Origin of the sequence: Kurthia sp. ISK08 (genome assembly GCF_046159805.1) — a bacterium.
Lineage (GTDB): Bacteria > Bacillota > Bacilli > Bacillales_A > Planococcaceae > Kurthia > Kurthia gibsonii.
In genome coordinates, this window is the sequence record NZ_JBJXHL010000005.1 from 115,343 (window position 1) to 205,427 (window position 90,085).

General features: G+C 36.4%; 89 protein-coding genes and 2 riboswitches (1 of these 91 only partly in view). Of the genes, 54 read left to right on the forward strand and 35 right to left on the reverse strand.

Features of this window, described 5'->3' with window-relative positions:
- On the forward strand, window positions 1–2,136 hold the 3' portion of the coding sequence (locus ACKVQX_RS10675; RefSeq protein WP_325943466.1) for a HAMP domain-containing sensor histidine kinase. The gene continues 48 nt to the left of window position 1, outside the view; the window shows 2,136 of its 2,184 coding nt (coding positions 49–2,184); the start codon falls outside the window, past its left edge; its stop codon occupies window positions 2,134–2,136.
- 41 nt (window positions 2,137–2,177) lie between these two features.
- Here ACKVQX_RS10675 and ACKVQX_RS10680 read toward each other — a convergent pair whose 3' ends face one another.
- From ACKVQX_RS10680 to ACKVQX_RS10705, 6 genes are all read right to left on the reverse strand, one after another.
- Entirely contained in the window at window positions 2,178–3,476 is a 1,299-nt protein-coding gene (locus tag ACKVQX_RS10680; RefSeq protein ID WP_409136302.1) for a helix-turn-helix domain-containing protein, read from the reverse strand.
- Window positions 3,477–3,568: 92 nt separating this feature from the next.
- On the reverse strand, window positions 3,569–4,204 hold the full coding sequence (locus ACKVQX_RS10685) for a response regulator transcription factor (RefSeq protein ID WP_068456295.1): 636 nt from the start codon (window positions 4,202–4,204) through the stop codon (window positions 3,569–3,571).
- Window positions 4,201–5,232: a sensor histidine kinase gene (locus ACKVQX_RS10690; RefSeq protein ID WP_368634287.1), complete on the reverse strand. Its 1,032-nt coding sequence runs from the start codon at window positions 5,230–5,232 to the stop codon at window positions 4,201–4,203. The genes ACKVQX_RS10685 and ACKVQX_RS10690 overlap by 4 nt, the downstream gene beginning before the upstream one ends.
- Window positions 5,229–5,927 (reverse strand): cell wall-active antibiotics response protein LiaF, encoded by a 699-nt coding sequence (gene liaF / locus ACKVQX_RS10695; protein ID WP_165442644.1) that lies wholly within the window; start codon window positions 5,925–5,927, stop codon window positions 5,229–5,231. Before liaF ends, ACKVQX_RS10690 begins: the two co-directional genes overlap by 4 nt.
- A gap of 118 nt (window positions 5,928–6,045) precedes the next feature.
- Window positions 6,046–6,672, reverse strand: coding sequence for a PspA/IM30 family protein (locus ACKVQX_RS10700; RefSeq protein ID WP_068456286.1), 627 nt, complete (start codon window positions 6,670–6,672; stop codon window positions 6,046–6,048).
- A 25-nt stretch (window positions 6,673–6,697) separates the two neighbouring features.
- Complete coding sequence (locus ACKVQX_RS10705) at window positions 6,698–7,048, reverse strand: ABC transporter permease (RefSeq protein ID WP_068456284.1); 351 nt, start codon at window positions 7,046–7,048, stop codon at window positions 6,698–6,700.
- Between the two features lie 178 nt (window positions 7,049–7,226).
- Between ACKVQX_RS10705 and ACKVQX_RS10710 the strand changes: the two genes are divergently transcribed.
- The gene (locus ACKVQX_RS10710; RefSeq protein ID WP_068456281.1) at window positions 7,227–8,312 is read left to right on the forward strand and encodes a metallophosphoesterase; all 1,086 of its coding nucleotides are present in this window, start codon (window positions 7,227–7,229) and stop codon (window positions 8,310–8,312) included.
- 83 nt (window positions 8,313–8,395) lie between these two features.
- Complete coding sequence (locus ACKVQX_RS10715) at window positions 8,396–9,217, forward strand: undecaprenyl-diphosphate phosphatase (RefSeq protein ID WP_068456278.1); 822 nt, start codon at window positions 8,396–8,398, stop codon at window positions 9,215–9,217.
- Window positions 9,218–9,403: 186 nt separating this feature from the next.
- Here the strand turns inward: ACKVQX_RS10715 and ACKVQX_RS10720 are convergent, their stop codons facing one another.
- A complete protein-coding gene (locus ACKVQX_RS10720) occupies window positions 9,404–9,592 on the reverse strand; it encodes a hypothetical protein (RefSeq protein WP_068456277.1) in 189 nt (62 codons plus the stop codon).
- A gap of 947 nt (window positions 9,593–10,539) precedes the next feature.
- Here ACKVQX_RS10720 and ACKVQX_RS10725 point away from each other — a divergent pair.
- The 4 genes from ACKVQX_RS10725 (at window position 10,540) to ACKVQX_RS10740 (ending at window position 15,418) form a co-directional block, all read left to right on the forward strand.
- Window positions 10,540–12,768: a ribonucleoside-diphosphate reductase subunit alpha gene (locus ACKVQX_RS10725; RefSeq protein ID WP_325943460.1), complete on the forward strand. Its 2,229-nt coding sequence runs from the start codon at window positions 10,540–10,542 to the stop codon at window positions 12,766–12,768.
- Window positions 12,769–12,796: 28 nt separating this feature from the next.
- The gene (locus ACKVQX_RS10730; protein ID WP_068456272.1) at window positions 12,797–13,837 is read left to right on the forward strand and encodes a ribonucleotide-diphosphate reductase subunit beta; all 1,041 of its coding nucleotides are present in this window, start codon (window positions 12,797–12,799) and stop codon (window positions 13,835–13,837) included.
- Window positions 13,838–13,999: 162 nt separating this feature from the next.
- Entirely contained in the window at window positions 14,000–14,962 is a 963-nt protein-coding gene (locus ACKVQX_RS10735; protein ID WP_068456269.1) for a D-glycerate dehydrogenase, read from the forward strand.
- Window positions 14,963–14,974: 12 nt separating this feature from the next.
- On the forward strand, window positions 14,975–15,418 hold the full coding sequence (locus ACKVQX_RS10740) for a hypothetical protein (protein WP_068456266.1): 444 nt from the start codon (window positions 14,975–14,977) through the stop codon (window positions 15,416–15,418).
- Window positions 15,419–15,464: 46 nt separating this feature from the next.
- On the opposite strand, the gene ACKVQX_RS10745 is transcribed toward ACKVQX_RS10740, so the two are convergent.
- Complete coding sequence (locus ACKVQX_RS10745) at window positions 15,465–16,436, reverse strand: hypothetical protein (protein WP_068456263.1); 972 nt, start codon at window positions 16,434–16,436, stop codon at window positions 15,465–15,467.
- Window positions 16,437–16,613: 177 nt separating this feature from the next.
- Here ACKVQX_RS10745 and ACKVQX_RS10750 point away from each other — a divergent pair, with 177 nt between their 5' ends.
- Genes ACKVQX_RS10750 through ACKVQX_RS10760 form a run of 3 tightly spaced genes read left to right on the forward strand, consistent with a single transcriptional unit; the run spans window position 16,614 to window position 20,476 of the window.
- Window positions 16,614–18,080 carry an aldehyde dehydrogenase family protein gene (locus ACKVQX_RS10750; protein ID WP_087680906.1) on the forward strand — a complete coding sequence of 489 codons (1,467 nt, stop codon included), beginning with the start codon at window positions 16,614–16,616 and terminating at the stop codon, window positions 18,078–18,080.
- A 12-nt stretch (window positions 18,081–18,092) separates the two neighbouring features.
- Window positions 18,093–19,268, forward strand: a complete 1,176-nt coding sequence (locus ACKVQX_RS10755) for a saccharopine dehydrogenase family protein (RefSeq protein ID WP_068456257.1) — start codon at window positions 18,093–18,095, stop codon at window positions 19,266–19,268.
- 11 nt (window positions 19,269–19,279) lie between these two features.
- On the forward strand, window positions 19,280–20,476 hold the full coding sequence (locus ACKVQX_RS10760; RefSeq protein ID WP_409136303.1) for an acyl-CoA dehydrogenase family protein: 1,197 nt from the start codon (window positions 19,280–19,282) through the stop codon (window positions 20,474–20,476).
- Window positions 20,477–20,576: 100 nt separating this feature from the next.
- Here the strand turns inward: ACKVQX_RS10760 and ACKVQX_RS10765 are convergent, their stop codons facing one another.
- Window positions 20,577–21,947, reverse strand: coding sequence for a polysaccharide deacetylase family protein (locus tag ACKVQX_RS10765; protein WP_068456251.1), 1,371 nt, complete (start codon window positions 21,945–21,947; stop codon window positions 20,577–20,579).
- A 129-nt stretch (window positions 21,948–22,076) separates the two neighbouring features.
- Here ACKVQX_RS10765 and ACKVQX_RS10770 point away from each other — a divergent pair, with 129 nt between their 5' ends.
- Together ACKVQX_RS10770 and ACKVQX_RS10775 are read left to right on the forward strand one after the other, a co-directional pair.
- Window positions 22,077–22,829 carry a threonine/serine exporter family protein gene (locus ACKVQX_RS10770; protein WP_068456248.1) on the forward strand — a complete coding sequence of 251 codons (753 nt, stop codon included), beginning with the start codon at window positions 22,077–22,079 and terminating at the stop codon, window positions 22,827–22,829.
- A 13-nt stretch (window positions 22,830–22,842) separates the two neighbouring features.
- The gene (locus ACKVQX_RS10775; protein ID WP_068456244.1) at window positions 22,843–23,295 is read left to right on the forward strand and encodes a threonine/serine exporter family protein; all 453 of its coding nucleotides are present in this window, start codon (window positions 22,843–22,845) and stop codon (window positions 23,293–23,295) included.
- 208 nt (window positions 23,296–23,503) lie between these two features.
- Here the strand turns inward: ACKVQX_RS10775 and bioB are convergent, their stop codons facing one another.
- The 3 genes from bioB to ACKVQX_RS10790 all read right to left on the reverse strand — a co-directional run bounded on the left by bioB (window position 23,504) and on the right by ACKVQX_RS10790 (window position 27,315).
- A complete protein-coding gene (bioB, locus tag ACKVQX_RS10780) occupies window positions 23,504–24,517 on the reverse strand; it encodes a biotin synthase BioB (protein ID WP_068456242.1) in 1,014 nt (337 codons plus the stop codon).
- The gene (locus tag ACKVQX_RS10785) at window positions 24,514–25,119 is read right to left on the reverse strand and encodes a biotin transporter BioY (RefSeq protein ID WP_068456239.1); all 606 of its coding nucleotides are present in this window, start codon (window positions 25,117–25,119) and stop codon (window positions 24,514–24,516) included. The genes bioB and ACKVQX_RS10785 overlap by 4 nt, the downstream gene beginning before the upstream one ends.
- 165 nt (window positions 25,120–25,284) lie before the next feature.
- Window positions 25,285–27,315, reverse strand: a complete 2,031-nt coding sequence (locus tag ACKVQX_RS10790) for a bifunctional diguanylate cyclase/phosphodiesterase (protein ID WP_068456236.1) — start codon at window positions 27,313–27,315, stop codon at window positions 25,285–25,287.
- A gap of 205 nt (window positions 27,316–27,520) precedes the next feature.
- On the opposite strand from ACKVQX_RS10790, the gene ACKVQX_RS10795 reads away from it, so the two are divergent.
- The 5 genes from ACKVQX_RS10795 to ACKVQX_RS10815 all read left to right on the forward strand — a co-directional run bounded on the left by ACKVQX_RS10795 (window position 27,521) and on the right by ACKVQX_RS10815 (window position 33,751).
- Window positions 27,521–28,447, forward strand: coding sequence for a DMT family transporter (locus tag ACKVQX_RS10795; RefSeq protein WP_068456233.1), 927 nt, complete (start codon window positions 27,521–27,523; stop codon window positions 28,445–28,447).
- A 173-nt stretch (window positions 28,448–28,620) separates the two neighbouring features.
- Complete coding sequence (locus ACKVQX_RS10800) at window positions 28,621–30,336, forward strand: ABC transporter ATP-binding protein (protein ID WP_087680899.1); 1,716 nt, start codon at window positions 28,621–28,623, stop codon at window positions 30,334–30,336.
- The gene (locus ACKVQX_RS10805; RefSeq protein ID WP_206060404.1) at window positions 30,329–32,146 is read left to right on the forward strand and encodes an ABC transporter ATP-binding protein; all 1,818 of its coding nucleotides are present in this window, start codon (window positions 30,329–30,331) and stop codon (window positions 32,144–32,146) included. The genes ACKVQX_RS10800 and ACKVQX_RS10805 overlap by 8 nt, the downstream gene beginning before the upstream one ends.
- Before the next feature lie 115 nt (window positions 32,147–32,261).
- Window positions 32,262–33,125 carry a GNAT family N-acetyltransferase gene (locus ACKVQX_RS10810; RefSeq protein WP_409136304.1) on the forward strand — a complete coding sequence of 288 codons (864 nt, stop codon included), beginning with the start codon at window positions 32,262–32,264 and terminating at the stop codon, window positions 33,123–33,125.
- A 20-nt stretch (window positions 33,126–33,145) separates the two neighbouring features.
- Window positions 33,146–33,751 carry a GDSL-type esterase/lipase family protein gene (locus ACKVQX_RS10815; RefSeq protein ID WP_068456222.1) on the forward strand — a complete coding sequence of 202 codons (606 nt, stop codon included), beginning with the start codon at window positions 33,146–33,148 and terminating at the stop codon, window positions 33,749–33,751.
- Between the two features lie 60 nt (window positions 33,752–33,811).
- Here ACKVQX_RS10815 and helD read toward each other — a convergent pair whose 3' ends face one another.
- Window positions 33,812–36,034 (reverse strand): RNA polymerase recycling motor HelD, encoded by a 2,223-nt coding sequence (gene helD, locus ACKVQX_RS10820; protein ID WP_409136305.1) that lies wholly within the window; start codon window positions 36,032–36,034, stop codon window positions 33,812–33,814.
- A 204-nt stretch (window positions 36,035–36,238) separates the two neighbouring features.
- Between helD and ACKVQX_RS10825 the strand changes: the two genes are divergently transcribed.
- Entirely contained in the window at window positions 36,239–36,964 is a 726-nt protein-coding gene (locus ACKVQX_RS10825) for a glycerophosphodiester phosphodiesterase family protein (RefSeq protein WP_409136306.1), read from the forward strand.
- A gap of 48 nt (window positions 36,965–37,012) precedes the next feature.
- Here ACKVQX_RS10825 and ACKVQX_RS10830 read toward each other — a convergent pair whose 3' ends face one another.
- Together ACKVQX_RS10830 and ACKVQX_RS10835 are read right to left on the reverse strand one after the other, a co-directional pair.
- Complete coding sequence (locus ACKVQX_RS10830; RefSeq protein ID WP_087680894.1) at window positions 37,013–38,041, reverse strand: DUF2804 domain-containing protein; 1,029 nt, start codon at window positions 38,039–38,041, stop codon at window positions 37,013–37,015.
- A gap of 115 nt (window positions 38,042–38,156) precedes the next feature.
- Window positions 38,157–38,780 carry a TetR/AcrR family transcriptional regulator gene (locus ACKVQX_RS10835; RefSeq protein WP_325921937.1) on the reverse strand — a complete coding sequence of 208 codons (624 nt, stop codon included), beginning with the start codon at window positions 38,778–38,780 and terminating at the stop codon, window positions 38,157–38,159.
- Window positions 38,781–38,900: 120 nt separating this feature from the next.
- Between ACKVQX_RS10835 and ACKVQX_RS10840 the strand changes: the two genes are divergently transcribed.
- From ACKVQX_RS10840 to ACKVQX_RS10850, 3 genes are all read left to right on the forward strand, one after another.
- Entirely contained in the window at window positions 38,901–41,102 is a 2,202-nt protein-coding gene (locus ACKVQX_RS10840; protein WP_087680892.1) for an MMPL family transporter, read from the forward strand.
- Between the two features lie 147 nt (window positions 41,103–41,249).
- Complete coding sequence (locus ACKVQX_RS10845; protein ID WP_240626038.1) at window positions 41,250–41,807, forward strand: nitroreductase; 558 nt, start codon at window positions 41,250–41,252, stop codon at window positions 41,805–41,807.
- A 178-nt stretch (window positions 41,808–41,985) separates the two neighbouring features.
- Entirely contained in the window at window positions 41,986–42,387 is a 402-nt protein-coding gene (locus ACKVQX_RS10850) for a hypothetical protein (RefSeq protein WP_068456199.1), read from the forward strand.
- 48 nt (window positions 42,388–42,435) lie between these two features.
- Here the strand turns inward: ACKVQX_RS10850 and ACKVQX_RS10855 are convergent, their stop codons facing one another.
- Window positions 42,436–43,818 carry a dipeptidase gene (locus ACKVQX_RS10855; protein ID WP_068456196.1) on the reverse strand — a complete coding sequence of 461 codons (1,383 nt, stop codon included), beginning with the start codon at window positions 43,816–43,818 and terminating at the stop codon, window positions 42,436–42,438.
- A gap of 155 nt (window positions 43,819–43,973) precedes the next feature.
- Here ACKVQX_RS10855 and ACKVQX_RS10860 point away from each other — a divergent pair, with 155 nt between their 5' ends.
- From ACKVQX_RS10860 to ACKVQX_RS10885, 6 genes are all read left to right on the forward strand, one after another.
- Entirely contained in the window at window positions 43,974–45,110 is a 1,137-nt protein-coding gene (locus ACKVQX_RS10860) for a PucR family transcriptional regulator (protein ID WP_409136307.1), read from the forward strand.
- A gap of 95 nt (window positions 45,111–45,205) precedes the next feature.
- Window positions 45,206–46,099 carry a DMT family transporter gene (locus tag ACKVQX_RS10865; protein WP_087680889.1) on the forward strand — a complete coding sequence of 298 codons (894 nt, stop codon included), beginning with the start codon at window positions 45,206–45,208 and terminating at the stop codon, window positions 46,097–46,099.
- 121 nt (window positions 46,100–46,220) lie between these two features.
- Window positions 46,221–47,402 (forward strand): phosphoenolpyruvate hydrolase family protein, encoded by a 1,182-nt coding sequence (locus ACKVQX_RS10870; RefSeq protein ID WP_409136308.1) that lies wholly within the window; start codon window positions 46,221–46,223, stop codon window positions 47,400–47,402.
- Window positions 47,403–47,491: 89 nt separating this feature from the next.
- The gene (locus ACKVQX_RS10875; protein WP_409136309.1) at window positions 47,492–48,700 is read left to right on the forward strand and encodes a Tm-1-like ATP-binding domain-containing protein; all 1,209 of its coding nucleotides are present in this window, start codon (window positions 47,492–47,494) and stop codon (window positions 48,698–48,700) included.
- A 14-nt stretch (window positions 48,701–48,714) separates the two neighbouring features.
- The gene (locus ACKVQX_RS10880) at window positions 48,715–49,539 is read left to right on the forward strand and encodes a phosphoenolpyruvate hydrolase family protein (RefSeq protein WP_121176413.1); all 825 of its coding nucleotides are present in this window, start codon (window positions 48,715–48,717) and stop codon (window positions 49,537–49,539) included.
- 215 nt (window positions 49,540–49,754) lie between these two features.
- The gene (locus tag ACKVQX_RS10885; protein ID WP_068456179.1) at window positions 49,755–50,303 is read left to right on the forward strand and encodes an RNA polymerase sigma factor; all 549 of its coding nucleotides are present in this window, start codon (window positions 49,755–49,757) and stop codon (window positions 50,301–50,303) included.
- A 196-nt stretch (window positions 50,304–50,499) separates the two neighbouring features.
- Here ACKVQX_RS10885 and ACKVQX_RS10890 read toward each other — a convergent pair whose 3' ends face one another.
- A complete protein-coding gene (locus tag ACKVQX_RS10890; protein ID WP_068457568.1) occupies window positions 50,500–50,928 on the reverse strand; it encodes a MarR family winged helix-turn-helix transcriptional regulator in 429 nt (142 codons plus the stop codon).
- A gap of 31 nt (window positions 50,929–50,959) precedes the next feature.
- Window positions 50,960–51,364, reverse strand: coding sequence for a transcriptional regulator Spx (gene spx / locus ACKVQX_RS10895; protein WP_068456177.1), 405 nt, complete (start codon window positions 51,362–51,364; stop codon window positions 50,960–50,962).
- Between the two features lie 369 nt (window positions 51,365–51,733).
- Here spx and amaP point away from each other — a divergent pair, with 369 nt between their 5' ends.
- Genes amaP through ACKVQX_RS10910 form a run of 3 tightly spaced genes read left to right on the forward strand, consistent with a single transcriptional unit; the run spans window position 51,734 to window position 53,000 of the window.
- Complete coding sequence (gene amaP, locus ACKVQX_RS10900; protein ID WP_087680885.1) at window positions 51,734–52,285, forward strand: alkaline shock response membrane anchor protein AmaP; 552 nt, start codon at window positions 51,734–51,736, stop codon at window positions 52,283–52,285.
- Between the two features lie 11 nt (window positions 52,286–52,296).
- Complete coding sequence (locus ACKVQX_RS10905) at window positions 52,297–52,509, forward strand: DUF2273 domain-containing protein (protein ID WP_068456172.1); 213 nt, start codon at window positions 52,297–52,299, stop codon at window positions 52,507–52,509.
- 17 nt (window positions 52,510–52,526) lie between these two features.
- Complete coding sequence (locus tag ACKVQX_RS10910) at window positions 52,527–53,000, forward strand: Asp23/Gls24 family envelope stress response protein (protein WP_068456169.1); 474 nt, start codon at window positions 52,527–52,529, stop codon at window positions 52,998–53,000.
- Between the two features lie 43 nt (window positions 53,001–53,043).
- On the opposite strand, the gene ACKVQX_RS10915 is transcribed toward ACKVQX_RS10910, so the two are convergent.
- Both ACKVQX_RS10915 and ACKVQX_RS10920 read right to left on the reverse strand, forming a co-directional pair.
- Complete coding sequence (locus ACKVQX_RS10915) at window positions 53,044–54,600, reverse strand: ABC-F family ATP-binding cassette domain-containing protein (protein ID WP_068456164.1); 1,557 nt, start codon at window positions 54,598–54,600, stop codon at window positions 53,044–53,046.
- Between the two features lie 60 nt (window positions 54,601–54,660).
- A complete protein-coding gene (locus ACKVQX_RS10920) occupies window positions 54,661–54,846 on the reverse strand; it encodes an SE1832 family protein (protein ID WP_068456161.1) in 186 nt (61 codons plus the stop codon).
- 214 nt (window positions 54,847–55,060) lie between these two features.
- On the opposite strand from ACKVQX_RS10920, the gene ACKVQX_RS10925 reads away from it, so the two are divergent.
- Window positions 55,061–55,618 (forward strand): NADPH-dependent FMN reductase, encoded by a 558-nt coding sequence (locus ACKVQX_RS10925; protein ID WP_409136310.1) that lies wholly within the window; start codon window positions 55,061–55,063, stop codon window positions 55,616–55,618.
- A gap of 203 nt (window positions 55,619–55,821) precedes the next feature.
- Entirely contained in the window at window positions 55,822–56,415 is a 594-nt protein-coding gene (locus ACKVQX_RS10930) for a hypothetical protein (protein WP_409136311.1), read from the forward strand.
- A 96-nt stretch (window positions 56,416–56,511) separates the two neighbouring features.
- Here the strand turns inward: ACKVQX_RS10930 and ACKVQX_RS10935 are convergent, their stop codons facing one another.
- Both ACKVQX_RS10935 and ACKVQX_RS10940 read right to left on the reverse strand, forming a co-directional pair.
- Window positions 56,512–56,736, reverse strand: a complete 225-nt coding sequence (locus ACKVQX_RS10935) for a hypothetical protein (RefSeq protein WP_409136312.1) — start codon at window positions 56,734–56,736, stop codon at window positions 56,512–56,514.
- Between the two features lie 17 nt (window positions 56,737–56,753).
- Window positions 56,754–57,071: an ArsR/SmtB family transcription factor gene (locus tag ACKVQX_RS10940; RefSeq protein ID WP_409136313.1), complete on the reverse strand. Its 318-nt coding sequence runs from the start codon at window positions 57,069–57,071 to the stop codon at window positions 56,754–56,756.
- Window positions 57,072–57,220: 149 nt separating this feature from the next.
- Between ACKVQX_RS10940 and ACKVQX_RS10945 the strand changes: the two genes are divergently transcribed.
- The 7 genes from ACKVQX_RS10945 to ACKVQX_RS10975 all read left to right on the forward strand — a co-directional run bounded on the left by ACKVQX_RS10945 (window position 57,221) and on the right by ACKVQX_RS10975 (window position 64,847).
- On the forward strand, window positions 57,221–57,358 hold the full coding sequence (locus tag ACKVQX_RS10945) for an RAxF-45 family protein (protein ID WP_409136314.1): 138 nt from the start codon (window positions 57,221–57,223) through the stop codon (window positions 57,356–57,358).
- Window positions 57,359–57,451: 93 nt separating this feature from the next.
- Complete coding sequence (gene abc-f, locus ACKVQX_RS10950; protein ID WP_409136315.1) at window positions 57,452–59,074, forward strand: ribosomal protection-like ABC-F family protein; 1,623 nt, start codon at window positions 57,452–57,454, stop codon at window positions 59,072–59,074.
- 61 nt (window positions 59,075–59,135) lie between these two features.
- Window positions 59,136–61,319 (forward strand): DNA topoisomerase III, encoded by a 2,184-nt coding sequence (locus ACKVQX_RS10955; protein ID WP_409136316.1) that lies wholly within the window; start codon window positions 59,136–59,138, stop codon window positions 61,317–61,319.
- Between the two features lie 416 nt (window positions 61,320–61,735).
- Window positions 61,736–62,203 carry a hypothetical protein gene (locus ACKVQX_RS10960; RefSeq protein WP_409136317.1) on the forward strand — a complete coding sequence of 156 codons (468 nt, stop codon included), beginning with the start codon at window positions 61,736–61,738 and terminating at the stop codon, window positions 62,201–62,203.
- Window positions 62,204–62,215: 12 nt separating this feature from the next.
- The gene (gene ybaK / locus ACKVQX_RS10965) at window positions 62,216–62,698 is read left to right on the forward strand and encodes a Cys-tRNA(Pro) deacylase (RefSeq protein ID WP_068456139.1); all 483 of its coding nucleotides are present in this window, start codon (window positions 62,216–62,218) and stop codon (window positions 62,696–62,698) included.
- Window positions 62,699–62,832: 134 nt separating this feature from the next.
- Entirely contained in the window at window positions 62,833–63,486 is a 654-nt protein-coding gene (locus ACKVQX_RS10970; RefSeq protein WP_068456136.1) for a YitT family protein, read from the forward strand.
- Between the two features lie 161 nt (window positions 63,487–63,647).
- Window positions 63,648–64,847 (forward strand): glycine C-acetyltransferase, encoded by a 1,200-nt coding sequence (locus ACKVQX_RS10975; RefSeq protein ID WP_336663807.1) that lies wholly within the window; start codon window positions 63,648–63,650, stop codon window positions 64,845–64,847.
- A 308-nt stretch (window positions 64,848–65,155) separates the two neighbouring features.
- Here the strand turns inward: ACKVQX_RS10975 and ACKVQX_RS10980 are convergent, their stop codons facing one another.
- The 4 genes from ACKVQX_RS10980 to ACKVQX_RS10995 all read right to left on the reverse strand — a co-directional run bounded on the left by ACKVQX_RS10980 (window position 65,156) and on the right by ACKVQX_RS10995 (window position 69,162).
- Complete coding sequence (locus tag ACKVQX_RS10980) at window positions 65,156–65,824, reverse strand: methionine ABC transporter permease (protein WP_197409922.1); 669 nt, start codon at window positions 65,822–65,824, stop codon at window positions 65,156–65,158.
- A complete protein-coding gene (locus ACKVQX_RS10985) occupies window positions 65,811–66,836 on the reverse strand; it encodes a methionine ABC transporter ATP-binding protein (RefSeq protein ID WP_285215779.1) in 1,026 nt (341 codons plus the stop codon). The genes ACKVQX_RS10980 and ACKVQX_RS10985 overlap by 14 nt, the downstream gene beginning before the upstream one ends.
- Window positions 66,837–66,865: 29 nt before the next feature.
- On the reverse strand, window positions 66,866–67,687 hold the full coding sequence (locus tag ACKVQX_RS10990) for a MetQ/NlpA family ABC transporter substrate-binding protein (RefSeq protein WP_068456119.1): 822 nt from the start codon (window positions 67,685–67,687) through the stop codon (window positions 66,866–66,868).
- A gap of 81 nt (window positions 67,688–67,768) precedes the next feature.
- A riboswitch (SAM riboswitch) is annotated at window positions 67,769–67,883 on the reverse strand.
- 88 nt (window positions 67,884–67,971) lie between these two features.
- Entirely contained in the window at window positions 67,972–69,162 is a 1,191-nt protein-coding gene (locus ACKVQX_RS10995) for a pyridoxal phosphate-dependent aminotransferase (RefSeq protein ID WP_409136318.1), read from the reverse strand.
- A gap of 113 nt (window positions 69,163–69,275) precedes the next feature.
- Here ACKVQX_RS10995 and ACKVQX_RS11000 point away from each other — a divergent pair, with 113 nt between their 5' ends.
- On the forward strand, window positions 69,276–70,064 hold the full coding sequence (locus ACKVQX_RS11000) for a carbon-nitrogen family hydrolase (RefSeq protein WP_285215780.1): 789 nt from the start codon (window positions 69,276–69,278) through the stop codon (window positions 70,062–70,064).
- 59 nt (window positions 70,065–70,123) lie between these two features.
- Window positions 70,124–70,612, forward strand: a complete 489-nt coding sequence (locus ACKVQX_RS11005; protein WP_087680989.1) for a tetratricopeptide repeat protein — start codon at window positions 70,124–70,126, stop codon at window positions 70,610–70,612.
- Between the two features lie 4 nt (window positions 70,613–70,616).
- Here ACKVQX_RS11005 and ACKVQX_RS11010 read toward each other — a convergent pair whose 3' ends face one another.
- Both ACKVQX_RS11010 and ACKVQX_RS11015 read right to left on the reverse strand, forming a co-directional pair.
- On the reverse strand, window positions 70,617–71,060 hold the full coding sequence (locus ACKVQX_RS11010) for a hypothetical protein (RefSeq protein ID WP_409136319.1): 444 nt from the start codon (window positions 71,058–71,060) through the stop codon (window positions 70,617–70,619).
- Window positions 71,061–71,129: 69 nt separating this feature from the next.
- Window positions 71,130–71,792 carry a hypothetical protein gene (locus ACKVQX_RS11015; RefSeq protein ID WP_368634277.1) on the reverse strand — a complete coding sequence of 221 codons (663 nt, stop codon included), beginning with the start codon at window positions 71,790–71,792 and terminating at the stop codon, window positions 71,130–71,132.
- Window positions 71,793–72,037: 245 nt separating this feature from the next.
- Here ACKVQX_RS11015 and ACKVQX_RS11020 point away from each other — a divergent pair, with 245 nt between their 5' ends.
- From ACKVQX_RS11020 to ACKVQX_RS11030, 3 genes are all read left to right on the forward strand, one after another.
- A complete protein-coding gene (locus ACKVQX_RS11020; protein WP_087680867.1) occupies window positions 72,038–72,988 on the forward strand; it encodes an L-threonine 3-dehydrogenase in 951 nt (316 codons plus the stop codon).
- A 152-nt stretch (window positions 72,989–73,140) separates the two neighbouring features.
- Window positions 73,141–75,135 carry a TcaA NTF2-like domain-containing protein gene (locus ACKVQX_RS11025; protein WP_409136320.1) on the forward strand — a complete coding sequence of 665 codons (1,995 nt, stop codon included), beginning with the start codon at window positions 73,141–73,143 and terminating at the stop codon, window positions 75,133–75,135.
- A 236-nt stretch (window positions 75,136–75,371) separates the two neighbouring features.
- Entirely contained in the window at window positions 75,372–76,991 is a 1,620-nt protein-coding gene (locus ACKVQX_RS11030; protein WP_285216400.1) for a long-chain fatty acid--CoA ligase, read from the forward strand.
- Window positions 76,992–77,040: 49 nt separating this feature from the next.
- Here the strand turns inward: ACKVQX_RS11030 and ACKVQX_RS11035 are convergent, their stop codons facing one another.
- Complete coding sequence (locus ACKVQX_RS11035) at window positions 77,041–77,529, reverse strand: QueT transporter family protein (protein ID WP_409136321.1); 489 nt, start codon at window positions 77,527–77,529, stop codon at window positions 77,041–77,043.
- A gap of 6 nt (window positions 77,530–77,535) precedes the next feature.
- A riboswitch (PreQ1 riboswitch) is annotated at window positions 77,536–77,580 on the reverse strand.
- A gap of 246 nt (window positions 77,581–77,826) precedes the next feature.
- Between ACKVQX_RS11035 and ACKVQX_RS11040 the strand changes: the two genes are divergently transcribed.
- From ACKVQX_RS11040 to ACKVQX_RS11050, 3 genes are read left to right on the forward strand one after another with little or no spacing between them, the layout of a single operon-like run.
- Window positions 77,827–78,816, forward strand: a complete 990-nt coding sequence (locus ACKVQX_RS11040; RefSeq protein ID WP_068456086.1) for an ABC transporter substrate-binding protein — start codon at window positions 77,827–77,829, stop codon at window positions 78,814–78,816.
- A 16-nt stretch (window positions 78,817–78,832) separates the two neighbouring features.
- The gene (locus tag ACKVQX_RS11045; protein WP_068456084.1) at window positions 78,833–79,864 is read left to right on the forward strand and encodes an ABC transporter permease; all 1,032 of its coding nucleotides are present in this window, start codon (window positions 78,833–78,835) and stop codon (window positions 79,862–79,864) included.
- Entirely contained in the window at window positions 79,857–80,654 is a 798-nt protein-coding gene (locus ACKVQX_RS11050; RefSeq protein ID WP_409136322.1) for an ABC transporter ATP-binding protein, read from the forward strand. The genes ACKVQX_RS11045 and ACKVQX_RS11050 overlap by 8 nt, the downstream gene beginning before the upstream one ends.
- Window positions 80,655–80,816: 162 nt before the next feature.
- Here the strand turns inward: ACKVQX_RS11050 and ilvA are convergent, their stop codons facing one another.
- Window positions 80,817–82,079, reverse strand: a complete 1,263-nt coding sequence (gene ilvA, locus ACKVQX_RS11055) for a threonine ammonia-lyase IlvA (RefSeq protein WP_285215786.1) — start codon at window positions 82,077–82,079, stop codon at window positions 80,817–80,819.
- Between the two features lie 178 nt (window positions 82,080–82,257).
- Here ilvA and ACKVQX_RS11060 point away from each other — a divergent pair, with 178 nt between their 5' ends.
- Window positions 82,258–84,492 (forward strand): ATP-dependent helicase, encoded by a 2,235-nt coding sequence (locus ACKVQX_RS11060; protein ID WP_409136323.1) that lies wholly within the window; start codon window positions 82,258–82,260, stop codon window positions 84,490–84,492.
- A 476-nt stretch (window positions 84,493–84,968) separates the two neighbouring features.
- On the opposite strand, the gene bshB2 is transcribed toward ACKVQX_RS11060, so the two are convergent.
- The 3 genes from bshB2 to ACKVQX_RS11075 form a co-directional block, all read right to left on the reverse strand.
- Window positions 84,969–85,664, reverse strand: a complete 696-nt coding sequence (gene bshB2, locus ACKVQX_RS11065; protein ID WP_141274792.1) for a bacillithiol biosynthesis deacetylase BshB2 — start codon at window positions 85,662–85,664, stop codon at window positions 84,969–84,971.
- A gap of 13 nt (window positions 85,665–85,677) precedes the next feature.
- Window positions 85,678–86,031, reverse strand: a complete 354-nt coding sequence (locus ACKVQX_RS11070) for a YojF family protein (protein WP_068456069.1) — start codon at window positions 86,029–86,031, stop codon at window positions 85,678–85,680.
- Between the two features lie 81 nt (window positions 86,032–86,112).
- Window positions 86,113–86,262 carry a hypothetical protein gene (locus ACKVQX_RS11075; RefSeq protein WP_170214787.1) on the reverse strand — a complete coding sequence of 50 codons (150 nt, stop codon included), beginning with the start codon at window positions 86,260–86,262 and terminating at the stop codon, window positions 86,113–86,115.
- A 145-nt stretch (window positions 86,263–86,407) separates the two neighbouring features.
- Between ACKVQX_RS11075 and ACKVQX_RS11080 the strand changes: the two genes are divergently transcribed.
- Window positions 86,408–86,626: a hypothetical protein gene (locus tag ACKVQX_RS11080; RefSeq protein ID WP_343174336.1), complete on the forward strand. Its 219-nt coding sequence runs from the start codon at window positions 86,408–86,410 to the stop codon at window positions 86,624–86,626.
- A gap of 59 nt (window positions 86,627–86,685) precedes the next feature.
- Here ACKVQX_RS11080 and thiD read toward each other — a convergent pair whose 3' ends face one another.
- On the reverse strand, window positions 86,686–87,537 hold the full coding sequence (thiD, locus tag ACKVQX_RS11085; protein WP_409136324.1) for a bifunctional hydroxymethylpyrimidine kinase/phosphomethylpyrimidine kinase: 852 nt from the start codon (window positions 87,535–87,537) through the stop codon (window positions 86,686–86,688).
- A 118-nt stretch (window positions 87,538–87,655) separates the two neighbouring features.
- Between thiD and ACKVQX_RS11090 the strand changes: the two genes are divergently transcribed.
- Genes ACKVQX_RS11090 through ACKVQX_RS11110 form a run of 5 tightly spaced genes read left to right on the forward strand, consistent with a single transcriptional unit; the run spans window position 87,656 to window position 89,866 of the window.
- Window positions 87,656–88,267, forward strand: a complete 612-nt coding sequence (locus ACKVQX_RS11090) for a DUF4230 domain-containing protein (RefSeq protein WP_068456059.1) — start codon at window positions 87,656–87,658, stop codon at window positions 88,265–88,267.
- 7 nt (window positions 88,268–88,274) lie between these two features.
- On the forward strand, window positions 88,275–88,982 hold the full coding sequence (locus tag ACKVQX_RS11095; protein ID WP_368634273.1) for a uracil-DNA glycosylase: 708 nt from the start codon (window positions 88,275–88,277) through the stop codon (window positions 88,980–88,982).
- 42 nt (window positions 88,983–89,024) lie between these two features.
- Entirely contained in the window at window positions 89,025–89,201 is a 177-nt protein-coding gene (locus tag ACKVQX_RS11100; RefSeq protein ID WP_082701485.1) for a uracil-DNA glycosylase, read from the forward strand.
- Window positions 89,198–89,467, forward strand: coding sequence for a DUF5327 family protein (locus tag ACKVQX_RS11105; RefSeq protein WP_068456052.1), 270 nt, complete (start codon window positions 89,198–89,200; stop codon window positions 89,465–89,467). The genes ACKVQX_RS11100 and ACKVQX_RS11105 overlap by 4 nt, the downstream gene beginning before the upstream one ends.
- Before the next feature lie 15 nt (window positions 89,468–89,482).
- Window positions 89,483–89,866 carry a DUF423 domain-containing protein gene (locus ACKVQX_RS11110; RefSeq protein ID WP_087680850.1) on the forward strand — a complete coding sequence of 128 codons (384 nt, stop codon included), beginning with the start codon at window positions 89,483–89,485 and terminating at the stop codon, window positions 89,864–89,866.
- Window positions 89,867–89,888: 22 nt separating this feature from the next.
- Here the strand turns inward: ACKVQX_RS11110 and ACKVQX_RS11115 are convergent.
- Window positions 89,889–90,085, reverse strand: a 197-nt coding sequence (locus ACKVQX_RS11115; RefSeq protein ID WP_409136325.1) for a hypothetical protein, incomplete at its 5' end; no start/stop codon positions are given.

Consider the following 90,085-nt stretch of genomic DNA (forward strand, 5'->3'; position numbering starts at 1 on the left):
ATGGTTTCAATTTTCTTAATTGTCATCTTGCAGTCTACGTTATTTAAAAGTTATTTTGAATCGAATACATTCCAAGAGAAACTATCGAATTATAAGACGAGTCTGGCTTATTTTGAACTCGACTCGATGACAAAAGAACAGGCGATTAAAGATATTAATATTACGAATGAACAGATTGAAAATTATCGTACAGAGAACGGAACATTGAGCGATCAAATTCTGAGTATTCGTGATGAATATGTAGCGCGAATTCAAGAAGCAGAAGATATGGAGGCAACATCACTTTCTGATAAGTTGAAAAAAGAACGCGATGCAAAAATCAAAGAAGTGACGCGTGTATTTGAAGATCGTAATTATGTAAAAGAAAAATTAATTCAACAGCAGAAAAAAGAAATTACGCTTTATTATGAAAAACGTGACAAATATCGCGAATTACTTAAAAAACAATATCCTTACTTCTCATATGATTTAGAAAATGTTGATACAGGTGAAACATTTAAAAATGCAACAGAGGAAAAAAATCCACTATTTAAAATTGCTTTTCGCTCAACAGAATATGGTGCTTTTTACGATATTAAATCACTAGAAGATTTATCATATGTATCAGGATTTGAAGATCTACAAGAAACAAATGGTTTCATGATGACAGATATCCCAGTTTATACTGGGCAAATCTTTATTAATCAAGATGCGACAGGTGTTGCAGAATTACTGAAAGAAAAAGACAAATACGAAATCGTGCAGTATGCCTTTTATATTTTCTTTGGTATTTCAGGACTTTTCTTCATCATTGCGTGTATTTTATTAATTAAAAAACGCCATATGTATCGTGTATATCAAGCGCCTGCTGAAATTCAAATGCTTGCAGCGATTGCTTTCTTTATCATTGCGATGGGTCTATCCATTGAGATTGCTAATAACGCTAATAACTATTTGAATTATCAAGGGTACACTTCTATATTCGAAATGCTTGTGATGTGTATCTTAATCGGTTTAGTAATTTGGGTGTTAATGGACGTAACGATTAAATTCATTCTATCCGTATTCTATGCTTTTGCGGATAAGAAAAAATTATGGGAAACATCTGCGACGAAATGGGTCATTCATATTTTTAAGAATGGATTATTAAAGAGTCCCATCTTTATTAAAGTAACGCTGTATCTCATTATCATTTTTTTAGCTGGATTCGGCTTTATGGTTATGATTTCAAACTTTAATAGTGGATTTATTGTCTTGTTTTATGTTTTCCTCTATATTTTATTTGTTGTTCCGACTACGATTTACTTCTATAAGCAGATTGGGGATTTAAACAAGGTCATTACAACGACGGAGCGAATTGTAGAGCGTGGTAGTGATGAAAAAATTGAGCTAACACGCTACTCAGACTTCAAGGAACTTGCGGAATTGATTAATCAAATGCAAGTAGGTGTAGAAACATCACAGCAACAACAATATAAGAGTGAACGCTTAAAAACGGAGTTAATCACGAATGTTAGTCACGATTTACGCACACCACTAACATCGATTATTACGTACACAGAGTTATTGAAAAAAGAAAATCTTTCAACAGAAGAACGACTACAATATATTGATGTCGTCGACAAAAAATCACAACGTTTAAAAACATTAATTGATGACTTATTTGAAGTATCGAAGATGAGTTCAGGCAATATCGAATTGCATAAACAAGACGTTGATTTAGCACAGCTTGTCCAACAAGCGATTGGTGAACATGAAACGGACATTGAACAGTCTGGTTTACGTTTCCAAGTACAAATTCCAGACCATGCAGTGACGACACATATTGATGGTCAGCGTTACTGGCGTGTCATTGATAATTTAGTCGGGAATGCGATTAAGTACTCAATGGATGGAACGCGTGTATTTGTGACATTAGAAGACAATGACAAACAAACGGTACTAACTGTGAAGAACATCTCGAAATATGAAATTAGCGAAGATGTCGAAGAACTGTATGAACGCTTCAAACGAGCAGATGCTTCTCGACATACAGAAGGATCAGGTCTTGGATTAGCCATTGCACAATCCATTGTTGATTTACATGAAGGACGTATGGAGATTACGATTGACGGCGACTTATTCAAAGTAACCGTTACGCAACCGAAGAATGTATAAAAAATTAGCCAGTATGACAACTTGTCATACTGGCTTTTTCATTATAAGTCTTGCCAATAGTTTCTTCTTTGAATCGTGAGAGCAACTTCATTAGCTTTTTTATAGAGTTTAGCAGCGTCTTCAAACGACTGTTGTTCATAAAAGATATGACCGAAAGCAATGGCGTATTTTTGGACGAGAATTAATTCCTCACATTCTTCAAAGTATGTAATTGCTTCTTCAATGACATCAGGCTTTAGTGATTCGATATGATGCAACATTTGATAGAACCTAAATTGGAAATAGAAGGTTCGATAAAAAGGTGCGTTTAGATGTTCAGATACGAGTTGAATGCCTTTTTTACACCAATATTGAATGAATGTCGGTTGATTTAGTTTAGAATACTCTTTAATCATATGGTGAATTGCGGCTAATTTTGGTTCTACCGAAACTGTATGTTGCAAACTTTCACGATAGTATTGAATGGCTTCTTTTGATTCACCTGTCAGAGCAGCATGCTGACCTAATTGTTGAAGAATGGTACCATACAATTCTTTCTTTTCTAATTGAACAGCAAGGTGGTAAGCTGTTTGAAGTGCTTTTTTTGCATATTCAAATAAGCCGCTCCGATTATTACAAATGCCAATTTGGATATAACAATTAATAATAGGTGTTTGTAAATTTAGTTTTTCAAAAATCGTGAGCGCGAGATGTGCATGAGAGAAGGCAGCTGAATAGTGATGAATCGTGTACGTTAATTGACTTGAAATAAAATGAAAATTACCAATGAGCCACTCTGGAATCTCAGGTTCATAATCCTGGATGACTTTTTCAGCTTTACTCATAAACTTCATTGCATCCTTATATAATCGATTCTCTAAGCAATAATGGCATGAATTTACGTAGAAAATAAAAAGTTGTTCAGGATTTAAATTATTTAAAACAGAAGCGAATGCTTCTGAAATTTCATCTAAATCGAGAATGGGTTGTTTCGCAATAATGGCGATGCGTTGTAAATATAAATTACACTGATAAAAATTTTCACGTGTTGAAAACTCAATGTTGAATTCATTAAAGTGGTTCCAAACGATTTGTGCATGTTCAGCGCTATTTAAATGAATAGCATATTGAAATGCACGATGTAGTTCACGAAGGAATTCTTCTTCTTGTGACATTTTTAAATAATGCGTATTTAGATTTAGTTTTTTTAAGAGTGCTTCCCGAATGTGATCGCGTGGAATAACATGTTCTTTTTCGATCTTGCTTAAATAAGAGGTAGAGCAAATTCCTTTTGCCAAAGCCTGTTGCGTCATGTTCTGTTTAATACGTTCATTTTTAATAATTTGACTATAATTTAGCATGATGACCTTTCTAAAATAAAATTCTTATATTTATTATAGTATAAAATAAATGAAAAACGTCGAACAATTGTGAGCAATTGTTCGACATTTGTTTATTTTGGTACAAGATTATGTGAAAAGGCATAAACGACTGCTTGTGTACGGTCTTGAACATCTAACTTAGAAAGAATATTACTAACATGTGTTTTCACTGTCTTTAAGGCAATGAATAATGTGTCCGCAATTTGCTGGTTGGTCATCCCTTTTGCCATTAATAGTAATACTTCTTGTTCGCGTTCTGTTAAATCTTCATGTAAGGCACGATCTTGATTTGAACGCATGCGTTGCATCATTTTGTTTGTGACTTCAGGCTCTAAAACGGATGTTCCGCTGTATGTTTTACGAATTGCATCGGCAATTTGCTTCGCATTCGTCGTTTTTAAAAGGTAGCTAATCGCACCAGCCTCTAGCGCAGGATATACTTTATCATCTTCTAAAAAACTCGTCACAATCATAATTTTCGCTTCGGGCCATTGTTTTATAATTTCTGCTGTTGCTTCTGCACCTGTCATAATCGGCATAACCATGTCCATTAAAATAATATCAGGGCGATATTCTAAACTGCGCTCAACGGCTTGTTGACCATTTTCAGCTTCAGCTACGACTTCCATATCGGGTTGTGCCTGTAAGTATGCAGAGACACCGATTCGCACCATCTCATGGTCATCTGCTAATAATATACGAATCACTTTGTTTCCTCCTGTTCTACAGGGATTTGTACTTCGATAATTGTTCCTTGCTCTGGAATCGATACGACTTTACATGTTCCACCAATTTCAACAGCGCGTTCTTCTACATTGCGTAAACCATAAGAGCCGGCATGATCATCGTCTTGAATAGAGAAACCAACACCGTTATCTTGAAGACGGAATATGACAAGACCATTGCGTTCTACTAGAAGTAGTTGGACTTCAGTTGCTTTTGCATGGCGCAATGTATTCGATAATGTTTCCTGTGCAATTCTAAAGACATGATCTTCAGCACCTTTTGGGAGCGATACTTCTTCTAGTCTCTCTTGAATGTTAAAGTAAACTTTTTGACGTAGCTCATCGAGTAAATCTTGTAAACCTTGTGCTAGTGATTTATTTTTCAGTGCAATTGGTCGTAAATGAAGCAGTAATGCGCGCATCTCTAATTGTGCTTGTTGGACAATTTTTTCAGTTTGTTGAAGTTGTTTTTGATTTGCCTCAGGCAGTGTTTCACCAATTGTTTCATTCGTAGCCGATAGAAGCATAGACGCTGCGAATAATTGTTGTGATACGGAATCATGTAGTTCACGTGCGAGACGTTGGCGTTCCTGAATGAGACGCTCTTGTACTTCTTTTTCTTGAATATTTGCATGGTCATTCGTTAGACGTTGCAAGCTTTTCTTTTGTGTTTGAACTAAGTCATCAATCGCCTGCAACTTTTTGAAATTCTTTTTAGAGACCATACGCTTTTTCGTTGTTTGAAATTGACCTTCTAAAATAAGATTTAATTGTTTGGTTAGTTGATTCTCTTTTTGAATGGTTAGAGAATTTGACCACATGGCGATTAATAGACTAAATCCACCGAAGAAAATTAACATCCAAGCGCCATAGGGTAAGTTTGCATAGTTTTTTTCATAGAGCATTTCCCATTGTGTCGAATTTTCGCCCCACAACATATATAAAATCATCGCGAGTAAGGCGAAGGAGATGGTCGCTAAAAAAAGCGTTCGTAAAATTACTTTTGTCATTTTCTAAGCACCTCCAAATCGCCTGAGAAAGAAGAGGCAGCGATAATTAATTCACGTTCAGGGAGTTCATGTTCACGATAACCATCTTTGACAGCGAGTGATTCGTTCCAGAGGCGTGGGTATTTATGTTGCATGATAGTTGCCTCGCCCATTAAAGCATTGTAGTAAATACGTACAGGGATTTCATAAGGAACGACGACGGTTATTTTACCAATCCCTTGACGAATCGAGATAAGAGAAGCCCCTTTCGGTAAGATGGTATCGGTTGTATCAATCGTAATTTGTCCAACGAAATTTTGAACGTGGACATCTTCCCAAACATAAGAAGTGTTAAGTGTATCGTCAAATTGGAAGAAATTATTTTTCTTTTTTCGTTCAAGCGGACGTTCTTCTGTAGAAGAAGTATTCACATGAACAGTAGCGGGTGTGTCTTCACGCATTTTAAGGAGTATATAAATAACGGTTACAAACAATAGAATGCGTAAACTCCACATGGAGAGAACGGAAAGAATGAGTAAACCCAAACCGAGCCAAAAGAATAATTTTCGTTGTTTTTTCATGGATACATAAATGAGTCCAATACCAATCAGTGCAAAAATCATCATGTCACTTCCAAAAAGTATTCCCTCAGCAACGATGCAAAGTAGTGCAGCAAATAGCAAAGTTGTCATCGTATTTGTTTGAATGTGTTTCATCGCCGCTACCTCCATTTCTCGTCGTTCTTTTTTAATACAAAAGAACTGTCCTTCACATCATTTATTATACAGGAAGGACAGTCTATTTTCTTAATTGTACAATAAGCTACAAAGTTTTTTAAGCTTGTTTCTTTTCAAGTGCTTGTAAACGTTGTTCCATTGAAGTAACTTCATGCTCTTGTTCAATTTTTTGACCTAAACGTTCGATATATTGTTCCATTGTTTCGAATTTATCTAGACGTTGATTTTGTTGCCCAGTTGATTCAGGGTCTAATACGCGGTCCATTTGATGATGCGCACGTACAACATTTTCTTTGCCCATTAGTTGTAATTGACGTACACGCATGTCTTTGATTTTGTGTTTCATTTCTTCGAATTTACGCTCTAAGCCGAATAATTCGTTTGTTACTTGTTCAATACTTTGATCAAGTGCTGCGATACGATTTGCGTATGCATTTTTTTCTTGTTCAGCGAATTCAATTAAATCAACTTCGCCACTTGCTTGTGCTAATTCTAGTTGTGCTTGACGTTTTTCGAACATTTCAATTGCTTGAACACGTTCTTTCTCAAGCTTTTCTTTTAATTGACCTTGTCTTTCTAAATACTTACCTGTTTGTTCTGTTTGCTTTTCAGCTTCGCGAATATATTGATTTAACATCGCGATTGGATTTTTTTCCTCTTTTTTATCGAAAAATTGATGTAAGTCTGCCTCGATTGAATATTTTAAACGTTGTAGTAAACCCATTGTTCACTACCTCCTTTTGTCATTATTATTTTTGTAATTCGTTCCACTGTTTTTCAAAGTTTGTGAATGGATCATCTGATTTTTGTGTAAATACAGGTTGAGCTTCTTTTTGATTCCACTTCTTGTAGATGAAGTAACCGCCTGCTACTGCAACAAGTGCCACTAAACCAGGAATATTTGAGATACCTGATGTTAAACCGATGATTCCAACGATTACCCAGACAACTTTTGCAAATGTTGAGCGAGCCTTCAAATAGAAGTGAATACCTGCGTATAAAACAGCAGCAGATATTAATAAACCTGTTAGTGGTCCGAATAAACTCACCACTGTAATACCGATTACGATTCCTAAAAGTGTTAGCCATACTTTTCTCATGTGAAAAGTGCCTCCCTTCTGTTGATACCTTTATGATACGTGGATTTTTAAAGCTTTTTAACCGTCCTCAAAAGGATTTTCGACTAGGACTAGAGACCGAGAACCTATGCGACTTATAGATAGGAATTGTATTTCGCTGTTTAATTATGGCAAAATATAGACACTGAGGAGGAACAACATGAAAAAATATAGTGTATCTATTTTAGCTTTTCTACTATATAGTGCTGTCGTGTTTTATTTAGGTTGGAATGTTTATACATTCTTACATGATTGGTTTGGAGTTACATGGAAAATACCGTTCTATGTAATTTGGTATGTGATTGGATTTAGTATGTTAATCGGACGACTATCACATAAGTTAGATGTTTTCACAATTATTGGCTATTATTGGTTAGCATTTTTTCAATATGGTATATTGCTTTTCCCAATTACGAATCTCATTATTTGGTTAGCGCCAAATAGCTCGAGAGATCTTATTGAATTTTTTGTATGTCAGCTATTCATTCTTATTTTCTTATTTGGTAGTTATTATGCTTATACGCCTGTTACACGTATTAAAGAAATTATCATTAAGAATGACTTATTAGCAGATCAAACACTTCGTATTGTTTTAGGAAGTGATTTTCATTTAGGTCTTGTGATGCCAAAACGTCAATTGAAAAAATTTGTTCGTTTATCAAATGCAGAAGAACCGGATCTTGTTTTTTTAGCGGGAGATTTAGTAGATGATTTACCGTATTGGTATGAAAAGAATAATATGATGGAAGAGATGAAGAAATTAGAAGCAACACATGGAGTGTACGGTATTTTAGGAAACCATGAGTATTATGGTAATCAAATTGAAAAAACCGTTCAGTTAATGGAAGAATCACAAGTGAAAATGTTACTAGACGAGACGATTGTAATACAAGATGTCTGTGTTTTAACAGGACGAGAAGATGTAACGAATAAAAATCGTAAACCACTTGAATCGTTGAAAATGGATTCACCACTCCCATGGTTCATTATGGAACACACACCAAAAGACATTGAAACACCGGCAAAGCTAGGTGCGGACTTACAAGTTTCTGGACATACACATCGCGGTCAAATGTGGCCTAATCAATTACTTACGCGTTTATCATTTCCGTTAGATTATGGCTATAAAAAGGTTGAGCAGTTGCACGCAATTACTACATCTGGATTTGGCTTTTGGGGACCACCTATCCGTACAAATAGTCGAGCAGAATTATGGAGAATCGATATAAAATTTACAAAGTCGTAAAAAAAATAAAGGGTATGTCTGTGCTATCATTTGGGTAATAGTGCAAAGGATACCAAACTTTGCGGTAAAAGGAGCATACGCATGTGAGTGAAATTTTAAAAGCCATTATACTAGGCCTTGTAGAAGGTCTAACGGAGTTTGCACCCGTATCATCTACAGGGCATATGATTATTGTCGATGATATGTGGCTCAAGACAAAAGATTTTTTAGGTAGTTCTTCAGCGAATACATTCAAAATTGTGATTCAATTAGGGTCCATACTTGCTGTTGTTGTCGTCATGTGGAAGAGGCTACTAAGTTTGATTGGTCTTTATCATATTGAAGGACAAACGAAACACCATCGTTTTAACTTATTACATGTTATTGTAGGGATTATTCCTGCGGGTGTTCTAGGTGTGCTTGTTGAGGATTACATAGATGCGCATCTATTTAGTATTAAAACGGTTATTATCGGTTTATTCATCGGGGCCATCTTTATGATGATTGCAGATCGTTTTGCTTGGAAGAAGCCACGCGTCATGTCGCTGGACGATTTGACGTATAAACAGGCCTTCCAAGTGGGATTGGTTCAGTGCCTCTCACTATGGCCAGGGTTTTCGCGTTCAGGAGCTACCATATCAGGTGGTGTCCTTCTAGGTCTAGATTATCGTGTAGCAGCTGACTTTACGTTTATTATGGCTGTGCCGATTATGGCGGGTGCAAGTGGCCTATCTTTATTCAAACATTATCAAGATATTAATCCAGATGATTTGAATTTCTATATTGTTGGTTTTATTAGCGCATTCATCTTTGCATTGCTATCGATTAAATTCTTCTTAAAGCTAATCTCACGCATCAAGTTAATGCCATTTGCAATCTATCGTATTGTATTGGCAGCAGTATTAGCTTGGATTGTTTTCTTTTAGGAGAAGTGAGCTAGGATATAAGGGTACAAACAATAAGCATAAGAAAAACTGGAATCGCGTTGTGGCGCGGTTCCAGTTTTTCGTTGCAAACGCTAAAAGGAAAAGTGAAATGTTTTGTCCCAGCTTGTTTTATACATAAAAAAGGCTTGAATACAAAAAGTATCCAAGCCTTACTATAAATAAAGATTAGCCTTGTTCAGAGGCTTTTTTCGCTTCAAGTACTTTTTTTCTTTGCACGAAAGATAAAATAATGAGTGTGAAGGCGATCAATGAACCAATTAAAACAACGTATAATTTTCCAACAATCAAAGATGTGACGAATGTGATTAAAAAAATCATAATCGCAACAAATTGTATTCCGTAAAACGATGGCATTCTTTTTCACCTCAATTAGTTATATAGGATTAATAATAGTACAGCTTTTCCTCATGTGCAATTGAATGAACCAATTTATCGAAAAATGTTCACGATTATCGAAGCTTTCTTAAAAAGATAAAAAAGACGTAAAATGTATATTTTATAAGGAATGATAAAGATATGAGAAGAAGAAAAGTCAAGTAACTTTTCATTGTCGAATCCGTAACAAAAATGAAATTTCATCGATTCCTAAATGTATAGACTAGTTTAGCACGCTTAAATACTCTATAATAAGAAAGTTAGTCTTTGAATCAAATTTATTTTTTTGAAATAAATTTATTTCATATAAAAAAATAGTATAAATAACAAATAAAGTGTTTTTTTACAATAAAACGCTTTAAACAATTGAAAATATAGGTGAAATAAAAAAAGATTATTTTTTTAACAAAATAGTTCAAAATGCAAGTGTTTTTTATAGTGGATTTTCGACATATCAAAAAAGCGATATGAAAAAAAATGAAAATCCGTCTAAAGAATTTGTTTCTTTTGAGGGGACGAATTTTTGTAGGCCTTTTGCTATGATTTTCTTCAATTTCGACTTTAATCTTGAATCAACCTTTTCGATTATGTTAGATTAGATAAAGAAGAAAACACAAGATATTTGAAAAAAAAGTTGAGGAAACACAATATATTGTGTTGACAACGTTTTGGGCACATATTCACTAATAATCGCTCATTTATATTATTTTTTTTTGTTTAACTTCGTAAATTACAGGATAAAAAGAATTTTAATCATACATGTAATCAACACAACATGACGATTTTTCAGATGAAGAATGGATGCATGTCAAAATGGAACAGTGAATCATATTCTGCTGGATATGTCGTTTACTGTTATTTTATTTGCAGCTGTTTTGAGGAGTTCAATGGGAAAATAGTCAAAAAATAGAAGGAGTCGTGGTCTTATGGTACAAATGATGACACAAGGTAGAGAAGCTTTATTAAAAAAATTAGAAGAACAATATGGTCGTGAAGAAATTAGTCCACTACTACGCAAGCATGAGCGTTTCATGTCAAAACATCCAGATGCAGATGATGCAGAATGGACAAAAGCGTTAAGCTTAGATGCTTTAGGTATGTTGGATGAAGACGAGTCATTTTGGACATTTGTAGCTGCACGTCTCCTATTAGTAGAAACGTATAAAGAAGCGGCGGATAAACGTGGTGTTGCGAATATTGATGAGGTTTATACAGCATTCCCAGAACAAATCGAAAAATTAGTAGAACGTGGTTTATATCATTCGTTCCTAATCGAAAAATACACAGCAGAAGAGCGCCAAGCAATTGCGAACTTACTTAACCCAGAAAAAGATGAATTATTCACATATATTGGTTTAAAAACATTATTAGATCGTTATGTTGCACGTGATTTCGATAAAACACCTTTAGAACTTCCACAAGAGCGTTGGTTAGTCATTGCAATGACATTAATGCAAGATGAGAAAGTAGACCGTTTAAAGAAGATTGAAGAAGCTTACTGGGCTATGAGTAGCCTATACATGACAACTGCAACACCTACATTATCAAATGCGGGTAAAACACATGGTCAACTATCTTCTTGTTTCATTGATACAGTAGACGATTCGCTACAAGGTATCTACGATTCAAACACAGATGTTGCAACACTTTCTAAATTTGGTGGCGGTATTGGTATTTACATGGGTAAAGTACGTAGCCGTGGGTCATCAATTCGTGGATTCAAAGGGGCATCATCAGGTGTTATTCCTTGGATCAAACAATTAAACAACACAGCAGTATCAGTTGATCAATTAGGTCAACGTCAAGGTGCAATCGCTGTTTACTTAGATGTATGGCATAAAGATATCTTCCCATTCTTAGATTTAAAACTAAACAATGGTGACGAGCGTATGCGTGCACACGATATTTTCACTGGCGTATGTTTACCAGATATCTTCATGGAAGCTGTAGAAGCGCGTGAAGAATGGTACTTATTCGATCCACATGAAGTACGTACAGTAATGGGCTTTGATTTAGAAGATTCATACGATGAAAAACGTGGCGAAGGTTCATTCCGCGAAAAATACTTACAATGTGTAAACAACCCAATTCTTTCACGTGATACAGTGCAAGCAATTGATATTATGAAACGTATTATGCGTTCACAACTAGAGACAGGTGTACCATTCATGTTCTACCGTGATGAAGTAAACCGTCAAAATGCAAACAACCATGAAGGTATGATTTACTCGTCTAACTTATGTACAGAAATCATGCAAAACATGAGTGCAACAACATTTGAATCTGTAACATTAGAAGACGATGTGATTGTGACACGTCGTAAACCTGGAGATTTCGTTGTATGTAACTTATCTTCAATCAACTTAGGTCGTGCTGTACCAGAGGATGTTTTAGAGCGTCTGATTCCAATCCAAGTACGTATGCTAGATAACGTAATTGAGTTAAATACAATCCCTGTAGCACAAGCAGAGCGTACAAACTCTCGCTACCGTGGTATTGGCTTAGGAACATTCGGTTGGCATCACCTATTAGCGAAAAAAGGTATCGCTTGGGAGTCAGATGAATCAGTTGAATATGCGGATTCACTATATGAGCAAATTGCTTACTTAACAATTAAAGCATCACATGAATTAGCAAAAGAAAAAGGTTCATATCCTTTATTTGAAGGTTCTGACTGGGCAACAGGTGCTTACTTCGATAAGCATGGTTATGATAGCGAACAATGGAACGAATTACGTGCGAATATCGGTGAATTCGGTATGCGTAATGGTTATGTGATGGCAGTTGCACCAAACTCATCAACATCAATCATTGCAGGTTCAACAGCAAGTATCGATCCAATCTTCCAAAAGTCATACTCTGAAGAGAAGAAAGATTATAAGATTCCTGTAACGGTTCCGGATTTAGATGAAAAAACAACTTGGTACTACAAATCAGCATACTTCATCGACCAAAACTGGACGATTAAACAAAATGCTGCACGTGCGCGCCACATTGATCAAGGTATTTCACTAAACCTTTATGTTCAAAACACAGTAAAAGCAAAAGATTTATTAGCATTACACTTAAATGCTTGGAATAGCGGCATCAAAACAACCTACTATGTACGTTCTACTTCTGTAGAATTACTTGAATGTGAGTCATGCGCAAGCTAATGTAACGAAAATAGGGAGGAAGATTTGAATGACTGAGATTAAACGAAGAGCACTAATGGATAAGGAAGCACCAAACCGTTCTACAGCAATCGTGAACGGTCGATCTTCCAACATTTTAAACTGGGATGACGTGCGTTTTAGCTGGGCATACCCAAAATATAAAAAAATGCTTGGTAACTTCTGGACACCATTTGAAATTAATATGGGTACAGATGTAAAGCAATTTTTAGATTTAACAGATGAAGAGAAGAATACATTCAAAAAGATTATTGGTTTATTAGCGCTACTTGATAGTATTCAAACAGACTATGCTGGTAAAGTAGCCGACTACTTAACAGACTCTAGTTTGAATGCGTTAATGATTATTTTAGCGCAACAAGAAGTAATCCATAATCACTCGTATTCGTACATCTTATCAAGTCTTGTATCAAAAGATGAGCAAGATCGTATCTTTGATTTCTGGCGTACAGAGCCAGTTCTTGAGAAGCGTAATGACTTCGTATTAAAGGGTTATAAAAATTTCGCAGAGAATCCAACAATTGATAATATGTTAGATTCAATCGTGTACGATGTGATTTTAGAAGGCTTATTCTTCTACTCAGGATTTAGCTTCTTCTACCACTTAGCACGTAATCAAAAGATGGTTGCGACAAGTACAATGATTAACTACATTAATCGCGATGAGCAATTACACGTAGACTTATTCGTTAAAATTTATAAAGAGTTACTAACAGAGTATCCAGAATACGATACACCTGAACGCGCAGAACGTGTACAAAACATCTTCCGCGAAGCAGCAGCTCTTGAAATCGAATGGGCGAATGAAGTAATTGGTACGAAAATCGATGGTTTAGACGTAGAAGATGTAGAAGACTACATCTACTTCTATGCGAATGTTCGTTGTAACCAACTTGGTTATGAGCGTCCGTTTGAAGGCTACCGTAAAAACCCATTAAAATGGATCAAAGCGTACGAAGATGTTGACTTAGGTAAAACAGACTTCTTTGAACAAAAATCACGCCAATACGTGAAAGTAAACGTACAAGATAACGGTTTCGATGATTTATAAGATTTAAGTAAAAACCTCAGCATTTTCATGTGCTGAGGTCTTTTTTTGTGAAATAAACCTTATATTATATCAATATAAAATATGGGAAATACTTAAAAATTTGGGAAGGTATCTGAATTGTGATACAATTTAAAAAAAGAAAGAAATAAAGGGGTTTTGAGATTGAAGCCAATTCTTTGGATTACATGTAAATTACCAGAAGAGATCGTTGAGCCATTAAAATCATGGGCAGATGTACGTGAGTGGCCTACTGTTGAAGTCAATATGCCACACGAAAAACTAGAAGAAATTATTCAAGAGGCTGATATTTTATGGACAATTATGGATAATCGAGTTTCACGCGAGTTATTACAAACAGCTAAAAATTTAAAATTAATTTGCAACTTAGCTGTCGGTTATAACAACATCGATGTTGAAGCTGCAAAAGAATTGGGGATTGCTGTGACAAATACACCAGGTGTTTTAACGGAGACAACAGCAGATTTAGCATTTACACTAATGTTAATCACAGCTAGAAGAATAATCGAAGCAGCGGATGAGGTACGAAACGGTGATTGGACGTATTGGGGTGTAAATCATCTAGCAGGTCGCGATGTTCATGGTGCTACGCTCGGTATTATTGGAATGGGACGAATTGGTGAAGCCTTAGCACAACGCGCAAAGGGCTTTAACATGGAAGTGCTTTATCATAACCGTCGTCGTAAACCACAAGCGGAAGAAGCCTATGGTTTTAGCTATCGTGAATTAGATGCTTTACTACAAGAGTCAGATTATGTAGTTGTTTTAACACCGATGACACCTGAAACAAAGGGACTAATCGGTAAACGTGAACTACAGTTAATGAAAAATACGTCGATTTTAATTAATGTGGCACGAGGTGGAATCGTTCAAGAAGATGCACTATATGATGCATTAAAGAATGGCGAAATCTGGGCAGCAGGAACAGATGTGTTCGTTCAAGAGCCTGTACCAACATCACATCCACTCCTTACACTGAAAAATTTCGTTGCACTTCCGCATATTGGTAGTGCAACACTACGCACGCGTAAGGAAATGATGGAGATGAATATTGAATCCATGCACGATTATTTAGAAGGGAATCCGATTCGACACCGCGTTGTTTAGGGGGAGTCAATAATGAAGTTACCACCAGGTATTACAGGATTCTTTGATGGAAGTGCATCATTTCAAATGGTGGACTCAAAAAAGTTCCGTTCGATTTGCTATGAAGTTTCGATGCATCCAGCGATTAAATTATTAACCATTCAAGAAGCAACATATCCTGTCAATTATATGTGTGCCAAATTTGTTTTTTATAATGAACCCATTCAAGTTGTAATGAATGCTTATTATCCTTTATTCACAACAACGGTCATTGCAGAAGACGGACATTTTGTATTTTGTGATTTACCAGAGGAGTTTTGTCTATTTGAACAGCACTATCAATGTATTACGGTAGAAGATTTGGAACGAATGATTGAAGAACATTACTTGGAGCAACTATCCGAAGTAGAACGCGAGCAAGTCGCATTTTGGAAGCCTGAACGATTAGGTGAAGTTATATTTAATGCGTGGGATTAGCCCATAAAAAAAGGTCGATTCATCAATAAGATGGATGGACCTTTTTCTATGGATAATATTTTTCTAGGTTCATTAGAATTTCGTTTCTTAGCTGCGCTAACTCAGGATATTGATAGAAGAATAATACTTTTTCATCTGCGCGAGTATGGCTAGAGGGTTTAGTGGAAAGAATAAAATACATAAAAGATTCTGCAAAATCTTCAGTAGGATGACTTGTCGCATATTCTGTAACGAATTCATCAGCGTGGAGTGTGTAGAAGTGGGTTTGAACGGTAGGATCGGTTTCGATATTTTTTAATTGCTTCCAATGTTGCATGACATCATATTGCCAAAATTGCTGATAGAAATGATAGAGGTAGGCATCTTGTTTTAAACAACCTTCGCCGGGATCATAGGTTTTACACACATTATCATGCGAGTATTCAAAAGAATTAAGCGAAAATAGATGACCATATTCGTGAAGAATTGTTGCGTAAAGTCCATTTAAATTTTTAACATCACGATAATCAAGAGCCAGTGTCCATTTGTCTGGATAATCCATTTGTTGTACATAGCCGAGGGTATTATCTTCACCATCTGTGAAAATTTTAAAGTAGGCGACCATTTTTCGATTTTCTGATGGAATTAAATTTGCAAAACGTTTCCAAAGCTCATGTTGTTTTTGTTTATTCTCAATAATATTTTGATGCGCTCTTTTTTTTGAAGACTTTATCATATGAATTTGTTCGTCTTTAATTTCATACGTTAAAATATCTACTTCTTTTTGAGAGAAAGGTGCAGTCAAACTATCAATCTCTTCATAGAGTAAGTCGCCATGCTTTTTTTCGAGTTTTTTAACGATTTTGTCACCAAGCTTTGTATCAACTTGTCTCTGATGAATTTTTTTAATAGGAGGTGTGGCAGTATCTTGGAGTGTTTGAATAGCTTTTTGTGTGGGATGATTGATTAAACTAAAAATAATGACGATGAGCATGAGGCTCAGTAAGAGAGGCAAACCGAACTTTATATGCCGATTCACTAACGTACCTCCTTTCTATTTATAAGGTTCTTTTATCTAATTACCCGATTTAAAAATGTTTAGTATATTTTGATAAAGGAAAAACGTGTTGTAGAAAAAACTTTCTTCAAGAAGGATATTTTTGCTTTTTATAGAATTTGTTGATTAAGAGCGAAAATAGAAGATGGGGGTGTTTCGTTGGATATTAAACACTATGTAAACGGTCAATGGATCAAAGAAGAGTCAATGCATTGTATTCCAGTTTCAAACCCTGCCAATGGAGAAGTAATAACGAACGTACCGATGGCTTCAAAAGAATTAGTTCATGAAGCGATTCAACATGCAAAACATGCACAAAAAGAATGGGCAAAAGTACCAGCACCCAAAAGAGCCGACTATTTATATGCAATTGGTGAACGGTTGCGAGATGAAAAAGAACGACTAGCTAGAATTTTAACGATGGAAATGGGAAAAGTAATTGAAGAAGCACGTGGTGAAGTACAAGAAGCCATCGATATGGCATTTTATATGGCAGGTGAAGGAAGACGGTTATTTGGTCAAACGACGCCTTCTGAATTACCAAACAAATTTGCAATGAGCGTACGTGCTCCAATCGGTGTAGTGGGTCTCATTACACCATGGAATTTTCCAATTGCGATTGCGACGTGGAAGTCATTCCCAGCGATTGTCGCAGGTAATACCGTTGTTTGGAAGCCATCTACCGAAACACCACTTATGGCATATGAGTTAGCAAAAATTATCGAAGAAGTGGAATTACCAGATGGCGTCATCAATATTGTATTTGGAGGAGGTAGTGACGTAGGCTCTCTACTCGTAGAACACCCAGATGTACATGTTATTTCATTTACGGGTTCTACTGAGACAGGGCGAAAGATTGCGGAGCTTGGAGGCAAACACTTAAAAAAGGTCTCACTCGAAATGGGTGGGAAAAATGCCATTATCGTGATGGAAGATGCCGATTTAGATTTAGCTGTAGAAGGCATCATTTGGAGCGGATTTGGAACATCAGGTCAGCGCTGTACAGCTTGTAGTCGTGTCATCGTACATGAAGCTATAAAAGAAGAATTAGCTGACCGGTTAATCACTGCAATGGAGTCATTAAAGCTTGGTAATGGATTAGATGAAGGTGTGCAGATTGGCCCAGTTATTCATAAATCAGCCCTTCATAAAATTCATAGTTATATCCAATTAGGATTACAAGAAGGTGCAACTTTATTGAAAGGAGGTCGCATAGCTGATTTTGAATCAGGTCATTTTTACGAACCTACTTTATTTACAGATGTAAAGCCGCAATCGCGTCTCGCACAAGAAGAAATTTTTGGTCCAGTCATTTCAATGATTGCAGTTCAAAATTTAGAAGAGGCGATTGAAGTGAATAATTCAGTGAAATATGGTTTATCAAGTTCAATCTTTACACAAGATGTAACAAAGGTATTTCAAGCACAACGCGATTTAGATACAGGTATTGTTTATGTGAATGCAGGAACAACTGGAGCAGAAATTCATTTACCCTTTGGCGGAACAAAAGGAACAGGTAACGGACATCGTGATTCTGGCATCCAATCCTTAGATGTTTATACGGAATGGAAAAGTATTTATGTAGATTATAGTGGCACACTTCAACGTGCTCAAATCGACAATTAAGGGGGCATTCAAATGAAAGTGACAATTCTAGGCGCAGGTTTAATGGGAAAAGAAGTCGCACGTGATCTAGTGAATAGTTCGAATGTAGATAAAGTTTATTTAACTGATATTGATATCGAAAAGGTCCGTACGTTTGTGGAACAATTAAATAGCGATAAAATTGAACTTTTAACAGTTGATGCTTATGATGACGAACAGTTATGTGAAGTGATGGGAAAAGCAGATGTTGTGGTGAACGCACTATTCTATAAATTTAATGTACGCGTTGCAAAGTTAGCGATTGAACTTGGCGTTCATTTAGTTGATTTAGGTGGTCATATTGGCGGTATAACAGATGAAGTTTTAAAACTAGACGAGGAAGCGAAGAAAAAAGGCGTGACGATTATTCCAGATTTAGGTTTAGCACCTGGTATGACAAATATTTTAGCTGGATATGGTGCTTCTAAACTAGATCGTGTGAATGCAATTAAAATTTATGTAGGTGGCATCCCAGCTTCTCCAAAACCACCACTTGATTATAGCGTAGTGTATTCTTTAGACGGTGTATTCGATCATTATACAAAACCCTCTTTGATTGTACGAGATGGGATGATTCGTGAATTACCTTCTTTATCTGAAGTAGAAAATCTCTATTTCCCAGGCTTTATTGGTTTAGAGGCGTTCCATACGAGTGGCGGTCTTTCAACACTTGCACGAACATTTTCTAAATTACACACATTAGAATATAAAACGATTCGTTACGCAGGACATGCCGAACGCTTTAAATTACTTGTCGATTTAGGACTTACACAAAAAGGTAATGAAGTGGAAGTAGACAATGGTATTACCGTAGATATGCGTGAAGTGATGAAACAATATTTAGAGAATAAATTAAGTTTAGGCGACCAAGAGGATGTTGTATTACTTCGTGTAGAAGTACATGGTGAAGCAAATGAAGAGAGAGTTTCATTCGAATACGATATGGTAACCTACCGTGATAAAAATAGTGGTGAAACAGCGATGGCACGAACGACTGCTAACACAATTTCAGTTGTAGCGAAGTTAATTGGGGATGGTACGATTACAGAACGCGGTGTTATTCCACCAGAATTAGCAGTACCAGGAGAAAAGTATATGACGGAGATGAATCATCATGGCGTAACCATCACAGAAACCATGCTCATGTCGACAAATATTATTAAAGGATAGGGGAGATCGTCATGAATTTTCAATTCTCGGATGAACAAAATATGTTACGCCAGACAGTACGTCAATTTGTAGATGCAGAGATTATGCCTTATATTGCGGAGTGGGATGCGACAGGTGGATTTGATCCAGCTATTTGGAAAAAGCTAGCTGACCTAGGTTTACTCGGTATATGCATACCCGAAGCATACGGTGGAAGTGGCATGGATTATAATGCATTGGCGATTGCCTGTGAAGAACTGGAGAGAGGGGATACAGCTTTTCGGACAGCTGTATCTGTTCACGTAGGATTGAATAGCATGACTTTATTACAGTGGGGAACGGAAGAACAAAAACAAAAATATTTAGTTCCTCAAGCAAAAGGTGAAAAGATTGGTGCATTTGGTTTAACAGAACCGGGTGCAGGATCAGATGTAGCGAGCATGCAATCACATGCAACATTAGAAGGAGATGTGTATCGCTTAAATGGTCAAAAAACATGGATTTCACTTTGTGATATTGCTGATCACTTTATTGTATTTGCCTATACGAATCCAGCGTTAAAACATAAAGGAATTTCAGCATTTATTGTAGAGCGTGGTATGGTTGGTTTTTCTTCAAAAGCTATTAAAGGAAAGTATGGGATTCGTGCTGGTAATACAGGAGAATTATTCTTTGATGATGTTCTTATCCCAAAAGAGAATCTTCTTGGCCAAGAAGGAGAAGGTTTTAAAATTGCGATGGCAGCACTTGATAATGGACGTTTTACAGTAGCAGCCGGAGCAGTCGGGTTAATTGATGCGTGTATTGAAGCGAGCGTAAGTTATTGCCATGAACGTGAAACATTTGGACAAAAGATTGGTGAGCATCAATTAGTTAAACAGATGATTGCACGTATGGAAGCAGGCTATCAAATGAGTCGTTTACTTGTATATCGTGTAGGCGAGATGAAAAATAGCGGTGTACGTAACACGCGTGAAACGTCTCTTGCGAAGTGGCAAGCATGTGACTTTGCGAATTGTGCGGCAGATGATGCAGTTCAGATTCATGGCGCATATGGTTATTCAGATGAATATCCTGTTGCACGCTATTTACGTAATTCAAAAGCGCCTGTTATTTATGAAGGAACACGCGAAATTCATACACTCATGCAGGCAGACTATGTACTTGGTTATCGTGAAGACCATCCATTATCACATATGTTACTGAAGTGGGCAGGTACTAAAGAATAATGTAGAAAAGGATTGCACGATTGTGTAGTCCTTTTTTAATTTGTAAACAAACAAAAAAGAGAGAAGTCGGTTGAATGACCTGACTTCTCTCTTTCAGTTATTACTTTTTATAAACTCTTTTTTCAATGCTTAGCATTTCAGAAGCTGTTACAAATGTATAACCTTGTTGTTTTAAGTAACGAATCACTTGTGGCAATGCTTGAGCTGAACTTGCATGAATGTCATGCATTAAAACAGTTGTATATTGTGATTTTTGACTTTTCACATTCGCTAATGTTTGTTGTGGATTATGATGTTTCCAATCAAGTGTATCGACATTCCATAAAACAACTGGCATTTTTGCGATTTTTGAAACATTCGCATTGTAAGAGCCATAAGGTGGACGGAATACGGTTGGGTTTTTACCTGTTGCTTTTTTAATGGCCTGATTGGTTGTTTCAATTTCTTTTTTCACGTTTGCATTCGATAGTAATACTAGATTTGCATGTGTTAAGGAGTGATTACCAAGCTCATGTCCTTCATCTGCAATTTGTTTCACCATTTTAGGATTTGCGCGTGCTTGTGTACCTACCATGAAGAATGTTGCTTTAACCTTTTCGCGTTTTAAAGTAGCTAAAATACTCTTTGTAGATGTCGTATTTGGCCCATCATCAAATGTAAGAGCAACCGCTTTTTTCGGAATAGGTTTCTTTTTCTTTTGAATAATTTTCTTAACAGGTATTTGGAATTCTTTTGCTAAAGAAGAATTAATATTCTGAAGTGGTAAAGTAATTGTTATTGGCTGGTTAAATGAAGATGTAAAACTATCGGGATTTAAATAGAAGTATAAATTTTGATCATCGAGTGCAAAGTTTTCAAAATGACTAGCTTCTTGGTTGATTGCTAAGTCTTTTTGTTGACTTTTATTGAAATTTTGTACTTCTTTATGTTTTGCCAGTTCTTTTTGTGATAAATTCATAATATGTGTTAACTGCTCACCAGAAGGTATAACTTCCTTAATATCAATTAACTCATTCGCTGGCTGATCCACTGTAAACGTAATGAATTTTTGATCTTTTTTCTGTTTATCCTCTTGTAAACTTTGAGTTAAAACAAATGAATAAAGATCCTTATGTTTCAATGTCATGTACGTCACATGCATCTGTGCATCTTTTGCGTATTTCCCTTTGAAAAAGTCTGTTTTCATCTCTTTAACGGCATCACTGATAGCTGTATTCAGTTCAGAAGATCCTGTTTTTGGGTACTGAATTGTATAGCTACCTTGTTCTGTTTCATTTGTGACCGTCACCGTTTTAATAAATGGGTTGTCTGTTTCAGCTGTAGAGGTGTTTTCAGTTGAAGCGGCTAAACCCTTTTCAGAAGGACTTTTCAAGTTTAGCATGTATACTACAGCGAAAATAATAAGAGATAATAGTATACAAACAAGTAGTGAGTCAATTAATAATCTGTTTTTGAATGGTGAAGATTTCATTTTTTTTGTATACTCCTTTTCATAGTATTAGGTTAATATTACCATTATTTTACGGTGTATGGTCATATAAAGTAAGTAAATTTTATAACTTATAGAAAAATATATTTAATAGAGAGGACGTTTGAAAATATGCCTCATAATAAAGAGGAAGAATTAGCAATTAACTGCTTTTTACTTGCAGGACGTTTGCTAGTTCAATGTGGTGCGGAAACTTATCGTGCAGAGGATACAATGTTGCGCATGGCACAATCACAAGGTTATCCAGATGCACAAAGTTTTGTGACACCTACAGGAATCATTTTTTCTGCAGGACATGAACGACCTACAAGGATTGCTCAAATTCCTAGTAGAACAACTGATTTAGAAAAAATTGCACAAGTTAATAATGTTTCGCGAAATTTAACTGCACGAAATTATTCAATTGAAAAAGCTTATGAAGAATTACAGCGAATTGAAAAGACAAATTTCTTTTTTCCTACCTGGGTCCAAATTCTTGCGGCAGCCATTGCTAGTGCATGCTTTTTAATCTTATTTAGAGGTATATGGTCGGATATGCCGATTGCCTTCATTGCTGGCGGTGCAGGTTTTATCGTATTTATGGCGATTCACTCCTTAACCAAAGTTAAATTTTTTGCAGAGTTCACAGGTGCTCTTTTTGTAGGTGTTATTGCTTTCTATGCTGTGGAGTTCGGATATGGATCGCAACTCGATAAAATTATTATAGGGTCTGTTATGCCACTTGTACCAGGTGTACCAATTGCAAATGCAGTACGTGATTTAATGGCTGGACACTTCGTATCAGGTGTAGCAAAAGGTGTCGAAGCCTTTTTAACAGCTACAGCAATTGGTGCTGGTGTAGCACTTGTACTATTAACATTTTAAGGAGGCAAATCGATTGGAATATGTGATTCATATCATACTGAGCTTTATTGCAACTGCAACATTCGCAATTATTTTTAATGCACCAAAAAATACACTGTTTCACTGCGGTCTTGTTGGGGCCATTGGCTGGGGGATCTATTTAGTCTTCACCAATCATGGTGTAGATATTGTACCTGCATCATTTGCAGGAGCATTTGTTATTGCCATTGTAGCACACATTTATGCAAAACGTTTTAAAACCCCAATGTTAATTTTCAGTGTAGCAGGAATTATCCCACTTGTACCTGGTGGGATGGCTTATAATACAATGCGTCATGTAGTGGAAAAAGATTATACACAGAGTATTGAATTTGCAGTGAAGACGAGTTTAATAACAGGTGCGATTGTGATGGGATTAGTTTTTGCGGAAGTATTTATGCAATTAATTTTTACAGCACTACGACGTCGAAAAATACCTACGAAATAAAACGCATAGTGACTATTTTTATACGTACCCTTTTTTCTTCTATTGAGTATGTGTTTATTAAAAAGAAAAGAGGATGAGACATAAGTATGAAAATATCATCTTATATGAGCATAAGAAAAACCGGAATCGCGCCACAGCGCGATTCCGGTTTTTTGTTGCGAACTCTAAAAGGAAAATGAAATGTTTTTTCTCATCCTCGTCTTTTGTTTTAACTACATGAAGTAGTTATAGGCTCTTTTGATAGTGGTTCTAAATCAACTTCAAAACCTAAATCTTCAAGCATTTGTAAGTCGGATGATTCCTCTTGTCCACTCGTTGTTAAATAATCCCCGATAAAAATTGAGTTTGCTGCGTAAAGGCTAAATGGTTGTAAACTTCTTAAATTTACTTCACGCCCACCAGAAACACGAATTTCTTTTGTTGGATTAATCATACGGAAAAGTGCAAGGACACGTAGAGCATAAAGTGGTGTGACTTCTTTTGTTCCCTCTAAAGGTGTACCGTCTACTGCGTTTAAAAAGTTTACTGGAATTGAATCAGCATCTAATATACGTAAGCTTTTCGCCATCTGTACGACATCTTCTTTAGACTCTTTCATACCAATAATAACACCTGAACAAGGAGAAATACCCGCATTTTTCACTTTTTCAACAGTCCCCACACGATCTTCATATGTGTGCGATGTTGTAATATGTTCATGATGATTTTCTGATGTATTTAAGTTGTGATTGTAACGATCGACACCGGCTTCTTTTAATCGTTCTGCTTGCTCTGGTTTTAGAATACCAAGACATGCACAAACCGTCATATTTGGGTTTTCAGCTTTAATTTCTTTTACAGCATCTACTACAATATCCAATTCACGATTCGCAGGACCACGACCACTTGCTACGATACAATACGTACCAGCTTGAACAACGCTTGCTCGTCTCGCACCCTCTACAATTTCTTCTTGTTTCATCATGGCATACTTTTCAATCGGTGCTTTTGAAATAATAGACTGTGAGCAATAGCCACAGTTTTCTGGGCACAGACCAGATTTCGTATTAATAATCATATTTAATTTCACTTTATTACCATAGTAGTGATAGCGAATTTGATAACTCGCCTGCAATAACTTAAGTAAGTCTTGTTGTGGTGTTTCTAAAATAGCTAGAGCTTCTTCATCTGATAATAAATAGTTTTCCTCAATGATCTGTGTAGCTAATTGTTCATAATTCATGATTTACGAACTCCTTTCAAGACGAATTGCATGCGATAGGCAAAGAAGCCAGATAGTACAGATAGAATGATATCTTTTGGAAGCGGAGGCATCATCCACAACCAAGCAATTTGATATGTAAAGTTCTCAGGAGCTGCTGCCCATAGTTTATAAGCGAAGTACATCCAATTTGTTCCGAATACATAGTTGATGACCATAGCTACAAGTGCTGCAGCAACATACATCATTTTTGTATTTTTCATTTCAATCATTTTTCCTGCTACATAAGCTGCAAAAATGAATGACACGATGAAACCAAATGTCGGACTTAATACTTGGCTAAAACCACCGCTGAATCGTGCGAATACGGGTGCGCCGGCTAAACCGATTAGCATGTAGACTGTAACGGCGATAGCTCCTCGCTTACTTCCTAAAATTAATCCAGCTAAAATTGCGAAAAATGTTTGGAGTGTAATTGGAACACCACCAACGACCATGAACGGTGCAAATGATGTGATGTTCGCCCCAATCATCATCAATGTAGCAAACATAGCACAATAGACTAAATCTACAACGCGTAATTTCGTTTTCGACTTTGTCATCGTTGTTTGACTTGTTGTCATTTCTAAATCCCCCTCAAATGAGTAAAAATTGAACATGTAAGTTGTTCAATATCCAATTTAATACTTTTTCTGTTTTTGTGTCAACTTATTTTTAATTTAAGTTTACTTAAAAGTAGTTAAAAAAACACCTCAACCAATCCGTAAAGAACAGTTGAGGTGCTTATTTTATAATAATTCATTTGGTGTAAATAAAGTTTCGATATCTTGCGGAACTTTAGGGCGACTTAATTGATAACCTTGAATTGCATCGCAGCCAGCTTCTCGTAAAATCGCAATTTGTTCTTCTGATTCAACACCTTCTGCAACAACGCGCATGTGTAAAGAACGTCCAAATTGAATCATACCTTGAACTAAAGCACGCGTTTTCTCTTGGTAGACAATCGGTGCGATAAACGAGCGGTCAATTTTAAACTCTTCTAAAGGTAATAGTTGCATATAACGGAATGAAGCATAACCTGTTCCAAAATCATCTAATGAGAATTTAATCCCTTTAGCTTGTAATTTACGCATTTGGCTAACAATCGATTCTTCTGCTTCTGCTTCAAGCGCAAATTTTTCTGTAATCTCAATTTGCAGTAAATGTGGTGGACATTGTGTACGTTCTAATACTTTTAAAATCGTATCAACCATATTTTTATCGCGGAATTCACGAATCGATGTGTTAATACTAATGCGAATTGGTGTCCCTGCATTCGCCCATTCAACAGCTTGTTCACAAGCTTTTTCAAGCATGAAGCTGCCGATTTGATTAATTAAACCAGTTTCTTCTGCAATCGGAATTAAAATATCTGGCGGTACAATCCCAATTTCAGAGTCTTCCCAACGTACGAGCGCTTCAACAGTTGTGATTTCATCTGTTGTTAAATCTTGTTGTGGTTGATAAAGCACGCGTAAATCTTTTTGATTTAGTGCAATCAATAATCGTTTTTCAATAATTGAACGGGTACTTAAAGATTCATGGTCAGCCTTAGATAAGCTCATAATAAGATTTCCGCCCTCAGCTTGTACCTTTTGGATTACTGAGTTGGAAGCTTTGAATAAGTTACTAAATGTACTTTGGTCTTCAGGGAATTTTGTAATACCACCACTTACAGTTAAAGGAGTTGAAGTATGATCCAAGTAAATCGGGTGTTGTGTTAAGTAAGATAAGAACCCTTGGATAAACCATTCACCAAGTGGCGTTAATACAACAAACTCGTTGACACTAATACGGGCCATCGTACTATCTTGGAAATACATTTTCATGCGATTTGTGAACTCTGTTACGAGTACAGCTTCTGTTTGCTCATCATATATTTCTTTTAGTGAATAGAACTTGTCGATACTTAAAAAGACGAACGTGAAGTGATGACCTTCTTCAATCATCTCGTTGACGATTTGTTCTAGACGGTAACGGTTCATCAGTCCAGTCTCTTGATCGATGTAGGCGATTTGTTCTAAACGATTTTGTAACATCTTTTTATCGGTAATATCATTTTCTAAAAATAGATAAGAAGGTCGATTCTCTTTATTTTTAGCAATTGGAATAGCGGATAATTCTACCCAATAAGGTTGTCCATCTTTTGTGATTTGTTCAACTTCACCATGCCATGTACGGTTATTTTTCAGCGTAGACCAGATTTTATCCGCTTGTTTTGAGCCTTCATCTGTTTGTGGGAACATTTGCCATAATGTTTTCCCGATAATACGTTTTGGTGTCCATTTACTATATTTTAAAAAGTTCGAATTGGCTGCTTCAATTAAACCATTCTCATCAATTGACAACATCATGAAGGAATCTTCTAAACCGGATCTTAAATAAGATAACTGTTCTTCAAAATTTGCATCAGAAATGTTACGATCGGATGGTGTCAAACTAATGACTAAATAAGGCTGATCTTGAATTGTCCAAACAGTAAAGAATGTTTTACATAATATGCGCGTTTGATCTTTTGTTATATATGCAAGGTAGCCCATGTCACGTACTTCGGGTTTGTCAATTAATTGTTCAAAAATTAGTTCGTTTGTAGCGAGTTGACTTTGTTCAGCGAAAGGTACTGGGTAACCAAGTGCGTCATTCGTATCGTAACCTAAATATTTCTCCGCTGTATGGTTCCATAGAATGATTTCTCCGTCTTTATTGACAAGGAGAAAAGGCTGGGGTAACTGGTTAATTAATTCTTGTGAAGATGGTAATAAGATTTCACTTTCTTTCATTTTATACAACGACTCCTTGAATTTACGGTATAGTTTCTATTATAGAGAAAAAAAGTATATAAGTCATTAGTAACAGACTATGAAATAAAAATAATTTATTTTACCTAATTTTGATTTGCGTTTAAGAAAATATTATTCAAAGGAATAAAAATACAAAAAAAATCGAAAAAAATAAGCAAAAAGATGTGAAGAGGGGGTCTTAAAAATGAATCATACGACTAAGAGATTAAAAGGAATCATCATGATTATAATTGGTTCAATGCTTTGGGGAGCGACAGGACCTATGATGGAATGGGTATTATCGTCTAGTCATATGAGTGTATCATTTATGCTAACAATACGCCTTTTATTGGCAGGTTTTCTCATATTATGCTTTTTAGTTGTGACTAAAAGAGATATATATGCTATTTGGAAACAACCTTATTGGTGGATTAAACTTGTGATTTTTAGTGTGTTTGGGATGCTCGGCGTACAATATACGTTTGTTGCTGCGATTCATGCAAGTAATGCAGTTTTAGCAACATTATTGCAATTTTTAGCACCTATTTTTGTTGTGCTATATGTGTCATTCTCACAAAAGATGTTTCCACCGAGATATCAAATATTCGGTATCTTAGGGACATTAATCGGCTTGTTCCTATTGCTAACAAATGGTTCTATATCAAACCTATTAGTAAGTCCTGTAGCGCTTCTTTGGGGATTAGGTGTAGGTTTGACATTTGCTTTTTATACACTATACCCCACTTCTGTCATGAATGAATGGGGTGTACTCGTTGTAATTGGATGGAGCATGTTAATAGGTGGTTTGCTTCTTGGGTTCTCAAAAGGTTTTTGGGAATTTAAACAATATGCGCTACTTGCAGAAAGTGATACGAATCTAATGTTATTAGCGATTATTTTCTTTGGTACAATCGCTTTTATCCTATTTTTAAGTAGTATGAAATATATTTCACCTGTTGAAACGAGTATCTTATCGAGTTTCGAACCATTAACTGCAATGTTTATATCGGTTATTTGGTTGGGAAGTGTACTCGCGGGCGTTCAAATCATCGGAATTATTCTTATGATTTTATGTGTTGTCTGGTTATCAATTGAAGGAAATCGACAATCAGTGAAGATGAAGGAAGAATAGAGAGGGAGTGGGTGAACCATTCCTTCTTTTTGTATATAAAGATATAAATAGTTTAGTTTAAAGTGATTTTTAAATCATGACGATAACTATTTTTGAATGCGAAACATTTATCTAGAGAAATGAAGTGAGAATATGTCATAATAAACAAATCAATGAAGTCGGGAAGGTGTCTTATGCGAAAAGTTTTTTCTTATATAGGCCCTTATAAATGGGCAGCCTTAGTGGCCTTCATGCTGATGTTAGTCGAGTTAGCAGTTGAATTAGTACAACCACTCATCATGGCAAAAATTATCGATGAGGGTGTAGTCGCAGGGAATTTACATACGGTTATTTTATGGGGAAGTATCATGCTTGGACTCGGTGTACTTGCTTTTATAGCAGGGATTTCAAATGGTTTCTTCTCAGGACATGCAGCACAAAGTTTTGCGTATGACTTACGAGTTGCGCTATTTAAAAAAGTACAATCTTATTCAATGCATAGCTTTTTAAAGATTCCTACATCGAGCATGATTACACGTATTACGAATGACGTGACGCAAGTACAAAATATTTTCTTCATGTCATTACGTTTTATGATGCGTGCGCCTCTTGTTGTGATTGGTAGTCTAGTTATGGCCTTTTTAGTGAATGCTAAGTTGGCAATTTTTTTAGTGATTGGGATTCCATTTTTACTTATTTTCTTATGGTTCATGGTGCGAAAAGGTGCGAAAAACTTTGGGAAAGTTCAAAGACGTGTCGACCAAGTGAATCGTAATATTCAAGAAAACTTACAAGCGACACGTTTAATCAAAGCGTATATGCGCGGTGTCTATGAATCGACTAAATTTAATCAATTAGCAGCCGCATTAAAAACAGATACGATGAAGGCACTTCGTTTAATGGAACGTATCCAACCTGTTTTATTAATTGTCATGAATGGTGCTTTACTCGTTATTTTATGGCTTGGTGCAAAAGAGATTCAAGCAGATCGCATGCCTGTCGGTGATTTAGTCGCAATCTTCAACTACACGATGCGCATCACAGGAAACTTTAGCATGTTTGCGATGATTATTACGTTTTTCTCGCGCGCTTCTGCTTCAGCCAATCGCATGAATGAAATTTTATCGATGGATGAAGTACAAACCGTTCAGGAAAATAAAGAATATAGTCCATATTATGTCGAAGCACGTCATATTACATTTAAGTATGATGAAGAAGGAAAGTCTATTTTACATGATGTATCGTTCGCAGCGAATCGTGGTGATACGATTGCAGTTATGGGTGCTACAGGTTCAGGGAAGTCCTCGTTACTCCAATTATTACCTCGTCTGTATGATGCAACGGAAGGTACGATATTTGTAGAAGGAAAAGACGTGAAAAGTTATGATCCGCATGATTTACGTCAAAAAATCGGTTATGTACCACAACGTTCTCTATTATTTACAGGAACGATTTTTGAAAATATTACATGGGGGAATGAACATGCGACGCTAGAAGAAGTAGAGCATGTATGTAAGATTGCACAAATCCACGAGACCATTATGCGTTTTCCAGATGGTTATGAAACACGCGTAGGACAAAAAGGTGTGAATTTATCTGGCGGGCAGAAACAACGTATTGCGATTGCGCGTGCCTTGATTCGTCAACCAGAACTCTTTATTTTCGATGATAGTATGAGTGCGCTCGATTTAACGACTGAAGCGAAGTTATGGCAGGCATTAAATGAATATGAAGACGCAACACGTTTTGTAGTGACACAAAAGATCGCAACAGCGAAAAGTGCCACATGTATTTTATTAATGGATCAAGGTGAGGTAGTTGCACAAGGAACGCATGAGGAGCTTCTTGAAAATAGTGCACTTTACCGAGAGATTGTCGCTTCACAGCAGGAGGTGAATACGAATGTTTAAAGCATTTCAATATAAACCGATTTTAACAAAAGAAGATATTCAGTCACATCAAAAGAAAAAACGAGCGAAGACATCGAATATGAAAGGGACGATTGGTCGTATTTGGCAGCTTGTAGACGAACAGCGTATTCTACTACTTGTTGTATTAGCAATGGTCTTCTTAAGCTCTGTCGGAATGTTGCTAGGACCTTTATTAATTGGTCGTATGATTGATGAACAAATTTTACCGAAGAATTTAATTGGTATTGGTCCAACACTCATACTATTGGCGGGAATTTATATTATGGTGTCAATTACGTTATTTTTACAAAACTACTGGATGATTGGCATTGCCCAACAAACTGTTTACCGATTACGTACACAATTGTTTGAAAAGTATCAGCGCCTGCCGATTTCATTCTTTGACCGTAAACAACATGGTGATTTAATGAGTCGTATGACGAATGATTTAGATAATGTGAGTTCTACATTAAATAGTACATTCATTGAAGTATTTTCAAGTGCACTCATTTTAACAGGAACATTCACATTTATGATGATTTTGAGCCCACTTTTAACCATTGTGACGATGATTATTATTCCGATGATGTTTTTAGCGACGAAGTGGATTACACGTCGCACAGGTCCATTATTTAAAAAGCAACAAGCGACACTTGGTGCATTGAACGGTATGGTAGAAGAAACAATCTCAGGACAATATGTTGTTAAAGCTTATTCGCAAGAAGAACGCATGATTCGCCAATTCGAGGAGAATGGTCAACGTTTACGTCGCACAGGTTACTGGGCGAATGTCTACTCAGGTGGTATTCCGAAAGTGATGAACTTCTTAAATAATGTCAGCTTTGCGATTGTTGCAGGATTTGGCGGTTACTTAGCTTACAAAGGGCATGTCACAATTGGGATTGTCGTGATTTTCGTTGAGTATGCTCGTCAATTTACACGTCCACTGAATGAATTAGCGAATCAATTTAATAACGTGTTATCTGCCATCGCAGGTGCAGAACGTATTTTTGAGATACTGGATGAGCCAGAGGAAGTAGAAGAAGGAACGAAGTCTTTAACGAAAAGACTGGCGGGGAATATTACGTTTGATCACGTTGATTTTAAATATGATCCACAAAAAGAACCGTACATTTTACAAAATGTGAACTTTAATATTCACTCAGGTGAAACGGTGGCGCTCGTCGGTGCGACAGGAGCAGGGAAGACAACCATTATGCAATTAATGGCTCGCTTTTATGAAACAACTTCAGGACAAATTCGAATCGATAACCAACCGATTGAACAGATTTCGCGAGAAGATTTACGCAATCAGATGGCATTTGTTCTTCAAGATCCGTTCCTGTTTGAAGCATCTATTTTAGAAAATATTCGTTATGGTCGATTAAATGCCACAGATGAAGAAATCATTGAAGCATGTAAACAGGCGAATGCCCATGCTTTTATCGAACAATTAGAAGATGGTTATCATCATGTGTTAAAACCTGAAGCGAGTGATTTAAGTCAGGGGCAGAAGCAGTTATTATCCATTGCGCGAGCGCTTATTGCAGACCCTGCGATTCTGTTATTAGATGAGGCAACTTCAAGTATTGATACCGTAACGGAACTGCATATTCAACGTGCATTAAATCATTTGATGAAGGGCCGTACAAGTGTTGTTATTGCGCATCGTCTCAATACAGTGAAAAATGCAGATCGAATTTTTGTTATGGAACAAGGACAATTAGTCGAACAAGGTACGCCAGAAGAGTTAATCGAGAAGCAGGGAATTTATTACGGTATGTTACAACAAGGGAAAGCAATTGAATAAAAGATATGAGGAGAATCGAAAATTATCCGATTCTCCTTTTCCATTTTCTTGAAAGTTGAACGAAAGGCGAATAGGACTTACAATAGGAGATATTCTATAAGGTAACGGTGATAAAATGAATGTATTTGCGATGAAGGCAACGTATCCACTTGATACATTGACACAACAAGAGCTAACTCAATTATGTGAAGATGCAGCGCTAACTGATGGTGTGAATTATTTGGAATGGATGCATGAACAAGATTGGAATGAGTGGGATACACGTGGTTTTTTTGTTTTTATCTATGACGAGGACCATGACCGCTTAGTAGCAGCATTGAGCGCTTTTGATGCATTTGGTTTACATGCATACGAATGGTCGATGGTCATTGAACCTTTATATCGTTCAATTGGTTTAGAAGAAGTATTAATTGATGGATTAAAACATGGACTAGAAGAAAGACAAGCGACAGGTGAAATGGCAGTTGTCGATCAGCGTCAAGAGATGAAACAAGTTCTTGAACAACAAGGATATGTATATAGTTCATCAAAGCTTCAAATGATGACTACCGCGCAACAAGAAAATGACGTGGAATTCAATGTACGTCCGTATCAACCAGATGATTTGCAAGTTGTTCAACAAATGATGTCAGATGGTTTTGGTGACTTACCTGAAGAAACAGAAGAATTTATTGCGCTCATGGATGGGGAATCGAGTAGTCACGTTTTTGTGGCAACACAACAAGATGAAGTCGTTGCGATGGTTACAACAGCAGTGTTGGAACGACAATTATGGATTACATCTTTTACAACACTAGCTTCCAAACGTCGTCAGGGAATCGCTTCAAATTTAGTGAAGTGGGTAAAGAATGAAGCATATAGACAACAACTTGAAAGTGTTAGATTAGAAGTAGAAACTGAAAATATCGAAGCACTTACTTTTTATAAACAAGCTGGTTTTGAAGTAGTGGAACAAGTCGATTATTACATTGTGAAATAAGCAGCAAAGAAGGGTGACATATGAAAATAGTTTGTTTTGGCGATAGTTTAACTGCTCGAAAAGAAGGTTATCCTAAGCCAATGTTGACGATGATGTTATCGGAAAAGGTAAAAGGGCATATATATGTGAATATCGGACTTCCTGGGAATACGACGGTGTCTGCGCGAGAGCATTTAAAGTCAGAAGTTTTGGAAGAGCATCCAGATGTCGTAACGATTCTTTTTGGGTCGAATGATTGTTCTGAAACGAAACAAATCCCTTTATCCATTTATGAAGAAAATCTCGCATTTTTTGTGAAAAAAATCGGTCCTAAAAAAGTCATTTTGATTACGCCACCTCCTGTAGACGAGCATAAACAAAAATATCGTACGAATGCACGCATTCACGAATATGCAGATGCGGTACAACGCGTAGCCGCACAGTATCAATGTACATGTATTGATTTTTTTGAACATGTTTATACACAACCGGATTATGAAAAATTACTCGTTGGAAAAAGTGACGATGGCTTACACTTCGGTGAAAAACTCTATGATCAACTCAGTGACTTAATTGCAGATGAGCTGAGAAAACGTGAACGTGAAGCAGAAAAATCACTTTGGCGAAAAATGATGGATAAGTTGTAAAAATAGATTACTAAAAGTAAAAGGAATCGTGCCACAAATAGCGCGATTCCTTCTTTTAATTTAATCCAATAAAAAATATTGTTTCGTCGGTGCTACAAGATGTAATTCGTGCATGGCACGCGTTAATGCAACATAGAGTAATTTACGTTCTAGTGGTGTATCTTCAAAAGCTTCTTCACTCGCTACGAGAATTACTGCATCGAACTCAAGTCCTTTTGCGAGGTGACTTGGTACGACAAGGATAGCATCTTGGTCAATTTCCGATGTTTCATCTAGTAGTAATGCAGCAACTTCAGCTTGTTGTAACTTCTGTGTTAGTATTTTTGCTTCTTTTGTCGATTTACAAATACATGCGATTGAGCGATGTCCATTGGCGCGAATTTGTTCATTTATTGTATGAATCAACTGTGGATCAATTCCATGCATTTCATGGAATTCAGGAATAAGTCCATGACGTACAACCGGTTCGACAAGTGTTAAATCTTCCTTCATTCCTTGAAGAATTGTATTCGCAACGTCCATAATTTCAATCGTTGTACGATAGCTTTTTTGAAGTGTCTTATAAGAAGCACGAGGGAATAGTTCACGTACAGGTTCCCAATTCGTAAGTGAACGATAACTATGAATACCCTGTGCTAAATCACCAACCATCGTGAATAAATCTGTATCGAGTCCATCTCTTAAAGCTGCTAATTGGAAAAGACTATAATCTTGTACTTCATCAATGAAGATAGCGCGCATTTTCCATTCATCTGAAATTCCTTTAATTTTCGCATGCAAGTAATAAAGTGCTGCTAAATCTTCTGTCGCATAACGCTCTTTTTGATGGAATTTTAAAAATGTATGACGTTCTTCTTCTGACCAATTGGGTGTTAATTTAGCTAGAAGTATGTCATCAGTTAAAAGTTGTCGATAGATCTTTTTAATATTTTGTTTTGAGAAAGGCTTCATGTAACGTGTAACAAGTGTTTTTGCTTCTTTTTCAATTGCGGGGATACGCATATCACGTTCATCAATCCAGCGCGTTACTTCTGCTTTTCGCTTTACTGGGTCAATGATGTTTAGCGCACGTCCTAAAATATCGTCATATTTGCGGTTCAAATCATACAAAATCTTCTTCTTTTTCATCTGTACGGTACGTTGTACAACAGCTTTGATTTTTTGAATTCGCTTTTCAATTGGTAAGTAGGCATACTCCGTACGGAATAGTTTTAATAATTTTGTGCCACGTAGTAGACGGTATTTTTCAAGAACGACATCTGTAAAGTGTTGTTCATATTGCGCATTCATTTCAGCAATTAATCCGTCCATTAAATCACGATATTCGAGTGAACCTTTTAACTTGGTAATCCAGAGTACATCATCTTTTGCTTTTTGTTCGATAAGTGATTCAAGTAATTCATTCGGAGCAGTTAGTTTTAAAGAGAGTCCAATTGCTTTTTGTACATATTCTTCATATGTTGTTTGACAAATTGCGCCGACACCAAGTTCTGGAAGTACATCCGAGATATAATCGATAAAAAGTTTATTCGGTGCTAAAATCATTAATTTTTCTGCTTCGAAATGTTCACCCAGTGTGTAAAGGAAGTAGGAGATTCTGTGAAGGGCAATCGTCGTCTTCCCAGATCCAGCCGCTCCTTGTACGATAATCGGTTGTTTTAAATGCGCACGAATAATTTCATTTTGTTCAGCTTGAATGGTTGAAACAATTTCAGTTAATCGAACGTCAGCTTTCCCAGCAAGTGCATCTTGTAGTAGCGCATCATTCGTCGTTAAGTCAATGTCTCGTACATCAAGTAGTTCACCATCTTCAATTTTATATTGGCGTTTAGAATAGAGGTGACCTTTGTTTTCGATGTCATTCACCATATACGTTAAGTCGCCTAAACGTCCATCGTAATAGACATTTGCGACTGGTGAGCGCCAATCGACAATGACGGGTTCTTGCGTTTCTTTATCGAATAGTGAGGTTTTCCCGATATAGAGTTTTTCATCGGGCTCGCCTTCTTTTTCAAAGTGAATACGCGCAAAATAAGGCTTCGATTTAATTGCTTCGAGCCCTTCTTGTTGATTACTCGCCATATCAAAAAAGCGAGTATTCGTTAAAATATTTAAGTATCCTAAGCTGGAATCTAAGTAGTCGAGGTCTGCAATGGAGTTTCGAATGATTTCTTGTGCATTAGCTAAATCTTCTTCTGATTCATGCAGTAATTTTTCCATAAAGTTTTTCACATAGGTGAGATGTTGTGCTTCCTGTTGAAAATCAGGATGTTGTTCAGACATAAAAAATCCTCCCATCGAAATATCGTTTTTGAAACGTAATGGAATGCTTGACACGGCCCTTCATACTGCTTCAATCCCTTTAATAAAAGGACAAAAACGGCTTTCTTTGGTAGAGTGACAAATACTATCATACGTTTTTTAAAAAAGATTTGCAAAAACGAGGAATACCTTTCATGATGTAATGGAAGATAGGAGAGAAAAGATATGAAAATTTTTGCCCATCGAGGTTTCTCAGGTGATTATCCTGAAAATACATTACCAGCTTTTGAAGCAGCATCAAAACTTCCCGTAGAAGGAGTTGAATTTGACGTCCAACGTACAAAAGATGGTGTACTTGTCGTTCACCATGATGAAAAACTTCATCGCACATCGAATGGTAAAGGACATTTGAAAGACTATACATTTTCAGAGCTTCGTGAGCTTGATTTTGGTAGTTGGAAAGATAAAAAATTTAAAGGGACACAAATTCCGACACTTGGAGAAGTATTACGTGTATTCAAAGATACACATCATCTCTTAAATATTGAGATTAAAACAGATGTGGTGGATTATCCTGAAATTGAACAAGCGATTATGGAACAAGTCGATTACTTAGATATGACAGATCGTGTCATCTATTCATCATTTGACCATGTGATGGTCGAAAAATTATTGCGTGTGGCACCGAATAATACAACAGCTGCGCTATTTGAAAAAATTTTAGTGAACCTACATGAATATGGTGAAAAAATTGGCACGAAGCATTTACACATTTCATTGAATGCAGCTAAAAGAGGTGTAATTCGTGAAGATATTCAAAAGGGTAGTATATTCCGCGTATACACTGTTAATAAAATAGAAGATTACGATACAATGGAGAAATTAGGGGTGGAGGCTGTATTTACAGATGTCCCAGATGTGTTATTAAAGCATCGGAAAAATAAATCATAATAAAAGAGTCACACTGTTTTTAAAATTCAGTGTGGCTCTTCATATATATTACCATTTCGCTTTATGCACTTCTGAAGCACCGAGCATTTGTCGAATCGGAAGAATTTGTCCATTTTCAAACTTAACGAAGCCTTCAAAGTATCCGAATAGTTGGTGGACAGTTGATTGGACAAGTTTGGCATCGGATTTTGCAACACGTTCAAAAAACGGTTTGAACGTTAAGCGTACGTCATTTGAAAACTTGGTTTGAATCGTCCACGGCTTCATCAAGTCTTGCTCATCATATTTGAAAATGACATCTTCATGTATTTTAGTCATTTTTCCGTCAAAGAAAAAAGCATTCTCTGTCATACCTGTGCCATCTGTCCATTGTCCACCAAAGTTTAGCCCAACACGATGATTACGACAGCGCTGTGATGCCATCGCCCAGTTCCAAGTAGATTCTCTAGGCCATACACCGCGACCGTAGTCGAGTACAGCATAAGAATCGCGACAATCGAACGCATAGCGACGATCACCAATTTTCACATAACCTTCTGTTGGTAATGTATGATGTTTTGCGGTGAATTGGAATGTTTGGCGATTCCAAGGAATGACAACATTGAGTGATTCATCTTCCTCTAAATGGTGAATGGTCAAATCAGCATGCAGTAGCTCACCATCAAAATCAGGAATTGTAACGGTTACTTGTGTTTCTTGATAGCCATCATAGAGAAACTGAATTTTCATTTCACTATGATTGCAAATCGTTGTATCGAGTACGTGTTCAGACATCTTTGGTTTTTTACCGAGTGGTGACATCGTAATTGTTTTTTCGAAAAAACGTTGCGTTTCATAATCTAATACATAAACAAAGCAAACGGTTGCATAATCAAGGTGACTAATAGCTGCTGAGAACATTAAATCATCCCCGTACACACACCAATAATTCCACTTTTTCTTACGCATGAAGTGGCCCTTTAAATTACTTTGAATTAAAGGTTTTCGTGCATAACCAATCGCAGCAGGATTTAAATTTCCTTTTGCGTCACATAATTTAATTGTGTCTAAGATTTCATTCTCTGCATGCTGAACCACTTCATAACATCCTTTCCTAAAAAATTATTCCGTACAATTTAGTTGTTACTTGTATTGTATCAAAAATTAATTAAAAAAAATGATTTCATGAAAAAAATAAAGGAATTTTTTTCAATTATTTGCTACTATGAACGCCATTCCAGAAAAATGTTGTAATTTCATGTGCAGTTTCCTCAAGAGAGTTGAAAAAACCTTGCCCATTTGAATCGGTAAACTTGCTTAAATTAAGCAATGATAAAAATAAATGTGCCATAAACTTCGTACTCTTATTCGGGAGAACACCATTTTCTACTTCTTTTGCAAAACAAGCTTCAATTGCGTCATGCATGGCATCTTCAGAGGCTTGAATTCTTTTTAATTGGTCTTCTGATAGGCTAGATGATGCTTCGCGAATAAATGTGTGAATATCGATATCGACAGTTGCGCGTGTAAAAACAATAATTAGTTGTTCAAGTCGCTCTTGAAAGGGTATATGTTGAGATAGAATCTTTACTGAACTTTGACGTACCGTCGTCATTAAAGATTCAACAGAAGCTGTAAATAATTCAGCTTTTGTTTTGAAATAATAGTAAACTGTCGCTTTTGTAATATTACATTTGAGTGCTACTTCATCCATTGATGTATTTTTATAACTATATTGTAAAAAAAGTTGGATTGCCGTATTTAAAATATGCGTTTTTGTAGGGATTACACGATCTTCTTGCTTAGGGCGACCTAAATTTTTAGGTGAAACTGACATAGTGAAGCCCTCACTTTCTAATAGAATTTAGAGGTTATTATATCATATTTTAAAATTTTATTTGATTAATTAACTCTCGAGTATATATAATGAGAGAGAATAAAAAAGGAGTGAGAAAATATGCGAAAGCATCCATTAGAACAATGGGGCGCGTTAGTAGCAGGTAAAAAAGGACGCTGGATTACATTAGCTTTTTGGGTTCTACTCGTAGCGGTATTATCATTTACACTTCCCCAAATTAATAGCGTAGAAAGCAACAACGCAGAAAATTTACCTTCAAACGCAGCTTCAAAAGAAGCGGAAAAAGTTATTAAAGAACAATTTCCAAATGATTCAGGTATTCCATTATTACTTGTTTGGCACCGCGAGGGTGGTTTAAATCAAGAGGATTACGCAAAAATTCAAAAATTATATAAAGATTTGGAGAGCAACCCTGTACCTCATCAGGCAACAATTCCTCCATTTGGTAAATTACCACCACAAGCTTTAATGAAATCAGCTTCAGAGAATGGGTCTACACTTGTTACACCTGTATTCTTTGATCAAAAATCAACAACGGAGCAATTACAAGTTGGTTTAGATGACATTAAAAAGCAAGTAAAAGATTTAGATGTTAAAACAACAGGTAGTTATGACAATAAAGACGAACTAAACCTTCGTTACTCAGGTCCTGTTGGAATTGCTATTGACGCAACAGGTCTATTCAAAAATGCAGACTTTAAATTATTAGCAGCAACTGTATTACTTGTATTAGTATTATTAATTTTAATTTATCGTTCCCCATTATTAGCGATTATTCCATTAATTGCAGTAGGTCTAGCATATGGTGTGATTTCACCATTACTTGGACTGATGGCGGAGCAGGGATGGATTGATAAGGACGATCAAGCAGTGTCCATCATGACCGTTCTATTATTCGGGGCAGGAACCGATTACTGTTTATTCCTGATTTCAAAATATCGTGAAGTATTATTAAAAGTAGAAAATCGTTTTGAAGCGATGAAGATTTCGATGAAGGAATCGGGCGGCGCGATTATGATGAGTGCTTTAACAGTTGTAATCGGTCTTGCAACATTAGGTTTAGCACACTATGGTTCATTCCATCGATTCGCTGTACCATTTAGTTTTGGCGTTCTAATCATGGGAATTACAGCACTAGTTGTACTACCAGCCATCTTAGTAATCATTGGTCGTGTGGCATTCTTCCCATTCATTCCGCGTACAGAGAAAATGGCGCAGGAAGTAGCAGCGAAAAAAGGCAAAGCACCAAAGCAACATGCACCACAACACCGTATCGGTAAGAAGGTTGCGCATCTTGTTACAGGTAAACCATGGGCAATCATTATTATCACAGTTGTATTCTTAGGTGGTCTTGCAGCATTCACACCAAAGATTAACTATACGTTCGATTTACTATCATCATTCCCAGATGATACAAACTCACGTGAAGGCTTTAAATTAATTGAGGATAACTTCTCAGCTGGTGAACTTGCACCAATGAAAGTCGTTGTCGATACAAAAGGCAAAGACGTTAACTTAAAAGAGGATCTTGAAAAATTAAGTTACGTTGGTGAAGTAGCAGCACCACAACAAAGTGAAAAAGATAAAAACATTCAATTATATGAGGTAAGTTTAAAAGATAATCCTTACTCAGCAGAAGCTCTAGAAACTGTACCGAAGATTACAAAAGCAACAGAAGGTTTCTTAAAAGATGCAAAAGTAGAAGACGGTAAAGTATGGGTAGGCGGCGAAACAGCTTCACAATATGATGAGAAAGAAACAATCTCTCGCGATGAATCTGTGATTCTACCAACGATGATTGCATTAATCGCATTACTATTACTTGTATATCTTCGTTCGATTACAGCAACAATCTACCTTGTCGGAACCGTTGTATTATCATTCGTTGCAGCGCTTGGTGCAGGTTGGATTGTTCTACACTATGTTTTAGGTTTCGATGCAATCTCTGGTTCAATTCCGTTATATGCATTCGTATTCTTAGTAGCACTCGGGGAAGACTATAATATCTTCATGATTTCTGAAATTTGGAAGAATCGTAAAGAGGGTAAACCACATAAGTTGGCCATCCAAGAAGGTGTTATTCATACAGGAAGCGTTATTACATCAGCAGGTTTAATCTTAGCTGGTACGTTCGCAGTATTAGGTACATTACCAATTCAAGTACTTGTACAGTTTGGTATTGTAACAGCTATCGGTATTCTAATGGATACATTCATTATCCGTCCATTACTTGTACCAGCACTAACAACAGTTATGGGACGTTACGCTTACTGGCCAGGAAAGTTATTTAAGAAACAATAAATAGTAGGGTAGCTAGGGGGAATATTATATTTGAACCTAGCTGCTTTTCTAATTTACAACGATTTTACATAATGGTTATCATATGCAACTTCTTATTTTTTTCAGCATATGATACAGTTAAATTACATGAAAGTGAAGGAGTTGGACATTATTCTTACTGTTAAAGAAGTTATTCGTAATCGTCGTTCAATTAAATTATTCAATGGTAAACCTGTTTCAAAAGAAGCACTATTAACCATTTTTGATGATGCTAAATGGGCTCCAAACCATGGTAACCGTCAACCGTGGCGTATTGTATTAGCTACAGAAGATGGATTACAACGATTAAATACGGTTATTCGTGATGTTGTTGTACCAAACTGGGAAGAACTATCTGTAGAAGAACTAGCGAAAAAGATGGTGAAGTTTACAACACCAGGTGCTGTCGCTTTTGTCATCATGCCAGAAGATTTGCGTCAAAAAGAACGCCTAGAGGATTTTGCGGCAGCAAGTAGCTTTATTCAAAACATTCAATTGCTTGCGTGGGATGAAGGAATTGGTTGTTGCTGGAAAACACCAGGTTGGTTAGAGAAACCGGAGTTCTTGAATAAATTAGGTGTAGAAGCAGGCGAAAGACCGATTGCGATGTTGCAATTTGGTTACTTTGATACAATTCCTGCTGAAAAACCAAAAAAATCTATTGAGGAATTTGTGACATTCTTTTAATAAAAATCTTGTGAATTTGAAGTTATTTCTAAAGTAGAACGAATATTTTCCGAATGTATAAGTAGGAAGATACAACGTCTATGGAGGAAATAGCTTCCTTTTTTTATATCTATATACTCGTTTTCTACTTGTAAAAGAACATTTGTTCGTATAGTATAAAAATAAGGAGATGAGAAGGATGATTCAATTGAAGTCAATTTGCGAGATTCGTACGAATAATTTCCATGATCCGGATATGGCGATGAAGTTCGACCAATTATGGAATGAGGCTACACCTTACAAGCTAGATGGCACTGTTCTTTATGGTGTATATAGTCAATATGAGAGTAATTATAAAGGTGATTATACAGTAGGTGTATATCGCGAAAGCCAAATTGGTGACTTGAATATTGATGTCAATACAGCCTATAAAAGCTATGTAGTGGATCATCATGATCCGATGGGTGTATTCAAAACATGGCAAAAGATTTGGCAAGAAGAAGATGATGGCGTCATTAATCGTGCTTATACATACGACTTTGAAAAATACGAAGCAGATGGTACGATTACAATCCATATTGCGATTGATACATGTTTATAATGATAAAAAAGAAACAGCCCGTTAGAATCGAGCTGTTTCTTTTTTTATTTATTTTTTGTAATCTTTGATTTCGTGGAAGTAATCACTTACGACACGTAGACCTTTATCAAAGTTTTCTAAGTGGAAGTGTTCGTTAGGTGCGTGAATGTTTTCTGTTGATAGTGCGAAGCCCATCATAACAACAGGTGCGCCTAAAATTTCATCAAATGTTGAGACGATTGGAATCGAACCACCTTCACGTACATAAGCTGTTTTTGCGTCATATTGCGTTTCATATGAACGACCAGCTGCTTGAATGAGTGGGTGATCCATCGGTGTGATGAACGGTTTACCTTTATCAAATTCAGCTACTTCAACGTCTACACCAGCAGGTTTGTTCGCTTCAATATGTTTACGAAGAAGACGAACGATTTCGTCTGGATCTTGGTCTGGAACAAGACGACATGTAATTTTTGCGCCAGCTTGAGCAGGAAGAACTGTCTTAATTCCTTCACCTGAGAAGCCACCGAATACACCGTTTACTTCAAGTGTTGGACGTGCAGAAGTTTGTTCTAAATAGGAGAAGCCTTCCTCACCGAATAATTCTTTTACGCCTGTTTCTTCTTTAATATCTTCTTCAGAGAAGTCTAGTTCTGCATAAGTTGCGCGTTCTTCATCTGTTAATGGACGAACAGAATCGTAGAAACCTTCTACAGAAATCGTACCATGCTCATCATGGAATGAAGATAATAAATCAGCTAATGCATGGATTGGGTTTTGTACACCGCCACCATAAACACCAGAGTGTAAGTCGCGTTTTGAACCTTTTACTGTAATTTCGATACCTGCTAAACCACGAAGTGCATAACATACAGCTGGTTTACCAGGACCGTATAGTGCTGTATCTGAAATTAATACAACATCTGTTGCTAATTCTTCTTTATGGTCAGCGATGAATTGATCTAAATGAACGCTACCGATTTCTTCTTCACCTTCGAAGATGACTTTCACATTAACAGGTAATTTTCCTTCTGTTTGTAATAAAGCTTCAAGTACTTTGACATGCATGAATACTTGACCTTTATCATCACTTGAACCACGTGCATATATCTTGTTGTCACGAATTTCAGGTTTAAATGGTTCTGTATCCCATAGTTCAATTGGGTCAACAGGTTGTACGTCATAGTGACCGTAAACAAGAACGGTTGGACGACCTTCAGCGTGTAACCATTCAGCAGTTACAACAGGATGTCCTGGTGTTGGTTGTACTTGTACATTTTCCATACCTGCTTTTTCAAGCAAGTTTGCTAAATAATCAGCAGCTGTTTGCATATCTGGCTTATGCTCAGAAAGTGAACTAATACTTGGAATGGCTAAAAATTCTTTCATTTCTTCTAAATGCTTTTCACGATGATTTGTAAAATATTGATCGACTTGTTGTAATTGATCCATTTAAAATCCCTCATTTCTAACGTAATTAGCTCTAGTATAGCATATGTTTCGATAGACGGAATATTTTGAACGTTCATAGATATAATTGGAATACTGTTTAAGTTAAAAAGTATAATAAAAAAGGGAAAAGTTAGTTGGGGGTGGAAGAAATGGTCATGACCGTTCAGAATTTTTTAGAATTACCGATTACAAAGGATTTTGAGGTTGTAGCAGGGGAAGATTTTCTACACAAAAAGATGAAAAACGTTGAAATTTTAGACTTTGAGTTTATTAAGGGGTTTGAAGGAACGCGTGAAAAGATGTTCACAGAAAATAGTCTTGTGTTAACAAGTTTGCTATTTGCACAACATGAACCGGAACTACTGATGGATATGGTAGAACGATTTGCGGACCTACATATTAGTGCATTCGCTTATAAGCCAGTGATTTATAAAGATTTACCATCTGAAGTTTTAGAATTAGCAGTGGAAAAAGAGATTCCTGTTTTAAAATTCGGCGGGGATGAGTTTTTTGAAGATATTATTTTTCAGGCGATGAATTATCGTACACGTGCTTCACAAGTCGAATTTTTAGAGACAACGGTTGCTCGTTTAATTGAAGATGATTTAGACCGCGAAACACAATCTACACTTATGCGCCAATTGAACCGACCTTTTGAGACATATGCATATGTAGTGAGTATTTCAAGTCCGCACATTGCTTCATATAATTTATTTCGTTTAGAACCTTTTTTACGTACAGGATTAATTACCCGTTATAAACAGCAAATGATTATGGTCATGACGAATCATAGTTCATCAGCGCCTTTTCATGAACGGATGATGGAGATTTTACAAATTTGTAAAAAGGAATTAGCACCAATCCAAATTGGTATGAGTAATGTTCATGAAACAGAGCAAAATTTAGCAAAAGCATTACAAGAAGCGTGTTACGCTAATATTTTTGCGAATCTTTATAACCAAGCAATTTTTTCATACGATACATTGAAAACAGAGAAATTATTAATTGAATTAATGAAAAAACAACCTTCTTTCGTCAAAAAATATATAGATGAATGGATTGAACCGTTAGAGGAGTGGGATCACTTTTTAGAAACAGCCATCTCATATGTTTTACAAGAAGGGAATATTAAAGCTGTTGCGGAGTTACACTATTGCCACCCGAATACGATTCGTTATCGTATTACAAAGATGAAGACGATTTTATCGCCAGAAGTAAATGAAATGCAGTTTTTTGAGCAATTATCTGTTGCAATTAAGTTATATCTGTTAAAAAAACATTTAGATTTGTAAAAAATACAAAAATAATTTAATTTTTTTAGAAAATACATGAAACATTTTGTTCTATTTACATGATATGCTTACAAAAGCTAAAAGGAGGAGAACAAATGAAACAACATATAGGTGTACTTATGTTGATGGTAACAGCAGTTGTTTGGGGCAGTGGATTTGTTGTCACAGATATCGGTTTGGATTACCTCAACGCCTATCAATTAATGGCTGGGCGATTCATATTAGCCGCCATTCTACTAATTATTTTATTTGGTTATAAATTTAAAAAAATAACGAAACGTGTCATTTGGAAGGGAGCGATTTTAGGCGCTATTCTTTATACAGGTTTCGTGTTACAAACAGTGGGTCTTGAATATACAACACCATCTAAAAATGCTTTTTTAACAGCTGTGAACGTATTAGTTGTTCCGTTAATTGCCTATGCAGTGTACAAGCGTAAAGTTGATCGTTTCGAAGTGATTGGGGCAGTTACAGCATTAATCGGGATTGCGCTACTCTCATTGCAAAGTTCATTCACAATGAATATTGGCGATATTTTAACGCTATTATGTGCGGTTGCTTTCGCGTTTGATATTTTTTATACGAATAAATTTGTTCAAAATGAAGATGCTATTTTATTAACGATTATTCAATTTATTTCAGCAGCAGTAATTAGTGCTTTATTCGTTCTAGTAAGAGGTGATATCCCAACAAGTATAGAAAGTATCGGAACAGGCGGTTTATTCTCGATTGTTTATCTCGCTGTATTCTCTACAATCGTGGCATACTTATTCCAAAACATTGCTTTCAAATATACGTCTGCAACACAGGGAGCCATCATTTTATCGATGGAATCATTCTTTGGTATGGTTTTCTCAGTCGTATTTTTACATGAAGTATTAACAGGACGTATGGTAATCGGCGCTGCGCTTATTTTAGCAGCTATTATTTTCTCAGAAGTAAAACCGACATTCGGTAAAAGACAGCCAAAATTATTAAAGCCAGATTAGTTATGAAGAAATCTCGTTATACGGGATTTCTTTTTTTATTGTAAAAATAAGGGGCTTTGCATGGTGTAGTTCGTCACAATCTACTAAACTAAAAAGAGAGGAAAAGATAAGGGGCGATTGTATGCGTGATTTAGTCACACATTTAAAGAAAAAAGTAGCGCAACATGAACCGATTATTGCAGCGGCAGTTGGTGGTGGACTTGTTGCTAAAAGTGCAGTAAAAGGTGGCATTGACTTTTTATTAGCACTAAGTGCAGGGAAGTATCGGCAAATGGGTGTAGGTTCTCTTGGCAGTTTTTTAGCCTATGATAATAGCAATGAACTTGTCATGGAATTTGCGACGCGTGAGCTACAAAAAGTAGCGCAGAATATTCCGGTCGTTTTAGGTGTTCAAGCAACCGATCCTACAATTAATTTACATGCGTATATAGATAAAGTAGCGGCACGAGGCTTTCAAGGAATTAATAACTTTCCAAGTGTTGGCTTAATTGATGGGCAGTTTGCGGAAGCTTTAGAAGAAGCAGGTATGAGTTATGAACAAGAAGTTGAAGCGATTCGTTACGCACATGAGAAGGGGTTATTCACAGTCGCGTTCGTTTTTAATGAACAGCAAGCGATGGAGATGTTGGCTGTCGGTGCAGATATTATTTGTGTTCATCTTGGTTTAACGGTCGGTGGACATCTCGGCGCAAAGCGAATTCAAAATTTACAAAGCGCTAAACAGATGGCACAGCGTATTTTTGAACGTGTAATCGAACAAAAACCACATGTGATTCGCATGATTTATGGAGGGATTATTAATAAGCCCATCGACGCGCAGTTTATGATGACAGACCACTTAATTCAAGGCTATATTGGCGGCTCTACATTTGAACGTATTCCAACCGAATACATTGTAGAGGAAATTACAACTTCTTTTAAACAGTTACAAGACTTCCAATATGATGATGTCACACAGAAAGTAATTGATGGTATTAATCATGCGCATGACTATGTAAATACAGCGAAGAAGTATATTGCACTCTACTATGCACAACCCATTACGCTCGAAAGAATGGCACAGCAATTGAACATTAGTAGCACACATTTAAGTAAACAATTTAAAAAAGTGGTCGGCATCTCCTTTCAGCGATATTTAATCGAATACCGTATGAATCGTGCAGTTGATTTAATGAAAGACCCACAACTTCCGTTATTCTTAATTGCCGAAATGGTTGGTTATACGGATTATGCTCAATTTAGTAAAATGTTTAAAAAAGTAAAAGGAATAGCACCAAAGGAATATATAAAGACAACTTTGTGATTGATAAACACATGTAGTTGTCTTTTTTCTTTCGATATAATCAAGATAACAACAATGAAAGTGCTTACATCTCGAAGGGGGATATCCAAATGAAAACAATTGCTTTAATTGGAACATTTGATACAAAGGGAAAAGAATTTTTATTTGTCAAAGAGTTAATCGAGTCACTGGGTTTTAACACATATACGATTCATACAGGTGTTTTTGAACCTACATTTACACCGGATTGCTCCAATTGTACAGTGATGGAATATGCAGGAGAACAATTGGAAAAGGTTCAACAAAAGAATGACCGCGCATTTGCAACAGAGGTTTTAGCGAATGGAATGGAAAAGCTCTTACCACAATTATTTAAAGAAGGAAAATTCGATGGTGTTTTATCATTTGGTGGATCGGGTGGCACATCGATTGCAACACCAGGTATGCGTCAACTACCAATCGGTGTACCTAAAGTGATGGTATCAACCGTTGCATCAGGCAATACAGAGCCTTATGTCGGTACAAGCGATATTATGATGCTACCTTCTATTGTCGACGTAGCTGGATTAAATTCCATCTCAACAAAAATTTTCACGAATGCTGTTTTTGCGATTGCAGGTATGTTGCAATTTGAAAATAAAGTGGAATTAGAACAAAAACCATTAGTCGCGACAACGATGTTCGGTGTTACAACACCATGTGTACAATTTGCAACAAGTTACTTAGAGGAACGTGGCTATGAAGTATTAATTTTCCACGCAACAGGTGTCGGTGGTCGCACGATGGAACAATTAATTGAAGATGGTTACATTGAAGGGGTATTGGATTTCACAACAACAGAGTGGGCAGACGAACTCGTTGGTGGTGTACTGAATGCTGGACCGAACCGACTTGAGGCAGCAGGTAGAAAGGGGATTCCACAAGTTGTTTCTCTAGGCGCGCTTGATATGGTGAACTTTGGACCAGTCGATCAAGTGCCAACGAAATTTGAAGGACGTAAATTTTATCGCCATAATCCAACGGTGACATTAATGCGTACAACAATTGAAGAAAATGAGCAGTTAGGTAAAATCATCGCAGAAAAATTGAATCTTGCAACAGGTCCAACAACTTTAATGATTCCGCTACAGGGAGTTTCGGCACTCGACGCAGTCGGACAAGATTTCCATGGACCTTGTGAAGATCGTACATTATTTGAGGCAGTAAAGCATGGAGTCAATCCACAACAAGTTACCATCTATGAAGAAAACCTTCATATTAATGAACAAGCATTTGCAGAAAAAGCTGCAGAACAATTAATTCAAATCATGAAAAAATAAAAGGAGTGTTTCAAATGAATCAACAATCACGTCAAGAAATTATGGAACAATTCAAGCAAGAACTAGCAAACGGGAATGTGTTACTGGGAGTAGGTGCAGGCACAGGGATTACAGCGAAAAGTAGTGAAGCAGGCGGAGCAGATATGCTAATTGTCTACAATTCAGGTCGTTACCGCATGGCGGGTCGCGGTTCTTTAGCAGGCTTACTTTCTTACGGTGACGCGAATCAAATCGTTGTTGAGATGGGACAAGAAGTGTTACCTGTCGTTAAAGACATTCCAGTATTAGCAGGTGTGAACGGTACAGATCCATTCCGCGTAATGGATGTATTTTTAAAACAATTAAAAGATCAAGGCTTCAAAGGTGTACAAAACTTCCCAACAGTAGGTCTAATTGATGGCGTCTTCCGTCAAAATTTAGAAGAGACAGGTATGGGGTATGATTTAGAAGTTGAGATGATTAAAAAAGCACACGAATTAGATTTACTCACAACACCCTATGTATTTAATGAAGAACAAGCGGCTGCGATGGCAAAAGCAGGAGCAGATATATTAGTAGCGCATATGGGACTTACAACAAAAGGTGCAATTGGCGCAAAGACAGCTTTAACATTAGATGACTGTGTTGAGCGTATTGAAAAAATTGTTCAAGCAGGTCGAAGTGTGAACCCGGACATTTTAGTTATTTGTCATGGTGGTCCAATTGCAGAACCTGAAGACGCAGCGTATGTTATTGAGCGTGTAGAAGGCGTATGTGGCTTCTTCGGAGCATCAAGTATCGAACGCTTTGCTGCTGAAGTAGGTATTCGTGAACAAGCGAAAGCATTTAAGTCAATTTAAAAATCGAATCGATTCTATAAAAATAAACGAACCTCTGATGTAAAATCGGGGGTTCGTTTTTTGGTTATACAAGGAGTAAGTTCTTATTCTTACATAAATTGCACAAAAACCTTACACGTTTGTAATGAAAGTGAAAGCAAAACCGATAGAGCGTAAGGTTGTTTTCACAGATAATAAGAGTATAACAAAGAAAGCAATATCTGGAGGTTTTAAAAATGACAATTCAACTTGAAGAAGTTTATGAAGAATATAATCGCTACATATATCATTTATGTTTAAAATTAACACGTAATAAAGCAGAAGCAGAAGACTTAATGCAGGAAGTATGGGTGAAAGTTGTCCGCTATGAATCATACGTTGCACAAGTCGACCACTTAAAAGCATGGTTAACAACAATTTGCATGAATACATTCCGCGACCGCTATCGCAAAAATGTACGTCGTAGCAAATACATGATGAACCAACCTGATACATTAGACGTACCTGTTTTAGATTTGGTTCCCAACAATGAACCAACAACAGAAGAATTAATTGAGCAAGAAGATGTAGCGCAATTAGTACAAGCAAAAATCAATCAACTAGACGGTATTTACCGCAATACACTACTTTACTTCTATGTAAAACAATACTCATTAGTTGAGATTGCAGAATTAATGAAAGTATCAATCGGTACAGTAAAATCACGTCTTTTCCGTGCAAAACAACGTCTAAAAGAAATGATGTTACAAGATGATACAACTGCTACAGCAATCCTACCAGCATAATTAATATAAAATATTGTATAAAACTGTCCCCCTAATCTCACAATCGTCATTGTGAGTTCATATAGATTGGAATCGTATATAAACAGATATACGATTCCTCTACATATAAAAAAAAGCCATCTTAAACATGTAAAAACCCACATCTTAAAATGTGGAAGGCATGTAAAAGATGGCTTTTGAACATGACTGTGTTCAATTAACCAAGTAAGAGTTTAGAGAATATTTTGCGAAGTGTATCCACTTCATCTTCTGTAAGCATACCGAACATACGCTGAACCATTAACTCAATATGCGCATAGGCATTATCGAGCAACTCGATTCCTTCATCAGTAATTTCAATCTGATAAGCGCGTCGGTCGGCTGCATTCTTTGTTTTTTTGATATAACCTGCGTTGATGAGCTTCGTAGTTAGAACGGTTACACCGCCAGTCGTGACATGTAGCTTTTCAGCTAAATCAGATGGGCGAACAGGGCCATTCGATTCTAAAAGATCGAGTAATAAAATATGGGTTTTTGAAAGGCCCATATTATTATGGCTATTCCATTCGTTTGCCCATTTTCTTTCAAGAGCTGCAGCAATCTCGAAAAGAGACGAGATGCTGTGCTCTTTTTCTTTATTATTCATCATAGGGTAACTCATCTCCAACGTGATTCATTTAGAAATCATTTGATAAGCGTTGCATTTCAAATAATTCATATGCACGTACTTTACGCGGAATAAAACGACGAATATCCATCTCGTTATATCCAACTTGTAGGCGCTTGTCGTCAATTAAAATCGGGCTACGCAACATTTTTGGGTGGTCTTTAATAATACTATAAAGTTCTTGAATTGATAACTGATTAATATCGCAATTTAAGTTTTTATAGTCTTTTGAATTCGTTGAAATAATTTCATCTGTACCGTCTTCAGTCATACTTAGAACCTGTTTAAATTCAGCAAGTGTTAACGGATCGGATGTAATACGTTTTTCTACATATGGAATTTCGTTCTCCTCTAACCATTGTAGAGCCTTCTTAGATGATGTACAGCTAGTTTGTGTATAAATTGTAACAGTCATGTTCATTACCTCTTTCTCTCTTGTTAATATATTTATATCTTACCAATAAGATATTTATAAGTCAATTACATTTTCGTGACAAAAAGATGAAAAAACGAGCATTAAATAGAAATATTACACAATTGTAAGGTTTATTTACGAAACCGTTAACTGTATTAATGCGTAATGCAATCTGTTTCATTTCTATTACAATATATGACGAGAATGTAACGGAAAAGTTCGTTAATCAAGCAAGAAAAATATAAATTCGAACTATTTGTAAAACAATTTAAGTGTTTGTATGGAGAATAAGCTGGGTAAATAATTTAGGTAAGTCAATTTTTAAAGAATAAGTTTTAAATACCTTGGTTATAGGCTGGAGGTTAAAAAATGAATATGGGCTTGAGATGGATTTTTGGTATCTATGCTTTATTAACATTTTTACTATCACTTGGCATCATTCTTATGCTGACAGAAGTATATGATTCAGTAGCATATGTACTTGAATTCCCAAAGAATGGCTCTTTCTTCATTGTAGTCATTTCACTTGTATCATTTCTTGCATTGGTGTCGCTTATTTTATTCTTTAGTAGTTTTAAGTCGTCACCTAGTACACGAAAAGATTTAAATATTGATACAAGTTTAGGTGAAATCAGTATCTCTAAAAAGTCAATTGAATCCATGGCGTATAATATTGCGAAAAAATTTGATGGCATTCGTTCACTTGAAGTCGGAGCTGATATTTTTTCAAAAGCTGAAAAAATTAAACTTACTGTTACATTTTCAGTTTTTAAAAATAGTGCCGTACAACAAACAGCGAAAGAGATGCAGCAGAGGTTGAAAGATGATTTAGAGAGAATGTTAGAAGTACAAGTAAGTGAAGTACAAATTTATGTAATTGATTTAGAAGGCAAAACAAGCAAAAAACAACGCGTCGTATAAGGAGGAGCGTCATGAATAATAAAGAAGTATTCATACGCTATCGTGGGCGTATAGTAGGCTTAATTGCAGCAATCATTTTTAGTGTGTTATTTTTAACAGTTGGTTTTGGATATGCAGTTATGGTTTTAGTATTTCTACTTATTGGGTATCTCATTGGTAAGTGGGCAGACCATGACTTGGATATTGCATCTTACATTGATGCACTATTTAATAGAAGATCATAAAAAATGGGAGTGATTTCATGTCAAATCAAAATGTACGTTCAACAGAAAAAACACCAGAGGAAGTAGAATTAGAAAAAAAAGAACAGGAAGAACAACATAAAAGTCATCTAACATATGATGATGAAGTAATTAAAAAAATTGCAGCACTTGCAACAACGGATGTAAAAGGGATTCTAGGAATGAGTGGTAATCTATTCCAAGGTCTACAAAAAACATTAACAGGCAATGAAAATTTAACAGCAGGTATTCAAGCCGATATTGGTGAGAAACAAGTTGCAATTGATGTTTCAGTCTATGTTGAATATGGATTGAGCGTGCCAGAAATTTATCGCACTGCTTATCAAAATGTAAAAGCGAATATTTCGCAAATGACAGGACTTGATGTAGTAGAATTCAACATGCATGTAGACGATGTTTACACACGTGAGGAATTTGTTGAGTCTAACAAATCAAAAGCTAAAACAAGTTCATCAAATAGTCGTGTAGAGTAAATCGAAAAAAGAATCACGCCAACCGGCGTGATTCTTTTTTGTATTATTGTTGTCCTTTAGAGAACCATTCTGCAACGTCCCAAACTTTTGTTACAAGACCTTCGTAGAATTCAGGTTCATGGCTGACAAGAACGATTGTGCCTTTATATTCTTTCATTGCACGTTTTAATTCTTCTTTTGCATCCACGTCTAAGTGGTTAGTCGGTTCATCGAATAGCATCCAGTTCGATTCATCCATCATTAGACGACATAGACGTACTTTTGCTTGTTCGCCACCTGATAAATGAGCCATTGGACGTGAAATATGTTCATTCTTTAAGCCTGTTTTCGCTAGTAATGCACGAACAGTTGCTTGTTCTAATGAAGGGAACGCATTCCAAATGACATCGATTGGTGTTTCATTACCGCCTTTTACTTCTTGTTCGAAGTAAGAAGGGAATAGGAAGTCACCACGTTGTACATCGCCGCCAAGTGCAGGAATTTTACCAAGCATGGTTTTTAGAAGTGTTGATTTACCAACACCGTTCATTCCAACTAAAGCAATCTTTTCACCGCGTTCAATTTCGAAAGTAAGCGGTGGTAGAAGTGGTTTGTCATAACCAATTAATAAATCTTTTGCTTCTACTACATAGCGACTTGAACTACGTGATTCTTTAAAGCTGAATTGTGGTTTCGCCGCTGTTTCAGGACGGTCAATTCGCTCCATACGATCCAATTGTTTTTGACGTGATTTCGCACGACCCGTTGTCGAGAAACGCGCCTTATTTTTTTGGATGAATGTCTCTTGTTTTTTAATGAACTCTTGTTGCTTTTCATACGCATCAATATGTTGGCGCTTATTAATTTCAGCTAACTCTAAAAACTTCTCATATGTTGCTGTATAGCGAGATAGTTTTGAGAATTCTAAGTGGAAGATAACGCCGACTACATCATTCATAAACTCTACATCATGTGAGATCAGAAGGAATGCATGCGGGTAGTCTTTTAAATAGTTTTTCAACCATGTGATATGTTCTTCATCTAAATAGTTAGTCGGCTCATCTAGTAATAATACTTTTGGCTTTTCAAGTAATAGTTTTGCTAGTAAAAGCTTTGTACGTTGACCACCTGAAAGAGCGGTTACATCACGATCTAAACCAATTGCATCTAGTCCAAGACCACGTGCTACTTCATCGATTTTCATATCGAGTGTGTAGAAATCACCTGCATCAAGTGCATCTTGAATTTCAGCCATTTCTTCAAGTAATTCTTCTAATTCTTCAGGTGACGCTTCCGCCATTTTCCCTGTAATTTCATTTAATTGTTCTTCTTTTTTATAAAGTGGAAGGAACGCATCACTTAATGTTTCACGCATTGAACGACCAGGTGTCAATACAGCGTGTTGATCTAAATAACCGTAATGTGTGTTTGGTAACCATTCTACGCGACCTTCATCATGGATGAGTTGACCTGTTAGAATGCTCATCATTGTTGATTTACCAACACCATTTGCACCTACAAGACCTACGTGTTCTCCCTCTACAATACGAAACGACACATCTTTGAAAAGGATACGGTCTCCGAAAGAATGACCGAGCTTTTCGACTGTTAAAATTGCCATAAAAATAGTTTCCTCCTGCTTAAAAATAAAAGGTTCTCAAAATAACCTTTTGCCAGATGATTAAAATTTCGCTAATTCTGCGTTCAATTGGGCAAGTTGTGTTTCCATATCTTTTAGACGCTGTTCAGCCTGTTCAATCTTTTGTGGATAGCCAGTTGCCTCTAACTTTTCGATATCACCTTGTTGACGGATATAGTCGCTTTTTAGCTCAAGAATTTGATACTCAATTTCTGCTTTTGTCGCCATTATATATACGCTCCTTTATTGAAAAATGCATTAGCATTTCATTTTAATACTCATAGAGAATATTGTAACATAGGAAGTCACTCCTAGAAAGAAAGCAAATTCCGCTTTCCGTCGAAAGACTGATTTGTCTAAAAATGAAGTAGAGTTGCTATTGAAAGGGTATGGTGTTTGTTACAATGAGTTTGTAGAAGTAGATAAATGGAGGTCACGTGAGATGAAGATTTTATTAGTAGATGGAACAGTTTTAGGTCGAAAAACAGGTGCGATTTTAGAAGAAATTCAAGGATACATTGAGCAGTTCGATGGTACGCTTGATTTAGAGCTTGTACGTTTTTCAGATTATGAACATCAAATTGTAGATGGTCGTCCATTCAATCAATATAATACAGGCATGCAAGAGTTAGTTCGCAAATTAGAATCTGCAGATGGCTATATTTTTGCAACACCTATTTTCCAAGGTTCGATTCCAGGCGTCTTAAAAAATGCGCTCGACTTTTTAAATCCGAAAGCATTACGCTATAAACCCGTATCAATTGTTGCAAACGGTGGAACACATCAACATCATTTAGTAGTAGAAAATCAATTCAAACCAATTTTAGATTATTTCCGTGCATTAGTGACACCAAACTATGTGTATACACATACAAGCCACTTTGACGACCAAAATAACATTATCGACGAAAATGTGCATGAACGCTTACAAGAATTAGCACGCGTCTTCGTAAAATATTGCGAGTTAAGCGCAAACTTACCGAAACAACCATTAGATTAAACACAAAAAAGCAAACGACTTTGGAGTTTATTTAAAAATCCAACATCGTTTGCTTTTATTTATTTTGGTATATGAATTTTCTCGATTTTTTAAAATCTATATTAAGGTCTTTCTTTTTATATAAATTATAATTTATAGGCCTTTAATTTACTTTTATAAACAAAAATGTTATATTATAACTAATAAAATAAGGAGTGATTATATTGAATAACAAATTCAAACTAACATCTATGATTTTTGCAAGTACTATATTATTAACAACGTTTTCAACTACAGATGTAAAGGCTAAAAATAACGATTCTTTGCTTATTTCTACTCATCCCAAAATAGATTATAATAACTTTCAAGTATATAATAGCGATGGATCAATTACTGTATATGATAATTTACAAGATATGCAAAGAGACTTAAATTTTAATAACAGATTTTTAACTGCTAAAGCATTTGCACCAGGTGAAAAATTGGTATCTACTCAAAAAAAAGATAAAGTTTTTTTAGGCTACTCCAAATATACAAAAACGTGGACAAAAGCATCTTCTTATACGCTATTAAAATCTGAAACATTTTCAACTGGATTCACTACAAAATGGGATAGCAAAGTAAATATTTCCTATAGCATATCTTCAGGAATTAACACAACCATTCCTGCAAATAAAAAAAAATTTAGTAAGGTTGCTGGATATGCTGACATTACAGTAAAGCGTTATAAAGTTACACAACCAAACTTATCCTCAAGCTTTTATAAAAATAAAGTAACTTATCGAGATAGATATACAAAAGTAAAATATAAAAAATAAATTTAAAGACTGAAACAAAAATAAAAAACAGACTAAGATTAGTAGTCCAGACCAAGATCATGATTTTTTCTACTAATCTTAGTCTGTTTTAAATCATTATTCTACTTCTTTCAGCATTTTTTCTACTGCACTTAACCTTGTATTTAATTCATATAGCTGTTTAGCATTCTCTTTCTCAAATACTAATCTTTCCAAATGCTGTTTTTCACTTTTTTTAAGTATTTTTGAGATCATAAACCAAGCAATCAGTGAAATTATAATTATAGGAATTAATTGTAATGTGAGTTGAAAAAGTAAACCTTGAAATAAAATATTCGTCATTTATATACCCCATATCATTATTTATTTTTATGCGTCAAAGTAGGAACTAATCTCGATATTAACTGTTCATTTAGTGATACATCAAACTGATTAAGTTTATAATATTTCGCAGCTTTTCCGCTTTCTAATAACTCCATACTACTTGTAACAATTTTCGCCTCCTCTAGTTTTTGTAAGTGTAAATAAAGTAATGGTCTACTGATACTAAGTTCTCTTGCTAATTGACTAACATATTGCTTTTCAACAGACAGAATACTAATAATTCGCATTCTATGAGGATTTGATAAAGCTTCCAAAAATAAAAGTAATTCATCTCCGCTATTAATATGTTTCATATGAAATAATTTTATTACACATGAATGTTTTTGTAAACATAAACATTAATATAAATTATTACCAATTAAAATAAATATCAATATTTTTTGCGAAAAAACTGATAATTTGCTATAATAGTCATTAACTAATTTGAACGGAGGTGAAGGAAATGAAAAAATCAGTAACGGTGACAGGTGTACAACTTGATACAGCAACGTATTTAACACGTGTCATTACTTTCGATTTACAAGCTAACGGGACAGGTCTGTCTATTTTTAAGTCAATCGAAAATATGAACCGTAGCTGATTAACCATTCCTTCACAGAAGAATTTGTAGGGGACTGCTCGTTAATGAGTAGTCCTTTTTGTTTTCTCAGCTACTTAAATGGAGGAAACAACAATGTATATTAAAGCAGAAAAAATCACGAAAAATTTTGGTGGGCATCCACTATTTCAAGAGTTAACAGTCGATATTCACGCAGGAGAACATGTCGCAATTGTTGGAAATAATGGTTGTGGTAAGACGACATTACTAAAAATTATGGCGGAAGAAGAAGCAGTAGATACGGGAAGAATCATTAAGGCAAAGGGGAGCCGCGTTGGTTTTCTTCATCAGATTCCGAATTATCCTGATATGACTGTATATGATGTGATGTATGAAGCATTCGACAAGCTGAATCACATTCAAAAGAACATGAAGCAGCTGGAACAACAGATGGCGACAAGCGATGATTTGGAGTCACTGTTAAAAAAATATGGCACGCTACAAGAACAATTCGAAGCGAATGATGGCTATATTTTAGATTCGAAAATTTCGTATGTATCAACAGGTCTAGGCATTGCCCATCTTGTAGAAGAAAATTTTGAACAACTGAGTGGTGGCGAAAAAACGAAGGTCACACTGTGCAAAATTCTCTTACAAGAGCCTGATATTTTACTGCTAGATGAACCAACGAACCACCTTGATTTACACGCAATTGAGTGGCTCGAAAAATATTTACAGCAGTTTAAAGGAACGGTCATTGTTGTATCACATGATCGTCAGTTTATGAATCATGTCGTAACGAAAGTTATTGAAATTGAGGACGGACAAGCTTGGGTATCGCATGGAAATTACGATGCTTTCTTACAAGCAAAAGAAGATAAATATGCACGCGAGTTCTCACAATATCAAGAACAACAAAAGAAAATTAAAAAGATTCGAGATGCGATTCGTCGATTACGTCAATGGGCGAATGAGGCAAGTCCACCGAACCCTGATTTATACCGAAAAGCAAAAGTCATGGAGCGTATGTTAGAGCGCATGGAGAAAGTAAAAAAACCACGTGTTCAAAAGAAAATGAAGTTACAACTAACAGCTTCAGAGCGCAGCGGAAAAGAAGTCGCGCAATTTTATGATGTGGCAAAGGGCTATGACCGTTTATTATTCAAAGAAGTAACATTTGATGTGTATTGGCAAGATACGCTTGCGATTATTGGCGAAAATGGAGCGGGTAAGTCAACATTATTGAAGATGTTATTAGGTGAGGAACAGCCAGATGAAGGCATTGTGGAGTTAGGGAGTTCTGTGAAAATCGGTTATTTAGCACAACATTTAATTGAAGCAGACCCAGAAGCCCGTTTAATTGATGTCTTTCGTTCAGAGTTGATGATGACAGAGCCTGAAGCACGCCATATTCTAGCACAGTTCTTATTTTACGGTGCAGATGTCTTTAAAAAGTTTAAAAATATGAGTGGTGGCGAGCGTATGCGATTAAAATTAGCGCAGCTCATGCAGCAAGAAATTAATCTACTTATTTTAGATGAACCGACGAACCATTTAGACATAGAATCACGTGAAGTGTTAGAAGAAAACTTAGAACAGTTTGAAGGAACGATTATTGCGATTAGCCATGACCGTTATTTCTTACAAAAGTTATTTGATCGTATTGTATGGATTGAAAAACAGCGCGCGATTGTTCATGAGGGAGATTATGCTTTTGCAAAAGAGAAGCAGGCGATGATGATGGAGTTGTCACAATAGCGTATTTGTATGTCTGTTCATCTATCCCTTATAATAGAAGGAGATTGAGAGGAGCGGAATTATGTCAAAATCATTAGTTATTGCTGAAAAACCATCCGTTGCACGCGATATTGCGCGCGTTCTAAAATGTACGAAAAAAGGTAACGGATCTTTGGAAGGCGACAAATATATCGTGACGTGGGCGTTAGGTCATTTAGTCACACATGCAGATCCAGAACAATATGATGTGAAATATAAAGAATGGAAGATGGAAGATTTACCGATTATCCCAGACCCATTCAAGTTAGTACCAATTCGTCAAACGACGAAACAATTCAATGCGGTCAAAACATTATTGAATCGTCAAGATGTGAATGAAGTCATTATCGCGACAGATGCTGGGCGTGAGGGAGAACTTGTAGCACGTTGGATTTTAGCGAAAGCGAAGTCTCGTAAACCAATCAAACGTTTATGGATTTCTTCTGTAACAGACCAAGCGATTCGTGAGGGATTCAATAATTTAAAAGACGGTCGTAAATATGATCATTTATATGAAGCAGCAGTTGCACGTGCAGAAGCGGATTGGGTTGTCGGGATCAATGCGACGCGTGCATTAACAGTTAAATATAATGCGCAGTTATCGACAGGTCGTGTACAAACACCGACGCTTGCGATGATTGCGAATCGTGAACAACAAATTAAAAACTTCAAACCGAAGACGTATTATGGTTTGCAAGCTTTAACGAATACAGTGACCTTCACATGGCATGAAAAAGGAACGAATCAAACACAATCGTTCCAAAAAGAGAAGATGGAACAGTTATTAAAATCACTCGATTCGGCGAAAACAGGTGAAGTTATAGACGTGAAAACAACACCAAAACGTACGCCAGCACCACATCTATTCGATTTAACAGAACTACAAAAAGAGGCGCATAAACGCTATGGTTGGTCAGCGAAAGAAACACTTTCTACGCTGCAAAATCTATATGAACGCCATAAAATTGTGACGTACCCACGTACGGATTCAAAACATTTAACATCGGATATGAAGAGTACATTCACAGACCGTATTAAAGCATCGGCTGTTGGTGATTATCGTGCAGCTGCTAATAAAATTTTAAGTAAGGGAACACCGCAAGCTCAAAAAGGTGTTGTCAATGATGCGCTTGTGTCGGATCACCATGCGATTATCCCAACAGAAGAAGTCGTAAATTTACGTGCATTATCGGATAAAGAATATAAATTGTATGATTTAATCGTTAAACGATTTTTAGCTGTATTTTACGGTGCATATGAGTATGACCAAACGGTTGTCACATTAAAAGTAGGGAATGAAACATTCACTGCAAAGGGAAATACAGTACGCGATGAAGGTTGGAAAGCTGTTTACTTACAAGAAGACGAGCAGTCGAATGAGCGTACACTGCCTGTATTTAAAAAAGGTGAACAAGTCAATCTACGTGGCATTGCCTTAACAGAAGGTCAAACAAAACCACCAACTCGTTTTAATGAAGGAACATTACTTGCGGCAATGGAAAATCCATCACAATTTATGGGTGACGAGTCGAAAGAATTAGTTAAAACATTAAAAGAAACAGGCGGTATCGGTACAGTTGCGACACGCGCAGATATTATTGAAAAGCTATTCAAGTCATTTGTAATTGAGAAAAAAGGTAATGATTTATATACCACGTCAAAAGGTCGCCAATTATTAGATTTAGCACCAGCCGATTTAAAGTCGCCAGCTCTAACAGCTGAATGGGAGACACAATTGACAAAGATTGCAAAAGGACAGGCGAAAAAAGCTGACTTCATGCGTCAAATGATTGAGTTTACACAAAAATCAATTTCAGATATTAAGAAAAGTGACCAGAAATTCAAACATGATAATATTTCTGGGAAAGTATGTAGCGAATGTGGCAAGCCAATGCTTGAAGTAAACGGTAAACGCGGCAAAATGCTCGTATGTTCAGATCGTACATGCGGCAACAAGAAAAAAGTATCTACAATTACAAATGCGCGCTGCCCTGTATGTCATAAAAAATTAGAATTACGCGGCGAAGGAGAAGGACGTATTTTCGCATGTAAATGTGGACATCGTGAAAAACTCTCAGCTTTTGAAAAGCGTAAAAAACAATCAGGTAATCAAAAAGTTTCAAAACGTGACGTTCAAAAATATATGAAAACACAACAAAAAGAAGAACCTGAAAACACAGCGATGGCAGACGCTCTTGCAAAGTTATTTGGGAATAAAGAAGAATAAAGTGAAATGATATGAACCATTAGACTAGAACAAGTATGATTTTGTTCTAGTCTATTCTTTTTGTCTTACTTTCATCATCTTTTTTTGAAAAACACCCATATCGAAAGACCTTTATAAGAAATATACTCTTTTACATCTTTTGATTCTTTCGTATGAATATTCTGATTATAAGAGCTATTTTCTAAATATAGGTAGATATTTACCGAAATAAAGGGTAAATAGTTCGAGGGAAAGTGTGTCAAAAAAGTAGTATTTTGAATAGTGATTCTAGTTATTTCAGCGTTTATGTGATAGGTTTTTTAGTCACAAAGAAGTGCCGAAATCCGAATTTTAAGATGTGTATTTAGTTGGTTTTGACTGAATTGGATACATGATACACTAAATATAACAATATCATGTGGAGAGGAGGAAGGAATATGAGACTAGCATCCTTATTAAATAATCGTTTTACAGATTTTGAAGCACGCAAAAAATTAGTGACATTGAAAAATGCAGATGATGCGTATAAAAAACAAGCTAAATATTTCACACCAACGGCAAACCCGAGTTTGGAAGAGTTGGTGAATTTATTGACAGGTAAAAAGGAAAAAGAAGATCATTCGAATTTACAGGAATCTTTACAGCATCTTCAACAACGTGCGACAATAGAAGAAAATCAAGGTACGACACAATCACCAACAGAGATGATGTTGCAAGGTGATGTTACGGTTCACCTTCTTCCTGAAACAGGATTACCAAAACCGTTACCTGTTCAATTAAAAGATGCAAAACAGATGACGAAAGAGCGTTTAACCGAAAAAGCACTTGCGACGTATCAGTTCCAAATGTCGATGGCACGCGGTGGCTTCAAAGTATTAGAGCCGATGATTTATTGTACCGCATAAGGAAGTGGCGAAATGGCGAAGAAAGTTCAAAAGACGAATGCAGTTCGTTTGTTGGATCAACAAAAAATTCCGTATACATTAAAAGAGTATGATGTACATGAAGAACATTTAGATGGCGTTACAGCAGCACAAGAAATTGGCGAGCCTGTTGAAAAAGTCTTTAAAACGTTAGTTGCGACAACAGCAAAAAAACAGCTCTATGTGTTTGTGATTCCTGTAGCAGAAGAACTCGATTTAAAAGCAGCAGCGAAATTCGTAGGCGAGAAGAAAATCGACCTTTTACCTGTCAAAGAACTACTAGCACATACAGGATATATTCGTGGTGGTTGTTCACCAATCGGCATGAAAAAGCTATATCCAACAGTGATTGATGAAGCCGCAACAGTACAATCGGAAATCTTCGTAAGTGCAGGAAAACGCGGTATGCAAATTTGCATTCAACCACAATTATTAGCACAAGTCGTACAAGCAAAGTTTGGAACAATCACTTGTTAATAACTTAAATTGTTTGTTACAATGAATTTTGTCTGAACTCGGAAATATGCAATCATTTTAAATTCAAGCATATGAAAAAAAGAACCTGAACAGACGGGTTCTTTTTTGCGTTGTGCTGATAGACGGAGGCAATAATGAAAAATCATTACACATTACGCTGGATGTTTTTTATCGGTGGACTTGCGATTTTAGCTTGTGGTGTCGCGCTAACGATTAAAGGACAGAGTTATGGTGTCGGTTCATGGGATGTTTTACATGTCGGATTATATCAAAGTCTCGGCTTAACAATTGGTACATGGTCAATTCTTTTAGGTTTACTCATTATTATTCTAAGCGCAATCGTATTAAAAGAGTTACCGAAGATTGGTACGATTATGAATATGGCATTAACAGGATTATTCATCGACTTTTTCAATGCGATTATTCCAGATGTACATACAGCAGTTGGTCAACTGATCTGCTTCGTATCGGGTGTCATCATTTTAGGGATTGGAGATGCGATTTATATTACTGCGAACTTAGGCGCTGGTCCTCGCGATAGCTTAATGCTCATTGCGGTAGAACGCCTGAAATTAAGTATTACTGTCGCAAGAACAGCGATGGAATTCTTAGTGGCAGTGACAGGTTATTTAATTGGCGGTCCAATTGGTCTTGGAACAGTCATCATGGTATTTGTACTCGGTCCTGTTATTCAAATTTCTTTCAAATATACAGAGCGCTTGTATCAATATCTTACAAAAGAAAAAGTGGTAGTCGTTGTAGAAGAAGAAGTGAAGCAGAATGTGTAAATCACATTCTGTTTTTTTATTGCATACAAACAAATGTGTTTTTGAGTTGTACAGTATGTTTGGAATACTTCTAAATCCTTTTAAATCAACGGTTTGCGTTCTTTTCCAATGCACAATATGAAACGACTTATGGTACAATGACAGTAACATCAATAGAGGGGATGATTCAATTGTCTAAAGTTTTAAATGCATTTGTAGATGAGAATTTACAACAACTTCGTACACAAGGTTTATATAATGAAATCGACTCAGTAGAAGGTCCTAATGGTCCAATCATTACAATCAGAGGACAACAACTGATTAATTTATCATCAAATAACTATTTAGGTTTAGCAACGAACGATACATTAAAAGAAGTAGCCAAAAAAGCAATCGACAAATACGGTGTTGGCGCAGGGGCTGTGCGTACAATTAACGGTACACTGGATTTGCATGTGAAGTTAGAAGAGAAATTAGCTGAGTTCAAAGGGACGGAAGCTGCTATTTCATATCAATCTGGCTTTAACTGTAATATGGCGGCGATTTCAGCTGTTATGGATAAAAATGATGCGATTCTTTCAGATCAACTGAATCATGCATCAATTATCGACGGTTGTCGCTTATCGAAAGCAAAAATTATCGCTTACAACCATTCAGATATGAATGATTTACGTGAAAAAGCAAAAGCCGCAAAAGAATCAGGCTTATATAATAAAATTATGGTCATTACAGACGGCGTATTTTCAATGGATGGTGATATTGCAAAACTACCTGAAATTGTGGAAATCGCAAAAGAATTTGATTTAATTACGTATGTAGATGACGCGCATGGTTCAGGCGTTACAGGTAAAGGGAAGGGAACGGTAAAACATTTTGGACTTCAAAATGAAATCGACTTCCAAATCGGTACATTATCAAAAGCAATCGGTGTTGTCGGTGGTTATGTAGCTGGTAAACAAAATGTCATTGACTGGTTAAAAGTGCGCTCACGTCCATTCCTATTCTCAACAGCGCTACCACCAGCAGATGTAGCAGCTATTACGGAAGCAGTACAAATGATTATGGATTCAACCGAGTTACATGATCGTCTGTGGGAAAATGGAGACTACTTAAAAGCAGGATTACAAAAGTTAGGCTTCAACATCGGTCATTCTGAAACACCAATTACACCATGTATTATTGGGGATGAAACATTAACACAACAATTCTCAAAACGCTTAATTGAAGAAGGCGTCTATGCAAAATCAATCGTCTTCCCAACCGTTCCTAAAGGTACAGGTCGCGTACGTAATATGCCAACTGCCGCACATACAAAAGAAATGTTAGATGATGCACTCGCAATCTACGAAAAAGTAGGAAAAGAGCTAGACATTATTAAATAATAAATTGATTCATGAAGGCTTCGGATTTTTCGAAGCCTTTTTTGTTTGAGTGGGCGAGTGGGAGCGAGTGCCCCATTTTCGCCCTCGAATGTCCTGGTTGGACGGGTGAATGTCCCGAATCGAGCAGCGAGTGCCCCATTTTCGCCCTCGAATGTCCCGAATCGAGCAGCGAATGCCCCGAATCGAGCAACGAGTGACCCAAATCGACACCCGAATGTCCCAAACCTCATTTTCAATCTTCATCTCAAAACATACAAAAAGCCGAAATCAATTGATTTCGGCTTTGAACCCTTTGTAAAAATGAAGCGCTAATCTCTTTTTAAATGGGCTGACCATTTATTCCCGATAGTTTGTAATACTTGAACGAGTAAGATTAACAAGATAACGACAACATACATTAATGGTGTTTCATATTGTTGGAAACCGTAGCGATAAGCGATGTCGCCCAAACCGCCGCCACCAACAAGACCAGCCATAGCTGTTGCGCCAATTAAGCTCACTGTCGCAAGTGTTAAACCTAAAATAATCGACGGACGTGCTTCACGTAATAATACGTGCCAAATAATTTGTCCACGTTTCATACCCATAGCTTTATAAGCTTCAATGACACCATGATCCACTTCTAATAAAGCTGTTTCCATTAGACGTGCGATATAAGGAGCTGTATAAAGAACAAGTGGTACGATAATTCCTTCTACACCAATCGTTGTACCAACAATGAATTTTGTAAATGGAATGATGAAGAATAATAAAATGATAAATGGAATTGAACGTACAATATTAATGATAATATTTAAAACTTGATAGAAAAAACGATTTGCTAGAAGTTGTCCAGGACGTGTTAACACGACTGCTACACCGAGTGGGATACCAATTAAGATGGCAATAATAAGTGAGATACTTGTCATTTGGAAGGTTTGAATCGCACCTTCCCATAAAATATCGCCCCATTGATCAATAAATTCACGCATAGACAAGACCTCCTAACTGTTCCACTTGAATTCCTGATTGCTCAAGATATTGTAATGCCTGTTCTCGTGCTGCATCATCGCCTTCTAAATGAACGGTAATGTTACCGACAATGCCATTTTTAAGTTCGATAATATTTGCAGCTAAAATGTTTGGTGTGACTGCAAAACGTTTACTAATTTCAGCAAGTGCAGGTTGTCCTGTGCTCGCACCAACGAATGTAAGACGCGTCACATCACCTGTTACATGAAGGGAATCAATAAGTGAATCACTTAATTGACGTTGTGAAATCGTATTTAAAAATTTACGCGTTGTCGCATGTTGGGGGTTTGTGAACAATTCAATTGTCGAGCCTTGTTCTACAACTGAACCATTCTCCATCACATAAACATGGTCGCAAATTTTTTGAATAACGTTCATTTCATGTGTAATTAATAAAATCGTAATGCCAAGTTCACGATTGATTTTTAGGAGTAAATCTAAAATTGAATCCGTCGTTTCTGGGTCAAGTGCTGAAGTCGCTTCATCGCTTAATAAAATAGTCGGTTCAAGTGATAGGGCGCGTGCAATCGCGACACGTTGTTTCTGCCCGCCAGAAAGTTGAGCAGGATAGTTCGTTGCGCGGTCTTCTAAACCAACAATTTGTAGGTATTTTTGTACACGTGCATCTAATTCTTTTTTCGGTACACCCGCTAGCTTTAATGGAATCGCGATATTTTCATACACTGTGACTGTTTTTAATAAGTTAAAGTGTTGGAAAATCATACCGACTTTACTGCGTACTTTACGCAAACCAGATGCCGATAACTTCGTTAAATCTTTCCCATCGATTAGAACTTGTCCTTTTGATGGTTGTTCAAGTAGATTCACACAACGAATTAATGTACTTTTACCAGCACCACTATAGCCAATAACACCATGAATTTCTCCAGCAGGTACTGTAAGATTGACATCTCTTACAGCAGTTACGACTTTTTTATTTGAAACGAAATTTTTCTCAATATTTTTCAGCTCAATCATAGATGACTCCTCCTTTTCAATCTAACCGTTTACTTATCGAATACAGGGATTACTGCACCGTCAAATTCATCTTCAATGAATTTTTTCACTGTCTCTGAGTGATAAGCTTTAACGAATTTTTTCACATCTGCGTCATTTTTATGTGATTCTTCTACAACAATTGCGTTAATATGTGGTGAATCTGTATTTTCACGTAGTAGCGCTGTTTTTGGATCAATGCCTGCTTCTAAAACGAAGTTCGTATTAATCATTGCTGCATCTACTTCGTCTAATTGACGTGGTAATTGTGAAGCTTCTAGTTCTACAAATTTAAATTTATTTTTGTTTTCTGCAATATCTTTCGGTGTTGCCAATTTATCGCCCGTATCTTTTAGAGAAATAACTTTTTTACTTGCTAGTACTTGTAAGGCACGATCACCATTCGCCGCATCATTTGGAATTGCGATTGTTGAACCCGCTTTTAAATCTTCTAATTTCTTCACTTTTTTCGAATATAAACCCATTGGCGTTAAAATTGTTGTACCAACTGATACAAGGTTTTCATTTTTCTCTTTGTTGAAGTTCGCTAAGAAAGTTAGTGTTTGGAAACTGTTTGCATCCAAGTCGCCTTCTACAAGAGAAGTATTCGGTAATACATAATCAGAGAATGCTTTAATCTCAACATCTAAACCATCTTTTTTCGCTACTTCGGCTGCTTTTTTTGCGATTTCTTCGTGTGGTCCGCCCGTTACACCTAATACTAATTTGTTATCTTCGGCTGCTGCTTGGCTATCTTCTGTCTTCTTCCCACATGCTGCTAAAACTGATGCTGATAATACAAGTGATAATACGATTCCTGTTGCTTTTTTCATAAATAAAACGCTCCTTTTTGTATGTAGCATATAAAAAAACCTCTCTTAACAAAAAGAGAGGTGAAAGTGTTGGTTTTACCTCTCTTATCTATCAAGATTGTGTCATCTTGCTGGAATTAGCACCTTTCACAATACCGATGTATTGGAAGGTTGCCGAGCTTCATAGGGCCAGTCCCTCAGCTACTCTTGATAAGAGATTTTATATTTTTATATAACTATTTGATATATTCAATCTATAGCTAATTTTCAGTAAAGTCAAACATTATTTTCTTGAGAAAACAAAATTAATGCACTTTCGAGCGGAAAACAGTCGAAAATTCAGGTAGATGTGCAATACGTTCTACAGCTTCAACTAATCGTTCAGGCGATACGAGTAAACCAACGCGAACGTAACCCTCGCCATGTAGACCGAATCCGTTACCTGCTGCAACTGCAACAGAAGCTTTCTCTAAGAGAAGATCTGCAAAAGCTTCACTCGTATAACCTTCAGGCACTTTTAACCAAGCAAAAAAACTACCTGCAGGTGCAGTGACAGACCATCCAACCTTTGAACATGCTTGAATCAGTGCTTCACGACGAGCTTCATATACAGCCAATTGTTCTTCTACACAATCTTGTGGACCTGTTAATGCATGTGCTGCGGCAACTTGAATCGCTGGGAAAATGCTGCAATAAAGATGATCTTGTAGCAAATTAAGTCCTGCAATCACTTCTTTATTCCCGACAGCAAAGCCAACACGCCATCCTGCCATATTATACGTTTTCGATAAGGTATAAAATTCAACACCGATCTCTTTTGCACCCTCTGTTTGTAAAAAGCTAGATGGTTTTACATCATCAAAACCAAGCGCTCCATAAGCGAAGTCATGCATAACAACGAAGTCATGTTGTTTTGCAAGCTGTACCGTTTCTTCAAAAAATGCAGGTGTCGCTGTAGCACCTGTAGGATTATTCGGGTAATTCAAATACATCAATTTTGCACGTTCTAAAATATCAGGTGCAATTTCCGCATAATCAGGTAAAAACTGATTTTCAGCAAGAAGTGGCATCGTTTCAAAGTTTACATGACTAAGTGCGACACCTGATAAATAGTCGGGATAGCCAGGATCAGGAAGTAACATGGTATCGCCAGCATTTAAGAGTGTCATCGGCAGTTCTACTAGACCAGCTTTCGCACCGAATAGCACAGCGACTTCTGTTTCAGCATCGAGTGTTACATCATATTCACGTTTATAAAATGTCACAATCGCCTCTTTTAATTCATCAATTCCACGAAACGGTGAATATTTATGATTCGCGACATCGGCTGTTGCCTCTTGCATCGCCTTGACGATATGAGGAGGTGTCGGGCGGTCTGGATTTCCCTGACCTAAATTAATAATATCGTGACCTTCTGCAACTTTTTCGGCTACACGTTTTGCGAGTTTCGCGAAAAATTGTTCAGGTAATTGTTTGAGTAAATCAGAATAAGGCATTTGGTTGCCTCCTTTGGCTTTTTTGTTATGATAGAGAAAGAAATATTCTGAATAGTAGAAGTTTTATCGTGAATCATAATACTTTTCAGAAAAAAAGTCTAGGTGGTGGAGAGATGAAATTAGGTTGTATTCAGCTACAAGTTGCTTTTGGCGATGTTGAAAAAAATTTTTCTCGTGTGGAAGAATTAATTCGAGAAGCTGCAAATAAAGGGGCGGAAATTGTCATTCTACCAGAGATGTGGAATACGAGTTATGCACTTGAAAAACTTGAAGGTCTTGCGGATGTTGACGGAGAAAGAACAAAAGCCTTTTTATCACAATTAGCAAAAGAATTGCATGTTCATATTGTGGGCGGTTCAGTCGCAACGAAAAAGGGCGACAAATTCTATAATACGATGCTCGTCTACAATAATGAGGGTGAGCTAGTAGGCGAATACGATAAAGCACACTTATTCCGCTTGATGGATGAACACTTGCATCTATCTTCTGGTAACACACAAAATAATTTCAAACTGGGTGATTTAGATGCGGCAGGTGTGATTTGCTACGATATTCGTTTCCCAGAATGGTTACGTCTACACGCATTAAACGGCGCAAAAGTATTATTCGTTTCAGCGCAGTGGCCAACTGCACGAATTGATCATTGGAAAACATTATTACAAGCACGTGCAATTGAAAATCAATGTTTTGTAGTAGCAGTCAATCGCATTAGTCGCAATAAAGATAACTTTAACGGACAGTCGATGGTAATCGAACCATGGGGTGAAATTTTATGGACTGGTGGAGAAGATGAGGAATTAGCGATTGTCGACGTTGATTTTTCAAAAGTTGATGAAGTGCGCACACGTATTCCAGTCTATGATGATCGCAGACCAGAATTGTATCAAGATGTATTGAAATAAAAAATGAAGCTAGGGCTGATACGTCCTAGCTTTTTCTTTTGAAAGAGGGAGATATGAACATGAAAGAAGTAAAGCTTTTAAAGGCGATTGAATTAAGGAAGTTAGGACAGAAAGAGGAGTCAAATCAGATTTTGCAAAAACTAGCTGATGAATACCCAGCAGATGCAATCATTCAATACCAGTGTGCATGGAGTTTTGATGTTCTGGGACAAGAAATAGCAGCAGTTCCTTTTTATGAAAAAGCGATTGCACTTGGATTACCCGAGGAAGATTTACAAGGTGCTTACATCGGTCTAGGTAGTACGTATCGTACACTCGGGGAATATGAAAAATCACATCATACTTTTTTAAAAGGATTACAGTTATTTCCACGAAATCAAGCAATTCATGTATTCCATGCGATGACTTTATATAATTTAGAACGCCATGAAGAAGCAATGAATCGCTTATTAACAAGTTTAGTAGAGACAACGAATGATGAAGAAATAAAAAGTTATGAAAAAGCGATTCGATTTTATAGCCAACAATTGAATCGCATATGGTCATAACGCGCTACTTAGAGATTCGATTTTGTTTATTTTCTTGTATTTTGTTCGTTACATCGAGTAGTCTTTTCGCTAGTTTTGGCTCGATAATCTCATAAACTGTATCAGTATCTTGTGTTGGGATTGTTATGTAGCTATTTTCATAAATGAAAAGTTGAAAAGAGCCACCAACACCTGAGAATGAAATACTTGTGTAGTTTTTAGGGTCTTTGATTTTTGCTTTTTTTACAGACATTGATTCTACTAAAGAAAGTAGCGCGGAAGAATCATTTGAAGTAATTTGATAAATTTGATCTTCAGGTGAAATGAGTGTATTTGCTTTTACTTTAGAGAGTTGAATGTTATTTAGAATATCGTGTTGTAAGGATTGTTCTTTCGGTGTTTTGGCTACGACCACATAGGCAGTTAAGCTAACACATAAAAGAATTAGGATGAAAAATATTTTTTTCATATTTTGACACCTCCTATTATAAAATACCATAAAAAGGAATCTCGCTGAAATTTCAGCGAGATTCCTTTTTTATACACTCAAACAAAATGGTAAATTAAATGTTTTGCTTGGCTTTAATTTTTCAAAGAGATGATAGAGCATATAGTATTCAATACCGCGCGTTCTTTTCAGTGCATTGGAAGAGCGACGTGTAAATTCATCGAGTTGTTGTTTAGAGAATGCTTGCAATGCGAGAAGTGTATCTCTGCGCCATTTACTTTGAAGGCGATGGATATAATCACTCGCTTTCGCGTGATTCCCACGTTCGATTTCAATTTGTGCCAAAGTATAATAACGAATTTCTGCTTTTTGAATTTTCTCTGCTTCAAAAAAAGCTGCATCATAGCGTTTTTCTAACAGTAATAACAGTGATTTGAAATAAGGATATTCTTGTTCATACACAGGGTTTTGTAATAATTGTTCGAGGATTTTTTTCTGTTGAGGAGCACCATCGTGAATAGCGATATAAAAATGTGAGTAGAGAGAAGAAGTTTGTTTTTGTGATAAAAAACGATCGATTTTTTGTATATTTCGCGTACCGAAAATAGTATATATTTGCGGTAGCATTGTAAATAAAAAAAGATAAAACATCATAATCAAGACGAGAACAAATGGATGTAATCCGAAATCATTTAAAAAACTACACAGTAAGAAAGCGCCTAAAAAAATAAAAATAAGGTGTAAACGTTGCATCGCTTTTTCCTCCTTTAATGTAGTAACTATAAAATACCCCTTCATGTAGAATGCAAACTGTTCTCTTGAAAAAAACAATTTGTTGAATTTTAGAAATAGAACGCTTATAATGATTTTACTAAGAAATATTGATTTTAAAGGGTTTTGGGAACGTGTTAAATGTCCTTTCTGAAAATTCAAATGTATGCTCGGGAAAGATGTCCTTTGGAAAAACACAAATGTAAACGCAACGAGGAGGAAAAAAGATGAAGAAAATAATGATTACAGGCGCGTGCGGTCAAATCGGCTCAGAGTTAGTGGAGAAATTACGAAAAGAATACGGACGTGATAATATTTTAGCGACAGATATTCGTAAACCTGCACAATCGACAGGTCCTTTTGAAATATTAGATGTGATGGATGCGGAAAAGATGTTACAATTAGCAACTGATTTCCAAGCAGACACATTGATGCACATGGCAGCTTTATTATCAGCAACAGCTGAAAACAACCCCGTATTTGCATGGAACTTAAATATGGGTGGGCTAATGAATGCACTTGAAGTAGCACGTAAATTAGATCTTCAATTCTTTACTCCAAGTTCAATTGGTGCATTTGGTCCAACAACACAAAAAGAAAATACACCACAAGATACATTACAACGTCCAACAACGATGTATGGCGTAAATAAAGTAGCTGGGGAATTACTATGTGACTATTACTATACAAAGTTTGGTGTTGATACACGTGGTGTTCGTTTCCCAGGATTAATTTCAAATGTGACGCCTCCTGGTGGTGGTACGACCGATTACGCAGTGGATATTTACTATAAAGCAGTTACAGAAGGCAAGTACACATCATATATTGCAGAAGGAACATACATGGATATGATGTATATGCCAGATGCGCTTGATGCCATTGTTCAATTGATGGAAGCAGATGCAGACAAATTAGTACATCGTAATGCATTCAATATTACAGCGATGAGTTTTGAACCGAGCGAGATTGCGGCATCGATTAAAAAGTACATTCCTTCATTTGAAATGGACTATGATGTAGATCCTGCACGTCAAGCGATTGCAGATAGCTGGCCAGATTCACTCGATTGTTCAGCTGCAAAAGAAGAATGGGGTTTCCAAGCAAAATACGATTTAGACCGTATGACACAAGACATGCTGGAAAAACTAACGAAAAAATTGCAAAATGAAGCTTCGTAAATAGAGAAAGAGATTGCTACTCAAGCAGTCTCTTTTTATTTTATTTATTATAAAAAATTACTATTTTTCTTTATAAATATTGCTCATAAGGTTGTTTCGTTAGTACATATTGCTTAAAATAAAACTTAATGGCTAAAATTTGGAGGAGAAATATGAAAAACAAATGGAAATTTTTCATTGCAAGTGGCACATTTGCTTTATTGTTAGCTGGTTGTGGTAAAGAAAGTACAAATCAAAAAACACAAGTATCTGAAACAGCGGAACAAACATTTATGATGTACAAACAACAACATATGAATGAGGATAGTTTAGGTAGCGGAGATTTATATATACATAAAATAGGACAAAAAGAAGATGAAAAAATTGCAAGTGACGTATTAGAACAGAACTTCCACTATAACGTAGAAAAAGACTATGTTTTATACCTATCTGATGATTATGACTTATATAAGGTTGCTTCAGGAACGTCAAAAGAAAAATTAGCAAAAAATGTTGTGACATTTGAACAGCTAAATAATAGTGATATTATTTTTTACCGTGATCAAGACGAGAATCTATATAGTATCGATTTAGGTCAAAAAGAAGTAGTTACTGAAAAAATTGGGAACGGTGTGTCGCAGTATACACTAAAAGACAAACAAATTTATTATGTAAGTAAAGATCAGGACCTTCTTGTTTATAATTTAGAAACACGTGAAGAAAAAACTATAGCAGAACAAGTGAATGCTTTTAAATTTAATGGAGAAGAACTATTTTATACAAATGAAGATAACATGTTATTTTACAAAGAAAATGAAGATAAAGAGGGCGTAAAAATAACTGGTGACAGTGTCGGGCTGTATATGGTTGAAAAGGATGCAAATGATATTTATTTTGTTTCAAATGAAAATGAAGATAATAGTCTTAAAGTAAGCGATATGAAGGATCAAAATCGTACATCAAAAATTGCAGATGATGTAATTGATTATCAAGTGGTAGACCACGAGACAATTTATTTAACAGGTGATGGTGATTTATTCACAACAGCTAAGGATCGTGACACATCGAAAAAGTTAGCAACAGATATTTCGAATTTCTCTGTACACAATGGTGAAGTATATATGCAAGATGAAGACGAAACATTGTATGTACTAAAAGATGAAAAACAGCAAAAAATTGCTTCAAATGTAGAAGAATCGTATATTTCAAAAACAGGTGAAGTTGCTTATTTAACTAAAGACCATGATTTAATGGTAGACCATCAAAAAATTGAATCAGATGTACAGAGTATGGCGAATATGAATGGTACAGTTGCGTATGCAACGGATGAGAATAAATTATATTATATGAATTTGGGTAATGTTGACGATGTGAAATTAGTCTCAGATGAACTTAATCATTATTCAACAGTTAGTTATTTGAATAAAGAAATCTATCGTAATACACTTTCTTTTAAAGATATCGCAGGCTATTGGAAGGCAACAGATAGTAAAGAACCAAATTATGTTGTCATTAAAGAAAATGGTGATTTTTCAACGATGTATAGCGAAAAGCCAATTCGTTTGAAAATCGAAAAAGATAGTGCTTCATTTATGAACTTTGTAGCAGTTGGTAAGACAAGTGGTGAAGATTTAGCGGCAGATTTCACATTAGAAGACGATGAATTAACAATTCATTATTCATCATCAGAAGATGGACAAAAATTTGAACGTGTAGCAGAAGCATCTGCTAAAGCAGCTATGAAAAAATATCAACAAGAACAAACAGCGCAAGAAAAACGTGAGCAAGAACACGAATTAGCAATTGAAGAAGAAGAGATTACAAATGAGATGGATCAAACGGTTAGAAGTTATCTATCAGAATTTAGTTATGCAATGAATTCTGGTGATACAAGTAGTTTATCAAGCTATATTTCACCAAGTTCTAGTTTTTATAAAAGCCAAAAACAATATATTGAAAATAGCTTCGATAAAGGTAATGGTGTAAATGAAAATAATACAACAATTGTGAATCATGAGAAAATAAATGACAGTAAGTATCATGTAAGTGTTGATGAAGATTACACAATTTATAAAGAAGATGGTTCTTCGAAAGATGCTGTATATACAAATGTTTATACGGTAGAACGATTTGATAATGGTTGGTATATTACAGGATTAAATGAATAAAAATAAAAACGAGGGTGGAGTGAAATCCATACCTCGTTTTTAAAGTTGTTAAAACTGAATTACCATTCATAAAAATACAATTCAATTCTTTAAAAGGTTAAAATATAATATTTTCTATAATAATCAATTATTTTCTCTTAAAAAGCTATTTTTTGTTAGATTTTTCTTTCCCTTTTTTGTACAATGACATGTAGTAATACAAAAAATGGAATTCGACGAAGGGGAGAATGATTCGTATGATGGATACACCTTTAGTATTGACGAGTTTTTTCAAAAGGGCAGAAACGTATTTTAAGCACAAACCGATTATTTCGCGCACATCGGATACAATGATACACCGATTAACGTACGCTGATTTTGCAGTTCGTACAAAAAAGTTAGCTGCTGTACTCGAAGATTTTGGTTTACAGAGAGGAATGAAAATCGGTTCATTCGCTTGGAATCATCATCGTCATTTAGAAGCATATTTTGCAGTTCCTTGTTCAGGTGCAGTGCTTCATATGGTGAATATTCGTTTAGCGCCAGAGCATCTCATCTATATTATCAATCATGCAAAAGACGAGATTCTATTGGTGGATGACGATTTATTACCGATTATTGAAGAAATCTATACAGAGTTGAAAACAGTTCGTGCTGTCATCGTCATGGGGGATGATGTTGATGTGTCACAGTCTACGATTCCAAATATTTTTGTGTATGAAGATTTATTAAAAGAAGCGCGTATAGACTTTGAATTTCCAGAAGATTTAGACGAAAAGATGCCAGCAGGTATGTGCTATACGAGTGCGACAACGGGATTCCCAAAAGGTGTCGTGTATACGCATCGTAGTCTTGTTTTACATGCGCTATCGCTTGGTCTTGTGGAAACATTTGGATTACAAGAGAGAGATGTCGTTATGCCTGTTGTTCCAATGTTCCACGTAAATGCATGGGGCTTACCGTTCGCAGGTGTGAACTTTGGTGCGACACAGGTGTTACCGGGACCACATTTTACACCGAAGATTTTGCTTGATTTAATCGAATCAGAGCGCGTTACATTATCGGCAGGTGTTCCGACTATTTGGCTTGGCATGATGCAAGAGTTAGAAAAATCAGAAGTGCCAAGAGATATTGCGTCGCTAACACGTCTTGTAAGCGGTGGTTCATCATCGCCAAAAGGATTGATTAAGGCGTTTGAACAAAAGTATGGTGTGAATTTCTTAGTCGGTTATGGTATGACCGAGACGAGTCCGATTGTATCCGTTTCGAATTATAGTTCTGAAATGGACGACTGGGATTACGAAGATAAATTAGAAGCGCGTAGTACACAGGGCATGACGGTCTCTCTAATCGAAACGCGTATTATTAATGAAAATGGTGAAGTTCCGTGGGACGGTAAAACAATGGGTGAACTTATGATACGTGGTCCATGGGTGGCAGATGAATATTACGAAGATGAGCGTACAGCAGATGCCTTTCGAGATGGCTGGTTGTACACAGGTGATATCGCAGTTCGTACACCACAAGGCTATATTAAAATTACGGATCGTACAAAAGATTTAATTAAGAGTGGTGGAGAATGGATTTCTTCTGTTGATTTAGAGAATGCGCTCATGACACATGATGCCGTATTTGAAGCAGCAGTGATAGCAGTCCCTCATCCGAAATGGCAAGAACGACCACTTGCTTGTGTTGTAACGCATGAAAAACCAGCAGATGAAGCAGTTTTAAAAGCCCAGTTGTTGGCTTATTTAGAACAAGATTTTGCGAAATGGTGGCTTCCAGATGATGTTTTATTCTTAGATGAAATTCCAAAAACATCGGTAGGTAAATTCCTAAAAGCAAAATTACGTGACGAAATTAACGAATATATTTAAGCATGAAAAAATACCACGCTGTCTTATAGACACTGTGGTATTTTTTCATTTACGCATCCATTAACTTTTTAAAATAAACGCGTTTGTTTATAAGTAACATGATTGGAATCGCGATCAGCATAACGATAGCTTCACCAATTGCGACTGTTAACCAAGTATAGCCGAATGGTAAATCGAAAATGATGTTTAATTCCCATGCGATGAGCCACATCATGAATGAGAAGACAACCGTATTAAAAATCATACGTGCCACAATTGATTTGATGAATTTTGCGGATAGGATTGTAATACCTAATGATAAAGCAGTCTGCCCTACGCCGAATAATAAATCAATCGGTCCATTCGGTGAAAAGAGGTTAGTAATAAACACACCAATCACGATGGCATAAAAATATTTTTTATTAAACACAATTAATTGATTTAAAATCTCACTAAAGCGTAATTGAATCGCTCCAAATGAGAGTGGTGCAAGAAGAAGTGATACCGCAATGTAGACAGCTGCGATAATACCACTTGTCGCAAAAAATTTCGTTTTCATATTCATTTCTCCTTAGTTTTTTTTCGTGGGATGGTTACGAACCACGTTGAACATACTTCATCATAAACACATCAAAAAACAATGTAAAGAATTATTTCATAGGCAAATAATTCAGAAAAATTAATTTTGGACAAATTCTTTAAAACATTGATGCACCAACGCTTTAACGCATTAAACCTCAACGATTTAGTGTATAAAATTTTCGAAACATTCATAATCTTATTGACTATTCAATTTTACGACTGTAATATAACAATAATTAAGGTAGAAAGCTACATATATTAGGAGGGTTTATAGATGAAGAAAAAGAGTATGTTGTTGTTACTCGTAACAGCAGCCATCATGCTAGTCTTAGCTGCTTGCGGTAAAAAGGACGAAACGCAAGACGAAAAGGCAAATGCAGATGAGAAAACGTATAAAGTTGGTATTTTACAATATGTAGAACATCCATCTTTGAATGAAGCAACAAAGGGTTTCAAAGCGGCACTGAAAGAATCAGGGTTAAAGGTAGAATATGACGAACAAAATGCACAAGGTGATCCAGCGAACAATACAACAGCTGCGAATAATTTAGTTGGTGCAGGAAATGACCTAATTTTCGCTAATGCGACACCTTCAGCACAAGCAGTTCAAACAGCAACAGCTGATATTCCTGTGCTATTTACATCTGTAACAGATGCAGTGGGTGCAGAATTGATTCAATCAATGGAAAAACCAGGAGCGAACGTAACAGGAACAGTAGATACACATCCTGAAGCGATTCCGAACACAGTGAAGTTCATTGCAAATGAATTAAAAGCAAAAAAATTAGGTATGGTGTATAACGCAGGTGAGCAAAACTCACGCGCACAAGTTGATATCGTGAAAAAAGAAGCGAAAAAATATGGTGTAGAAGTAGTAGAAGCTTCTGCGAATACATCAGCAGACGTAAAACAAGCAACAGAATCATTAGTAAGTAAAGTAGATGCTTATTACATCATTACAGATAACACAGTGGTTTCAGCACTTGATTCTGTATTAGATGTAGCAACAGATAAAAAGATTCCAGTTATGGTTGGGGAACTTGATTCAGTGAAACGTGGCGGTTTTGGCGCATACGGTTTCAGCTATTATGATATCGGTTATGAAGCAGGTCAAATGGCTGTTCAAATCTTAAAAGATGGTAAGAAGCCAGCTGATATTCCAGCAGCATACCCAGCTAACTTAAAATTCGAAGTAAATAAAGAAACTGCTGATAAATTAGGCATTAAAATCAACAAAGAGTGGAACGCAGAAGAAGTAAAATAAGAGGAGATGATTCTACATGTTTGTAGCGGTATTTGGCTCTGTAGAGCAGGGAATCATCTATGCAATTATGGCGCTCGGAGTGTATCTTACATTCCGAGTTTTAGATTTTCCTGACTTAACAGTAGACGGTAGCTTTGTAACAGGGGGCGCGACAGCTGCGACGATGATTACACTTGGATATGATCCAATCATCGCAACACTGTGTGCAATTTTAGCAGGTTTTATTGCAGGAAGTATTACAGGTATTTTGCATACAAAAGCAAAAATCAATGCACTATTAGCAGGGATTTTAATGATGATTGCATTGTATTCGATTAACTTGCGTATTATGGGTTCGACACTTGAAAATGGAATTGGGCGACCAAATATTCCATTATCAAATGCGACAACACTTTTCACAGAGATTAGTGCATTTTGGAAGAGCTTAGGTATTGATGATGCCATTAATAATATGTTGCGTGGAATTGGATTTGAACAAACACCGAATACATGGGGGACAGTATTCTTCATGGTGATTGTGACCTTTGCGATTAAATTTGCGGCAGATTGGTTCTTGAAAACTGAAAGTGGTCTCGCATTACGTGCTACAGGTGATAATAAGAAGATGATTCGTAGTTTTTCAGCGAATACAGATACATTGATTATTTTAGGTTTAGGGCTATCAAATGCTTTAGTTGCGCTATCAGGTGCATTAATTGCACAGTATAGTCGTTTTGCAGACGTACAAGCAGGTGTTGGGATGATTGTGAGTGGTCTCGCTTCTGTTATTATCGGTGAAGCGATTTTTGGTACAAAGAGTGTTATGCGTACAACATTAGCTGTTGTATGTGGTGCAGTCATTTACCGTATTGTGATTGCACTTGCCATGCAAATCAAAATCTTCGATACAGGAGATTTAAAATTATTAACAGCTGTCATTGTAATTATCGCACTTGTATTACCGCGCGTAATTGATAAGCGTAAAGAACAGAAACGAAAAGCAAAACGAAAAGCCGAGAAGTTGGCGATGCTAGCGCAGGCGAAAAAGGAAGGTGAGACCATTGCTTAAATTAGAGCACATTAATAAGATTTTTAATGAAGGTACACCAGATGAAAAAGTAGCACTACAAGATATTCAATTAAGTTTAGAACCAGGTGATTTCGTAACGATTATTGGGAGTAATGGGGCAGGTAAGTCGACAATGATGAACATGATTTCAGGGACATTAACACCCGATTTAGGTTCGATTCATATTAATCATCAAGATGTGACGCGTTTACCAGAATATAAGCGCTCACGCTATATTGGGCGTGTCTTCCAAGATCCAATGGCGGGTACTGCACCGAATATGACGATTGAAGAAAACTTGGCGATTGCCTATTCACGTAATAAATCGCGTGGTTTACGCATTGGCGTAAATCGTAAAAGAAAACAACTGTTTAAAGAAGCACTTGCTTCACTTGGACTTAATTTAGAAAATCGTCTATCTGCAAAAGTAGGTTTATTATCAGGTGGGGAGCGACAGGCACTATCATTATTAATGGCGACCTTTACAAAACCAGATATTCTCTTGTTAGATGAACATACAGCGGCACTTGATCCATCACGTGCGGCACTTATTACGAACTTAACAAAAGAACTAGTTCATAAAGATAACTTAACGACATTGATGATTACACATGATATGCAGCAAGCCATTGATTTAGGGAATCGACTTATTATGATGGATAAGGGACAAATTATTTTAGAAGTGAGTCCAGAAGATAAAGTGAATTTAACGATTCCAGATTTAATGGAACAATTCCAAAAGATTCGCGGCGAAAAGATGGTATCAGACCGCGTACTGTTGGCGACTTAAATCCATATATAAAAGGAGGATGGGACAGAACATCTCATTTTCCTTTTTTAGAGTTCACAACGAAAAACTGGAACCGCACAATAGCGCGATTCCAGTTTTTCTTATGCTCATGTAGGATAGTGTTTTTACACGTATGTCCCATCCTCCTCTTTTTGTGTTTTTTTAAACCAACAACGAGAATAATGTGCTATCGTTATTGACTTCCATATATTCAAAACCGTTCGATTGGAAGCGTTCAATGAGTGATGCGTAATCGTTCGGACGTTTTAGTTCGATGCCGACAAGTGCAGGCCCACTCTCTTTATTGTTCTTCTTCGTATATTCAAAGGTCGTGATGTCATCTTCAGGCCCTAATACTTCTGTTAGGAATTGACGTAATGCTCCTGCTCGTTGAGGGAAGCTGACGATAAAGTAGTAGAGTAATCCTTCATGAATTAACGACTTTTCTTTAATTTCTTGCATACGACTAATATCATTATTTCCGCCACTAATAATACATACAACTGATTTTCCTTTGATTTCATCTTTATAGAAATCAAGCGCAGCAACCGATAATGCGCCAGCAGGTTCAGCGACAACTGCTAATTTATTGTATAGCTCTAAAATATGTGTACATACTTTTCCTTCAGGCACTGCTACGATATCATCCATGAATTGTTGGCAGATTTGATAAGTGAACTGACCAACGCACTGAACAGCCGCACCGTCTACAAACTTATCAATTTTTGGCAAGTGAACAGGATTCGCCTCTTTAAAAGCAGCCTTCATGCTCGCAGCGCCAGCAGGTTCTACACCGATGACTTTTGTATTCGGCGATAAGTTTTTAATGTAAGTAGATACGCCAGCCATTAAGCCACCGCCACCAATACTCCCGAAAATATAATCAATTGGACGTTCAATATCATTCATAATCTCAACGGCAACGGTGCCTTGTCCAGCGATAATGTCAACATCATCGAATGGGTGAATGAAGATATGGTTCTCTGTTTCTGAAAAAGCTTGTGCGCTTTTCGCAGAGTCGTCAAATGTATCGCCAGATAAAATGACCTCGACAAATTCGCGGCCAAACATTTTCACCTGGTTAATTTTCTGTTTTGGAGTCGTTGTCGGCATGAAAATATGCCCGAAGATGCCTAATTGCGCACAGGCGTAAGCAACACCTTGTGCATGATTCCCTGCACTCGCACAGACCACACCGAATTCGCGTGCTTCTTCTTCGATGGATTTAATCTTATAGTACGCACCGCGTAATTTGAACGAGCGAACATGTTGTAAGTCTTCTCGTTTTAAATAGACGGTAGCTCCATATTTTTCGGATAGATAATCATTTTTTTGTAGTGGTGTGTGTGCGACGACATCCTTTAAAAATTGATGGGCGATCAACACATTTTCCACTGTGACGGTTTTTGCTTCTGATACAGTCATATTATTTTTCCTCCTAATGTCTAAAATATATTGTTTCATTGTAACATAAGAAAGTCTAAAATAATCAGTCAATTCAAAAGATTTAGCTTATTCCGAAAATGTAAGCGTTTTTATTTTAAACAAAGAAAAAACAAGAAATGTTACAATAGAAGAAGTGAATAAAAAAGGAGAATGACGAATGAACTTTTTCGAACGTATGAAGCAGCTGACAGGCGTCAGTCTCAATAATGTACAAAAACAAGCAGTGCGCTTTCATGAAGGGCCACTATTATTATTAGCATCACCTGGATCCGGTAAAACGACTACTTTGAATATGAAAATTGGTTATTTAATGCTCGTTAAAAAAGTGCCAGCCAAGCGTATTTTAGCGATTACGTTTAGTAAAGCATCAGCACGTGATATGGAAGAACGCTTTGAGCAATTTTTCGGACGTTTGACGAATGAGCGCGTAGCTTTTTCAACGATTCATAGTTTTGCTTATAAGGTTGTACGCGAATATTTTTATAAAAATCAAATAGACTATACATTAATTGAAGGAAATGTGAGTGAAAACTTGCATAAGAAAGTCATCTTGCGGAATCTATTTTCAGAACAGGTCAAACAAGCACCGACTGAAGATGAGATGGATGAATTAGTGACATATATTAGTTTTGTGAAAAATCGTATGGTGGCGACAGATGAGGCACTTAAAAAAGTAAACTGCTCCATCGGTAGCGCCGCGAAAATCTTTCGAGCATATGAAGATTTTAAAAAGCAAAACGCTAAGCATGTCTTACTCGATTTTGATGATATGCTAACGTATTGCCTCGATATTTTACAGCGAGATGAAGAAATTCGCACGAAGTATCAACATTTATATGAATATGTTCTAACAGATGAATCACAAGATAATTCCGTCGTCCAACATGAGATTGTAACGATTCTAGCCGCTCCACAAAATAATTTATGTGTTGTCGCAGATGATGACCAATCGATTTTCATGTGGCGTGGTGCAGATGTAACGAAGCTCTTATCTTTCCAACAGACGTATCCGATTGGGAAAGTTTTAACGATGGCTCAAAATTATCGTTCGACACCTGAAATTGTAGATACAGCGAATACATTCATAAAACGAAATCGCAATCGCTATGATAAGAAGATGTTTACGGAGAATCCAAAAGGTGAACCGATTACAATTCATAATATGCGACGTTATGATTTACAACTCAACTATGTCGTACAGGAAATTCAAAAATCACCAAATCCAAAAGAAGTTGTTGTCCTCTACCGTAATAATGCATCTGCCATTCGTCTCATTGATTTACTTGAGAAAAAAGACATTCCATTTTATATGAAAGATGTCGACGTAAAATTCTTTAAGCATTGGATTGTAGAAGATATTTTAAACTTTATGCGCCTTTCGTATAATGATCGTCGCGCAGATATTTTAGAGAAAATTTATACAAAAATGAATGCATATATTAAAAAAGCACAGATGCAAGTATTACTAAGAGATGGCGAAGATACTTCTTGTTTTGACCGCTTACAAAAAAATACTCATGCGCCGTATCAAGAACAAGCTTTAAGAAAAGCTAAAAAGAATATTCAGAAGATGAATACACTCCCGCCAGATGAAGCGATTCAGCTTATTAGACGCGATTTAGGATATGATAAAACGCTGAAAAATCGTGCAGAGCATTTAGGTTTTAATGAAGAAAATCTATTGAGTATCGTTAGTCAGCTAGAGCATATTGCTGAAGGACTGCCAACACTTGAAGCATTCGCAAAACGATTAAAAGAGTTAGAAGAAATTATGAAAACATCTCGTTTTAATAAAAATGAAAATGTCGCTACGCTATCAACGATGCATAGCTCAAAAGGACTCGAATTTGATACTGTCTACATGCTAGATTTAGTAGATGGTGTCATTCCGTCGAAAGATGATGTGAAGGCTTATAAAGCAGGCGACGTTGAAAAGATGGAAGAAGCTGTTCGATTATTCTATGTAGGTATGACACGTGCTAGAAAACATTTGGAATTACTTACGTATAATCAGAAAGACGAAGAAACAACACGTCCTTCAGCTTTCTTAGAAGATGTTAAAAAAATTCTTCTTGGTGAAGAAGTAGGCGAATTACAATTGAGTGATGTTGTGGAGAAAAGTGAGAATAAACGTCCAAAAGAAATCATCACGAATAAAAAGTTTCAAAAGAAGGTGGTACGTGAACTACCAAAAGATGCGATTCAACAACAGCAAGATTTACAACGTGGCTTAAAAGTTTTGCATCAAGTCTACGATTTAGGTTATATAAAAAAAGTGACGGACGATGAAATCGAGATTGTATTCGATCATTATGGTTCTAAAAAGTTCATGGTGGACTACTGTTTGACGAATGGCATGCTACGTTTCGCAGAAGGCGTATCACAAACATAAATAAAAAGCCGAAATGACGCTATATGGCGCAATTTCGGCTTTTTTATTTTTCAGTTCATCGCGTCGTAAATGTTTTTCTAATTCTTGTTCTTTTTTCGATTTGGAACGAATTTGGATGCGAAAGAAGATGCTAACGTTGGTGAGTTCAATTAATGTGGTTGACCAGACAATAGGATCTCCAACCTTTACTTCCAGCGCTACTAAATCCAAAGAGTAATAAGGCAAAACCAGTTGTTGAGAGTAACATACGACCAATATCTAAAAGTGAGGCAATGCGACATTTAATAACGTCTGATTGAGTGTAGAGAAAAAACAGCCGACAATCATCACGAACACAATCAGACGCTTTGTTTTTTCAGGGATTTCTTGTTGTATAGGCGTCTCCTTTTCATCCACTCATCATCTGTACTTATATACCCAAAGTACACATATAAAAAAGAACTTCAACAAAAAATGTTAAAGTTCCTTTAAGATGATTAAAATGTTTCTTCAAAATCCTCATGCCAGCGATAATTGTAGAATGATTCATCTGTGAACCAATTGCTCTCCTCTGTATCGCCTTCTTCTTGGCGTTTGGCTTCTTCTTGTAGCATCCAGCCTGTTTGCGAATTATGTGCTTTCATCGCGTTCATTTTTTGTTCTTTTACATCGCGAATATTGTTGACGATATCAGGCTCACCTAATTCATCTAATGTATTATTCGCAAATGCTACACCATATAAACGTGGACGTTGTTTTTCATCCATACGACGCACTGCACGTACAACTGCACGAGCAGTAGCTTCGTGGTCAGGGTGTACCGCATAGTTCGGATAGAACGTAATGATAAGCGATGGATTGACTTCGTTAATTAAAGAAGTCATCATTTGTACCATTTTTTCATCATCTTCAAATTCAACAGTTTTATCACGTAATCCCATCATACGTAAATCTTGAATGCCAATCGCTTCCGCCGCTTTTTTCAATTCTTCACGACGAATCTCTGGTAGACTCTCACGTGTTGCAAAAGGTGGGTTCCCTAAATTACGTCCCATCTCACCTAATGTTAAGCAAGCATACGTAATCGGTACACCTGCATTAGCATATTGAGCTAATGTACCTGAAACACCGAATGCTTCATCATCAGGATGTGGGAATACAACTAAAATATGACGTTCTTCTTGTGCTAACATGTATTCTTCCTCCTTAATAAGTAAACGGTGTTTCACTAATTTCAAGTGCAACCGCTAATTTTCCATCATAGTCATGACCAGCCATTAATAAGCGACCTTTGTCATCTAATTCAAAATGTGTAATCCCCTGTGCATAAATCCAACCGCCGTTTGCAAGTTTTAAACCAACGCGATGCGGTACATCAGGTGTGATTTTTCCAAGTTCATATTGAACGAGTACATTACGAATGAATGCACCTGCATTGAATACTTTTTCATCAAAATGGTTTGCATAAGCGCCATTTGTCGTTTCTAGGTGGATGTAAACGTCTTTATGCGCAAATGAATCAATCAATTGCTGCAGGCGTTCTAAGTTTACTGTTTCCATTATTTTTTCGCTTCCTCTCAAAAAAAACATCTATTATTCATTATAATGTTGTTTTTCGAGAAATGCGATTCGTTTGCTTACTTAAATTGAACGACGTAAGCTGATGAAATTTAAAATATAGAAAATGAATGCAAAGAGTAGTAAAACAAGTAAATCAATATAAATCGCTTTAAAACCAAGTCCTTTATACATAATGCTATTCAGTGCATCAGCAGTATAGTAGAGTGGCATCACTTTCCCGACGTTTTGTAACGCGTAAAAAGAGAAATATAAAAAAGCATGGAAATCTTTTAGTTATAGAGAAAAAATTAAAAAGAAATATGAAATTTCGTATTATTCACCAACCAAAAATAAAAAAGGAAAAACTACGGTCATTATGTGGCATTATCAAGGCGTGATTGATCCGACACTACTTTATCGCACATTTCCAAGAGATTACAAAAGTGATGTGTATATTATGGATTATTTAACAATTCCCGTTTTTAAAGTAGGTAAAAAAAGATTAGGCGTTTATTTAGAGGGCAATAGCGTATCACTTTATTTAGCAGAAAATAAGAAGGCTTGGGATTATTTTGTTGATAGGACATCAAGTTAAAAAGTTCAAGCAAAAAAGGAATTGCATGTTAGAGCAATTCCTCTTTGTTTTAAAATCTATTAATTTGATGAAACAGGTGCTAATTCTTTCATTGTAACTGTTGGCGCACCGTAAATATTTTTCGCTGCGTGAAGTACAGGGCCTACGAATTGGTTTAATTTCCAACCATGTTGAATACCTGCTGCAACGAACTCTTTCGCTTCAAGAACAGCCTCTTTTACAGTAAGTCCTTTTGCAAGGTTCGCTGTAACGGAAGCAGCAAATGTACAACCAGCACCGTGGTTATAGTTTGTATCTACTTTCACTGTTTCAAGTAGGTAGTGTGTTGAACCATCATAGAATAAGTCGAATGCTTGTTCATGGTCAATACCACGACCACCTTTAATCACAACGTTCTTTGCACCAAGCGCATGAATTTTTTCAGCAGCCACTTGCATTTCTTCAATTGATTTTGGCGTTTTCACACCAGCTAATTGACCTGCTTCAAATAAGTTTGGTGTCGTTACTTTTGCTAACGGTAATAAATATTGAATCATTGCATCTACGTTCCCAGGATTCAATACTTCATCTTCACCTTTACACACCATAACTGGATCGATGACTACATTTTCAACACCTGAAGCTTTAATCGCTTCACCTGAAACTTGAATCACTTCTTCAGTTGATAACATACCTGTTTTTAATGCATCCACACCTGTTGAAAAAGTTGTTTTTAATTGTGCTTGTAACACATCTGTTGGTAAAGTGTACACCCCATGTGACCAATTATTATCTGGATCCATTGTAGCGATGACTGTTACAGCCGCTAAACCATATGTGCCATGTGCTTCAAAAGCTTTTAAATCTGCTTCTAAACCTGCGCCACCTGAAGCGTCCGAACCAGCAATTGTTAATGTTTTGCGTAAAGACATGAAAATCTCTCCCTTTGTATAAATGTCATAGTTTCATTGTAAAATGGGACTGGCTCGAATAAAATAGTCAAAAATGAAGTTTTTTATAAGGTCAGTTTTGTAAAAAGGAGGAAAATACATGAAAAAAAAGCTAAAATGGTCACTTTTCGCTATACTATTACTCGTTATTGTTATTATCGCAACCGTTCTCATCACAAAATATGTATCGAATCATACGAATAAGCAGACTGAAGACGCAGTTGTTGAAAAAATTACAGAATTGAATGAGTTAGCAACAGCAGAAGCTTATTTAAAAGTTATTGTGGAACGTGAAAATAATGCCTTATTCGGTGAAGAAATTGGTTTAGATATCCCCGGAACAAAGCAAAAATTATTAGTAGTCATGCCAGGAACTGTACGTGCAGGTGTTGATTTGAGTAAAATAACAAAAGAAGACGTACAAGTAGATGAGGAGAAAAAGACAATTCAAGTTACGGCGCCAGAACCACAGATTCAGGGGAAAGCAACGTTAGATTTAGAAAAAGTACAGGTTTTCTCAACGAATGGTCTATTTCGAGATGAAGCAACGGTGAAAGATGGTTATAGTCTAGCGAATGATGCGCAAAAATTAATGATCAAAGAAGCAGAAACAGCTGGATTACTGAAACATGCAAAAACAAATGCAGAGCAAGCCATTCGTAATCTTTTCTCAGCACTCAATTATAATACAACAGTTGAATTTAAGGAGTAGAGCATATATGAACTTACCAAATGATTGGCAACCTATTATGCAAGCAGAAATTGTAAAAACGTATTTTACGAATCTAATGCAATTTGTAGAACAAGCTTATGAAACAACACAAGTTTTCCCGCCAAAAGATGAGATTTGGACAGCGTTTGAAAAAACACCCTTTCACGATGTAAAAGTCGTCATCTTAGGACAAGATCCGTATCACGATGATGGACAGGCACATGGATTAAGTTTTTCAGTTAAATCAGGTGTGAAAATTCCACCAAGTTTACGTAATATGTATAAAGAATTAGCAGACGATTTAGATGTTTCAGAGCCAACAACAGGTAATTTGAATTGTTGGGCAGAACAAGGTATTTTATTATTAAACACGGTATTAACAGTAGAAGCTCATAAGGCACATTCGCATAAAAATAAAGGGTGGGAGCAGTTTACAGATGCAGTCATTCAACGATTAAATGAGCGCGCAGAACCAATGATTTTTGTACTTTGGGGCAAACCAGCTCAACAAAAGAAAAAATTCATTGATACAACAAAACATATTGTAATTGAAGGAGCGCATCCAAGCCCATTGAGTGCCTATCGTGGATTTTTTGGTAGTAAGCCATTTTCACAAATTAACCATCAATTAATTGCGTGGGGGCATGATCCAATTCAATTTAATTGTCAAAATGATGAACAACTACAATTTGAGCTTGAAAATGAACACACATGAAAATGAATATGATAAAGTGAAAGAGAAAGGTGGTCATACGGAGTGAAACCTAACTGCTTTTCTTGTCGCCATTTCATCGTGACATGGGACCCAGCAAATCCACGTGGTTGTCGTGCATACGGATTTAAGACACGTGAGCTACCCATCGCAGTCGTTAAAAGATCATCAGGCATGGACTGTCTGAAATTTGAAGAGAAACAGCGAGGAACAAACAGATGATTTCATATGATGCCATTATTAAAGAATTACAAAAGCAAATCGCACAAGCACAACAGGCTGCTTCAACAGCAGAAAAAAGAGAAGCCTTTTCGGCAATGCGTGCTTTATGTGATGTCGCATTGCAAACGAATGAACCGTCAGTTCAACCATCGTCATTTACAGCACCATCACAACCAACACAAGTGGTTCCAACACCACCTGTTCCGACACAAGCGAATAAATTACACGAACCCGATGCCAATGGGGATTCGCTTTTTGATTTTTAAAAGGAGAGACAAACTGTGAAAAAATTTATTATTACAGGTGCTATTATGGCATTCTTATCAGTCGCACTTGGTGCATTCGGTGCTCATGCACTTGAAGATTTCTTAGAAGCAAAAGACTATACAAGTGTATGGGAAAAAGCCGTAACGTATCAAATGTCGCATGCACTCGGATTAATTGCCATTGGTATTCTAATGGCTCCAAGTATTTTAGGACCTGTTAAAGAGCTAAAATGGGCAGGTAACTTACTAACAATCGGTATTATTCTATTCTCTGGTAGTTTATATGTACTCGCACTATCAGGAATTAAAGTCATTGGTGCAATTACACCAATTGGTGGCGTAAGCTTCTTAGCAGGCTGGATTTTTGTAATCCTTGCCGCTAAAAAATTCGCAAAATAAATATTTGAAATCTCGCCATCTATTAGATGGCGGGATTTTTTGTTGAAAGGGACAAATGGTCGGTCGAAAGGGAATCGCTGCGATTGAAAGGGACAAACTCGCGCGCGAAAGGGAATCTTGGCATTTGAAAGGGACAAACTCGCGCGCGAAAGGGAATCTTGGCATTTGAAAGGGACAAATCCACGCGCGAAAGGGAATCTTGGCATTTGAAAGGGACAA

Bases quoted from the DNA above. Each gene is read 5' to 3' on its own strand.
- ACKVQX_RS10680 (WP_409136302.1), bottom strand. From the start codon at position 3,476: ATGCTAAATTATAGTCAAATTATTAAAAATGAACGTATTAAACAGAAC.
- ACKVQX_RS10690 (WP_368634287.1), bottom strand. From the start codon at position 5,232: ATGACAAAAGTAATTTTACGAACGCTTTTTTTAGCGACCATCTCCTTC.
- liaF (WP_165442644.1), bottom strand. From the start codon at position 5,927: ATGAAACACATTCAAACAAATACGATGACAACTTTGCTATTTGCTGCA.
- ACKVQX_RS10700 (WP_068456286.1), bottom strand. From the start codon at position 6,672: ATGGGTTTACTACAACGTTTAAAATATTCAATCGAGGCAGACTTACAT.
- ACKVQX_RS10705 (WP_068456284.1), bottom strand. From the start codon at position 7,048: ATGAGAAAAGTATGGCTAACACTTTTAGGAATCGTAATCGGTATTACA.
- ACKVQX_RS10710 (WP_068456281.1), top strand. From the start codon at position 7,227: ATGAAAAAATATAGTGTATCTATTTTAGCTTTTCTACTATATAGTGCT.
- ACKVQX_RS10720 (WP_068456277.1), bottom strand. From the start codon at position 9,592: ATGCCATCGTTTTACGGAATACAATTTGTTGCGATTATGATTTTTTTA.
- ACKVQX_RS10725 (WP_325943460.1), top strand. From the start codon at position 10,540: ATGGTACAAATGATGACACAAGGTAGAGAAGCTTTATTAAAAAAATTA.
- ACKVQX_RS10730 (WP_068456272.1), top strand. From the start codon at position 12,797: ATGACTGAGATTAAACGAAGAGCACTAATGGATAAGGAAGCACCAAAC.
- ACKVQX_RS10740 (WP_068456266.1), top strand. From the start codon at position 14,975: ATGAAGTTACCACCAGGTATTACAGGATTCTTTGATGGAAGTGCATCA.
- ACKVQX_RS10755 (WP_068456257.1), top strand. From the start codon at position 18,093: ATGAAAGTGACAATTCTAGGCGCAGGTTTAATGGGAAAAGAAGTCGCA.
- ACKVQX_RS10760 (WP_409136303.1), top strand. From the start codon at position 19,280: ATGAATTTTCAATTCTCGGATGAACAAAATATGTTACGCCAGACAGTA.
- ACKVQX_RS10765 (WP_068456251.1), bottom strand. From the start codon at position 21,947: ATGAAATCTTCACCATTCAAAAACAGATTATTAATTGACTCACTACTT.
- ACKVQX_RS10770 (WP_068456248.1), top strand. From the start codon at position 22,077: ATGCCTCATAATAAAGAGGAAGAATTAGCAATTAACTGCTTTTTACTT.
- bioB (WP_068456242.1), bottom strand. From the start codon at position 24,517: ATGAATTATGAACAATTAGCTACACAGATCATTGAGGAAAACTATTTA.
- ACKVQX_RS10785 (WP_068456239.1), bottom strand. From the start codon at position 25,119: ATGACAACAAGTCAAACAACGATGACAAAGTCGAAAACGAAATTACGC.
- ACKVQX_RS10790 (WP_068456236.1), bottom strand. From the start codon at position 27,315: ATGAAAGAAAGTGAAATCTTATTACCATCTTCACAAGAATTAATTAAC.
- ACKVQX_RS10795 (WP_068456233.1), top strand. From the start codon at position 27,521: ATGAATCATACGACTAAGAGATTAAAAGGAATCATCATGATTATAATT.
- ACKVQX_RS10800 (WP_087680899.1), top strand. From the start codon at position 28,621: ATGCGAAAAGTTTTTTCTTATATAGGCCCTTATAAATGGGCAGCCTTA.
- ACKVQX_RS10805 (WP_206060404.1), top strand. From the start codon at position 30,329: ATGTTTAAAGCATTTCAATATAAACCGATTTTAACAAAAGAAGATATT.
- ACKVQX_RS10810 (WP_409136304.1), top strand. From the start codon at position 32,262: ATGAATGTATTTGCGATGAAGGCAACGTATCCACTTGATACATTGACA.
- ACKVQX_RS10815 (WP_068456222.1), top strand. From the start codon at position 33,146: ATGAAAATAGTTTGTTTTGGCGATAGTTTAACTGCTCGAAAAGAAGGT.
- helD (WP_409136305.1), bottom strand. From the start codon at position 36,034: ATGTCTGAACAACATCCTGATTTTCAACAGGAAGCACAACATCTCACC.
- ACKVQX_RS10825 (WP_409136306.1), top strand. From the start codon at position 36,239: ATGAAAATTTTTGCCCATCGAGGTTTCTCAGGTGATTATCCTGAAAAT.
- ACKVQX_RS10835 (WP_325921937.1), bottom strand. From the start codon at position 38,780: ATGTCAGTTTCACCTAAAAATTTAGGTCGCCCTAAGCAAGAAGATCGT.
- ACKVQX_RS10840 (WP_087680892.1), top strand. From the start codon at position 38,901: ATGCGAAAGCATCCATTAGAACAATGGGGCGCGTTAGTAGCAGGTAAA.
- ACKVQX_RS10850 (WP_068456199.1), top strand. From the start codon at position 41,986: ATGATTCAATTGAAGTCAATTTGCGAGATTCGTACGAATAATTTCCAT.
- ACKVQX_RS10855 (WP_068456196.1), bottom strand. From the start codon at position 43,818: ATGGATCAATTACAACAAGTCGATCAATATTTTACAAATCATCGTGAA.
- ACKVQX_RS10860 (WP_409136307.1), top strand. From the start codon at position 43,974: ATGACCGTTCAGAATTTTTTAGAATTACCGATTACAAAGGATTTTGAG.
- ACKVQX_RS10865 (WP_087680889.1), top strand. From the start codon at position 45,206: ATGAAACAACATATAGGTGTACTTATGTTGATGGTAACAGCAGTTGTT.
- ACKVQX_RS10870 (WP_409136308.1), top strand. From the start codon at position 46,221: ATGCGTGATTTAGTCACACATTTAAAGAAAAAAGTAGCGCAACATGAA.
- ACKVQX_RS10875 (WP_409136309.1), top strand. From the start codon at position 47,492: ATGAAAACAATTGCTTTAATTGGAACATTTGATACAAAGGGAAAAGAA.
- ACKVQX_RS10880 (WP_121176413.1), top strand. From the start codon at position 48,715: ATGAATCAACAATCACGTCAAGAAATTATGGAACAATTCAAGCAAGAA.
- ACKVQX_RS10885 (WP_068456179.1), top strand. From the start codon at position 49,755: ATGACAATTCAACTTGAAGAAGTTTATGAAGAATATAATCGCTACATA.
- ACKVQX_RS10890 (WP_068457568.1), bottom strand. From the start codon at position 50,928: ATGAATAATAAAGAAAAAGAGCACAGCATCTCGTCTCTTTTCGAGATT.
- spx (WP_068456177.1), bottom strand. From the start codon at position 51,364: ATGACTGTTACAATTTATACACAAACTAGCTGTACATCATCTAAGAAG.
- amaP (WP_087680885.1), top strand. From the start codon at position 51,734: ATGAATATGGGCTTGAGATGGATTTTTGGTATCTATGCTTTATTAACA.
- ACKVQX_RS10905 (WP_068456172.1), top strand. From the start codon at position 52,297: ATGAATAATAAAGAAGTATTCATACGCTATCGTGGGCGTATAGTAGGC.
- ACKVQX_RS10910 (WP_068456169.1), top strand. From the start codon at position 52,527: ATGTCAAATCAAAATGTACGTTCAACAGAAAAAACACCAGAGGAAGTA.
- ACKVQX_RS10915 (WP_068456164.1), bottom strand. From the start codon at position 54,600: ATGGCAATTTTAACAGTCGAAAAGCTCGGTCATTCTTTCGGAGACCGT.
- ACKVQX_RS10920 (WP_068456161.1), bottom strand. From the start codon at position 54,846: ATGGCGACAAAAGCAGAAATTGAGTATCAAATTCTTGAGCTAAAAAGC.
- ACKVQX_RS10925 (WP_409136310.1), top strand. From the start codon at position 55,061: ATGAAGATTTTATTAGTAGATGGAACAGTTTTAGGTCGAAAAACAGGT.
- ACKVQX_RS10935 (WP_409136312.1), bottom strand. From the start codon at position 56,736: ATGACGAATATTTTATTTCAAGGTTTACTTTTTCAACTCACATTACAA.
- ACKVQX_RS10940 (WP_409136313.1), bottom strand. From the start codon at position 57,071: ATGAAACATATTAATAGCGGAGATGAATTACTTTTATTTTTGGAAGCT.
- ACKVQX_RS10945 (WP_409136314.1), top strand. From the start codon at position 57,221: ATGAAAAAATCAGTAACGGTGACAGGTGTACAACTTGATACAGCAACG.
- abc-f (WP_409136315.1), top strand. From the start codon at position 57,452: ATGTATATTAAAGCAGAAAAAATCACGAAAAATTTTGGTGGGCATCCA.
- ACKVQX_RS10955 (WP_409136316.1), top strand. From the start codon at position 59,136: ATGTCAAAATCATTAGTTATTGCTGAAAAACCATCCGTTGCACGCGAT.
- ACKVQX_RS10960 (WP_409136317.1), top strand. From the start codon at position 61,736: ATGAGACTAGCATCCTTATTAAATAATCGTTTTACAGATTTTGAAGCA.
- ybaK (WP_068456139.1), top strand. From the start codon at position 62,216: ATGGCGAAGAAAGTTCAAAAGACGAATGCAGTTCGTTTGTTGGATCAA.
- ACKVQX_RS10970 (WP_068456136.1), top strand. From the start codon at position 62,833: ATGAAAAATCATTACACATTACGCTGGATGTTTTTTATCGGTGGACTT.
- ACKVQX_RS10975 (WP_336663807.1), top strand. From the start codon at position 63,648: ATGATTCAATTGTCTAAAGTTTTAAATGCATTTGTAGATGAGAATTTA.
- ACKVQX_RS10985 (WP_285215779.1), bottom strand. From the start codon at position 66,836: ATGATTGAGCTGAAAAATATTGAGAAAAATTTCGTTTCAAATAAAAAA.
- ACKVQX_RS10990 (WP_068456119.1), bottom strand. From the start codon at position 67,687: ATGAAAAAAGCAACAGGAATCGTATTATCACTTGTATTATCAGCATCA.
- ACKVQX_RS10995 (WP_409136318.1), bottom strand. From the start codon at position 69,162: ATGCCTTATTCTGATTTACTCAAACAATTACCTGAACAATTTTTCGCG.
- ACKVQX_RS11000 (WP_285215780.1), top strand. From the start codon at position 69,276: ATGAAATTAGGTTGTATTCAGCTACAAGTTGCTTTTGGCGATGTTGAA.
- ACKVQX_RS11005 (WP_087680989.1), top strand. From the start codon at position 70,124: ATGAAAGAAGTAAAGCTTTTAAAGGCGATTGAATTAAGGAAGTTAGGA.
- ACKVQX_RS11010 (WP_409136319.1), bottom strand. From the start codon at position 71,060: ATGAAAAAAATATTTTTCATCCTAATTCTTTTATGTGTTAGCTTAACT.
- ACKVQX_RS11015 (WP_368634277.1), bottom strand. From the start codon at position 71,792: ATGCAACGTTTACACCTTATTTTTATTTTTTTAGGCGCTTTCTTACTG.
- ACKVQX_RS11020 (WP_087680867.1), top strand. From the start codon at position 72,038: ATGAAGAAAATAATGATTACAGGCGCGTGCGGTCAAATCGGCTCAGAG.
- ACKVQX_RS11025 (WP_409136320.1), top strand. From the start codon at position 73,141: ATGAAAAACAAATGGAAATTTTTCATTGCAAGTGGCACATTTGCTTTA.
- ACKVQX_RS11030 (WP_285216400.1), top strand. From the start codon at position 75,372: ATGATGGATACACCTTTAGTATTGACGAGTTTTTTCAAAAGGGCAGAA.
- ACKVQX_RS11035 (WP_409136321.1), bottom strand. From the start codon at position 77,529: ATGAAAACGAAATTTTTTGCGACAAGTGGTATTATCGCAGCTGTCTAC.
- ACKVQX_RS11040 (WP_068456086.1), top strand. From the start codon at position 77,827: ATGAAGAAAAAGAGTATGTTGTTGTTACTCGTAACAGCAGCCATCATG.
- ACKVQX_RS11045 (WP_068456084.1), top strand. From the start codon at position 78,833: ATGTTTGTAGCGGTATTTGGCTCTGTAGAGCAGGGAATCATCTATGCA.
- ilvA (WP_285215786.1), bottom strand. From the start codon at position 82,079: ATGACTGTATCAGAAGCAAAAACCGTCACAGTGGAAAATGTGTTGATC.
- ACKVQX_RS11060 (WP_409136323.1), top strand. From the start codon at position 82,258: ATGAACTTTTTCGAACGTATGAAGCAGCTGACAGGCGTCAGTCTCAAT.
- bshB2 (WP_141274792.1), bottom strand. From the start codon at position 85,664: ATGTTAGCACAAGAAGAACGTCATATTTTAGTTGTATTCCCACATCCT.
- ACKVQX_RS11070 (WP_068456069.1), bottom strand. From the start codon at position 86,031: ATGGAAACAGTAAACTTAGAACGCCTGCAGCAATTGATTGATTCATTT.
- ACKVQX_RS11075 (WP_170214787.1), bottom strand. From the start codon at position 86,262: ATGCCACTCTACTATACTGCTGATGCACTGAATAGCATTATGTATAAA.
- ACKVQX_RS11080 (WP_343174336.1), top strand. From the start codon at position 86,408: ATGTGGCATTATCAAGGCGTGATTGATCCGACACTACTTTATCGCACA.
- thiD (WP_409136324.1), bottom strand. From the start codon at position 87,537: ATGTCTTTACGCAAAACATTAACAATTGCTGGTTCGGACGCTTCAGGT.
- ACKVQX_RS11090 (WP_068456059.1), top strand. From the start codon at position 87,656: ATGAAAAAAAAGCTAAAATGGTCACTTTTCGCTATACTATTACTCGTT.
- ACKVQX_RS11095 (WP_368634273.1), top strand. From the start codon at position 88,275: ATGAACTTACCAAATGATTGGCAACCTATTATGCAAGCAGAAATTGTA.
- ACKVQX_RS11105 (WP_068456052.1), top strand. From the start codon at position 89,198: ATGATTTCATATGATGCCATTATTAAAGAATTACAAAAGCAAATCGCA.